The sequence below is a fragment of the Dyadobacter fermentans DSM 18053 genome (genome assembly GCF_000023125.1).
GTDB classification, from domain to species: Bacteria; Bacteroidota; Bacteroidia; order Cytophagales; family Spirosomataceae; genus Dyadobacter; species Dyadobacter fermentans.
Window position 1 is genome coordinate 922,745 of the sequence record NC_013037.1, and the last position, 115,343, is coordinate 1,038,087.

General features: G+C 49.2%; 94 protein-coding genes and 1 pseudogene (2 of these 95 running past the window's edge). 48 read left to right on the forward strand and 47 right to left on the reverse strand.

Features of this window, described 5'->3' with window-relative positions; all coding sequences use genetic code 11:
- The 3 genes from DFER_RS03875 to DFER_RS03885 all read right to left on the reverse strand — a co-directional run.
- A protein-coding gene (locus tag DFER_RS03875) for a hypothetical protein (RefSeq protein ID WP_015810301.1) crosses the window boundary here: on the reverse strand, positions 1-425 show its 5' portion. It extends 181 nt beyond the left edge of the window; only the first 425 of its 606 coding nucleotides appear in the window; the start codon lies at positions 423-425; its stop codon lies off the left edge, out of view.
- The gene (locus tag DFER_RS03880; RefSeq protein WP_015810302.1) at positions 425-922 is read right to left on the reverse strand and encodes a Panacea domain-containing protein; all 498 of its coding nucleotides are present in this window, start codon (positions 920-922) and stop codon (positions 425-427) included. The genes DFER_RS03875 and DFER_RS03880 overlap by 1 nt, the downstream gene beginning before the upstream one ends.
- A gap of 222 nt (positions 923-1,144) precedes the next feature.
- The gene (locus DFER_RS03885; RefSeq protein WP_015810303.1) at positions 1,145-1,654 is read right to left on the reverse strand and encodes a GNAT family N-acetyltransferase; all 510 of its coding nucleotides are present in this window, start codon (positions 1,652-1,654) and stop codon (positions 1,145-1,147) included.
- A gap of 292 nt (positions 1,655-1,946) precedes the next feature.
- Between DFER_RS03885 and DFER_RS03890 the strand changes: the two genes are divergently transcribed.
- Together DFER_RS03890 and DFER_RS03895 are read left to right on the forward strand one after the other, a co-directional pair.
- Positions 1,947-3,740, forward strand: a complete 1,794-nt coding sequence (locus DFER_RS03890) for a phage tail-like protein (RefSeq protein WP_229206170.1) — start codon at positions 1,947-1,949, stop codon at positions 3,738-3,740.
- A 16-nt stretch (positions 3,741-3,756) separates the two neighbouring features.
- Complete coding sequence (locus tag DFER_RS03895) at positions 3,757-4,053, forward strand: hypothetical protein (RefSeq protein ID WP_187293426.1); 297 nt, start codon at positions 3,757-3,759, stop codon at positions 4,051-4,053.
- Between the two features lie 63 nt (positions 4,054-4,116).
- Here DFER_RS03895 and DFER_RS03900 read toward each other — a convergent pair whose 3' ends face one another.
- Positions 4,117-4,563: a hypothetical protein gene (locus DFER_RS03900; protein WP_143828650.1), complete on the reverse strand. Its 447-nt coding sequence runs from the start codon at positions 4,561-4,563 to the stop codon at positions 4,117-4,119.
- A gap of 219 nt (positions 4,564-4,782) precedes the next feature.
- Between DFER_RS03900 and DFER_RS03905 the strand changes: the two genes are divergently transcribed.
- Together DFER_RS03905 and DFER_RS03910 are read left to right on the forward strand one after the other, a co-directional pair.
- Positions 4,783-5,043 carry a YgaP family membrane protein gene (locus DFER_RS03905; protein WP_015810307.1) on the forward strand — a complete coding sequence of 87 codons (261 nt, stop codon included), beginning with the start codon at positions 4,783-4,785 and terminating at the stop codon, positions 5,041-5,043.
- Positions 5,044-5,213: 170 nt separating this feature from the next.
- Positions 5,214-6,461 (forward strand): sensor histidine kinase, encoded by a 1,248-nt coding sequence (locus tag DFER_RS03910; protein WP_015810308.1) that lies wholly within the window; start codon positions 5,214-5,216, stop codon positions 6,459-6,461.
- A gap of 17 nt (positions 6,462-6,478) precedes the next feature.
- On the opposite strand, the gene DFER_RS03915 is transcribed toward DFER_RS03910, so the two are convergent.
- Complete coding sequence (locus DFER_RS03915; protein WP_041734723.1) at positions 6,479-10,528, reverse strand: hybrid sensor histidine kinase/response regulator transcription factor; 4,050 nt, start codon at positions 10,526-10,528, stop codon at positions 6,479-6,481.
- A 394-nt stretch (positions 10,529-10,922) separates the two neighbouring features.
- Between DFER_RS03915 and DFER_RS03920 the strand changes: the two genes are divergently transcribed.
- The 5 genes from DFER_RS03920 (at position 10,923) to DFER_RS03940 (ending at position 20,474) form a co-directional block, all read left to right on the forward strand.
- The gene (locus DFER_RS03920) at positions 10,923-14,075 is read left to right on the forward strand and encodes a SusC/RagA family TonB-linked outer membrane protein (RefSeq protein WP_015810310.1); all 3,153 of its coding nucleotides are present in this window, start codon (positions 10,923-10,925) and stop codon (positions 14,073-14,075) included.
- A gap of 8 nt (positions 14,076-14,083) precedes the next feature.
- Positions 14,084-16,042, forward strand: coding sequence for a RagB/SusD family nutrient uptake outer membrane protein (locus DFER_RS03925; protein ID WP_015810311.1), 1,959 nt, complete (start codon positions 14,084-14,086; stop codon positions 16,040-16,042).
- 145 nt (positions 16,043-16,187) lie between these two features.
- Entirely contained in the window at positions 16,188-17,228 is a 1,041-nt protein-coding gene (locus DFER_RS03930; protein ID WP_015810312.1) for a glycoside hydrolase family 43 protein, read from the forward strand.
- A 67-nt stretch (positions 17,229-17,295) separates the two neighbouring features.
- Entirely contained in the window at positions 17,296-18,321 is a 1,026-nt protein-coding gene (locus tag DFER_RS03935; protein ID WP_229206257.1) for an endo-1,4-beta-xylanase, read from the forward strand.
- 20 nt (positions 18,322-18,341) lie between these two features.
- Positions 18,342-20,474: an alpha-glucuronidase family glycosyl hydrolase gene (locus DFER_RS03940; protein ID WP_015810314.1), complete on the forward strand. Its 2,133-nt coding sequence runs from the start codon at positions 18,342-18,344 to the stop codon at positions 20,472-20,474.
- A gap of 46 nt (positions 20,475-20,520) precedes the next feature.
- On the opposite strand, the gene DFER_RS03945 is transcribed toward DFER_RS03940, so the two are convergent.
- The gene (locus DFER_RS03945) at positions 20,521-22,077 is read right to left on the reverse strand and encodes a sulfatase family protein (protein ID WP_015810315.1); all 1,557 of its coding nucleotides are present in this window, start codon (positions 22,075-22,077) and stop codon (positions 20,521-20,523) included.
- 153 nt (positions 22,078-22,230) lie between these two features.
- Here DFER_RS03945 and DFER_RS03950 point away from each other — a divergent pair, with 153 nt between their 5' ends.
- The 3 genes from DFER_RS03950 to DFER_RS03960 all read left to right on the forward strand — a co-directional run bounded on the left by DFER_RS03950 (position 22,231) and on the right by DFER_RS03960 (position 25,088).
- Positions 22,231-23,259, forward strand: coding sequence for a sensor histidine kinase (locus DFER_RS03950; RefSeq protein WP_015810316.1), 1,029 nt, complete (start codon positions 22,231-22,233; stop codon positions 23,257-23,259).
- Positions 23,256-24,011, forward strand: coding sequence for a LytR/AlgR family response regulator transcription factor (locus DFER_RS03955; RefSeq protein ID WP_015810317.1), 756 nt, complete (start codon positions 23,256-23,258; stop codon positions 24,009-24,011). Before DFER_RS03950 ends, DFER_RS03955 begins: the two co-directional genes overlap by 4 nt.
- A 150-nt stretch (positions 24,012-24,161) precedes the next feature.
- Positions 24,162-25,088, forward strand: coding sequence for a DUF6268 family outer membrane beta-barrel protein (locus DFER_RS03960; RefSeq protein ID WP_015810318.1), 927 nt, complete (start codon positions 24,162-24,164; stop codon positions 25,086-25,088).
- A gap of 77 nt (positions 25,089-25,165) precedes the next feature.
- On the opposite strand, the gene DFER_RS03965 is transcribed toward DFER_RS03960, so the two are convergent.
- The 4 genes from DFER_RS03965 to DFER_RS03980 all read right to left on the reverse strand — a co-directional run bounded on the left by DFER_RS03965 (position 25,166) and on the right by DFER_RS03980 (position 28,113).
- A complete protein-coding gene (locus tag DFER_RS03965; RefSeq protein ID WP_015810319.1) occupies positions 25,166-25,576 on the reverse strand; it encodes a nuclear transport factor 2 family protein in 411 nt (136 codons plus the stop codon).
- Between the two features lie 25 nt (positions 25,577-25,601).
- Positions 25,602-26,126, reverse strand: a complete 525-nt coding sequence (locus DFER_RS03970; RefSeq protein WP_015810320.1) for a TetR/AcrR family transcriptional regulator — start codon at positions 26,124-26,126, stop codon at positions 25,602-25,604.
- Between the two features lie 137 nt (positions 26,127-26,263).
- Positions 26,264-27,019: a LytR/AlgR family response regulator transcription factor gene (locus DFER_RS03975; protein ID WP_015810321.1), complete on the reverse strand. Its 756-nt coding sequence runs from the start codon at positions 27,017-27,019 to the stop codon at positions 26,264-26,266.
- Positions 27,016-28,113 carry a sensor histidine kinase gene (locus DFER_RS03980; RefSeq protein WP_015810322.1) on the reverse strand — a complete coding sequence of 366 codons (1,098 nt, stop codon included), beginning with the start codon at positions 28,111-28,113 and terminating at the stop codon, positions 27,016-27,018. Before DFER_RS03980 ends, DFER_RS03975 begins: the two co-directional genes overlap by 4 nt.
- A gap of 427 nt (positions 28,114-28,540) precedes the next feature.
- On the opposite strand from DFER_RS03980, the gene DFER_RS03985 reads away from it, so the two are divergent.
- Genes DFER_RS03985 through DFER_RS03995 form a run of 3 tightly spaced genes read left to right on the forward strand, consistent with a single transcriptional unit; the run spans position 28,541 to position 34,277 of the window.
- Positions 28,541-29,683: an efflux RND transporter periplasmic adaptor subunit gene (locus tag DFER_RS03985; protein ID WP_015810323.1), complete on the forward strand. Its 1,143-nt coding sequence runs from the start codon at positions 28,541-28,543 to the stop codon at positions 29,681-29,683.
- A 21-nt stretch (positions 29,684-29,704) separates the two neighbouring features.
- Positions 29,705-32,860 carry an efflux RND transporter permease subunit gene (locus DFER_RS03990; RefSeq protein ID WP_015810324.1) on the forward strand — a complete coding sequence of 1,052 codons (3,156 nt, stop codon included), beginning with the start codon at positions 29,705-29,707 and terminating at the stop codon, positions 32,858-32,860.
- A gap of 13 nt (positions 32,861-32,873) precedes the next feature.
- Positions 32,874-34,277: an efflux transporter outer membrane subunit gene (locus DFER_RS03995; protein WP_015810325.1), complete on the forward strand. Its 1,404-nt coding sequence runs from the start codon at positions 32,874-32,876 to the stop codon at positions 34,275-34,277.
- A gap of 99 nt (positions 34,278-34,376) precedes the next feature.
- On the opposite strand, the gene DFER_RS04000 is transcribed toward DFER_RS03995, so the two are convergent.
- The 3 genes from DFER_RS04000 to DFER_RS04010 all read right to left on the reverse strand — a co-directional run bounded on the left by DFER_RS04000 (position 34,377) and on the right by DFER_RS04010 (position 41,669).
- The gene (locus tag DFER_RS04000; RefSeq protein ID WP_041735862.1) at positions 34,377-36,914 is read right to left on the reverse strand and encodes a glycoside hydrolase 5 family protein; all 2,538 of its coding nucleotides are present in this window, start codon (positions 36,912-36,914) and stop codon (positions 34,377-34,379) included.
- A gap of 150 nt (positions 36,915-37,064) precedes the next feature.
- Positions 37,065-38,564, reverse strand: a complete 1,500-nt coding sequence (locus tag DFER_RS04005) for a RagB/SusD family nutrient uptake outer membrane protein (RefSeq protein ID WP_015810327.1) — start codon at positions 38,562-38,564, stop codon at positions 37,065-37,067.
- Between the two features lie 18 nt (positions 38,565-38,582).
- Positions 38,583-41,669 (reverse strand): SusC/RagA family TonB-linked outer membrane protein, encoded by a 3,087-nt coding sequence (locus DFER_RS04010; RefSeq protein WP_143828651.1) that lies wholly within the window; start codon positions 41,667-41,669, stop codon positions 38,583-38,585.
- 170 nt (positions 41,670-41,839) lie between these two features.
- On the opposite strand from DFER_RS04010, the gene DFER_RS04015 reads away from it, so the two are divergent.
- Positions 41,840-45,874 carry a hybrid sensor histidine kinase/response regulator transcription factor gene (locus DFER_RS04015; RefSeq protein ID WP_050774608.1) on the forward strand — a complete coding sequence of 1,345 codons (4,035 nt, stop codon included), beginning with the start codon at positions 41,840-41,842 and terminating at the stop codon, positions 45,872-45,874.
- 67 nt (positions 45,875-45,941) lie between these two features.
- The gene (locus DFER_RS04020; RefSeq protein ID WP_041734726.1) at positions 45,942-46,361 is read left to right on the forward strand and encodes a helix-turn-helix domain-containing protein; all 420 of its coding nucleotides are present in this window, start codon (positions 45,942-45,944) and stop codon (positions 46,359-46,361) included.
- Between the two features lie 41 nt (positions 46,362-46,402).
- Here DFER_RS04020 and DFER_RS04025 read toward each other — a convergent pair whose 3' ends face one another.
- From DFER_RS04025 to DFER_RS04035, 3 genes are all read right to left on the reverse strand, one after another.
- A complete protein-coding gene (locus tag DFER_RS04025; protein WP_015810331.1) occupies positions 46,403-46,996 on the reverse strand; it encodes a carbonic anhydrase in 594 nt (197 codons plus the stop codon).
- A 150-nt stretch (positions 46,997-47,146) separates the two neighbouring features.
- The gene (locus DFER_RS04030) at positions 47,147-47,536 is read right to left on the reverse strand and encodes a DoxX family protein (protein WP_015810332.1); all 390 of its coding nucleotides are present in this window, start codon (positions 47,534-47,536) and stop codon (positions 47,147-47,149) included.
- 232 nt (positions 47,537-47,768) lie between these two features.
- A complete protein-coding gene (locus DFER_RS04035; protein WP_015810333.1) occupies positions 47,769-48,113 on the reverse strand; it encodes a nuclear transport factor 2 family protein in 345 nt (114 codons plus the stop codon).
- 185 nt (positions 48,114-48,298) lie between these two features.
- Here DFER_RS04035 and DFER_RS04040 point away from each other — a divergent pair, with 185 nt between their 5' ends.
- The 4 genes from DFER_RS04040 to DFER_RS04055 all read left to right on the forward strand — a co-directional run bounded on the left by DFER_RS04040 (position 48,299) and on the right by DFER_RS04055 (position 53,060).
- On the forward strand, positions 48,299-48,715 hold the full coding sequence (locus DFER_RS04040) for a helix-turn-helix domain-containing protein (protein WP_015810334.1): 417 nt from the start codon (positions 48,299-48,301) through the stop codon (positions 48,713-48,715).
- Positions 48,716-49,516: 801 nt separating this feature from the next.
- Positions 49,517-49,870, forward strand: coding sequence for a hypothetical protein (locus DFER_RS04045; RefSeq protein WP_143828652.1), 354 nt, complete (start codon positions 49,517-49,519; stop codon positions 49,868-49,870).
- 11 nt (positions 49,871-49,881) lie between these two features.
- A complete protein-coding gene (locus DFER_RS04050) occupies positions 49,882-50,829 on the forward strand; it encodes a phosphatidylinositol-specific phospholipase C domain-containing protein (RefSeq protein WP_015810336.1) in 948 nt (315 codons plus the stop codon).
- Between the two features lie 23 nt (positions 50,830-50,852).
- Positions 50,853-53,060, forward strand: a complete 2,208-nt coding sequence (locus DFER_RS04055; protein WP_015810337.1) for a hypothetical protein — start codon at positions 50,853-50,855, stop codon at positions 53,058-53,060.
- Between the two features lie 193 nt (positions 53,061-53,253).
- On the opposite strand, the gene DFER_RS04060 is transcribed toward DFER_RS04055, so the two are convergent.
- On the reverse strand, positions 53,254-56,421 hold the full coding sequence (locus tag DFER_RS04060; protein WP_015810338.1) for a right-handed parallel beta-helix repeat-containing protein: 3,168 nt from the start codon (positions 56,419-56,421) through the stop codon (positions 53,254-53,256).
- Positions 56,422-57,044: 623 nt separating this feature from the next.
- Positions 57,045-58,742, reverse strand: coding sequence for an alpha/beta hydrolase family protein (locus tag DFER_RS04070; protein ID WP_015810339.1), 1,698 nt, complete (start codon positions 58,740-58,742; stop codon positions 57,045-57,047).
- A gap of 752 nt (positions 58,743-59,494) precedes the next feature.
- On the opposite strand from DFER_RS04070, the gene DFER_RS04075 reads away from it, so the two are divergent.
- Positions 59,495-60,403 (forward strand): glycoside hydrolase family 43 protein, encoded by a 909-nt coding sequence (locus DFER_RS04075; RefSeq protein ID WP_015810340.1) that lies wholly within the window; start codon positions 59,495-59,497, stop codon positions 60,401-60,403.
- A gap of 235 nt (positions 60,404-60,638) precedes the next feature.
- Here DFER_RS04075 and DFER_RS04080 read toward each other — a convergent pair whose 3' ends face one another.
- The 4 genes from DFER_RS04080 to DFER_RS04095 form a co-directional block, all read right to left on the reverse strand.
- A complete protein-coding gene (locus tag DFER_RS04080; protein WP_015810341.1) occupies positions 60,639-61,223 on the reverse strand; it encodes a dihydrofolate reductase family protein in 585 nt (194 codons plus the stop codon).
- 114 nt (positions 61,224-61,337) lie between these two features.
- A complete protein-coding gene (locus DFER_RS04085) occupies positions 61,338-62,774 on the reverse strand; it encodes a ThuA domain-containing protein (protein WP_015810342.1) in 1,437 nt (478 codons plus the stop codon).
- Between the two features lie 142 nt (positions 62,775-62,916).
- Positions 62,917-63,474, reverse strand: coding sequence for a nucleotidyltransferase domain-containing protein (locus tag DFER_RS04090; RefSeq protein ID WP_015810343.1), 558 nt, complete (start codon positions 63,472-63,474; stop codon positions 62,917-62,919).
- 45 nt (positions 63,475-63,519) lie between these two features.
- Positions 63,520-64,002 (reverse strand): DUF1772 domain-containing protein, encoded by a 483-nt coding sequence (locus DFER_RS04095; protein WP_143828653.1) that lies wholly within the window; start codon positions 64,000-64,002, stop codon positions 63,520-63,522.
- 967 nt (positions 64,003-64,969) lie between these two features.
- Here DFER_RS04095 and DFER_RS04105 point away from each other — a divergent pair.
- On the forward strand, positions 64,970-65,440 hold the full coding sequence (locus DFER_RS04105) for a GNAT family N-acetyltransferase (RefSeq protein WP_041734731.1): 471 nt from the start codon (positions 64,970-64,972) through the stop codon (positions 65,438-65,440).
- A gap of 259 nt (positions 65,441-65,699) precedes the next feature.
- On the opposite strand, the gene DFER_RS29815 is transcribed toward DFER_RS04105, so the two are convergent.
- Positions 65,700-66,167, reverse strand: coding sequence for a hypothetical protein (locus DFER_RS29815; protein ID WP_143828654.1), 468 nt, complete (start codon positions 66,165-66,167; stop codon positions 65,700-65,702).
- A gap of 300 nt (positions 66,168-66,467) precedes the next feature.
- On the opposite strand from DFER_RS29815, the gene DFER_RS04115 reads away from it, so the two are divergent.
- The 4 genes from DFER_RS04115 to DFER_RS04120 all read left to right on the forward strand — a co-directional run bounded on the left by DFER_RS04115 (position 66,468) and on the right by DFER_RS04120 (position 69,372).
- On the forward strand, positions 66,468-66,686 hold the full coding sequence (locus tag DFER_RS04115) for an SDR family oxidoreductase (RefSeq protein WP_041734732.1): 219 nt from the start codon (positions 66,468-66,470) through the stop codon (positions 66,684-66,686).
- A 362-nt stretch (positions 66,687-67,048) separates the two neighbouring features.
- Positions 67,049-67,375 carry a hypothetical protein gene (locus tag DFER_RS30445; protein ID WP_229206171.1) on the forward strand — a complete coding sequence of 109 codons (327 nt, stop codon included), beginning with the start codon at positions 67,049-67,051 and terminating at the stop codon, positions 67,373-67,375.
- Positions 67,372-67,638, forward strand: coding sequence for a hypothetical protein (locus tag DFER_RS30450; protein ID WP_229206172.1), 267 nt, complete (start codon positions 67,372-67,374; stop codon positions 67,636-67,638). Before DFER_RS30445 ends, DFER_RS30450 begins: the two co-directional genes overlap by 4 nt.
- Before the next feature lie 27 nt (positions 67,639-67,665).
- On the forward strand, positions 67,666-69,372 hold the full coding sequence (locus DFER_RS04120; RefSeq protein WP_229206173.1) for an alpha-L-rhamnosidase-related protein: 1,707 nt from the start codon (positions 67,666-67,668) through the stop codon (positions 69,370-69,372).
- Positions 69,373-70,036: 664 nt separating this feature from the next.
- Here DFER_RS04120 and DFER_RS30455 read toward each other — a convergent pair.
- Positions 70,037-70,420: a tyrosine-type recombinase/integrase gene (locus DFER_RS30455; RefSeq protein WP_229206174.1), complete on the reverse strand. Its 384-nt coding sequence runs from the start codon at positions 70,418-70,420 to the stop codon at positions 70,037-70,039.
- Positions 70,396-70,749, reverse strand: a complete 354-nt coding sequence (locus tag DFER_RS30460; protein ID WP_229206175.1) for an Arm DNA-binding domain-containing protein — start codon at positions 70,747-70,749, stop codon at positions 70,396-70,398. The genes DFER_RS30455 and DFER_RS30460 overlap by 25 nt, the downstream gene beginning before the upstream one ends.
- Before the next feature lie 229 nt (positions 70,750-70,978).
- On the opposite strand from DFER_RS30460, the gene DFER_RS04135 reads away from it, so the two are divergent.
- From DFER_RS04135 to DFER_RS04150, 4 genes are all read left to right on the forward strand, one after another.
- Positions 70,979-71,401 (forward strand): VOC family protein, encoded by a 423-nt coding sequence (locus DFER_RS04135; RefSeq protein WP_015810347.1) that lies wholly within the window; start codon positions 70,979-70,981, stop codon positions 71,399-71,401.
- Between the two features lie 544 nt (positions 71,402-71,945).
- Entirely contained in the window at positions 71,946-72,755 is an 810-nt protein-coding gene (locus tag DFER_RS04140) for a YgaP-like transmembrane domain (protein WP_015810348.1), read from the forward strand.
- Positions 72,736-73,926, forward strand: coding sequence for a zinc-dependent alcohol dehydrogenase (locus DFER_RS04145; protein WP_015810349.1), 1,191 nt, complete (start codon positions 72,736-72,738; stop codon positions 73,924-73,926). Before DFER_RS04140 ends, DFER_RS04145 begins: the two co-directional genes overlap by 20 nt.
- Before the next feature lie 253 nt (positions 73,927-74,179).
- A complete protein-coding gene (locus tag DFER_RS04150) occupies positions 74,180-74,629 on the forward strand; it encodes an Hsp20/alpha crystallin family protein (RefSeq protein ID WP_015810350.1) in 450 nt (149 codons plus the stop codon).
- A 119-nt stretch (positions 74,630-74,748) separates the two neighbouring features.
- On the opposite strand, the gene DFER_RS04155 is transcribed toward DFER_RS04150, so the two are convergent.
- Positions 74,749-75,609: a HEPN domain-containing protein gene (locus tag DFER_RS04155; RefSeq protein WP_015810351.1), complete on the reverse strand. Its 861-nt coding sequence runs from the start codon at positions 75,607-75,609 to the stop codon at positions 74,749-74,751.
- Between the two features lie 93 nt (positions 75,610-75,702).
- Here DFER_RS04155 and uvrA point away from each other — a divergent pair, with 93 nt between their 5' ends.
- From uvrA to DFER_RS04185, 6 genes are all read left to right on the forward strand, one after another.
- Entirely contained in the window at positions 75,703-78,213 is a 2,511-nt protein-coding gene (gene uvrA, locus DFER_RS04160) for an excinuclease ABC subunit UvrA (RefSeq protein ID WP_041735872.1), read from the forward strand.
- Positions 78,214-78,508: 295 nt separating this feature from the next.
- Positions 78,509-79,423: an SDR family oxidoreductase gene (locus DFER_RS04165; RefSeq protein ID WP_015810353.1), complete on the forward strand. Its 915-nt coding sequence runs from the start codon at positions 78,509-78,511 to the stop codon at positions 79,421-79,423.
- Positions 79,424-79,436: 13 nt separating this feature from the next.
- The gene (locus tag DFER_RS04170) at positions 79,437-79,799 is read left to right on the forward strand and encodes a hypothetical protein (RefSeq protein ID WP_041734736.1); all 363 of its coding nucleotides are present in this window, start codon (positions 79,437-79,439) and stop codon (positions 79,797-79,799) included.
- Between the two features lie 25 nt (positions 79,800-79,824).
- A complete protein-coding gene (locus tag DFER_RS04175; RefSeq protein ID WP_015810355.1) occupies positions 79,825-80,733 on the forward strand; it encodes a helix-turn-helix domain-containing protein in 909 nt (302 codons plus the stop codon).
- Between the two features lie 164 nt (positions 80,734-80,897).
- Entirely contained in the window at positions 80,898-82,193 is a 1,296-nt protein-coding gene (locus DFER_RS04180; RefSeq protein ID WP_229206176.1) for a chromate transporter, read from the forward strand.
- A 13-nt stretch (positions 82,194-82,206) separates the two neighbouring features.
- Positions 82,207-82,944 (forward strand): DUF2490 domain-containing protein, encoded by a 738-nt coding sequence (locus DFER_RS04185; RefSeq protein ID WP_015810357.1) that lies wholly within the window; start codon positions 82,207-82,209, stop codon positions 82,942-82,944.
- 244 nt (positions 82,945-83,188) lie between these two features.
- Here DFER_RS04185 and DFER_RS31000 read toward each other — a convergent pair.
- From DFER_RS31000 to DFER_RS04230, 11 genes and pseudogenes are all read right to left on the reverse strand, one after another.
- Positions 83,189-83,233: pseudogene (locus DFER_RS31000) on the reverse strand (hypothetical protein); the annotation flags it as partial.
- A gap of 382 nt (positions 83,234-83,615) precedes the next feature.
- Positions 83,616-84,743, reverse strand: coding sequence for a site-specific integrase (locus DFER_RS04190; RefSeq protein ID WP_229206177.1), 1,128 nt, complete (start codon positions 84,741-84,743; stop codon positions 83,616-83,618).
- On the reverse strand, positions 84,728-84,928 hold the full coding sequence (locus tag DFER_RS30470; RefSeq protein ID WP_229206178.1) for an Arm DNA-binding domain-containing protein: 201 nt from the start codon (positions 84,926-84,928) through the stop codon (positions 84,728-84,730). Before DFER_RS30470 ends, DFER_RS04190 begins: the two co-directional genes overlap by 16 nt.
- A gap of 709 nt (positions 84,929-85,637) precedes the next feature.
- Complete coding sequence (gene arsB / locus DFER_RS04195) at positions 85,638-86,672, reverse strand: ACR3 family arsenite efflux transporter (protein ID WP_143828655.1); 1,035 nt, start codon at positions 86,670-86,672, stop codon at positions 85,638-85,640.
- 13 nt (positions 86,673-86,685) lie between these two features.
- Positions 86,686-87,183: a GNAT family N-acetyltransferase gene (locus DFER_RS04200; RefSeq protein ID WP_015810359.1), complete on the reverse strand. Its 498-nt coding sequence runs from the start codon at positions 87,181-87,183 to the stop codon at positions 86,686-86,688.
- Complete coding sequence (locus DFER_RS04205) at positions 87,183-87,596, reverse strand: arsenate reductase ArsC (protein WP_015810360.1); 414 nt, start codon at positions 87,594-87,596, stop codon at positions 87,183-87,185. Before DFER_RS04205 ends, DFER_RS04200 begins: the two co-directional genes overlap by 1 nt.
- Before the next feature lie 19 nt (positions 87,597-87,615).
- Positions 87,616-88,176: a DUF6428 family protein gene (locus tag DFER_RS04210; protein WP_041735874.1), complete on the reverse strand. Its 561-nt coding sequence runs from the start codon at positions 88,174-88,176 to the stop codon at positions 87,616-87,618.
- Positions 88,177-88,231: 55 nt separating this feature from the next.
- Entirely contained in the window at positions 88,232-88,561 is a 330-nt protein-coding gene (locus tag DFER_RS04215; RefSeq protein ID WP_015810362.1) for an ArsR/SmtB family transcription factor, read from the reverse strand.
- A gap of 368 nt (positions 88,562-88,929) precedes the next feature.
- Entirely contained in the window at positions 88,930-89,715 is a 786-nt protein-coding gene (locus DFER_RS04220) for a hypothetical protein (protein ID WP_015810363.1), read from the reverse strand.
- Positions 89,716-89,752: 37 nt separating this feature from the next.
- A complete protein-coding gene (locus DFER_RS04225; RefSeq protein WP_015810364.1) occupies positions 89,753-90,973 on the reverse strand; it encodes a serine hydrolase domain-containing protein in 1,221 nt (406 codons plus the stop codon).
- Between the two features lie 60 nt (positions 90,974-91,033).
- Positions 91,034-92,287 carry a styrene monooxygenase/indole monooxygenase family protein gene (locus tag DFER_RS04230; RefSeq protein ID WP_015810365.1) on the reverse strand — a complete coding sequence of 418 codons (1,254 nt, stop codon included), beginning with the start codon at positions 92,285-92,287 and terminating at the stop codon, positions 91,034-91,036.
- 178 nt (positions 92,288-92,465) lie between these two features.
- Here DFER_RS04230 and DFER_RS04235 point away from each other — a divergent pair, with 178 nt between their 5' ends.
- Entirely contained in the window at positions 92,466-98,081 is a 5,616-nt protein-coding gene (locus tag DFER_RS04235) for an AAA family ATPase (RefSeq protein ID WP_015810366.1), read from the forward strand.
- Here the strand turns inward: DFER_RS04235 and DFER_RS04240 are convergent.
- Positions 98,059-98,388 carry an Hpt domain-containing protein gene (locus tag DFER_RS04240; protein ID WP_015810367.1) on the reverse strand — a complete coding sequence of 110 codons (330 nt, stop codon included), beginning with the start codon at positions 98,386-98,388 and terminating at the stop codon, positions 98,059-98,061. The genes DFER_RS04235 and DFER_RS04240 overlap by 23 nt on opposite strands.
- Entirely contained in the window at positions 98,385-99,086 is a 702-nt protein-coding gene (locus tag DFER_RS04245; RefSeq protein WP_015810368.1) for a response regulator transcription factor, read from the reverse strand. The genes DFER_RS04240 and DFER_RS04245 overlap by 4 nt, the downstream gene beginning before the upstream one ends.
- Positions 99,087-99,530: 444 nt before the next feature.
- Here DFER_RS04245 and DFER_RS04250 point away from each other — a divergent pair, with 444 nt between their 5' ends.
- The 7 genes from DFER_RS04250 (at position 99,531) to DFER_RS29830 (ending at position 104,413) form a co-directional block, all read left to right on the forward strand.
- Positions 99,531-100,559 carry a sensor histidine kinase gene (locus DFER_RS04250; protein WP_015810369.1) on the forward strand — a complete coding sequence of 343 codons (1,029 nt, stop codon included), beginning with the start codon at positions 99,531-99,533 and terminating at the stop codon, positions 100,557-100,559.
- Positions 100,556-100,981 (forward strand): LytR/AlgR family response regulator transcription factor, encoded by a 426-nt coding sequence (locus DFER_RS30325; RefSeq protein ID WP_015810370.1) that lies wholly within the window; start codon positions 100,556-100,558, stop codon positions 100,979-100,981. The genes DFER_RS04250 and DFER_RS30325 overlap by 4 nt, the downstream gene beginning before the upstream one ends.
- A gap of 68 nt (positions 100,982-101,049) precedes the next feature.
- Positions 101,050-101,310 (forward strand): LytTR family DNA-binding domain-containing protein, encoded by a 261-nt coding sequence (locus DFER_RS30475; RefSeq protein ID WP_229206179.1) that lies wholly within the window; start codon positions 101,050-101,052, stop codon positions 101,308-101,310.
- A 149-nt stretch (positions 101,311-101,459) separates the two neighbouring features.
- Positions 101,460-102,386 (forward strand): DUF6268 family outer membrane beta-barrel protein, encoded by a 927-nt coding sequence (locus DFER_RS04260; protein WP_041734738.1) that lies wholly within the window; start codon positions 101,460-101,462, stop codon positions 102,384-102,386.
- Positions 102,383-103,258 carry a lysophospholipid acyltransferase family protein gene (locus DFER_RS04265; protein WP_015810373.1) on the forward strand — a complete coding sequence of 292 codons (876 nt, stop codon included), beginning with the start codon at positions 102,383-102,385 and terminating at the stop codon, positions 103,256-103,258. Before DFER_RS04260 ends, DFER_RS04265 begins: the two co-directional genes overlap by 4 nt.
- A 27-nt stretch (positions 103,259-103,285) precedes the next feature.
- Entirely contained in the window at positions 103,286-103,924 is a 639-nt protein-coding gene (locus tag DFER_RS30835) for a pentapeptide repeat-containing protein (RefSeq protein WP_374754560.1), read from the forward strand.
- Positions 103,925-104,152: 228 nt separating this feature from the next.
- The gene (locus tag DFER_RS29830; protein ID WP_143828656.1) at positions 104,153-104,413 is read left to right on the forward strand and encodes a hypothetical protein; all 261 of its coding nucleotides are present in this window, start codon (positions 104,153-104,155) and stop codon (positions 104,411-104,413) included.
- 615 nt (positions 104,414-105,028) lie between these two features.
- Here the strand turns inward: DFER_RS29830 and DFER_RS04275 are convergent.
- Both DFER_RS04275 and DFER_RS04280 read right to left on the reverse strand, forming a co-directional pair.
- Positions 105,029-106,324 (reverse strand): C10 family peptidase, encoded by a 1,296-nt coding sequence (locus DFER_RS04275; protein ID WP_015810376.1) that lies wholly within the window; start codon positions 106,322-106,324, stop codon positions 105,029-105,031.
- A 3-nt stretch (positions 106,325-106,327) separates the two neighbouring features.
- Positions 106,328-106,807: a hypothetical protein gene (locus DFER_RS04280; protein ID WP_015810377.1), complete on the reverse strand. Its 480-nt coding sequence runs from the start codon at positions 106,805-106,807 to the stop codon at positions 106,328-106,330.
- 231 nt (positions 106,808-107,038) lie between these two features.
- Between DFER_RS04280 and DFER_RS04285 the strand changes: the two genes are divergently transcribed.
- The 3 genes from DFER_RS04285 to DFER_RS29510 all read left to right on the forward strand — a co-directional run bounded on the left by DFER_RS04285 (position 107,039) and on the right by DFER_RS29510 (position 108,997).
- Positions 107,039-107,350, forward strand: coding sequence for a transposase (locus DFER_RS04285; RefSeq protein ID WP_015810378.1), 312 nt, complete (start codon positions 107,039-107,041; stop codon positions 107,348-107,350).
- A 14-nt stretch (positions 107,351-107,364) separates the two neighbouring features.
- Positions 107,365-108,231: an IS3 family transposase gene (locus DFER_RS04290; protein WP_015810379.1), complete on the forward strand. Its 867-nt coding sequence runs from the start codon at positions 107,365-107,367 to the stop codon at positions 108,229-108,231.
- A 640-nt stretch (positions 108,232-108,871) separates the two neighbouring features.
- Complete coding sequence (locus DFER_RS29510) at positions 108,872-108,997, forward strand: hypothetical protein (RefSeq protein ID WP_229206180.1); 126 nt, start codon at positions 108,872-108,874, stop codon at positions 108,995-108,997.
- Between the two features lie 226 nt (positions 108,998-109,223).
- Here DFER_RS29510 and DFER_RS04295 read toward each other — a convergent pair whose 3' ends face one another.
- The 6 genes from DFER_RS04295 to DFER_RS04325 all read right to left on the reverse strand — a co-directional run.
- The gene (locus DFER_RS04295) at positions 109,224-110,657 is read right to left on the reverse strand and encodes a hypothetical protein (RefSeq protein ID WP_015810381.1); all 1,434 of its coding nucleotides are present in this window, start codon (positions 110,655-110,657) and stop codon (positions 109,224-109,226) included.
- Positions 110,658-111,375: 718 nt separating this feature from the next.
- Complete coding sequence (locus DFER_RS04305) at positions 111,376-112,242, reverse strand: IS3 family transposase (RefSeq protein WP_015810383.1); 867 nt, start codon at positions 112,240-112,242, stop codon at positions 111,376-111,378.
- 14 nt (positions 112,243-112,256) lie between these two features.
- Positions 112,257-112,568 carry a transposase gene (locus DFER_RS04310; protein WP_015810378.1) on the reverse strand — a complete coding sequence of 104 codons (312 nt, stop codon included), beginning with the start codon at positions 112,566-112,568 and terminating at the stop codon, positions 112,257-112,259.
- A gap of 187 nt (positions 112,569-112,755) precedes the next feature.
- Positions 112,756-113,616, reverse strand: coding sequence for a helix-turn-helix domain-containing protein (locus DFER_RS04315; protein ID WP_015810384.1), 861 nt, complete (start codon positions 113,614-113,616; stop codon positions 112,756-112,758).
- A gap of 90 nt (positions 113,617-113,706) precedes the next feature.
- Entirely contained in the window at positions 113,707-114,612 is a 906-nt protein-coding gene (locus tag DFER_RS04320; RefSeq protein WP_015810385.1) for an alpha/beta fold hydrolase, read from the reverse strand.
- 147 nt (positions 114,613-114,759) lie between these two features.
- Positions 114,760-115,343, reverse strand: partial view of a hypothetical protein gene (locus DFER_RS04325; RefSeq protein WP_143828660.1) — the 3' portion only. 346 nt of this gene lie beyond the right edge of the window; the window shows 584 of its 930 coding nt (coding positions 347-930); its start codon lies off the right edge, out of view — the gene reads right to left on this strand; it ends in the stop codon at positions 114,760-114,762.

Sequence of the window (115,343 nt, forward strand, 5' to 3'; positions counted from 1 at the left end):
AACCGATGGTTCCCATCCAAAAACACAACATAAAACGTGTTCGGCGGAACGACATGGCCAATAATGCATTGTTTTCCATTCACATGGATCCTGGCCCATTCGGCATCCTCAGGAACATGCAAAGGATGGAAATACTCGGTCTTATCTTTTGGAGGAAATCCACCGTATATGGTGAATTTTTCATTTACAGCCTGAGATCTGATCGGCCCGTGGCTATAACCGTAAAGAGATTCAATTGCGTCAGATAGCATCTCATTTAAATCCCAATCTGCAAAACTGTCTCCCTGATTTCGATCCAGGTGTTTGAAACTAAGTAGCATACAATCATCGCCTGCCAAATCCTTCGCCGATGCTTCCTTCGCTTTCGCCAGAACCTGCTTTATGGGACTTTGGATTTTTTGCCTTTTAATTTTAGGTTGTCCCATTAGTAAAGCTGCTGCCGATAAAATTCGGCCATTGCTGGCTTAGGAATAATATTGTTGCAGCGATCGGCAGGTTCGAAACCCTTCCTGGCGTCGATCCATGGTGCCTCTGAATGCGTCAGCGCTTCCAGTTCCGGGCCCGATAAGCCGCTAAATTCTCCAAGAACATAATTTACCCAGTCAATCTGCTCTTTTGTCAAGCTCGGCTGCAAATATCCCGCAGGAGATTGAGTACCCTCCTCGGGAACATATTTCAAGTCAACATACAATAGTGATTTATCTTTCAGCAGATCAAAGACTTTCCTGGACACTGGTCCATGCACCCACGCCTCAAAATCATCCTCGGTTAATGGATTTTCGAAATAAGCGAGGTGATAAGCCTGAGCATAGTAAAGAAGCTTTTGCAACTTCAAATGAGACATATCTCCGAAGTTTTGCAAAATATATTCGGACAAAAGAGCCGAATCAACCGTACCAAGCGTTTTATCAACTTCGATCATAGCTGCACTATTTCAGGTACCCAAACGATGACTTCGAACGTCCATGGTCGGGGTCGTAGGTGGGTAGCAAACGTAACAAAAATATATGCAAGATGTTTTCCGCCCCTTGAAGAAATGAACACCGTTGTCCCATAAGCGCTTTTCATTGAGCATACGGACAAACAATTCTATCTAAAAAATTACCTTTTAAGCAGTTGTCGGGCGAGCGGCTTTTCAGGAAGGTCAAATCTGGTTTCTCTCCCAGGCACCCCGGTCGAGCGAATAAACCGCACAGAAATCTTCGCCGAACGTGCGGTTCTCGACAAAAGAAAATCCTAGCCTTTCATAAAACTTCCTCGCTCTCACATTGGAGTCGAGCGGATCGATCACGATGGCGGAGACGTCGGGCGACGAAAAACAGCGAACGATGGCCAACCGCATCATTTCAGCGCCATAACCTTTTCCGAGGTCATCAGCTTCTCCAATCCAGATGTCGATTGCGCGGAGATTCGCCGGAACTTCGCCCCAGTAGTGGCTATCTTCCAGCAGAGGATCAATGATTTGTACAAAGCCAACCGGTCTGCCATCCAGTTCGGCAATAAGCTGCTCGCGCCATTCGGGCGACCGCAAAAGTTCCGTTTCCCATCCCCAGTCATCGTTCGGATCTGAGGCGACGGTATGGGGTTGTTCATCCCAGTGCCGTAAAAGATCCAGATCCTCGATCGTAGCTGCTCTGAATTTGATCATCGTCATGATAAGCTCCTTTTAATGCGATTTACGAAAATAGCGTTTTGAAGAGTCTTTTGTACCGGGTTAGGTGAATCACTATTTGGAATAATGCTGTTGACACGTGCTGTCAGTCACCCATTTTTTACAAAAATTATTATGTAACTGAAATTCGACAAAAGGGTAGTCATTGTAAGTACAGTCGGTTACAAATGACGCCAGTAACTTTCCGAATTACTACGCAGGTCTATGCTATCATGCGTAGGGACGTCACAGGTTTCCCTAATCCTTGTTCAAAAAAGCATTAATCAAGATGACCATGAAGAGATTCTATCTTCCCAATGCCGCATTACTGACCACCCTGCTCGGCTCAGTCGCATTCACCGCCAGCGCCCAGGTAGGCATCGGCACCACTACGCCCGACGCCAGCGCGCAGCTCGAAGTGCAGTCGGGCGCCAAAGGCGTGCTCATTCCCCGCCTCAGCTCTTCCCAGCGCACCGGCATCGCCAGCCCGGCGGATGGCCTGCTGGTGTACGACACCGATACCAAGAGTTTCTGGTATTTCAAAAGCGGCACCGGCTGGACGGACAATGCGCCGTTGGCATTGCCCTATGCCGGCACAACCAACAATGCGGCCGCAGCGTTTTCAGCTACCAACCAGGGTGCAGGTCCCGCGCTGGAAGGAATATCGGCCGGCACAGGCCCCGCTGGCCGGTTTCAGAATACCAATTCCAACAATATCGACGCTAACACGCTGCATGTAGAAACCACAGGGAACGGCAACATCCCGGATAATACCCTGGGAAATGCTGCGTCGTTCAGCATAAACAATAGCAACAGCGTGGGCGCTGCCGTAAGGGGCGAGGTGAATACGATCTTCGGCAACTTTGGTGCGGCGGGCATTTTTGGTAAATCCTCCGGTACGGGAGGGTTCGCCGGCCTTTTTCATGCAGCCAATACGTCGGGCAACGGCGCTGCGCTCGTGGCTATTAACGATGGTAACGGCAACGCCATCACCGCCAATGCAAGCAAAGACGGTGATGGCGTCGAAACGAACGTCGATGGAGGCGGCAATGCATTGTACGCTTGGGTCCCTTCTTTCGCAACCGGGCGTCCGGGACGGTTTGAGAACCTTAACGAGGATAATCAAACCGAGGCGCTCCTGGTCAGAACGGTTGGGGACGGCATTGCCGGTAACTTTAAGGTGGAAAGGACTACGGGTACTTCGGCAGCCGTAAAAGGAGAAGTCAATTCGAGGTTCGCCAACTTCGGAACGGCCGGGGTATACGGGATATCGTCAGGCACGGGCGGCTATGCCGGTTTGTTTCATTCGAGTAATCCCGCAGGCAACGGCCATGCCGTAGTGGCATTGGCGGACGGTACCGGAAATGGCGTTATCGCGAACGCGGGTGGTACGGGCGATGGCGTGGAAGCGACCTGCGACGGCTCCGGCAACGCGATGTATGGCTGGATACCCAATTTCGGGACAGGCAAAGCCGGGCGGTTTTCAAATTTCAATTCATCCAATGGCCAACCCACGGTGCTGATCAGCACGAACGGGACCGGGAGCAACCTTCAGATAAACCATACCGGGGCGAGCGGCAACCTGGCCATATTCCAAAGTGCCGGATCGACGGTGGCGCGCATCAACAAATCGGGAAGAGGCTTTTTCAACGATGGCGCGGTGACCGGCGGTGCCGACATCGCGGAAGCATTCGAGGTCGTGGACGCGGTGTCCCAATATGAGCCGGGCGATGTGCTGAGCATTGCTACCTCCAAAGACCGCACAATCGAAAAAAGCGCTGGCGCTTATTCATCGCTCGTGCTCGGCGTGTACGCGACCAAGCCGGGCGTGCTCCTCACCGAGCAGCACGTCGAAAGCGAGCTCGCCGGAACGGTACCCATGGGTGTCGTGGGTGTAATTCCTACCAAAGTGTGCGGCGAAGGAGGGGCGATTCAGCGCGGCGACCTGCTGGTAACTTCCTCGATCCCCGGCGTAGCCATGAAGGCCGATCCGGCCAAAATCCAGCCCGGACAATCACTCGGCAAAGCATTGCAGAACTTCGACGGCGAAGGGACCGGCAAGATCAACGTGTTTGTCAATGTCAAATAACCAGCTATCCAACATTATGAAATACATCCTCATCATTGCCCTGACCGCCCTCACCGGCGTCATGGCTACCGCCCAGTCCCGTTTCAAAACAGACGAGTCGATTGGCAAACAATTGAAAAACGGCACAGCGCCCGGGTTGCTATTCAGCAAAGATGTAGTCGTCAAAAAAGACACACTGCCCAAGCCGGCAGCCACCGGCGGTTATGGCAAACAGCTCCGGACCAATTCCCTGCCCGGCGGGTTGTACAAACCAGCCTCGGAGGCAAAGCCCGAAGCGAGTCCCGCCATACCGGTGAAGCGGGAAGGAGAATAGTCTTAAAAAGCAAGAGGCCGTCTCAAATCAATTTTTGAGACGGCCTCTTGCTTTGTCAACCCGTCAGGGGCAAACAGCCTCACTTACACCGTCGTAAACGACCATTTTCGCTGGCGCAATATTAGCGTTGCAAGGGCCAACCGCCTTGTTGTCCAGCTCTGCCTGAGGGTCATAATGAAACTGCAATTGAAAGATCGTATCCCGTTTTATCAGTGATTGCGGAAGATTAATCACTGCTGCCACATAAACTTCGTTCCCGGGGCTGCTGCTTTCCATTTTTGTTGCGTACGGCGTCGGTTTCAGCAGTCGGACCAGATGCGTTTCCTTTTTTGTCGGGCAATAATCGGTCAGGTACACGGCCGGAATGCATTGAATTTCCGACACCGGGCCGGCATTGTCTTTGTTGCAACCGAGCAAAGCGAGAACCGCCCCGACTGATGCTATTTTTTTACTGAACCACATATCTAAAGGCTTTGGAATAACTGAATGAATTTCAGATAGCAATGTCATTAATATACTTTGTATGAGATGTATTCCGGCAACTGATGGTTGTAATGCAAGTTCGACGCTGTGCTGATGAGCGTTTCCCAGATTTAACGACGCCGAAGCTTACCGCGCTTCACTTACAGCCATCTTTCTGGAATGTATACAATATTGAGATATCTTCCCGGAAAAGGCATGGTATGATTATTGTTGCGCCTGGCGAAGAACTTTTTACAACCAAATATTATGCAAAACGCGACAGACAAAATCAAAGAGGGGGCCGAACAGGCCGTGGAAGTTGTGGCAAACAATCAAAACGTAGGGACAACCGAGCGGATTATTTCCGGAATTGCGGCTGTGGCGCTTGGGGCTTATGCGGTACAGAAAAAGAATACGCTGCTGGGGAAAGGGTTGACGGCAGTAAGCGGATTCCTGCTCACCCGTGCGACAACCGGTTTTTGCCCTCTGAATAAGGCCATAGGACGTAATAGCCTGCTCGCTACCTGATCGGCGGGATAATTCCATGAAATGTACGAAGATGTTTTCCCACCGGCAAACCTGACGGCGTAGGTAAACTAATTGCTGCAATTGATCCAAAATCATCCAATCGTAACAGTAACAGTTCCGATAATTGGCGGATTTGTTAGTACCTTGTCGGCAAGACATTAACACAAAGTATGTATTCGGAGGAAGAAATTCAGCGGGATATTGAAAGGGTAAGAAGTATTGCGGTGATCCCCAATCTACTTGATGTGATTTGCGAAACGACCGGAATGGGATTTGCTGCTGTTGCCAGGGTTACCGAAACAAGATGGATTACATGCAGCGTCCGTGACGATATCCGGTTTGGCCTGGTGCCGGGAAGTGAGCTGGAAATCAGAACCACCATTTGTGATGAAATCCGGGATTCCCATCAGCCTGTCATCATCGATCATGTGCGGGAAAGTCCGCAGTTTTGCAACCATCATACACCGCTCATGTATGGTTTTCAGAGCTACATTTCTTTTCCTATCATACTCAAATCGGGTATGTTTTTTGGCACGCTGTGCGCGATCGATCCGGAGCCGCGACAGCTCCAAAAATCGGGTATCGTCAAAATGTTTGCCGCTTTTACCGATCTAATCGCATTTCATCTTGAGCAAAGTGATTTGCTAAGTAACAGCAGCGAGATCAACCGCGAGCTAAACCGCCAACTGATCAACTCACGTGATGAAAACCGGCAGTACCAGCATATAACAAGTCATACCCTTCAGGAGCCGCTGCGCAAGCTGAGCGTATTTACTGGTATGCTGATAAATGCAATATCTGAGAATCAACTCGATAAAGCCGAGCTATTGGCATTGCGCATTAAGCGTGGTGCAGACCGGTTTTCGCTTTTGATCAAAGACCTTACAGATTTTTCTAATTTGAATGCAGGCGGTCAGGCTTTGCAGCAAACGGATCTGAGCGAAATTATCGACGTGGTTCAAATTAAAATGCAGGACCAACTGGATGCAAAGACAGCCGATGTGCTGGTCGGCAATATGCCAGTGATACAGGTTTACCCGGATCAAATTGCACAACTGTTTTATCATCTTTTTGATAATGCAATAAAATTCTCGCGTCCAGGCACGCCGCTTAAGATTTCGGTCACCTCGGGAAAACATATTGCTGACGGCGCCGGCCCGCAGTTGTCTGCCAATAAGGAATATGTTGAGATCAGAATTTCAGATAACGGGATCGGGATTGAAGAATCGCAGCTCGAACAGATTTTTGATATTTTTTCTCAGTTGCCGACCGAGATCTTTGTGGAAGGCGTCGGTTCCGGGCTGAGTCTGTGCCGGAAGATTGTCAGAAATCATTTTGGGCAGATCACCATCGATTCCTCAGTGGGAAGTGGAACGGTCGTTTCAGTAATCTTGCCATTGGAAAAAGCACTCGCGTAAGTGCTACCAACGCCCGATCAATCGGCCTCGAAAGCATTGTTGTGGACTGGCCGTTTGTTTCTGCGGGCCCGGTACTCGGTCGGGAGCATGCTGAATTTTGCCTTAAATGACTTGGCGAAATAATTAGGGGCGGTAAAACCGGTCATGTAGGAGATTTGTGAAACGCTCAGGTCGCTGTTTTCGAGCAGCACGGCTGCTTTTTCCAGTTTAATGGAACGAATGAATTCGATAGGGGTCTGGCCGCTCATTTCCAGCACTTTGCTATATAAACTTCCCCTGCTCATGCCGACGTGTTTGCTCAGGTTTTCCACGCTAAGCTGGGAGGTAAGCAGATTATCCTCAATGTAGTCCAGCATATCTTTCAACAGTTTTTCCTGACCGGATTGAATTTGAGGGTCCTGACCTGAAATTTTAATATGGCGCGAATACACCCCTTTCAAGAGCCTATTGAGCAGAATGAGATTGTTGATCTTTGCATTAAGAATGTCAAAGTTGAAAGGTTTGGTGAGATAATCATTGGCGCCCGAGTTGAGCCCTTCGAGTTGCTGTTGCTCGCCGGTTGAGGCAGTCAGCAGAATGATCGGAATGTGTTTCGTGCGCTTATCTGCCTTGATTTTCTCGCTCAATGCAATGCCGTCCATCTCGGGCATTGCCACATCGCTGACAATCAGCTCGGGATGGTGGCTAAGCGTCTTCTGCCAGCCCTCCTTGCCGTTGCAGGCTTCGGTTACACGGTAATACTGCATCAGATTCTCTTTCAGATATTGTCTGAATTCGTCATTGTCTTCGATGATCAGCACGTTGGAAGGCTCGTCCGCAGGCACCTTTTCCAGCCTCCCGACCGGCGCGGATATCGGGCCTTGCTGCTGTTCCGGTCCCTCGGGCAGCTCATGCGCGGGAACGACTTCGCATCCGGCATGGATCGGCAGCTGGACACGAAAAGTACTGCCCAGCCCCGGCCGGCTCTCGACGGAGATATACCCCTTGTGCAGCTGAACAAATTCCCGGACGATGGAAAGGCCGATGCCGCTTCCCTGATTGAGTACAGAGTGCGTTGAATCGTCTTGAAAAAAGCGCTCGAAGATTTTTTCGTGTTTGTCTTCTGAAATCCCGATCCCGGTATCGGTGATGGCAATTTCCAGCCAGGAATCGCCCGCCGGGCTATGATGCTGATCAATGGTGAGACTTACCTGTCCACCGCCCTGTGTGAATTTGGAAGCATTTGACAGCAGGTTGAACAATATTCTTTCGAGCTTATTGGCGTCGAAATCCATGAAGAGATGCGCTATCGAGCTTTGGACGCTGAAATTAATGCCTTTACGCACGAACAGATCGCTGAATTGACCGCAAGTATCTTCAATGAAGGAAACGATGTCCTTTCTGGCGAGCTCCAGACTCAGTTCCTGTTGTTGCATGTTTTTGAAGTCCAGCAGATGATCTACCAGGTTCAGCAGCCTTTTGGCATTTCGTTTAATGGCCACAACCGGCGCATGCAGCTCAGTTTCCCGTGTTTTGGTAAGCACACTGTCAATCGGGGCCAGAATGAGCGCTATCGGTGTTCTGAACTCGTGGCTCAGATTGGTAAGGAATTTGATTTTCAGCTTATCAAGCTCGCGTGCCTGCTGTTCTTCGGCCTCGCGCTGCTGCCGCTGGAATTCCCGTTTGAGCTTCTTGATTCCCCTGCGCCGCATGATGAGTACGATCACAAAAGGGGTTAGGATATACAGCAGATAGGCGTAGATGGTCAGGTAAAAAGGCGGTTCCACTACAACAGCCACGGAGGTGGTATGCCCGTTCCAGTTGACACCGTCGGTGCTGGCCTGTACCTGAAAAACATAGTCGCCAGGGCTGAGATTGGTGTAGCTGGCCACGTTATTGGTGCCGGTGTGGTTCCATTCGGACTGCATGCCCTTCATCCGGTGGCGGTACTGGATTTGTCGGGGGTTGGTATAATCCAGGGCGGCAAAGCCGATAGAGAAATTCTGCTTGTAATTGAGCCGTATCGCTGTGGCCACCGAAATGTCCGCATCAATGAAATTGGAGTCCGCCGACGTAACGTTGTGGTTCCCAATTCGGAGATCTTTGAGTATAATGGGAGCCCCTTTCTTGGTGGAGGGCAGGCTTCGTGTGTCGATGTAGTTGAATCCATCGATTCCGCCGAAGAAAAGCGTGTTGTCTTTGGTCCTCAATCCCGAACCCAACACGAATGTCTTGTTTTGTATTCCATTATAGGTCGTATAATTCGTGAATTTCCTGCTGTTTGGATCAAAATAGCTGATTCCCTGATTGGTACTTACCCAAATGCGTCCCTGAGCATCCTCCAAAACCTTGTTGACGATGTTACTGGCCAGCCCTTCCTTTGCTGAAAAGGTGGTAAACCTTTTGGACCGGGGATTATAGAGCGCCAGTCCCTCACCGGATGTGCCCACCCAGATGTTGCCCTGCCGGTCTTCCAAAATGGAATACACAATGTTGCTCGGCAAATTACTGTTCTGTTTGTTGAGCAGCCGGGAGGTCTGGCTTACCGGATCAAACACGGCAATGCCTGTCCCGTGCGAACCGATCCAGAGCAACCCTTCCCGGTCCTGGATAATGTCCCGGATGTATGCATTCAGCGGGATAACCCTGTCGGCCATGGGCACGCCGGGACGATAAAACCTTTTGAATTTTTGGGTAGCAGGATCGAATTGGTGCAGTCCGCCGCCATTCGAACCAATCCATATCTTCCCTGTCCGGTCTTTTCTTACGACAAAAATGTCGTTGTTGCTGAGCGAGGCAGAGTCTTTGCCACTGGTGAACTGCGTGTATGCGCCCGTCTTGGGATTTAGCCGGAATAGGCCGTCCTGAAAAGTCCCTATCCAGAGCGCTGTTTCTGAGGCCAGCTCCATCGACAGAATAGCAAGCCCTGAGGCCGCTTTGCGGGTTTTTGGACTAATCGCGAAGCGCTTGAACAGATTGGTTTCTCTGTTGTAAAGGCTCACGCCTCCGCCATCGGTTCCTACAAAAAGCTTTCCGGAGCTGCTTTCGGCAAATGATGTTACAAAGGGGGCGCTCAGTCCGTATGGATCGTTTACATCCGCCCTTTTTAACCCGAAGATGGGCAGGTTCTTGTCGTATTTGTTGACGCCCCCCTTGTAGGTCCCCAGCCAGCAGATTCCTTCGTCGTCAATCAGAATGCTGCGCACGGATTTGTTACTGAGGCTGAACTGCGTTCGCGTGTCGGGTTCGTAGCGGGTAAATTTGCCTGTGGGCACGTCCAGGATATTCAGGCCGGAATCCGTGCAGATCCAGAGGCGGCGGCCGTTTTCAGCAGCAATGGCGAAGACCATATTGCTGCTCAGTGAGCTGTGATTGCCCGCCTCATAATGGTGGCTTTGCAAGATCCGACCATTGGAGTCGAGCTTGTAAAGACCGCTGAATGTGCCGATCCAGATATTTCCGTCATGATCCTCGATGACTGACTTCACGGACCGTGCGCCCGCCTCGTCGGGAAGCGATTGAAGGTAATTGATGTGTTCCGAAGTAGGATCGTTTGGATTAATGCTGAACAGGCCTTTATCGGTGCCAATCCATACGATCTTCCTGTGATCGACTGTGACACTCAGAATAAGCCCTTTGGAAATCTGGTCAGGTATTTCGGGAGCGGATGAAAAAGTACTCATCTGAAGCGTCTCCGGATTTACGGTAACCAGCCCGCCCGTGGTGCCTACCCAGAGCTTGCCGGAAGCGTCGCTTGCGATACTGGTGACGCTATGTGGTGACGACACGCTCACAAAGCGGTCCTTGCGCCTGTTGTACAGATGCAGGCCTCCTTCCACCGTTCCCACCCACATGCGGCCCTGCCGATCCTGATGAAGCGAAGAGATGTCGCTTGACCTCAGCGAGGACATTTCGTTTTTCATGTGACGGTAGGTTAGCACGTCTGTACCGTCAAACCTGTTCAAGCCATCATCCGTGGCGAACCACATCAACCCGTATCGGTCTTTCAGAATTGCCGTCACCGTGTTGGAAGACAGCCCGTCCATCGATGTAAGCGAGGTGAATTTGGGCTCGGGCGCCTGCGCCATAACCACGCAAGTCAGTCGCCCCAAGAAAGCAAAGAACAGGACAAAAATGATGGTGGCAATCAGCTTTAATCGCATGGTGGGAGACATGGTACTGCCGTAGCGGCTTTGGATGGGTCAAAAAACGAAAATTAAATCCTAAAAATGCAAGTTTCTCTCCAAATCGGTCAGTTTTCGGGCTCATTTGAACAATAGTCGCTTTAATATGCACAAATGTGCTCACAGCCGAGGTGACGCTTGTGCTAATTTTGTCAGAAATAAATCAAACAATATCTGGAAAAAGTGATGAAAGGGTTTGGCGCTTCAAGGTCAGACTGTGCTTAAAATTATTATTGTCAATTTGACACCTCAGGATAAACGATCCAATCTATTCAGAACTTTTAATCAAACATCAATTATGCATGACTGTTTATTAAACCGTAATGCGCTGGCCAGGATCGCGGGCATTTGTGGCCTGCCGGTATTGTTGCTGGCAGCAGCACCGCATGATGCCATTGCCGGACGCGCGCCGATCGCCGACTACAACAGCAGGCACCGGGCTGCGCCGGTGGCCGAAGTGGAGATTACCGGTAAAGTTACCGGCGAGGACGGCGAAGGATTACCCGGCGCCAGTGTGCTGGTTAAATCTACCACCACTGGTACAATCACCGACGCGGACGGTAATTTCAAACTGCGTGTGGCCGACGGAGCAAATGCCGTTTTAGTCATCTCCCTGGTGGGGTATGTTTCCCAGGAAATCCCGGTTGGCACCCAGAAGGTGATAGACGTCCTGCTTAAAACCGATAACAAGGTTTTGGAGGAAGTAGTAGTGGTGGGCTACGGGACCCAGCGCCAGGAAGCAGTGACGGGGTCTGTGGTTTCGGTCTCGGGTGACATTATGCGGCAAGTTCCCTCTTCGAACCTCTCGCAGGCGTTGCAAGGCCGGGTAGTGGGTGTTGAAATTTCCCAAACATCGTCGAAACCAGGCTCGGCCATGCAGATCCTGATCAGGGGCCAACGTTCACTGAGGGCGGATAATAACCCGCTGATCGTGCTCGACGGGATACCATTCGCCGGCTCGCTGACCGACATCAACCCGAACAGCATCAAAAGCCTGGACATTCTCAAAGACGCTTCGGCAACGGCTATTTATGGTTCAAGGGGTGCCAATGGGGTGATTCTGATCACGACCAACACCGGAAAGCGCGGGCAGAAGGCACAGTTCAGCTATAATGGCTTTCATGGGGTGACTACCGTTTTTGCCAAATATCCCATGATGAACGGGCCCGAGTTTGCGGCACTTCGCGCGGCCAGCATTCAGAAATTCCAGAATACGATCGACGAGTCCAACGATGTCAATACGGATTGGCAGGATATGATTTACCGGAACGGGATGATGACAAGCCATGATCTGAGTGTTTCAGCGGGTACGGAGAAGGGCAGCTATTCGTTCGGGCTGGGATATTACAAGGAGAATGCGGTGGTGCCTTTGCAGAACTTTACCCGTTATTCGCTGCAAGGGTCTGTGGACCAGGATATCAACAAATACTTTAAAGTCGGATTGTCGACCAACTCGAACTTTACGATCAACAACGGAAACGGCGTGCCGGCAGTAGGAATGGCTTTGGCCCGAACGCCGATCACCAATCCTTACAATGCCGACGGAAGCATGAAAACCATCGTTCAGGAGCAGACTTCCGGGCCGCAATGGGTTCCTTCCCGGCAGCGGTTCAACAGCCTGGGCGATGCCTATGTGGATCAGACGAAGGCATACGGATCTTATAACACCGTGTTTGCGGAAATCAGGGTTCCCGGGGTAACCGGGCTTAAATACCGGGCTAACCTGGGTCTTAATTTCCGGCAAAGCAGCGGCGGGAATTACACCGGGCAGGGGGTATTCAGCGGCAATGTCCAAAACGTTTCAACGGCGGGTATCAACAATTCACTTACCACCAACTGGGCCATTGAAAACCTTTTGAGCTACGACAAGACCTTCAAGAAGCATATTATCAATGCGGTTGCGCTCTATTCCGCCCAGCAGAATACGTCCAGCAACTCCTCGGTCGGTGCCCGTGATATTCCCTCGGATGCATTTCAGTTCTATAACCTCGGACGTGCCGACGGCATTATTACGGTGAATCCCGCCAACCAGGGTTACAATCAATGGGGGCTGCTTTCCTATATGGGCCGGGTGATGTACTCCTATGACGACCGATACATGCTCAGCGTCACTTACCGGGCAGACGGCTCCTCACGACTTGCATCGGGTTACCAGTGGAATGCCTATCCTGCCGTGTCCGCGGGCTGGAACATCTCGAAAGAAAACTTTATGAGCGGTGTTACCCGGGTAAATCTTCTGAAACTGAGGGCCGGGTATGGGCAAACTTCCAACCAGGCGGTGAATCCGTATGAGACGCTGGGGCTGCTGGCGACAAGGCCCTATAATTTCGGCGATGATACTTATTCGACGGGATTCTATGTGTCCAACGCACCGAACCCGCGTCTGGGATGGGAGTTTTCCAATACAGTCAATTTCGGGGTTGATTTCAAGCTCTTCAACAACCGGTTGTCGGGTACGGTGGAATACTACGAGCAGCAAACCAAAAATGTGCTGCTGGGCGTAGGACTCCCGCCGACCTCGGGGGTAGGAGGTTATACCGCCAACATCGGGCAGACCGAGAACAAGGGCATTGAGCTAAACCTGAATGGAACAATCCTGGAAAACGTCAATGGCTGGTCCTGGGACATCGGGTTTAACATCTACGGCAACCGCAACAAGCTGGTTTCACTGGCATCCGGTCAGCAGCGTGACGAAGGCAACTGGTGGTTTGTCGGCCATCCCATCAATTCGATCTTTGACTATGAAAAAGTAGGGCTCTGGCAGGCCGATGACCAGTACCGGGATATTTACGAACCGGGCGGCAATGCGGGCATGATCCGGGTCAAATACACCGGGGACTACAATGCGGACGGAGCGCCAACACGGGCGATCAATGCCAGCGACAGACAGATTATCAGCATGCAGCCTGATTTTCAGGGCGGATTCAATACGCATGTCGCTTATAAAGGGTTCGATCTGGGTATTGTGGGTGCATTCAAAAGCGGGGGCTTGCTCAATAGCACGCTGTACGGTTCGGGAGGGTATCTGAACAACCTGAATGCACGCTCAGGCAACAATGTCAAAGTCGATTACTGGACGCCGGAAAATACATCTGCGAAATATCCTGCACCGGGCGGTATCGGTGGCGATAACCCCAAATACGGCAGCACGCTGGGCTATTTCGATGCCTCATACCTGAAAATCAGGACAATGACGCTGGGCTATAATCTGGATTCGAGGCAGCTTGAAAAGCTGGGGATTACCAGACTACGGGTTTATTTCACGGCTCAAAATCCCTTTGTAATGTTCTCTCCTTACCACCGGGAATCGGGAATGGACCCGGAAACAAACTCCTACGGAAATGAGAATGCGGCAGTTCCACTGTCGGGTGCGCTACGACGTATACTCACGATCGGCACGAATACCCCTTCAACCCGGAACTATCTGCTGGGCGTTAATCTGACCTTTTAAACAGCGTAATGATGAAACACATTCAATATTTAAGCCTTCGCAGCCTGGTGCTGCTGATGCTTCTTTCGGTAGGGTGTACAGATATTTTAGAGGAAAAACCGCGGGCTATTTATACACCGGATTATTTTAAAACTGAAAAGGGAGTTTATGGCGGCCTCACAGGTATGTATGCGCACCTGAGATGGATCTTCGGCAATGCCTATTATTACAACTCCTGCATGACCGGAACGGATGAAGCGACCTGGGGAGCAAGCGGCGGCGGCAGCGGATTTCAGATCCATGACCTGTCGGGCGGGGGCCTGATCATGCCTACCAACAGTGACGCGAGCAACGTCTGGTACAATGCTTTTCCCAACATCAACACAGCCAATGGCGTAATCGAGAATGCCACCGCCGTGGGGATTTCTCCGGCGCTGATTGCGGAGGCACGTTTCTTCCGGGCATTCGACTACTTTTTGCTGGTGCAGGCATTTGGCGGCGTGCCGCTCGATCTGGGCTCGGGAGAGCTGGCGTTCAATATTTCTACCCTGAGGACATCCGTGCGGAACACAGTGCCGGAAGTGTACACCAGAGCCATTTTCCCCGATCTCGCCAAGGCGGTCAGTGACCTTCCTGCCACAGGGCGGGTAAAGGGAGGCGTGACCAAGACGCTGGCCCGGCTATACCTGGCGAAAGCTTACCTGACCTACGGATGGTGGCTTGAAAACCCCGGGAACATTCCCACTTATCCGGAAACCGCCCGCACCGACCCTGACGGCCACAATGCCCAGTGGTACTTTCAAAAGGCTTACGATCTTGCCGTAGAAGCAATCGATGATCCGGGTCCGTTTAAATTGCAGGATACCTATTACGATGTGAACCTGGGCTCCAATGACCGGAACAGCGAAATGCTGCTCTATGCGGATCACACCGAAACCAGCGAGCTTTACAACGGTTCGAGCCTGACTTATGCCAATGGCGGTGATGCGGACAACTTTGCAGTGTGGATGCTGACATGGAACTACACCAGTATTACCAGTTCAAAGACCAACTGGAGCGCCCCGACCACGGTTAACTCGGTTCAGCGCGAGGCTGCCCAGGCCCTGGGACGTCCCTGGGTGAGGATGGCGCCGCCGCACGAAGTTTTCAAGCATACATTCGCCGACAAAACCAACGATTCCCGTTACGACGGCACATTTACGACTGCCTACCGCGGCAACTGGCCGAAGGCAGGCGTGACCAATGAGTTTTTGTACAATGCAAACAACCTGCAGGTACGGCCGGGCGAAGCCATTCTCACGTTCCTGAATGAGGACCCCGCTCAGGCGATTGATTATTCCAACACCGTTTACAAGAGCGGAATGGGCCTTGGCGTAATGCCGGGCAGGGCTGACTACGTGGTTGCGCCGAGTGCGATCAGCAGGCTTGTTTATCCGGGTTTATGGAAATTAGGCACTTATCGAACCGATAATGGAACGGGCCTGGGCCAGCCCAATGCGGCCAATACGCGTCCGTTCAACATCGCCAAATTCTCTGAGCTGTATTTCATCGCTGCCGAGGCGGCCGTTAAAGGCGCTTCTACGCAGGGCGGGAAGACGGCCCGTGACCTGATCAACGTGATTCGCGCACGTGCTGGCAAATGGCGCTGGAACAACCAGGGTAATGTCGAGAAAATTGCCGATAACAGCGCGGCCATGATCGCCGCGACGCCTGCCGCCATCACCATTAATTATATTCTGGCGGAACGCTCCCGCGAATACTATGGCGAAGGATACCGCTGGTATGACCTGGTTCGTACGCAAACCTGGAAAGAGCTGGGAGCGAGCTACACGATCTGCGGCCCGAGAGTAGGAGACCATACGCCGGTCACTTTTAAGAGAACGATCGAGAACTATCATTTTCTCCGGCCGATCCCGCAGGGACAGCTTGATAACCTGGACATTACTGCCGAGCAGAAAGCGGCTTATCAGAATCCGGGCTATTTGTAAGCAGTAAACATCTGGTCAAACTGAAATTTTGGTCAGTTAACAATCAGCAGATTCGGATGTAAGCAAGTGGCCTGCCATGCGCTTACATCCGGGTTTGTATCTCGTCAGGCAGGTTTATGTTTTTAAGTAATTGCAAAAATTGTATATGATTTCTTTCAACAAACTTTTGATTGCCTTCGCTGCCGGAACCGGCAGCCTTTATGCGCAGAATGATGCGGTGAAAATCCAGCCTCTCGTGACTGATTTGTACACCGCCGATCCGTCTGCACACGTTTTTAATGGTAAAATATACATTTATCCCTCCCATGACGTCGAGGCGCACGTCGCGCAGGATGATGAGGGCGGGCATTTCCAGATGCGCGACTACCACGTGTATTCGATGGACAAAATCGGGGGAAAGGTGACGGACCACGGCCGTGTACTGGATGTGAAGGATGTGCCCTGGGCCGATAAGCAGATGTGGGCGCCGGACGCCGCATTCAAAAACGGGACCTATTACCTGTATTTCCCTGCGAAAGACAAACAGGGTATATTCCGGATCGGCGTAGCCACCAGTAAATCCCCTTCCGGGCCCTTCAAGGCGCAGCCCGAGCCTATTGCAGGGAGTTACAGCATTGATCCGGCGGTATTCACCGACGCTGACGGCAAAAGCTACATGTACCTGGGCGGAATCTGGGGTGGGCAGTTGCAGCGGTGGCATAGCGGCACATATGACAAAACATTGATGACCGATCTTGGCAAAGGCCATGAGAACGAGTCGGCACTCAGCGCGAAAGTGGCGTTGATGAGCGGTGATATGTTATCCTTCGCCGAGCCGCTCCGCGACGTGCAGATCCTAGATACCAACGGCAAGCCGCTGCTGGCCGCCGATAACGATCGCAGGTTCTTCGAGGGTGCCTGGATGCACAAATACAATGGGAAATATTATTTCTCGTATTCGACAGGTGATACACATTTGCTATGCTACGCGGAAGGCAGCTCGCCGTATGGTCCATTTACCTACAAGGGCGTCATTATGAACCCCGTCGAGGGCTGGACCACACACCATTCCATCGTGGAATTCGATGGAAAGTGGTATTTGTTTTATCACGATTCAGCGCTTTCTGGCAAAACGCACCTGCGGAATGTGAAAGTAAGGGAGCTGCTCCGGGACGAGGCCGGAAACATTAAGACCATTAACCCGTGATCGCAGGCATATCATGAAGTTATTCAAATTGCATTCATTCATTCGTTATATCGCTGTCGGCGCTGCAATGCTCCCGTCCGATGTTTTTGCGCAAAAAACACTCAAAGAGGCCTACAAAACGTACTTCCCAATTGGTGTAGCGGTGGCCCCCAGAAGCTTGTTAGGCCCGGAGTCCGAGCTTATAAAAGCGCAGTTCAGTAGCATCACCCCGGAGAATGCGATGAAGATGGGGCCTATTCATCCCGAGCCAAACCGTTATGACTGGCGCGATGCGGATGCCATCGTCGCGTTCGGTCAGGCAAACAATATGCTGGTCAGGGGGCACACCTTGTGCTGGCACAGCCAGGCGCCCCGATGGTTTTTTACAGATGCCCAGGGACAGCAGGTTTCCAGAGAAGAGCTGCTGGCGCGTTTAAAACAGCACATTACAGACGTCGTGAGCCGGTACAAGGGTAAAATTTATGCCTGGGATGTCGTCAACGAAGCGGTGCCGGATACGGGAAACAGTATCTATCGTTCGTCAAAGTTTTATCAGATCATTGGTGAAGAGTACATCGAAAAAGCATTCGAATATGCCCACGCGGCCGATCCGGATGCCAAACTGTTTTACAATGACTACAACACAGAAAGCGCAGCAAAAAGGGAGAAAATTTACCAACTGCTCAAAAAGCTGAAAGCGAAAAAGATTCCGGTGCACGGTGTCGGGTTGCAGGGGCATTGGTCGATCTACGAGCCGACCCGGCAGGAGCTCGAAAAGTCGATCGAGGACTTTGCCAGTCTGGGCCTGGCCGTTCAGATTACGGAGCTGGATGTTTCGGTGTATCCCAAAGAGCATGAGCGCCGTAAGAAAAACGAACTTGACAAAGCCATTTATACCGATGAAATGATGCAGAAGCAGTCCGCCCATTATCAAATGCTTTTTGATACATTCCGCAAATACAAAAGCACGGTAACTGGCGTCACTTTCTGGAACGTATCGGACCGGTCGAGTTGGCTGGATAACTTCCCGGTTCAGGGGCGTAAAGACTTCCCCTTGCTGTTTGACCAGCATTACAAACCTAAGCAGGCCTTTGAGGGGGTAGTGAATTTTTGAGATCGACAAAGCACATTCGTATGTTCCGATTACTAATCCTGTTTACCCTATGCGTGCTGACGCGCTCCGTATCCTTGGCTGACCATTTACCAGTCGACGGCGGAGACGATGGTTACAGGCTATGGTTAAAATACGAGCCGGTTAAAGATCTGAGCCGCAAGGCGCATTACCTGAAATACAGCTCATTTATTTCAGACGCCGTTCATAGTGAGATCACGGGCAGCGCTGCTAAGGAGTTGCAAATGGCACTCAACGGCCTTGTGGGCAAATCCGTCCCGGTCGTGGCTAAGGTAGCTGGCCGGAGGGGAGGGATCGTGTTCAGCCTTGGACCCGATTCAACCCTAATGCCCTTGCAGCAAGAAGGTTATCAGATCCGGGAAGTGTCGGGCAACATCGTTATCCGTTCCGCAACGGAAGGGGGCATCCTGTATGGCGCATTCGCACTGCTCCGACATATGCAGACCGGGCAGTCGCTAAGCGGCGTGAATGTGAAAAGCACACCCAAAGTCCGCTACCGCATGCTGAATCATTGGGATAATCCCGACGGAACAATCGAGCGTGGTTATGCGGGCTCTTCGCTGTGGAAATGGTACGAGCTCCCGGAACGCATTGATCCCAGGTATGAAGATTACGCCCGGGCCAACGCTTCGCTCGGTATCAACGGTACGGTGCTTAACAATGTGAATGCCAGTGCGCGGTTCATGTCGCGCGAGTACATCGTAAAAGTGGCCGCCATAGCCGCTGTGATGCGCAGGTATGGTATCAGAACATATTTGTCGGTGTATTTCGCCGCACCCAAAACATTGGGCGGCCTGACCACTTCCGATCCGCTGGACCCGAAAGTCCGGGCATGGTGGTCGGAGAAAGTGGCGGAGATCTATCGCGAAATTCCTGATTTCGGCGGTTTTTTGGTCAAGGCCAATTCGGAAGGGGAACCGGGCCCGCAGGATTATGGGCGCACGCATGCCGATGGCGCCAATATGCTCGCCGAGGCGTTCAAGCCGTACGACGGTATTGTTATCTGGCGCGCCTTTGTGTACAAGGCTGATCCCAATGCGGACCGGTTCAAGGCGGCCTACGAGGAATTTGTGCCGCTCGACGGCAAGTTTGACCCCAGGGTAATTGTGCAGGTCAAAAACGGGCCGATCGATTTTCAGCCGAGGGAACCATTCTCTCCTTTGTTTGGAAATATGCCAGGCACCCCTCTGGGAATGGAGTTTCAGATTACGCAGGAATATCTGGGGTTTGCCGCGCATGCCGTGTATGAGGCGCCCATTTTCAAGGAATGCCTCGATGCTGATACCTATGTGAAGGGGCAGGGTTCTACCGTTGCGAAAGTGATCGATGGAAGTCTGCACGGCTACACCCGTACGTTGATGGCGGGCGTTGCCAACACGGGCAGCGACCGAAACTGGACAGGCCATCCGCTGGCGCAAGCCAACTGGTATGCATTCGGAAGACTCAGCTGGGACCATCAGCTGACGTCGGAGCAGATCGCCAACGAGTGGATACAGCTCACTTTAACGCGTCAGCCGAAGCCCGGGGCACACATTCAGGCGCTTATGCTGAGGTCGCGCGAGATTTACGTCGATTACAATACGCCGCTTGGGCTATCGCGCCCGTGGATGGGTGTTCATTTCGCGCCCGAACCCTGGCAGAGCCGAGGCGCCCGTCCGGATTGGACAGCAACCTATTACCACCGCGCCGACTCGGCCGGGCTGGGATTTGACCGCACCGCGAATGGCAGTGGCGCCCTGGCGCAGTACCGGCCGCAGGTGCAACAGCAGTGGAACGACCCCGAAAATACCGCATTGCCCTACCTGTTATGGTTTCATCATGTCGGCTGGGACAAAAAGCTGGGTACCGGTCGGACGCTGTGGGATGAGCTCTGCCACCGCTTGTACACGGGTGCGGATTCCGTCGTGTGGATGCAGCAGCAATGGGATCTTGCCAGGACGGGTCTGGACAACAGGATTTATGCTGATGTGGCAGGACGTCTGAAGGTTCAGCGCCGGGAGGCAATCTGGTGGCGTGATGCCTGGGTATTGTACCTGCAAACATTCTCCAAACAGCCCGTCCCCAAAGGCCTGGAGCCGCCCCGCCAGACCCTCGAAGAGCTGAAAAAATCGGTAGGCGTTTATCTGATCCGGTAAGCTGCGAAAAACGGGCAATCAGCCAAACTAAATCTGAGAATTGAAATTATCGGCGCGATGGAAATGCTCTGAGCGGACTATACCTTTCATATGTTTCGAAAATTTCTCCGTTCTTTCCCATCCGGGGATCGCCGGTAGCGGTCAGGTAGGATTTTAGTTTTTTATCCAGATCCGCCACTACGGTTTTCATATTCGCCTGTGCCGCCAGATTATGCAGGCACGCGGGGTCTTTGACGATGTCGTACAACTCCTGTCCGGGCCTTTTATCGACCGCCATATGAAAAAATGGCGCAACACCGGGTTTCTTGCGGTTGGAGAAAACATACGATTCGGTAAAATCATCGATATCAAAATAGGCGCTGTCCATGCCTGCAAGCTGGCCGTTTTTGCTGATTTCCTGCGGATCGCCCGCGGGCCAGCGGGCGGGGTACACGTTCCAGATATACAGGTATTGCCGCGTGCGGATGCAGCGCTGCGGGTATCCGAGGTTGTTCCAGCGGGACGAAGAATGCCGCTCCCGTGATGCAAACACCGCTTCTCGGCTTTTGTCCACTTCTCCCTGGCCACTACCGGTGAGGATATTCATCAGGCTTTTTCCGGCAATTGCTTTCGCATCGAACGGCACTCCGGCGGCTTCCAGGAAAGTAGGGGCAAGGTCGGTGAGGCTCACGGGATCGGTGACTTTCCGGTTGCCTTTTACCTTGCTTCCCCAGCGGATGGCCAGCGGCAAATGGATGCCGTACTCATACACATTGGCTTTGGCCCGCGGAAAGGGCATGCCATTGTCCGAAGTGACGACAATGATCGTATTATCCAGTTCGCCAGTCTCTTCGAGCGTGCGGATGATGCGCGCGAGATGGTTGTCAAACCATTGGATCTCATACAGATAATCCATCATATCCGACTTGACCTCATCGCTTTCCGGCAGAAATCCAGGCACTTTCACCTTCGACATATCCATCCCACTTCGCTTGCCGATGCCGGTGGGGTACCGCCGGTGCGGCTCCTGTGCTCCAAACCAAAAGCAGAATGGCTTATCCTGGGGTTTGGAGGAGAGAAAGCTCTTGAAATTAGCGGCATAGTCGTTGTTGCTGATGCCTTTGGGTGCTTCCATAGTGACTTTGTTGAATGCGGGGCCGGCAGGGTTTCGGCTGCGGCCGGAAATTTTGAAATTTCCCGGTCCCCAGCCTTTACCGGTGTGGCCGATCAAGTAGCCCGACGCTTCGAGCAGGTCGGGATAGGTTTGGAATTGCGCCGAGAACGAGCTGGCATGCGTGCCGGCATGTTCGAGCTGCCAGCAGTTTTTTCCCGTCAGAATAGCCGCCCGCGAAGGGCTGCACCCGGGCGAGGCGGAGAACGCATTGGTAAAAAGAACGCCTTCTCGGGCAACACGATCGAATGCAGGCGTGCTAACGCCCTCGTAACCATACGCCGACGTATGCGGGTAGGATTGATCGTCGGAAATAACGAAGAGAATGTTGGGGCGTTTTGCGGAAGACGTTCTGTATGGCTCATGTTTGTCGGCTGGCCGGCCGTTTTTCGCGGCAAAAAATAGTGCTGACAGAACAAACAGGACCGATAATCTAACGAGGTTCTTGTGCATAAAACGATATTGTAATGATGTACTTCAAAGGTAATTAAGGAGAGCGAGTTAAATTCATCCCTCAAATAATGAACTTCATCGGAAAACCGGCAGGATTTACGGATGGTCTGCCGGTTATCTTTTACATTTCCGCCTTCAACGATCACGACACTGATGGCGCGTCAAATAAGCGGTTTTAACGTAAAGCATGTTTTCATTTTTATCTTCTCATCGCTGCTGTATGCATTATGCCAAATGCTGCTCAGCAATATCGTGATGCAGGATGATTTATGGGGAAAATTTGCCGTCCAGCTAACGGCCCATTACGTGGTGGTGCTCACGATGTGTGTGGCGGATTATAACTTGTTACTGTTTCTGAATAAACATATTCCCTATTCCAAAAATGTATCGTACCGCATCATGGCCGACATGGTAGGGCTGACTTTGATAAGTCTTGCGCTGTTATGGGTTTTTGATTGGATGATTTACAAAATATTGCATGTTCCTCCGACGGGGCTACCTCCGTTTGCAACCAAATTTGCATTGGGAATGCTCACCAATGCGCCTATACTGCTCGTCTTTGAACTGATCCATTATTTTCGGTCCGAACAAAAGGCGATTGCCGATTCTGAAAAGGCGAAGCGTGAAGTGCTGTTATTTCAGCACGAGACATTGAAGGCACAGATCAACCCGCATTTTTTATTTAATTCATTGAATGTGCTCTCATCGCTGATATACCTGAACCCGCAGAATGCCAAGAAGTTTACGAAAGCGCTTTCCAGAAGTTACCGTTACGTGCTTTCGTTGAACCAGCAGCCTTCCGTGACGGTCGCGGAAGAAATGGAAGTGCTTGAGTCGTATATATTTTTGATGCAGATGCGGTTTGAAAATGCTTTCACATTTACAGTGCATGAAGATAGCGGATCGGAAAGCAATAAGATTGTCCCGCTTACGATGCAGCTTCTGTTGGAGAATGTGTTCAAGCACAATGTGGCCACCGAGGAAGCACCGTTGGCTATTCAGATTACGATTGGAAAAGAATATGTTTCCGTGGAAAATCAGGTGAAGCCATCCAGCAATGCGGACAAAAGCGGCATTGGATTGAAGTACTTGAAAAAGCAGTATCAGCTATTTGGAAAGGACATTGTCGTGGAGCATACCGGTGATCAATTTATTGTGAAAATCCCTTATATCGAGCCATGAAATACCTGATCGTAGAAGACGAACGATTTGCTGCCGAAGAGTTGAAACGCATGATGACCGCATTGCGTCCAGGTTACGTATTGGAGAAGCGGACCAAGACGGTCATTGATACCATCACGTTCCTGAAAACAACAAAGGTTGATTTGATCCTATTGGACATCAGGCTCGCCGATGGCAGTTGTTTTGAGATATTCAACCATATTGAGGTGAAAACTCCGGTTATATTCACGACTGCTTATGACGAACATGCGATCAGGGCTTTCAAGTTAAACAGCATCGACTATTTGCTTAAACCTTTTGAAGAAGCAGAGCTGGAATCGGCACTCGTTAAATTTGAGCATATCTTTCACAACCAGTTATTTCAACCGGATTCCAACAGTTTCAAATCCCTGTTGCCGGCAGGTACGAAGAACCGGTTCCTGATCTCGAAAGGTGAAAATTATCATTACATTGAAACAACCGATATCGCTCATTTTTACAGCGAAGACGGCGTGGTTTTCCTGCATACCTTCACCGACAAACGTTACATTGTCAACTATACTTTGGATCAGATCGAACAGCAGCTCGACCATCACTTGTTTTTTCGTGTCTCACGAAATTGCATCGGCAATCTCAAAGCCATAGAAAGTGTAATCAAATACTTCAACAGCCGCTTGCAGCTTTCCTTTTCACCGGCATGCCCGCACGAAGTGCTGGTAAGCCGCGTGCGCGTGCCGGACTTTCTGAAATGGATGGACGGTATTCTTGAATAGCCGACAGCCGGCATTCTTAATTCCATTTCCTACATTCTGCACTTCAACCTGCCTATTCTGAACCCCGTGGTTTTTGACTTTTGGTGTTGCTTCATTCCGCTCACATTTGCTGAAAAATGAAACAATTTAAACGCCAGTTAAGTCTCAGCCATGAAATCAATATCATTATTTGCAGTGATCTTCGGGTCCTTGCTTTGCCTGAAAGCAAACGCGCAACAAGTTTCCTTTAAGACCGAATTCATCGGTAATTCCGGTTACTGGTTTTTGCCAAACGGAGATAAGCCGAAAGAAAAGATCGGTGATAGCAAAGGGTCTTCCATTGTGTACCAGGGCGCGGTGAATATCCCGCTGTCAACCAAAATCAACGAACATAACCGCCCGACGGCCTGGGGCGTCGCCCTTAGTGGCGCTTACGCATCGCTGAACAATGAGCAATTCACAAGTGAGATGGTTTCCAGGATCATGAACCTGCAAGCGGGCATTTATCACCTGCGGCCGCTCAACGGGAAATGGTCCGTCAGGGCGGGTGTGGGTATGGGCGTGTTCACTCCTTCGACCGATTTTTCAAAAATCACGTTCAAAAACGTGCTCGGAAGTGCCGGCGTTATTTTTATCCGCCATTTGAAACCCAACCTGTCGATCGGGGGCGGTGTGGCGCTAAACAGTTCGCTGGGCTATCCGATGGTATTTCCGGCCGTTTACGTGAACTGGAAGCATCAAGGAAAGTTCAACGTGAGCGCTGAATTGGTTGATGGCCTTGACATAGCAGCGAGTTACAAGTTGAATGACCGCATAAAACTCTCGTGGGCATTGGAAATGAACGGCCAGGTGGCCCTGCTCGAAAAAGAGGGGAAAGATGTGATATTCTCCCACCAGTACATCGTCACCGGGCTGCGTCCGGAAGTAAAGCTCGGGAAAACGGGACTCACCGCGACCGCCATGATCGGCCTGAACCTGTACCGCCCGGCCGCATACAGCAATCGCACTTTGAAGGGAATGTTTGCCTCCAATAATGACTATTACTTTTCAGCATCCCCCTACGCGTCCGTTGGCTTAAAGTGGGATTTGAAGCGATGAGCGTTTTACGGCCCAGCACCGGCCGAGCCCCGGAGGGCAACAGCATTCCCACTAGCAATGCAACGGAAACCTTCAAGCTACACATGCCTGTCCGCCTCGTCGATTTCGAGATCATTGATGCTTGCATATCGTTTGGCCATCAGCCCATTTTCATCGAACTCCCAGTTTTCATTACCGTACGCTCTGAACCATTTGCCTTCGTGATTCCTGTACTCATATTCGAACCGCACGGCAATTCGATTGTCCGTATGCGCCCAGTATTCTTTTTTAAGTTTGTAGTCTAATTCTTTCTCCCATTTTTTTGTCAAAAACTGAACAATTTCTTCCCGGCCATTCACAAATACATTTCTATTCCGCCATTCGCTGTCGACGGTGTAGGCCATTGAGACTTTTTCCGGGTTTTGGCTGTTCCAGGCATCTTCTGCCAATTGAATTTTTTGTAGCGCCGTTTCTAATGTGAACGGGGGTAAAGGGAATCTCTTTTCCATGTTGTTTTATAAGATTAAATGAAAATTATATTAAACTTCCTACAATTTCTTTTGATCGATTGACCAGCTCATTTGATCTGAATAGTTGGCTCTCAATAATCGAACTCTCAAATAATAAGTATATGTGATCGGATACCGGATCGCTTACATCCTCGTTTTTGAAAAATTTTCTCAGGTCATTCTTGTGCGCCTGTATTACAGAAAGTATTGCAGCCTGATCTTTGGATATTTCCGATAAAATATTCAGGAAACTGCACCCCCTGAAATCTTCTTTTTCATTCATATAAATAATGAAGTCAAACGCAGCCAGCAGGCGTTGCTTTGTGCCAGTTACTTTTGAACCAAATGTGTTCAATTCAGAAAACCAATAGTCATGTCTCGCGCTCAGGAACGCAATACACAGCTCATCCTTTGATTTAAAATGACTATAAAAACTTGCTTTGGCCACTGCGGCTTCACTAATGATCTGATTAATACCCGTGCTATTGTACCCCTGCTGATGAAACAAACCCGAAGCTGTTTCAAGTATTCTTTCTCTCGGTGAGTTCATGATCGTCGTTGTTGTGATACAAATGTATGCATCATTTCACAGACAGACAAGTCTGTCTGTGAAATATTTTAAAAAATTATTGATCGATGAATTAAGTGAATGGAGGACACATTACGACTCGTTCCTGCCGCTGACTCTCAAAAATCCATCCAGCTTTTTATCGAAGCTGCTTTTTCCCGGCTGACGATAATTTCGACATCGGCGCTTTTGCGCAGTTCTATTTTAAGCTTACCGTTGAAATGATTGTGAATGTGGGTAATGCTGTCGATGTGGATGATAAACTGGCGGTTTACACGCAGGAAGGTTTTCGGGTCCAGCTGCTCTTCGAGCTCTTCGAGGGACTGCTGCAAAACTTCTTCGCTCCCGTTTTGCAATTTGGCCTTCGTGATCTTATGTTCCGAGAAGAAGTACTCAATGTCGCTTACCAGTACGGTCTTGTAGCCGTCGCGGAATGGCAGCAGAAACCGGCTGCGGTATTCTTTCTTGTTGATATGGTTCAGCAGGCTTTCTATGGAGAGGGTCTGTTCGCTCTGCTGCCTCTGTTCGGCAACCCGCAGTGCCTGTTCCAGCTCTTCCTGTTCAATGGGTTTCAAAAGGTAATCCACGCTGTTGACTTTAAAAGCCCGGACAGCATATTCGTCGTACGCCGTTGTGAAAATTACCGCGCAAGGGATCTGGACTTTGTCGAAGATCTCAAAGCTGAGCCCATCCGGCAGCCGGACATCCATCATGATCAGGTCGGGACAGGGGTTTTTCGAGAGCCAGTCCACGCTTTCCGAAACGCTTTCAAGCACACCAACGATACTGGACGCGGGATTTACAAAAGAGATCAGTCTTTTAAGCCTGTCCGCATTGGGTTTTTCATCTTCAATGATTAAAATGTTCTTTATCATGATTTTATCAGGGGTATCGATACGGAAAACCGGGTGTCGCTGGCGCTGATATGCGGCTCGCGATCCGATAATAGCAAATACCGCTCGCGAATGTTTTTAAGGCCTAAACCGGACGATTCTTCCTTTTTCTGCAATGGTATCACGGTGTTGGAAATGATCAGGTCCATTTCTACGCCGCTTTTTATTTCAATTCTCAGCGGGTTGGTTTTTACAAACTGGTTGTGCTTCATCGCGTTTTCGATCAGAAGCTGCACGGTCATCGGAGGAAGTTGTAATGCAAGATGGGAGGGGTTGATGTCGATCTCGAAGGCGATGCCATTTCCTGCACGCTGCCGGAGCAGGAAAATATACGCATTCAGAAATTTCATTTCATCGTCCAATTTGATCAGGTCTTTTTTTGAATTCGTTAAAAGATACCGGTAAACCTTGGCGAAATTTTCCGAGTAATTATAGCCCAGTTGCTGGTCTTCCAGGATCAGTTCGGAAAGGACACTCAGGTTATTAAATACAAAATGGGGATCAATCTGCAATTTGAGCGCTTCGAGCTCTGCTTCGGCCGCTGCCTGCTTGTGCTGGGCGGATTTGAGTTTGTGCTGCGTCGCTTCGAGCGCGGCATTCTTCCAGTTGGTGATCAGGTAATCGCCGGTATGCACGGCGCTGATAATGAGCGCCATGAAAATGCTCACCGTCACTGCCTGCCAAAAACTTGCTATATCCTCCTCGCTGGTAGATGCATTGGCATTCTGTGGTAATGCCCTGATGAGCACGACGAGCAAAATGATAAGCAGGACCACAAAGGAAATATTCAGCACAGTTTCCAGCAGCAATCGTCTCCGGGGCTTTTCAAGCCATGGGATAAACCGGTTTAGTCTTGCATGGATGGAAACGCTCCCCAGGGATATTAATACACAAAACAATAAAGTCAGGATCCACTCTGCCAGCATCTCATTGATCGGCCGGTTGAAGTAATTCGTCCACCATACATCCCGCGGATCAAGCATGTAGGTGAAAACGTAAAACATCACAAACGAGAATGAAGCAAGGACGATAGACTTGCTTCGGGTGGTGATAAACTTATTTTCTGTACTCTCCATAGAATGCTGCGTGAGGCCGGCTGTTTTGCAAAGGTACCTTGTTAAGGGACTGGGAGTGCTAAATCACCCCTTTTCGTACCATTTGTTTTTAGTTGTACTTGCCTGGTTTAACAGCAGCAAAACTATATGGGCAGGAGAGGCCCGTGAGCGAAAATTTTACCGAGCCGTAGAAATCCGTGACTGAAATGAAGACGTACCGGTACCGAACCGGCCAGCAATAAAAAGCGCCTCGTTCCTGGAAGATTTATGGTCTTTTACCATCCATTACAATTTCAGTCAGCACAGGTTTTGGAAGGATAAACCACCGCATTACGCTTGGGTAAGATACGTTTACGATTCGGTAGCGATTTTCACCGGTTCGGTCAGAAATTTGCCCCCAGGGGTGCGTTACGTGGGTTTCTTTGTAAAAAAATCAAACTCTTGTACAATGTTTAAGCGCAGTTTTAAATCAATACACTTCCTCACAGGCCTTTGGCTACTTTCAGCTTCTACCGCATTACTATCCTGTACTTCGCAGGCCGAACAAGGCCAGGCGGGCCAGATGCCGCCGCAGGAAACGGACTTCATCGAAATGACATCAGGCAGCGCACCCGTGCAGACGAGCTATCCGGGATCCATCGAAGGGAGTGTGAATGTAGATGTGAAGGCGCAGGTAAATGGGTACCTGGAAGCCATCTATGTGAAAGAAGGCGATTACGTGCAAAAAGGCCAGTCGCTTTTCAAAATTAAAGGAGAAGTCTTCAACGAGCAGGTCAATAACAGCTCCGCAGGACTGGAGTCGGCCCTGGCCGCCGAGGCGAATGCGGCCCTGGAAGTTGAAAAGCTCCGCCCATTGGTGGAAGGTAAGGTCGTGTCCGACATGCAGTTGAAAACAGCGCAGGCCAGCTACGAAGCCGCCAAAGCGCAGGTGGCCCAGGCGAAGGCAATGCTGGGATCTTCCAAAATCAATGCGGACTTTGCGTTGATCAAAGCCCCGGTAAGCGGGTATATCGGTAGAATCCCGAACCGCGTGGGTAACCTGGTCACGCCCGCCGACGCGATGCCGCTGACAACCTTGTCTGAAATTAATAACGTATTCGTTTACTTTTCCATGAGCGAGGCCGATTTCATCGGTTTCAAAAAGGCCGGTCCGGCCAAAGACCAGGTAGTGGAACTGATTATGGCCGACGGCAGCACGTATACCCACAAGGGTAAGCTCGAAAGCGCCAGCGGCAATCTGGACCGCACCACGGGCAGCATGAGCATGAAAGCCGTGTTCCCCAACCCCGACAAGATCCTGCGTTCGGGCGGCTCGGGAAGGATTGTGATCCACCAAACGCTTGATAAGGTGATGACACTCCCGATGGCGAGCGTGAAAGACATTCAGGACAGGCTGTTCGTGTACAAACTCGGCGACAGCAGCAAGGTAGCCATGGTGCCCATTGAAGTAGCAGGCACATCGGGCAACAACTACCTGGTAAAGGCCGGCTTGCAGCAAGGGGACAAGGTCGCGCTCAACCGCATTGATGTACTTTATGAAGGCACGCCCGTTGCAGCCAAAATGGTGCCGGCCGACTCGCTTTCGAAATAATCCAAATACAATACAAACGTCATGTTAAAAAAGATTATAGACCGGCCGGTAATGGCCACGGTGATATCCGTTGTGCTGCTGATGCTGGGTATTCTCGGCCTGATGCGCCTGCCGGTAACCCGCTTTCCCGACATTTCCCCGCCCACGGTGATGGTATCGGGTACCTATCCGGGTGGTAACAGTGAAGCGGTGATCCGCTCGGTAGTAACCCCGCTGGAAGAACAGATCAACGGCGTGGAGAATATGCAATACATCAAATCAACCGCCAGTAATGATGGTTCGTTTTCGATTTCAGTGATTTTCAAGCAAGGTGTGGACCCGGACCAGGCGGCTGTGAATGTGCAGAACCGCGTGCAGCAGGCCACGCCGATATTGCCGCAGGAAGTGATCCAGATGGGGCTTACCACTTCCAAGCAGCAGAATAGCATGATCATGATTTTCAATGTATACACCACCGACAATGCAAAATACGATGAGCTGTTCCTGCAAAACTATGTCAATATCAACCTGGTGCCGCAAATCAAGCGCGTGCCGGGCGTGGGACAGGCACAGGCATTCGGTTCCAAGGATTATTCGATGCGCGTTTGGCTCAATCCGCAGAAAATGGCCAGTTTCGGACTGGTGCCTTCGGATGTGAACCAGGCCATCGCCGACCAGAGCTTCGAAGCTGCCCCCGGCAAACTGGGGCAGGAGTCTACCGCTGCGTTGGAATATGTCATGCGGTACAAAGGCAAGAAAAATCAGCCGGCAGAGTACGAGAATATCATCGTCAAAAGTAACGGCACGGAACTGGTCCGCCTGAAAGACGTGGCCCGTATCGAATTCGGGTCTTTGAATTACAGTGGTAATTCTTTGTCCAATGGCAAAAACGCCGTCACGGTTGCGATCCTGCAAACGACCGGCTCCAATGCGAACGAGATCGAGATCGGCGTAAGCGATGTGTTGCAGAAGGCTTCCAAAACTTTCCCTCCCGGCATTAAGTACACCAGCCTGATGAGTACCAAAGAACGGCTCGACGAAGCGACCAGCCAGGTGAAATCGACGCTGGTGGAAGCATTTATACTGGTATTCATTGTGGTGTTCTTGTTTTTGCAAGACTTCCGGTCGACCATCATCCCGGCCATTGCCGTGCCTGTCGCCATCATCGGTACTTTCTTTTTCCTGATGGCATTCGGTTTCACGATCAACGTGCTCACGCTGTTTGCATTGGTACTGGCCATCGGTATTGTGGTCGATGATGCGATTGTCGTCGTCGAAGCCGTGCATGCCAAGATGGACGGCTCCAATATGAGTGGAAAAGAGGCTACGCACAGCGCAATGGGCGAAATTACCGGTGCGGTGATTTCCATTACCCTGGTGATGTCGGCCGTATTTATTCCCATTGGCTTCATGACGGGTTCGTCGGGGATTTTTTATAAACAATTTGCCTACACGCTCGCGATCGCCATTATCATCTCGGCCGTCAATGCATTGACGCTCACGCCCGCACTTTGTGCATTGCTTTTGAAGAACAACCATGCAGAAGGCCACGGAGATAAGCAGCACAATGCAGGTTTTGGAAAAAGGTTTTTTACTGCCTTCAACGCAGGTTTCGACAACCTGACCGGGCGCTATATCCGCGGGCTTAACTTTCTGATCAACAGAAAATGGCTCGGAGCCGGGCTTGTAGTAACCATCACAGCGATTGCGGGATGGCTGATGCTCAGCACGCCGAAAAGCTTCGTTCCAATGGAGGATGACGGTTTCATCATTTACAGTTTGAGCATGCCTCCGGGAACGGCCCTCGACCGGACCACGGAAGCGGCATTGAAAATTGAAAAGATATTGTCGCAAACGGAGGCCGTCGAGACCAGCTCGAACATTACCGGTTTCAATATTCTGTCCAACAGCGCCAGCCCTGCTTACGGATTGGGTTTTATCAAACTCAAAAAGAAGGAAGACCGCGGCGCGGTGAAAGACATCGACCAGATCATGGCCAACCTGACGGCAGCGTTTTCCGGCATTAAGGAAGGGACCGTCATGGCATTCAGAAGCCCTCCCGTGGAAGGTTACGGGGTAACCGGCGGCGCTGAGATTGTATTGCAGGACAAAACCGGCAAGGACGCCAATGCATTGAAAGAGATGTCTGACAAAGTGATCGGGCAGATTATGCAGCAGCCCGGCGTGCAGTATGCCTACACCACCTTCCGGACCGACTATCCGCAGCTGGAAATGGAAGTGGACCAGGATAAAGCCAAGCAAATGGGCGTAAGCGTGAGCGGGATGATGAACACGATCCAGACCTATTTTGCCGGTGACCAAACCCAGAACTTCACCCGGTTCGGCAAGTTTTACCGCGTGAGCGTGAAAGCGGATGGCGTGTACCGGATGGATGAAAAAGCATTGAACGAAATCTTTGTCCGCAACGATCAAAACCAGATGGTGCCGGTTAATGCATTGGTGAAGCTCCACAAAGTGTACGGACCGGAATCGGTAAACCGGCACAACCTGTTCAATGCGCTGACGATCAGCGTGGTGCCGTTGCCGGGATCGAGTAGCGGGGATATTATGGACAACCTTGAAAAGAATGTCCTGGACAAACTGCCTTCCGACTACGGTTACGAATGGACCGGGCTTAGCCTGGAAGAAAAGTCGGCGGGTAACCAAACGGTGTTCATCCTGGCCCTTTGTATGCTGTTTGTGTACTTCCTGCTGGCCGCGCAGTACGAAAGCTACCTGCTGCCTCTGGCGGTCCTGCTTTCGATCCCGACGGGTATCGTAGGGTCTTTTGCGGCGACTAAGTTCATCGGGCTGGATAACAATATTTATGTGCAGGTGGGTTTGATCATGCTGGTGGGCCTTCTCGCAAAAAATGCCATCCTGATCGTCGAATTTGCCGTTCAGCGGCGGGCCGGCGGGCTCTCGATCGTCGAGTCGGCCATCGAGGGGGCAAGGTCCCGCTTACGCCCGATCATTATGACCTCCCTGGCATTTATCGTCGGAATGATCCCTTTGATGATCGCCACGGGCGGGTCGGCCATGGGTAACCGCTCCATCAGCACGGGTGCTGCCATGGGAATGCTCAGCGGGGTAGTGCTGGGTGTGTTTGTGATCCCGCTGCTATACATCCTGTTCCAATTCCTGCAAGAAAAGATTTCAGGGAAAAAGCCGGCGGCTGCGCTGCCTGTAAACGACTAAAAGAACCAGAATCATGAATAAAAATATCATTGCAGCCATGGTGCTGGCGACCACGCTGGCATCCTGCACGGTCGGCAAGCGTTATGAGCGCCCCAACCTGGAACCGCCTGCCGCGTTCCGCGCCGCCATGCCGGTAACGTCAGATACCGTACAGCTTCCCTGGCGCACCTTTTTCCGCGAACCACAACTGGTGGGCCTCATTGAAAAAGCGCTTGAAAGGAATAATGACATTGCCATCGCCCTCAAAAACATCGAACAGATGGACCTGGCGGTGAAGCAAGCCAGACTGGCGCTTTTGCCGACGCTGAATTTTTCAGCGGGCGCAAGCAGGTCATGGTTGTCGAAAAACTCCTTAAATGGCTCGTTGAGTGAGCAGTTTGTGGGGACAACTTACATGGACGACTACAATGCATCATTGCAGCTTTCGTGGGAAGTAGACGTTTGGGGCAAAGCAAAAATGCAGAAGGAAGCCGCTATTGCTAATTATTTTGCGCAAAAGGAAAATGTATCTGCGCTTAAAACCCGCATTATCAGCCAGGTAGCCCAGTCTTATTACAACCTGATCAGCCTGGACCAGCAGCTCAAAATCGCCAACCAGAACATTGTCCTCAGTGACAGTACGCTGGATATGATGCGGCTGCAATTCAATGCCGGGCAAATCACCTCGCTGGCCGTAGACCAGGCCGAAGCCCAGAAGAAAACCGCCGAGCTGCTTATCCCGCTTGCCTTGCAGAACATCGCCGTGCAGGAAAACGCATTGAGCATCCTTTGCGGCAGCTATCCGGACGCCATTCAGCGTGCCGGTGACCTGTCGAATGCCATGCCCGAGGAGACTTTTGCGGCATCAGTCCCTGCCCAGCTGCTCAGCCGCAGGCCCGACGTGAAAGCGGCCGAGCTGGCGGTAGTCAGCCTGAATGCCCAAACGGGGCTTGCGAAAGCGGCCATGTACCCGGCCCTGAGCATTTCACCGCAGGTTGCGGCCAACTCTTTCAATTTCAATAAATGGTTTGACCTGCCCGGCTCACTGACCAAAACGCTGGCCGCCAACCTGACGCAGCCCATCTTCCAGAAGCGCGCCTTGAAAACGGCCTATGAAACGGCTGTTGTGGAGCAGGAAAAAGCGGTGATCCAATATAAACAAACGTTAATGAGCGCGGTAGGCGAGGTGTCGGACGCCATGGCCAAGTCAAGCGGCGCTTCACAGAGACTCGAACTGGTGCAGCAAAAAACAGCGATGCTCAATAAGGCCACAGAAGATGCCCAAAAACTGTATAAGAGTGGAATGGCCAACTATCTGGAAGTAATCACGGCCCAAAACAGCAGGCTGCAAAATGACCTGGAAGCGATCAATATCCAACTTGAAAAACTCAACGCGGTTACGGATCTGTACAGGGCGCTGGGGGGAGGCGTAGAGTAGTAGGTTAAAAAAGCAACCTGCCAAAAGTTAAAAGCTTGCGGCAGGTTGCTAACCTAAGTTAGAATGCGGACAGTCCGTCCGCACGGAGTATGAGCCGGGCTATTCCAACACCACCCTTTCAACAGCTATTCCTGAAATCGATTTCTGATTCTGATGCACGGTTTCAACCGGTAGAAACGAGAGTTGCAGCGTTTCGATCTGATCGATGTTGAAGCTTGCGTTATCAGGTGTCGTTTGCAGGGAATAAGGTAAAAAACCGGGGTAGGGGCGCGGCAGGCTGATAAATTCTGCGTTTTTCAGAGCGTTCAGGGAAATCTGGTAAGCGCCGTCTTTGGGTTCGATATCTACTTTCTTGCCGAACACGGACCCATCTGTACTGATCAACGCTATTTGAACTTCACAGGCTTTCTGACTGAGCGCGCGACCGTACAAAACCAGGTTTTTCTTGCCCGAAAGATCCGCGCTGCGGCCCGCGATTTTCTCTTTGAAATTGAAACGCATGGCATAGGCTTCCGCCTTTTCCGGTGTAATGCTGAGCTCGGAAATTCCATTTTCTTTTACTGAAATGCGGGAAGTTTTTGAGTAAGGTCTTAGTAACTTCTGATGGTCCTTAGCAGCATTGAAAATAGCTATATTGCTGGATTTTGGTACGATATTCGTTCGAAAAGATAGTTCGTTTTCGCCTTCATTTGCAGTGTTTTTTTGAGCAGCAGGATAATGCTTTTCTACGCCTTTTTCCTTAACTACAATTGTGTATTGAATGGTGCCTTCTCCTAAATCCGCGGCCGGAATTTGGGAGGAATAATGATAGCCCTTCTTACGCACCAGCTCGAATGCCATCGATTTTCCATTTTTACCGAGTATTTTAATCTGGGCTTGCTCGGGCTGTTGGAGACTAACGATCTGAACGTTTACATCCAGTTCCCGGCCTGCGGAAGCTTCGGGAATCGGTGTATGCAATACATAGGTCTGTGTCAATGTCGCAGCCGGCGCTACGAACTCGCCCAGGGTCATGTTTTTCCATTGGGTACTTGCGTGAAACTTAGTTTTTGCGCCTTTTTTGACCAACAAATAAGCACCCGGCGCAATGTTGAATGCATTATTTCGCGATTTCAATGCAGCATTATGGTTTCCTGCATTTAGGGGTGTAATCTCAAAATTGTTTCGCAAATCCGGCAGCTGAACGGACATAGGCCATGTTCGCCAGTTGATCACGGCCAGCTTTTTGTCAAGACTATTATACCCAAAAGGGTCCTCTATCCAAATCGCATCCGGCAAAACTTCCAGCCGCCAAACGCCGTTTTCCAGCTTATCCAGAAAATACGCGCCTGTTCCCTCGTATTTTACGACAGCCGAGTTGCCTGAGCCGCTCACATGCTCCAATGCACCTGCATTGGCAGGCTTTGTGGTTGTGTTGTTGGTGTAAATGAATTTGTCTTTGGTCACCATTTCGGCCAGGTCCTGGGCATAACTTACCTTAAAGTCGCCAAAAGCAATGTTGGCGGGAAACTTTCCGTAATCCTTGTAGAGCGGTACCCGGTGAAACACCTCCGAAGCGATTTTCAGGCTCAATGCTTTCTGCGGGGTGTAAATCAGGTTCATGTAGTGCGTGTCGTATTCCGTATTGGCATATGCAAAGTAGGTTGGATCGTAAGCGAAATGCGTGGCCAGCTGCATTCCGGCGGTACGGAAGCTGCGCGCCATGGCCGGGTAAATGTAAGAGCGCCCCACATCCGCCGCATCGAATTCGTACACGATTTTTGCCATCTTTTTAAACCGGGGATTGGCGGCGAACGGGATCTTGTAATCGTCTACGTTTGGCAGCAGGTTACCCATAATCTCATGTTTGGCTTGCAGCCCCGTAGGGTACCATTGAAATGTGCCGCCGTCGATATTGGCATCGAAATATCCCTGTGCCAGGTGAATACTGTGACTGATGTTGTAAAAAACCGGCTTTTTGCAGCCCGTCTTCCGCATGGAAGCTACCATGCCGTTGATAAATGCAGTCACGTCGCTTGTCGATCCGCCATGCTGCGGCTCGTTGCTGATTTCGAATGCGATCAGGTCCGGCTCATTCTTGTAAGCCACGCCGGTGTAAGGATTGACATGATTGAGAAACTGATACAGGTAATTCTGTTGCGCCTTGATCGCCTCCGGATTGGTAAGACAGGCAGCTTTACCATATTTCCGCGAAAAACCGGGAGTCTTCTCATCTTTCTCCGGCCAGCCGTTTCCCCAGTAGGCGATGGGCGTCAGCACAAACTTCATCCCGCGCGTTTTCATTTTCGTCAATGCGTAATCGAGCAGTTTTAAATGCTCGTTTTCCAGCAAATTGCCAAGTGTATCACTGATTTCCGTATCCCAGACGTGTACCCGGTACAGGTCAAAACCAAGCCTGGAAAAATGATAAACATCGTTGTCAATCGCTTGTTCAGGATTTACATTCAGCTGCTTCGCCACGCGGTAGGCATACGCAAAAGGAACCGTATAATTCACTCCAAAGCCACGCACCTCCTCCTTCGTCTCCCCCCAGCGCATGATGCCGCTTGGGTCGACGTATACGTCGTTGGGTTGTTGTGCGAAGGTTGAATGGTAAGTAAAAAGGAAAAGGAGGAAAGAATTGATAATAAGCCTCATGTTGTTATTGGTCATTAGTTGTCATTGATAGTCATTAATGATTATTTGATTGTCATTTATTCTTATCGTTCTCTTTGTCGTTCTCTTCTTTTGTCACCCTGAGCGGCCCGGTTCGCTCAGGGTGACAAAAAATGACAACCAACGCCAGTTTCAATACCCCGTCGTCTGCTCAATCGTCCCTTCGCCCACATTAATCACATATTGCGGAACAGGAAATAGTTCGGATGGGCCTCGGGTGACTTTTCCGGCGGCTTCGAGGGAGGATGCCCATTTGCCGTGACGTACTAAGTCGATTTTACGGATGCCTTCAAAGTAAAATTCCCAGCCGCGCTCGCGTAAGATCGCATCGTTGAAAGCAGTTTTGTTAGCGGTGGCTGTGGCGGGTAATGCGGCGATGCCACCGTGTTTGGTTCTTACTTCATTCACCAATGCGATTGCTTCGGTAGTAGGGCCGGCTTGCTGGTTGATGGCTTCGGCAAGCATCAGCAGGACATCGGCGTAGCGCAGTACCGGAATGTCATTGCCCTGAATATCAGCGCCAGGGGTGGATTCGTCGGGGTATTTTTTCAAAATCGGGCCGCGCATGTTGGCGCGGTTCCTGGCTTTTCCGGATTTGTCGGTGTAAGCCGGCAGCATCAGCTCACGCCGTTTATCCGCCGGGTCAAAGGAGTCATAAAATGCCCAGGTTGGACAGAATACACCGCTTGGACTGGCCCAGCCGCCATTGACCTTGTTGCTTTTGTAATCGCCCGGCAGGCAATACATTGCCAGCGCATTGAAGTTTCCGCCTGCTTCGCCCGTCGACACAGGATCGCAGCTTACCGCCCAGATCGTTTCATTGTTCACTTCTGTCGCTTCGCGAAAAAGCCCGGCATAGTCTGGCACCAGACTATATTTACCCAATGCGATCGTCGCCCGTGCCGCCTTTTCGGCCTCTGCCCAATTCTTTTCATTGAGGAAAAGCCGGGTTAATGTCCCTAATGCCAAACCTTTATTAAAACGCCCGTATTCCGATGGGCTGAGTTCCAGGTGTTCGGCTGCAAAACGCAAATCAGCGGCTATTGTAGCCACAAAAGAATCCCGGGAAGGGCGGGTCAGGTCACTTTCGGCATCCGTATTGATTTTCGATGCGTCCAGGATCACCGGAACAGGGCCGTACATGTGCAGCAGGTAATACATGGTCCAGGCGCGCCCCATCCGGGCTTCGGCGATGAATTTGTTTTTGGCATCGTCGGCAATCTCCGATTTTTCGATGTCCGAAATCACCTGCGTCATGCGGGTAAGGTAGCGCACTTTTTCGAAGTGGCTTTGTTTGCCCTGCGTTCGCAGGAATGTAAAGTCGCCTTTGCTGAAAAACTCCCAGAAGCCGCCCCATTCAGTAAAAATGTTCATCTGGTCGGAAGGCAAATCAAACATGGCCAGATGTCCGTATTCCGGGCTGAAAAACATATTTTGATATGCAACATCATTGTATCCCCATTTGGAACCGAAGGGTTTGTATGCCTGCAAAATGTAAAGTTTAAAGTCGGCCTCCGTTTTCGGAAAGTTAGCCGGGGAAAGCGTGCCGGTTAGTACCGGGTCAAAGTTTTTCTCGCAGCCGCTGATCGACAGGCTCGCCGCCAGCAAGCCGGCAATGATTATTTTTTTCATAATTAAAATGTCGTAATGTTAAAAATTAGCCCGCAAACCCAGCGATAATGTTCTCACCATCGGGTAGGGCGCTGGTCCGCCTTTGATGGAATTGGCCTGAATTTCAGGATCCACGCCTTTGAAACCCGTCAGGATGAACGCGTTTTGCAAATCGGCGAAAACGCGGATACTTCTCACGTACTTGCTCAGTCCGCCCGAGTTGATCGTATAGCCCAATGTAATATTGCGGCAGCGCAGGAAATCGCGTTTTACCAATCGCGTATCCAGGCCGGCATCTAGCGCGATCGCGGCTTCGTTGTAAGCGGCGCCGGGCAGGGTACCGGTCGGGTTGGAAGTACTCCAAGCGTCCTTGATCCGCTCCGTACCGCTTTGGTTGTTAGACAATAACCCGACAGGATCGCCCCATAAAGTGGTAAAATCGTTGCCCCACGCGCCATACTGACCGTACATAAACACGCTCAGGTCAAATTTTCCATAAGTGAAATTGTTTCCAAAACCGATGATCGCCTTCGGAATGCCGGAGAAGCTTTTCACATCGTTGAAATCCAGTTTTCCGTCCCCATTGTTGTCGACAAAAACCGGGTTCCCGGGCTTGGAGGCCGAGGCTGGCTGCCAGGCAGGCACTTCCTGTCCGGCTTGCAGGATACCATTGGTTTGGTACACATAAATAATATCGTTGCCCACCGGATCATTTACCCGGCCGTATTGTGCAGGCGGATCATTGGGAAAGCGCTTCACCCAGCGGTTTTTGAAGTGCGTCACATTAATCGTGGAATTCCAGCTGAAATCGTTGGTTTTGATATTTTCAGTATTCACACTTACCTCGAAACCCTTGCGACGCTGGTGGCCGCCGTTGATAGGCGACGTGGAGATGATCGACAATTGCTGCGTGGTAGCGCTGCTGAGCAGGCGGGTCCTGTTTTCTGTAAAAACATCCACCGAACCGGTGATCCGCTCTTTAAATAACCCAAAGTCCAGACCGGCATTGAATGTCTTCGTAATGGGCCAGCGCAGGTTGGGGTTGTCAAATGCAGTAAGCCGGTAAGGGAAATACACCACTGAGCCATTGTTGAAGGTAACTGCATTGGGATCAGCAGCAAAAGCACCATAAGCCACACTTCCCGGGCGTTCGCCGGTAGTACCATAGCTGGCACGGAGCTTCAATGTGCTGATTACCTTGATATCCTGCATAAATGCCTCGTTATTGATCTTCCATCCCGCTGACACCGATGGGAAATACTGGTATTTGTTGTTAGGGAAAAACTTGTCGGCACCGTCCCGGCGGACTGTAAGCGAGAGCAGGAAACGATCGAGGATGTCGAAATTGCTGCGAATAAAGAAGGAACGGAGCTTGTTGACGCCGCGGTAGGAACCGATGATTTTGGGGCCGGTTGCCGCGCCCAGGTTATCCGTATTGATCGCATCTTGTGTCATCGACGTTTCGACACTGAAACCTGAGAAGTCTTCCAGGTATTGGCCTACGCCGGTTACCACGTCCAGGTTCAGCCAATCGCCGAATGATTTTTTGTACGACATGGTCGCTTCCATCGTCTGGTTTTGCCGGCGCGTTTCAGCCAGGGAAGCACGCGATCTGTATAATTGTCCCCAGAAAACGTCGCTGGGAATGTAGAAATCACGGGTCGAATTCTCAGTGTTATTTCCGTATAGCAATTTGGCCGTCAATGTGTTAGGGATAATGTCAATATCCAGCGAAGTGTTTGCCAGCAGGCCCTGAGCCTTTGTCTTGTCCTTGATATCCAGCAACGAAACAGGGTTGCCCGTAACGGCGAACTGACTGTAACTGCCGTCGGCATTGTACACCGGCACCGAAGAAGGATAGGCCAGCGCCGCCTGCAAAGCATTGAAACCCTGCGTGCCCGAGCCGCCCGTTTGCCACCCGGCCTGCGGATTGGCATAAGCATTGCGGTTGGCATTCACATTTACATTCAGCCTGAAAATTTTGCTCAAAACAAAACTCACATTCAACCTGCCCGAAAACCGTCTCAGGTCCGAGTTTTTCATCGATCCCACCTGGTTGAAATAGTTGCCGGAGAAAAAGTATGTTGCTTTTTCCGTTCCTCCGTTGACGCTGATATTATGGTTATCGATGCTGCCCGGCCGCAGCACCTGGCCCAGCCAGTCGGTGCCTTCCCCGGCATTCTGAATGTCCTGCTCCGAATAGCGCTGGGTGTAGCCGCTCAGGTCTACCGGCACATTCCCAAATGGCCCCATATTGCGGTCGGACTGGTATTTGTCCCTGCTCAGTTCATTGTAGTACCGCATATAGTCCGTCGCATTGAGCGGTTTCAGGTAGGGCATATTTCTCGTGAACGAATGGCTCCCGTCGTAGCTCACATTCATCCGCCCGGCTTTTCCTTTTTTGGTCGTAATGATCATTACCCCGTTGGCTGCCGATACACCGTAAATCGCCGCGCTTGCATCTTTCAGGAATTCGATCGATTCGATATCATTCGGGTTCAGTCCGCCGAGCCCACCGCGGTTGACGCCCTGTATTTCCACCGAACCATTGCCCGGCTCCATTGCGTCGCCCGGGATTACCACGCCGTCGATTACCAGCAATGGATTGCCTTTCCCGCGGATCGAAACGGAAATGTTACCGCCCGGCTGCGAGCTTTGCTGTGTTACCTGCAAGCCGGCCGCACGGCCGAAGAGCAGTTCGGAAACGTTGTTATTGGCCGAAGTAGGAATTTTCGTAGGGTCCACTTTGGCGATCGCCGTCGTCAGGTTTTTCTTGGCTGTGGTTCCGTAACCGACCACGACCACCTCGTCCAGATTTTGAGAATCCACAGCCAGGGTTACATCAATGCTCGTCCGGTTTGCTACGGCAATTTCCTGCCGCACGTAACCTATAAAAGAATATACAAGTACCTGGTTTTCGCCGGCACCGCCAGGAAGCGCGAGGTTGTAATCGCCATTCTGGTCCGTGGAAGTCCCGCTCGTATTGCCCTTCAAAACCACGTTCACACCGGGGAGCCCGACGCCGGAGTTGTCTGTCACTTTTCCCTTCACAATCACCTGCTGCGCCATGAGCAGGGAGCAGGAAAGCATCAGGAAAAGATGTAGTAGCAGTAATTGTCTCTTCATTTCAATGATGGGTTTAATTTAAATTTTTCACTGTATTTTCATGGTTGCAAGGTAGATGTGCCGCCGAACTTGGATTATAAATAATCTGACGCAAAGCGATAATTTTTTGATATTTGTCTGGCATTAATCATATTTTTTGTTCTAAAAGTCAGTTTTTACCCTAAAAGGAAATGCATCGGGAAGGTTGGATCAGAAGAATGGGCGTGGTGATTTTCCTTTTCATCATAACCTGTTTGCGCGCCCTCGGCCAGGAGAAGTTTTTCAGTACGATTTCCGTCCGCGACGGGCTGCCTACCAATCTCATGAATGCCATCGCGCAGGACCGCAACGATTTCATCTGGATTGCCACTGCCGACGGATTGGCGCGTTACGATGGCTATCATTTCAGGGTTTTCAAAAAAGGGGACGACGCTCATTCCATTCCCAGCAACGGCGTCCAGGCGATCTGTCCCGACGGCGAGGAGCTGTGGGTAGGGACGGTGAAGGGGCTGTGCAAGATCAACACGATCACATTCAAAGTGACGCGCATTGAGCTGGGTACGGATATTAGTATACGCAGCATTGCCAAAGGTCGCGGCAACTACCTGTGGATCGGCACGGTGAATGGGTTGATCAAATATGATCTTGCAAAAGGCAGATACCGGACGCTGACAAAAGAGAACAGCGGATTGAGCCATAATATAGTTCGAACTATTTTTCAGGATCGAAACGGAATTCTGTGGCTCGGGACTTACGACGGGCTTAACCGCCTCGATCCCCAATCGCAAACCATCACCAGCTTCAATCTGAAACAGGGCAATGCCGCATTGAGAAATAACCTGATCTGCGATATCAAGCCGGTCGATGATAGCGATTCGTTGATTTGGGTCGGGACGGAAACGGGCCTTTGCCGGTTCAATACCGTCACCGGTTCGCTGGAAAACCGGGGAGAGCGGATCAATTTGAGTAATCAGGTTGTGAAAGCCATTTACACGGACAAAAGCCGCAAAGTGTGGCTTGGGACGGATTTTGGTTTGAATGTGTATGATCCGGCGACCGGTAAAAACGAACGCTATTTTCACAATCCGCAGTCGCCCTACTCGATATCGAACAATGTGATCTGGCAGATTTTTGAAGACCGGGCGGGAGTACTCTGGTTTGCCACTTCCAATGGGATCAGCAAGGTGAACCAGATGGATAATTTGTACCAATATCACGGCGTAACCCAGCAATCGGGCGCGCAAATAATTGGTAACCAGGTGAAATCACTCCTCGTGAGCAGGAGCGGCATTTACTGGATCGGCACCTTGCACGGCGTAATCCGCTACGATCCGCAAACCGGCCAAAGCCGCAAATTTGACATTGATTCACCGGAAAAAAGCCGGCTGCTGATCAATAATGTGGCCAATTTTCATGAAGACCGCCACGGGCGGATCTGGATCGGCACGGCGGCGGGCATTAATGTGTGGGATGAAAGCAAGCAGCAAATGCACGCGGTGGCTGCCAGCAAGACCAACGGGCTTGCATCTAATTACATCAACAATTTTGTAGAAACACCCGACGGAACGCTGCTGGTAGGCGCCTGGGAAGCCGGGATTTTCCAGGTTACGAATAGCACAGAGTCCATTGAAAATCTGCATTTTAAACTGATCTCAAAGGCAGAAACCAACCAATTCCTCTACGGAAGCGGCTTTTTGTGGCTGATCGAGTCCGACGAACTTTTTCAGCTCGATCTTCTAAGCTACCAGAAGAAAAAGATTGCCGCATTCGACCGCGAGGCGGCCCGAAAAACGGTCAGCAGCTTTTTTATGGCCAAAAACGGTACGATCTGGGCGGCGACGCAGCATGGACTAATTGCCTACGATCCGAAAACCGGTAATGCTGATTTCCATGTGATTGCCAATTACAGCATTGCCCGCACGGCGATTGCGGAGGATCGGCAAGGTAATATCTGGACTGCCACCAATGCAGCACTGGAAAAGTTTAACCCGACCAGCAAACAGGTTGAATTTTTTCCGCTGAATAAAAACCTGCCGCTGAAAAGCTTTTCTCCCGGCTGCGTGGCGCGCTCGGCCTCGGGTGAGCTGTTTTTTGGCGGAGACAACGGATACCTTTCATTTGCACCGGAAAAGGCCGTCGCGAACCGTTACCAGCCGAAGATTTTCCTGACTAATCTGCTGTTGAATAACCAGTCCGTCGGCATCGGCGAAAAGATCAACGACCGCGTGATCCTCGACCGGGACATTTCGTTCACGCCGGCGATCGAGCTCGATTACGGGCAACGTTCCATCGAACTGCAATTTGCGTCGCTGCATTACTGGCTGCCCGAGGTAAATCATTATTCCTACAAACTGGAAGGCGAAGACGAGGATTGGAACACGACTTCGGGCGGGAAGAACTTTGCGGTGTATTCGAATTTGTCGCCCGGAACGTACACTTTCAAAGTACGGGGTACCAACAACAACGGGATCTGGAGTGACGAAATAAGCTCAACAAAAATCACCGTCAATCCGCCTTTCTTTCTCAGTACAAGGTTTCTGATACTTTATTTCTGCCTGATCGTGGCCGGGATTTATATCGCATTAAAAATCTATTCGAGCCGCATCAAGCTTGAAAATGAATTGAAAATCAGTAAGTTGGAAATTGCCCATGCCGAGGAAATCGAGCAGACGAAAGAGCAGTTTTTTACCAACATTTCCCATGAACTGCGCACGCCGATCAGCCTCATTCTGCCGCCCATTCATCAGATTATGAAGAACGGAAAATTGAATGCTGAGAATTTCAAGCTCATTTCTCTTGCCGAAAAGAACTCGCACAGACTGCTGCGCGTGGTAAACCAGGTGCTGGATTTCAAGAAAATGCAGAGCGATACGCTGCATCTTAACATGACCAAAGTGGAGATCGTGCGCTTGCTGCAAGAGCTTTATTCCCATTTTTCCGACAAAGCTGCCCGGCACGAAATCGACTACACATTTTCCAGTAGCGTCACCGAATTTGAAATGATTGCAGATGTTGAAAAGGTGGAAACGATGGTTTTTAACCTCCTGTCGAATGCATTTAAATTCACTCCAAACGGCGGTTCGATCAGGCTGGGTATTGAGGTCCTGAACGCGTCAAATGCTTCTGAAATTGACGTTTTAATACACATTTCTGACACGGGAACAGGCATTTCGGCCGAAGATCAGGCGCGCATTTTCGAGCGGTTTTATCAGACAGCCGAATCGCGGAAAATGGAAATGGGGTCGGGGATAGGGCTGGCGCTCACGCTTGAATATGTGAAAATGCACCGTGGGGAAATCAATCTGGAAAGTACACCCGGGGCAGGAAGTACGTTCACGATTTCGCTGCCCAAAGGAAATGCGGATCAGCTCATGTCGCAGATCGAACCGGATATTTATTCCAGGTTCCAGCCTGCACCGCCGACTCCGGATGATGCTGAAACGATATTGTCGGATCAGGAGAAGCCGCTGCTTTTGATTGTGGAGGACAATCCGGATATGGTCGACTTTATCAGGCTGAGCCTAAGTGAAAAATACAGGTTTGCCATTGCGGGTGATGGGGCAGAAGGTTTCAGAAAAGCAGCGGAACTGGCACCGGAGGTAATCATTTCGGACGTGATGATGCCCGTGATGGACGGTCTTACTTTGTGCAGTAAAATCAAAAGCAATCCTAAAACCAGCCAGTTTTCCGTCATTCTGCTCACTGCCCGCAGCCTGGCTTCCCAGAAAATTGAAGGAATCCGGATTGGAGCAGACGCTTACATCACCAAGCCTTTTGATATTGAATTACTGGACGCGCAGATCGAAAATCTCTTGCAGCGAAAAAGAGAACTGACCGCCTATTTCCGCCACGAGCTGATCGTAACGCCGACCGCCGATGAAGGCAAGGAAAACAAGGACGACAAGTTTGTCCGTAAAGTGATGAATATTATCGAGGCGCATATATCCGATCCTGATTTCACCGTAGAGATGTTGGGTTCGGAAATTGGAATGAGCTCCGCGCATTTGTCCAGAAAGCTCAAATCGCTGACCCAGTTTTCTGCAAATGAAATCATCAAAAAATACCGGATCAAAAAAGCTTCCCTGATGCTTGAAAACAAGGGTGGAAATATCTCCGAGGTCATGTATGATGTTGGCTTTTCGAGTCTTTCCTATTTTTCAAAATGTTTCCGGGAAGAGTTCGGGGTGACGCCGAAGGAATATGCCCGCACGATAACCAAGGAATAGAAAAAGTTATCTCACCACATCCCGGCAGATTTTAATAAATTGCCTTTTTAACCAAAAAACTCGCCGCATGACACATACTGTCTCCCATCGAAACATTCACCAAGGACGCAATTTAAAACGATTTCGGGAGCTGCTTGGCCTGAAACAAGACGCGATGGCGATTCAGCTCGGCAAGGATTGGAATCAGCAAAAAGTGTCTCTGCTGGAACAAAAAGAAAGGATTGATTCGGATATTCTGGAGCAGGTTGCTGCAATCCTCAAAATTCCAGCCGAAGCGATCCGGAATTTTGATGAGGACCAGGCGGTAAATATTATCTCAAATACCTTTGACAAGGTAGAAAACTCTTTCAACTTCGGGACTTTTAACTTACATCCCATAGACAAATTGATGCAGCTTCATGAGGAGAAAATCGCTTTGTATGAACGGATGTTGAAGGAGAAGGATGAGATGATGGGGCGGTTGGAGCGGCTGATTGGTGATAAATAAAAATGCGGTTCAAGCATATTGCTGTCACCTGCAAGGCCATTCTAAGCAATATGTGCTGATTGCTTGGAAAATATGTGAAAGACCTTGCCGGTGACGTTCATGAAAAATGCATGAACATTCAGTTTTAATTGATCGATTTTCACCTCGTTGAGGGTGCTGGGCTTTTCAGTCACTTTTTTGCTTGATGCATAGAAGTAATCGGTTTTCATTATCTCACTTGCTAGATTTTCAGCGAATGATCGGTGACATTGCATCTCTCCGGGCTTTCCCGTATTACCTCCTGTATCAAGATAAGTTTTGTAGGCCCCGCAGTCCTCATGCTCGATAATGTAGACGTCTTCAATAAGATGAAGCTGGGCTGCAATTTTCACATGTTCGAGCAGGGTCTTCCGCCAATGCTGAGCTTGCTCTTCAAAATTATTGATGTATTTGTGCTCTTGCGTTGCGCTGATGCATAATGACGTCCCGGCAATGCTGAAAAGGTCATACCGATTGTGAAGGTTTTCGGCTTCCAGGAATTCGAGCAGGTTGTCGGTGAGCCTAAGGTCGATGCAGCTGATAACCAGTACATTTTTATGTGGTCGCCTGTATTCGGCGACCTGAAATGGTTTGCTGTCGGACGTTTTTTCATTCATGGAAAGTAGAGCTAGAGGTTAGGGAGATGTTACGGTTACAAAATACAATAAATCTGGCAAAAACCTAACCCTCACTTCGTTAGCGGCATTGCGGACGCAACCGTTATTCCATCAAGAAATTGATTGGCTTTAATCCTGATTCTTTACTTTCTACGCTAATGAAACCATGCTGTAAGTTGCAGGATAAAGCTTTCTGAACATGGCATAAGTGACTGAAACCATTCCAAATGCGACGACGGCGTCAACGGTAGCGGGCAGGCCGAGGACAGCTAATTTGGAAAAGAAGGCGAAGAGAATGTCGAAGAATATTCCTGCGAAAACCCATTCTTTCAATCTTAACAGTCGGTTGGGCGTCAGCAACACGGCCACGCCGGAAAGCTTAGCCACGCCCAGGATGTAAATGAAGTGCGAAGGATATCCCAATTGCTGCGTAATTTCCCAGACCAGCGGATTTCTGGTCAGTTCGAAAAAGCCGCTTGCGCCAAACCATAATGAAGTTAATGCTGCGCCGGTCCAATAGGTAATTCTTGAAGTTCTCATGATCGTTTTTGTTAGATTCTGAGGCGAAATTGCTGCGTAGCGGGCTGCGGCGGTAGGAGAATGTGGCCGAAGTGGACGATTTGGGGGGCGAGGTAGACAGGTGTTCCCGCCGCAGCTTCTGGCAAAGTATTTTAAATACATTTTGCATGCCGAGGCTGCGGCTGTGATTTATGGAAAATGGAAACAAGCAGAAGAAAATCCGCGGTGTGCAAGTATGAAGAAGGATATGCCGTTACGCGATTTTAATCACAAATGCGGTCAATTCCGCCATCTTGCCATTCTCGAATCGCCAGACGTCACAATATGAGTAATGTGTTACAGTTCCGTCCTGATCCTTCAAATCGATCTTGCCGATTGCGGTAACGTAATCGCCTTCTGCAATCAGATTTTCAACCTGGAACTTTGGCGGCTCCAAATAGGTCTCGGCCATATATTGCCGGACAGCCTCCTTTCCTGTGAGCGTTTGCTCGCCGACGAAAGTCCATATGACGGTGTCGGTGCAGAATGCTAAAAATCCTTCGTTGTCGCCGTTCATGACGGCGGCGTTGGCGGTTTGTAGTATTTCTTTGTTTCCCATTTTTGTAAAATGCTTATTTGACATTCTCTGTTAAAAATACCGTGCGACTCCAAGACCGACAGGCGGCTTGTCACGTTTAAATGTAATCCTTCACCGGGAATTAACCTGACAATGCTAGTAAGTTATCCGAGCACTTCCCGCCAGATTTATATAAATTGCCTTTTTTAACCCAACACCCTTTCCACATGGCACATACTACCTCCAATCCGAAGATCCACGAAGGCCGTAACTTGAAGAGATTCAGAGAGATGATGTCTGTGAAACAGGACGCGCTCGCGGTTGAGCTCGGCGAAGACTGGAACCAGCAAAAAATCTCCCAGCTCGAACAGAAGGAAAAGATCGATAACGATATATTGGAGCAAGTGGCGGCAATTTTGAAAATCCCGGCTGAGGCGATTCGGAATTTTGATGAAGAGCAGGCTATCACTGTAATTTGCAGCACTTTCAACGACAACTCTCAGATAGGTACCCTGATCAATAACTACAACAACCCTATTGATGCGGTCTTAAAACTTCATGAAGAAAAAATGGCACTCTACGAGCGGATGTTGAAGGAGAAGGATGAGATGATGGAGCGGTTGGAGCGCTTCGTTGTCAAATAAATAAGTTTATCATACTTGATTGGCTCCTCGAATATTTGAACGTCTTGGCAAAGTCACGACAAAAAAAATCCTGCAATCAATTGATTTGCAGGATTTTTTTTCATTTTGTGATCTTGCTGGGAACAATTTAAACCTTGAAAACGCGTGTATATCAACTAGTTAAAATTCCTCTCAAAATAGGTAACCGAAACAGTAACCGATTCTTTTAAGTTGCTTTGATGCATTTTGAACATCGAATTGTTACTTTGAAGATACAAAAAACACTTTGAAAAGTGTTTAGTTAATTCAGTCGTTTCATGAGATTTATAGTCGGAGGCCGACTTTTATTTCTTAGTCACTGTGAATTGTATTCTCTTTTCGCAAATGGCCTGATGAGCCGTCTCTCGACGGTATACGTCAATTAAAACTCACGATCTGCGGGAAGCAGTGCCGTTGAATACCGAAATGCCATTGATGACAACTCCAAGGGGCTTCTTAAGATCAATCATTTCAGGCGATAATAAATACTGACAGATTTCATTCAAGAGGTTTTTAGCTCAAAACGATTATTTGAGTACCGGAAATTAGCAGGTATTTTTTTATCAGGCATACGCGGCGCATACGCAAAATGTGCTGCCTGAGGCTGCATATATGAAACCGTTTAATAATAGTTCTTACAATAAATGGTACTTAGTTTTGATTCATATGTAAAAATATTTCTATTGCAAATCGCGGTTACAAACTAGCTGGGCCTTTTGGGTGTCGGGCGGAGCTTGTATTTCGCGTGTTAATTATCTCAAACATAAATCATTACCTTACCCTATGGCCAGACCAGTAAAAATGACCGTTAACAACAACACAGGCAAAGTGTTGACCTTGAAGTCTAAAAATGCGGAACACGGAAAATTTACGACCGATCCCCCTTCCAAAATAGAATCCTCGGGCAGCTGGGCGTGTTCTACCCGGAGCGGCGGGACTGTTGGGCCGGAGGGCACCGTAGTGTACGAAACCGACGGTGGCAGCACAACCATCGAGTTTTACTTCAACCACCCCTTCGGCAGCGCTACCAGCTCCTATCGGGTTACGCCAACACCCCGCGATGCTGTCGGATACGACATTAAAGGCAGTTTCAAAGGCCACGATCAGGACATTACTTTTGAATTGTACCCCATTTAAAACCCATCGATATGGTAACGCAGCAATACTCGGAAGCAATTGAGCGGGGTTTTGGGGAGGAAAAGATTGACACGGCGGCCTGGATGGGACGCCTGGCTGATAGCACGAAGCTGAACGGAATCGTGATGCCAGGCAGCCACGACGCAGGCATGTCCCAGACGGATCACTGCGGGGCGGGAGGGGATTTAAACCCCGGGCTGTCCCAAACCCAGGGGTTGAATATACTAGACCAGTTGAAGGCCGGATCCCGGTATTTCGACATCCGGGTGGATTACGATCACCGCGAATTGGTCACGTATCACAGAACGGGCGATTCGGGTTGCAACGGCCAGCCATTGGCCGCTGTTCTGAACCAATCGATTGACTTTATCAAAGCATACCCTTCGGAAACTTTCATCCTAAAATTCTCCCATATCCGCACCAACCGGGGCGCCGAACGGGAGATCAAAGACCGGATCGATCAGTTTCTGTCGGATATGCGGTTCAAGCCCTATTTCTACACGCAAAAGCAGTATGACCTGAACCTGGCGGAAACTACCCTGGGTGAATGCAGGGGGAAATTTATCCTCGTCTTCGATTATCCCGAGTATATCAGCGCCCGGTCGGGCCGGTTCCGGTACCACGATGGGTCCAGTTATGCCGGCCCTAATATCACGGTGTATGATTCGTATTCCAAAACCACCTCGCTGGACAAGATGAAAAGCGATCAGCTGGCAAAGCTGGATACCTACGGCGGCCTGGGCAAGGACTATTTGTTCCTGTTGTCCTGGACACTCACGCCCGACGCAGGGACCTTTTTCGGCGGTTCCGTCAAAAAGCTGGCGGAGGAAGCGAACCCGGAGCTGGAAAAAGTACTGGCGGAATGTATGAGCCTGCCCGACAAGCCCCGGCCTAATATCGTGTATATCGATTACCTCGAAGCCGGAATCGCCCGGCACATCATTCAGTGTAATTTTTAAGACATTTATTTCAGAGACATACCATGAGTAGTAATTCGGAAGTAATCAACCCGCTGTTTGGTGTAAGCATCGGGTCAACCATCTATGCCCTCACGGGAAAGTTCAGCAGCAGCGTCGTCAGGGACCCGATCAGCCTCATGATCACCCAGGAGGAATCCCAGAAGTCCATGTCGGGGGAGAGCAGCTACGTGTATTCCGATAAAATGAACCAGGGATCGTTCGGCATGTCCGGTGCTTACGGCGTTTCGGGGGCAAGTCTGCTCAAATCCTCATTATCGGCCTATGTCGGGAACTCTTCTGCGGTGAGCAGTAAATCGGTATCGGTGAATTACAACGCGATGTCGGTGGGAGGGGTGGAATATATCAATTTCGAGGAGCTCACAGCCAGTGACTTCATCGCGGGTCTAAACCTGGCCTGCCAGCAAAGCATTCTGGCCGTGTTGGACGCGTACAATGCCGTTATGGCCGAGTCGTCCCGATCGGGACTGAACCCGTTGAACGCATTGGGGAACGATGACCCTCAAAGCAAGTTATTAAAAGATCTGGTAACCGAATGGATCAATAAGTCGGAACGATTTACGCGTGAATTTGCCGACGGGCTGGTCGTAGGCGTAATCTGGGGCGCATTTGGAGGGGTTAAAATGGTAATGACCGCCGACAGTTCATCCCAATCCTGGAAGTACGGCGGTCAGGCTGACTTTTCCTATGCCAATGTTTTCGCGTCCGTGGCAGTGAAAGCAACCTACGACGGCAGCCAGTCGGGCGGCGATGCGAAGGTGGCGGTGAATTGTACGAGCTATGTCAGCGGTTCCGTTCTGGCCCCGCAGATCGACAAATGGCTGGATCAGGTGGTGAACAAATCGTTCAGCGAATTGGCCGACGTGAAGGTGATGGATAAAGCGCCGGACATGAAAATCACCCAGGGTGCACCTACGATCCCCGATTTTGTGAAACCCAAGCCCGGGAGCGACATTGCCGGGAAAGTAGGCGAGATTAAAGACCTGGAAGGCTTGGAGGCCCTGGCGAAGGCCTCGGCGTACGATAAAGCAAAAAAGGAAAACCCGAACCTTACCCTGGACGAGTTTCTGCGGAATGCCGACAAGCCAGCCGACAGGTCCCAACTGATCGATTTCGAGGAAGACGTGAGCGAAAGTGATATCGATACGCTGGCGTTGGAAACTGCTCCGAGAAGGAAGCGGGCAGAATCCGTCAGTGCTGTTTCTTACGAAGGCAAGCCGCTGCAAGCCGAAAAGGCAGCGCAGGAAGTGAGTACCAAGGGATATGTCCCGCTGGGCGTCTGGATAGCCAACTGGCCCGACCTCTTCCCATGGATGGCCCAGGGCTATTACAACAGCATCGACCATATCGATGGAGAGGGTGCAGTGCGGGCGCGGGTGATGTTGCAGGACTACCAGGCGCTCAGCAGGCTGTATTACATCGCGGATTCTTCGGGTATTACCGAATTCAAGAGAAAGGACCCGTCGCAGCCGCGGGTGACCGCGTTGAGTATTGCGGACGCGTTTGCCAATGCCGCAGGGAAAATTCAGGATATCGGAGTTAATTTTGGCAAGATGCAGGAGATTTACCAAAATCTTGGAGAAGCTCCGCGGGCTATTTACGCATTGTGGAACAAAGTGAGTTTCCTCCGAAACTGCGAACTGGGCCTGGGGTTAATCAAGGATGGCAAGACAGTGGGCGCACCTTTGCAGAATAAGGATAACGATGGTACCCGCCAGACATATTCGCTCAGTAATTGCAGCTTCGACGGCCGAAACTACACAGTATTCAGTCCATTCTACAAGGTACTGCCATTGCTTACACCCGACGGCGACATCTGGGCTTTCGGCCCCGCGCAGGGCGGTTTGAGTTCCATTTATGAGTGGGAGGTGGTTTTCACGAAACCCGGCCGGGCGAAATATCTGGAATTTCAATACGACCAGGACAAGAAACTGCTGAGAAATGCCGATAATGGCGTCAAGCTATATCCGATCCCATTCTCGGCAGCTGGAAGCGTGTCGTGGAAAGGCATGTCATTCAGCACCAACGTCGGGGCAATCACCGCCCTGAACAAAAGTCTGCAATCACTCAATGAGCAGCTTTCGAGGCTCAATGCGTGGTCGTTCAGCAGCGCCAACTGGGATAGGAACTGGAACGGGAAGGATGCTTACCGCCAGCGGAATATCAAGAAGCAATACATCGGCCTGATAGATGAGATCAGAAATGTATTCTGATAAAACGTCTTCCGAAGTTGCGATGATGAGAACCGTGCGGTAACAGAGAGGCATGTTTCTAATTGACCTGGATGATTGTTACCCGCTGTGCGGTTGAAATTAGGAAAGAGGCCGCCCCAAAATTAATTTGAGACGGCCTCTTGAAATAGAGCTGCTTACGTTGGGCTCTAAAAATCCAATATTCTGTTAGGTATCACTCCTTCACAAACCGCTGCACAGTACCGTCGGCGAATTTCAAAATATACAGCCCGCTAATCAATTGCTCTGTATCGAGCTGCTGTCGGTTGCTCGTAACAGTAATCGATTGCACGCGATGGCCCATGATGTCGTACAAATGTGCGGTTGTTTGCAGCAATGCGTCGCTTGCCTGGAAGGTTATCGATGCTCTCGCAAGATTGGGGTAAATGCCTGCCCCGTCTCCGTGGGCCGCGAGTGAAATGATCTTGCTGTACGAAAATGTCCCGTCGAGGTCCGACATTTTCAGCCGGTAGTAACTCGTGCGGTCATGGCCGGTGCGATCGTGATAACTATATTGAGAACTGCCACTGCCGGCTGCTTCGACCGTCGCTACGCCCACAAAGGTCCGCGCATTGCTGCTGCGCTGGATCTCGAATTGATCCGTATTGATTTCGCTGGCCGTGCTCCATTGCAGCACATTGCTTCCTGCTTCTTTGGTAGCGGTAAAGGAAACCAGGTTGAGCGGCAATGTCGACTGGCGCGTTTTTACAAAAAATCCGCTGAAACCGGTTACGTCAAAGCTCACTTCCCAGTGCCGCGCATCGGCGTTCCATTCTATCTTTCCATTTGCTTCTGAAGGCTTGAAAGAAACTACGTCGCCAATGTAAGAGTTGGGCAGACCAGATCCGTCAATGCTGAATCCGGGACGTTTTTCAATCCACAGATTTGCCTTGTGATTCTCTACATCTGCCGCATCGAGCGGCAGCTTGATCTCGTTCACCTCATTGAAATCGGTGAATTCCTGTTGGGTAAAATAAAGTGTAACCCGTGCCGTAGCCTGCTGGGTGTCGATTCCTGGTGAGATCTGATAGTGCCTTTTCACAAAATTCGCCGGCTGGGAACTGGCTACCCACACTTTGGCACTGACATAGCCCTTAACCGGTGCCGGACCATTGGGCAAGAGATAGGCTACTAACCTGCAGTTGGAGTCAAAGGAAGTCAGCACCTTGTCCCTATCGATGGTCGCGGAGGCTTCGTCGAGGTCACTGGCCAGTTCACGGGTTTCGCCTCCAAATTCATAGGCGCCCATATCTGTCATGTGCTCCCGTATCCTTGGTTTACTCTCCAGATCGGTGTTAAGACCTGACAGGTCAGGCGTAAGCCCGGCCTGGAAGTAATTGAATCCCGTGTTGACGCCCGGGCTGCACGGCTGCAAGCGGTAGTTGCCCGCGGCGGCATTTACAAAAAGCGGATCAATCCCGGGCGGCTGAGGAGCGTTGGGATCAGTAGGCGGATTTGGGTCTACAAGGCTGTACTCAATGGTCGGGCTCGAAGATGGCTCGCTGAAAACACCCAGCTGGTTGCCGTAAATGATGCAGTTACGAATTTTGGGACCGGAATTGCCTAAATTCGCTATTCCCACGCTCCCAGGACCCGTCGTTGTATTCCCGGTAATCGTACAATTGGTGATGACGGGAGACGATGACATATTGACGATACCCACCACTGTACCAGAACCTTGGTTGCCGACAATAGCGCAGTTGGTGGTGATTGCATTAGATTCGTAGTTCATTATCCCACCTGCCATAAATGCACCATTTAGCGGGTTACCGGTGATCAACAGATTGGAAAGCGTCGGGGAGGACTGGGAATTGGAAATCCCGTTCATACCTCCTGTAATTGTAAAACCATCCAGGACAGCAGACGGGGTAATTCCAGCATCGCTGTTGGCAACAACTAACTGGCCACTCCCACGGAGTATGCTATTATTGACTTTAACAGAGAGATCGCGCTCACCAAGGCTTGTTTCAGTTCCGGCAAAGCCCCCATAGATTTTCACGCCTTCCTTCATCACAAGCGGATGGTCCTTGTCAAGCAAGTACTGGCCGCCGGCAACCCACACCTGTTGTCCGGCTAAGGACCTATCGATAGCGTCTTGCGGATTTCCTGCTGCACATTCCCAGGTTATTCCCGAGCCCGTTCCGCCCGGCTTGATGAACAGGACTCCCGTTACAGCCGGCTCGCGCAGTGCCTGGTATTCGTACGCCCCCAGATCCGCATTTCCGCCGTCAAAAAACCGGGTGTTTCCATCCAGGTCCGTCGAGATACCAGATATGTCGGGGTTCTGGCCGCTGGCATAGTAAATGTTGCTGCCCATGTTCACAGCCGGACTGCATTTCTGTAATCTGTAATTTCCCGACGCAGGGTTTTCAAAAAACGGGTCGTTTTTAGTGGGGATTAATCCTGAGGGACCTTCGGTAAAGTCTGTGAATAACTGGCTGTCCCTGATGTCCGCAGAACTCGACTCGTGGCTTCGTATGTCGGCAATTACCGCTGAAATGATACTGTTTCGGATTTTGGGTACGGAATTCAACATATTGCCGATGCCAACCGCCTTGGCCTGGGTTTTTTTAGTGGCAATTGTGCAATTGAGCAGCACAGGAGCAGAATTTGAATTAATTAAAACTGCGGCTTCGACTGTATTATCGACAATAGCGCAGTTGACCAGGACCGGCGCAGATCCGCTGTTGGACAGCGCAGCGGCCCCCTGATTGCCTGTTATGATCACATTTACGAACAAGGGTGAGCTATCCACAATGATTACCGCACCAAGAGAATTGGAGGCACCATTTTCTTTAAAGAACAGATTCGACAAGGTGGGCGAAGAGTGATAGTTGCGCATACCGCCCAATATGCCTCCTATAACCGTAAAGCCATCCAGTAACGTAGCTCTTGTCAGGCCGTCCGCCTCCGTGTGGTCATTGTTAATGGTGTAAGAATGTAGGCGACCGCCAGTAATCACACTTTTGTTCTGGGTCAGTTTTAAGTTTCGATCAGTCAGATTCGCTTCGGTTCCCGAAAAACCACCATAGACCTTTACACCTTCTTTTAAGCTCAGTCCCGCCGATGAAAATTCCGGATAGTAGGTGCCTCCGGCGACCCAAATCTGATCGCCAGCTTCGCTTTGGTCGATAGTGGACTGCAGCGTGTTATAGGCGGTGCCCCAGCTGCGCCCATCCTTCGTAGTAGCTCCCCCCGAATAGGTCACATACCAGATCTTCGCCTGGGCGGATGCAATGATTGAAAATGTGCTTAGAAACAAAAAAATCGCCCGGCAGAGGGCGGTTCGAGGGAAGACAAAGAACAGTTTTTCATTCTTTGAGGAACGGATAGTTGAATGCATACCAAGCAGAAATAGAGGAGTTTAGAAATTTCGTTAAAGCAATGGATTTAATCCGAGAAAACCCAAAGGGTATTGCGGACAAAGTTTGGTATAAAATCACCAAAATAACCCACGATAGGTATTTTTGTCGTTTCTTGAACTCATCAAGAGGGACTCCCTTACCATCATGGTTGCTTTCGGGCTTCTGCATGTCAGAAATTGCCTATGAGCTCGGATTTGTAAAGAATTGATTTTGATAACTTTGCCACATGCAAAGTGAAGAAAAGACTGGAATACTCGGACTAAATAAGTTGGACCTTCGACTCAAAGGTTTTAAAGTTCACGCCCTTCCGGAATCAACACATGTTCCGGTCAAAGCCGCGCGGCGGGACTTTTACAAAATGGGTCTGGTCAATGGCGAGATGCCCATTAATTAATTAATTAATTAATTAATTAAGCTATGCTGCCTGAGCCGAGCGTAACAAATATAAAAGACTATGACCCTGGAAAGCATGACCAGCCGCGCGATTAAGTTAAATGCAGGGTCGTCACCCACCATATGGTGCGCAGCGAAGGCCAGAAGGAAATGCTGATCTATACAGTACTTCAGTCGTTTCATGAGATTTATAGTCGGAGGCCGACTTTTATTTCTTAGGCACCCTGAATTGCAATCTCTTTACCCAAATAGCCTGATGATCCATTTCCCGACGGTATGCGTCAATTATAAACTCGCGATTTGCTGAAACATTACCGTTAAATACCGAAATGCCATTTATTACAACTGCAATGGGCTTCTTAAAATCAATCATTTCAGGCGATAAATAAATACTGACAGATTTTACGCGGGAGGTTTTTAGCTCAAAACGATTGTTTGAGTAGTAGGCCTCAACAGCTCCCGATCGACGCGGAAAACCAAATGCCTGAGAAGTGCTGTCAAGGATAATTTCGGGGTTCATCACTTCTCGCCACCCGGTAACCGCGAAGTTTTGATGAGTATGCCATGATGCCTTTTTGATCAGGGTATCAAGTTCGTTTATTGCAAGCCAGTCAACACGTCCATGCCTCACATTGTCACACTCCCAATATAATCTAGGTTGAAATGGATTCCGTCTTTTGACCAATAGATTGTTAAAAAGGGCTTCATATATTTTCACAACAGTACTATCCTGGGAATTAACGAGAAACGAATGATTGCGGTGCCCCACAACTTCTTGATTAACCCAATCTATGTTAAGCTGCTTGGCCAAATTCGCTAAGGTTCTATGACCCTCTAAGGGAAAATAGTAGTCGTAGTCAGTCGACACATTGTAAAAAGAACGATTGGTCCCGTTAAGCAAAAAAGTCCCGCCAGTCCGCACTTGTGGTCGATTATTTAAACCTGCAAAGCCAGCAAACAGGCCTGGTTGTTTCAAGAGGTAGGAGAAGGCACCAGTCGCGCCGTTCGAATGGCCGGCCAGATACACGCGTTGGTCATCAATAGAATACATTTTTTTAACCTGTCGAACCAGGTTGGGAACCAGATCAAAACCGTCGTCAGGCATCATCCAGTTATAACGGTTGGTGCTATACGGGAAAACTGCAATCACGCCAGATTGATAGGCGCGATCAAAAAAAGGTCTGCCGAAGAAGGCAATATGCCGCGTACTGTCGGCAACGTCGGGTAATGTAATTTGTCGGCTGACAGCCCCGTGCAATACGACTACCATAGGATAGCGTCGATGTACATCAAAGTTAATCGGTAGCTGTGCTAAGTAAGGAAATTCCAGCGAGTCTGACAGGGTGAGCCAGTAGTAGCCGAAACGCCCGGAATGGGAATAGCTATGAACCGGACTTGTGACCTGAATTGCTTTAGAAAGCTCCTCGGCAGATGAAATATTAGCCAGAGAACCCAGATGATTTTCGGTTTGACCAAGCAGTTCGCGCTGGTAGTTTCGAAAAGGCAAACTTTCCTGAATACGCTTTTGGCGCTCCTTTTCCTTGAGCTGAGCCACCCTATCCATCAGTTGTATCCATCGGCTATCTTTTCGTAGCCAATCAAAACTGCTCCCGAAGCCAGCATTGGTCGCTATTTCCGAGTCGACTACCAATGTTGCATACTTAATGGCCAAATCCGCATTGTGATTGCGGCTGGCGAAGGTCGCTGCATTCAAATAGCGCCAATTTTTCTCAGAAGGATCCGCTTCTGCCGCCTTTAACGCCCAATGAATTGCTCTTTCCCAATTCTGTCTGCCCATATTTGCTCCCATGCTATCCAGTGCAGGACTTTTTGATTGGGCTAAGCAAAGCAGTGGTATCAGAATTTTGATTACAGTAACCGCGGTAAGGTAAATAGTATTTTTCATTCGAATATGTATTTACGGTAAGAATAGTCAACGCCCATTTATGTTTTAATCTGAGTTGGATAGTCGAAAGAGACAATTAGGATAACAACGTTGCATTGCTTCTTAGAGCAAAGAATAATGGAGCAAAGCAGGTTACGGAAAAGGTTACCGGAATGTTATGACCTGAGTTGAACCGGAATGATATGCTTATCTTTAAAAAGCTCACAATGTCTTTTAATCACCGCATCACTCACCGGGAAACATTACTCTTGGTCAATTTATGAGGGAAGTTACACTGCATTACGCACAACGGGTTGCGTATTGCCGGAAGGCGGGGAACTTTAGCACTAAAGTTCAATCAAGTAACAAATGTTGAACCTTGCCCGGATTTCCATTCGAAGTTGTTCAGCCCTACTTTTGGCAATACCTTATTAGCCGTTCGCCCATTAGGTTTTTGCAAATATATTTCTTATCATTTGTGTAATCGTTTCGTTCTAAAGTTTTAGTCCAAGCGGTTTGAAATGTCATGTCCTTCAGATAAATGCAAGGATCCAGACGTGTCCGACTATCACAATGACTATTGCTGGCAGAGGGGTGAAGATATCCGGCTTGACCTCTTATGCAAACCTGGCAAAGATGGTAAAACGACTTATCTCTGAATCTGGATGACTCCCAATTCGAACTGCTTACAGAGAATAGCCCTGTGAACTCATTATCTTTCACAGTAAGTCCTGACGGCCAGTCAGCAACATTATTCATGAAGATAACCACCTATGAGCGATCATATTGAAATACCGGATGGTAATCCCATCATCAAACACATTTATACCGCCGATCCGACGGTGCTTGTTCACGAGAACAAAATTTACCTGTACACAGGGCATGATGATCCACCAGCTGGCGTGAACGATTATGTTATGAATGACTGGCTATGCTTCTCATCGGAAGACCTGCTGAATTGGAAATCCCATGGGGCGTTGATGAAAGCGGTTGACTTTGCCTGGTCAAGCGGAGACGCCTATGCATCGAAAGTTATTCAAAAAGACAAGCAGTTTTTTTGGTATGCAGCTGTAAGTCATGGCAGCATTGCCGGAAAGGCGATCGGCGTTGCAGTAGCCGACAATCCGCTGGGCCCTTTCGTCGACGCCAGAGGGACAGCGCTGATTGACCACGAAATGATCCCTGAAACTGAAAACCTGAAAGCCAATCTTGATCCGACTGTCATCATTGACGATGACGGGCAGGCCTATATTTTCTGGGGGAGTAAAGTGTGCTATTGGGCCAGGTTGAAGGGCTCTATGGTGGAGCTGGACGGCCCGATCGGCACCATCGATCTTCCGCAATTTGCGGAAGGCGCTCATCTGCACAAGCGTGGCGCACGCTACTATCTAAGCTATGGATATGGCATGCCGGAAAGAGTGGCGTATGCAGTGAGTGACAGCAATCAAGGTCCGTGGAAATTTATGGGCATCATCAATGAAGTAGCCGGTAACTGTGAAACCAACCGTCCGGCGATTATTCATTTTCAGGGTAATGATTATTTCTTTTACCACAACGGCACCCTGCCCGGAGGCGGAAGTCATCGGCGGTCGGTGTGTGTTGACAGGCTATTTTATGAAAATGACGGGTTGATCAGGCCCGTACAGATGACGTCCGGCGGGCTATTGCAGGCGAGCTTTTGAAGCGTTGGCCTTTTACAGATTAGTGAAAGCAAGTCCCGCTGTACATGTATCAGGTTGGTTGAACAAACGTCCGTGAGTGTTGCTGTCACCTCCTGTCACTTTCCAGCTTATCGTAAAGGAAGGTAATTTTCTTTGCCAATGTTTGCTTTTCGGGTTCAGATTTCAACAGTCGGATCGCTTTTAGGTACCATGAAACAGGATGACCGGCATTACAGCGATCATCCTGGCAATGTCATCAACGTTGATCCTGCAACGATTGTGATTTGTAAACGGTCAATATTATTCCACATTCGAAATGCTTACAACAGATTGGATGCAGTTTATGCACAGTATCAATCGTATTAAAAATGGGCATGCCTTTTCCCAGAATGGAAGGATTGATAAATAAATGTAGTTCGTCAACTAGTCCTTCCTTAATTAGGGCCGAAACAAACGTAGCACCACCATACACTATGATATCGCCACCAGTGCTTTGTTTAATTTCGGTTATTGTCTCAACCAGATTGCCGTTTTCAACGGTTGTATTGTTCCACTCTGATTTGAGGAGCGTTTTACTAAACACTATTTTGTGAGTCTCCGAATAAACAATGCCCGCGTCTTGTTCCGGGTTTTTGTCATCCTCCGCCACAGCAGCCCAATGTGGAATAAATCCGGTCGCGAGATTTCTTCCCAGTAAAATAGTGTCTACGGGTTTAGTAATCTCTTCGACATATTTTTTTACGTCCTCTGACCAGTCAAAAACTAACCAGTCCATTTCGCCATTTGGTCCCGATATAAAACCATCGATAGACATCTGCACCTGCAATTTTAACTTTCTCATTTTGCTAATAAATTAATATGAAACCATTTGGTTGCAAATATATGCGCAACCAAATGGTTTCGCAATTTTTGTGGTAAATTTTTATTGAAATATTAAAAGCGTGAAGAAAACTCTTTACCGCTTATAGACTTCAACCTCATAAATTGAGTAACCCCACTTCTGGGCAGCACGTTGTTGGGCAAGGATCTTTACGAACCTCGCTTGCACCGGCGGAAATGTGAGCTCGTCCTGCTGTCCGTCGCCATTCCTCACATCAGCTACGACCTGCCAGTTTTCCCCGAACTCGGAAACCAGGACCTGATATCCGGAGGCATAGGACGCTTCCCAGTTCAATACGACGCGCCCGACAGGATACACTTTTTGCAGATCGATTGTTATCCACGCAGATTCGGCTGCCGTACTAGACCATCGCGTCGTGGAATCGGCGTCTATCAGGTTGGCGGCGTCAAACAGGGTGCTTTGATTTTCATTGGACGATACTGCGGCCCGATTACCCAGATACGAGGCGATGTTGCCCTCTCCATCGTTCACGACCTTTACAGCCAGTGCAGCACTCGATATCCCTGCATCGCTTTTGGCATGCAAGACCACCTCTCCTTCACCGGTTTTACCCGTCAGACTGACATGGAGTTTTTGATCAGGAGAAACTGTGAAGTTGAAAAGATCCGGGCGCGTCTGCTCTCCGACTGAAAAAACCACCGGAGCTTTCGGATCTTTCACATAGCCATGAATGGCAGTGATATTTTCGTAGGTAGATTGCCGGTTTGAAATAGGTTTTGGAGCAATGGCATGGACGAGTGGAACTCCGACCAGCCACCTGACTCCATTTATCAGCAACTTTTGATAGCCATTGCTTGCTTTCGCTAATTCATCGTGCCCAAGTGTCAGGCTCATCACTTTACCTTTTCCCACCGGATGCCACCACATCACGGGGTGGTTTTCTGCCCTGGCGATCACATGGAATTCAGGTGTCGAAGGTTGGAAATAATATAGTTCGTCGGTCGTGATAAAATCGTCGACTACACTGGAAACGGGATGCCTGGCGAACTTTCGAAACAAATACTCATATCCCCAAAACTCCATGTTTTCGGTATTCACCTTGAATATTTCCGGCTCTGTGGATGGTCCTCCGATGAAAATCCCACCCATAACTTGCTCGTATTTGTCCCAATTAAGAAAGCTAAGCAACCCGCAGTGAAGGGTCAGCAGGCATTTGCCGTTCACAATGAAGCGCTCCAATGCGGCCAGCTGCGCTGTGTCCGGAGTGAGGAAAATGGAATTGCTGATAAGCACGTCATAATTTGCAAGTGTGCCGTCGTTGAGCATGCGGAGATCAGTCGTTGAATCCACATCGGTAACTTCCCGCAAAATCTCCGCCACCTTGTTGTTTTGAAATGCGTGCCTCCATGGCGGATATTCCGGTTTTTGAACTGGAACGTTTCCATTGCCGGTGATGATGAGCACTTTGGGCTTTGCCTGGCCGTAACATTTAGTGAGGGAAAGAACGGTGGCGGCGATGAATATGGTTGCTAATCTGTATGTAACTTTCATTTATAAATTGTTTAAAATGAGTTTGTGGTTGCCGTAATTGACCTTTTTCAGTGTGCCCGTCACCGGCCACTGAATGCCTGACGTGGTAAGTTGAAGCCCGTCGGCCTTGCTTGTCCTGAGCGGATACGTCCGACATTAGTTACTACCATTTTAAATGGTTATCGTTTTTCGCAGCGCTCAGGTGGAGTTCGATTATCCTGAGGCTCTCGTGATCCTTTGCCCGCCAGTCCGACCGTGAGATTTCCTGCTCATAACCCATAAATTCGAAGTGCATCGCTTGCCAGCTAATGCAATGAACAGGTTTGCCATTCAGCCATCCCTCTGGCATGGCCGGACAAGACCCGGCAGGAAAGCCCGGCAGTTCATAGTCCGGCCCTATCTTTACGCAGGGCTCGGAGTCGATCAGGACGCCGTCTCGTTGCATGAGGAAGCCGTAGTCAAGCTGCTTGTATTCGCAGAAGCCCAGATTATGGAGCAGCTTCACATATGCATCGTGGTGCTCTTGCGGGTAGGCGATGTCGATGTCGTCGTGCGGACGGGTAATCCGGCCAAGGCGGGCATCGATCGCCCAGCCGCTTTCCAGCCATAATTTTATACCTTCGGAAGAAGCTGCGTCGAATATAAATTCGATTAAGTGCAAATGACGTGCAATACTATCGTCTGGACGGTCGTATTCGTTATTGTGCTTCGGATTTTCCATGGATTAATAGGTTTGTCAGTAATTGGGGTGAAAACCGGTAACCCGTTAGCGGCCCCTGCCCGAATGCCGCACTGCGGCAACCAGACCAAGCATAGCGCAGCAGCTGGCGATCAGGCTTGCGGCCACACGGACCCAGTGCGCGGATTGAAACTGCCTGGATGCTTCAATCAGTTTTTCAGCGGAATGCACTTTCTGACCCTCCGTGAACATGATGACGTTGCGGGGCCAAAAATACAGCGCAGACGCTGCCAGATCGAAAGCAGCTGCCAGCAGGATGCCCGCGAGAAAATACTTCAACACGCTCCGTTCCTGTCGCCAGACCCACAATGTAATCAGACCCGTCGCCAGGGTAAATGCGCCCAATCCTGGAAGAAAGCTGCCGGGACTGGACTGGCTTAGAAACTGCATCGATGTAGAGAGCGATTGCGGCACGTCGGCGAAGATGTTGGGATACAGAACAAAGGTGTCGAAAAGCAATGCGCCGGTAACGACCGTCTGGGCCCAGGCGTAAAGCATACTAGCTGCCACGGGCAGGTGGAGCCGTGCTGGCTGATGTTTAGTGCAGATCATCTTTTCGGTTCTGGTTAAAAATGCAGGAAAAATGTTGCAGCCAAAATTACAGGGGATGATCGCAGCAGGCGCTTGTTTCATCTTGCAAAACGTCCGTCTCAATGGCTATTGCGCCCAATTCTACGCCTCCACATTTACTGGACAAAACGGTCGCTAATGCGACCAATCCCAGCCCCGAAGTTGGTCCGTACAGGCCCATGTGCCGGTTAATTTTGTGTCTTAACATAACGAATCAGCCAAATGGTTTTCAAAATTGGAACAATGCTCGCGGCGCACAGCGTCCAGTCTGCTGAGAATCAATCAAATGTGGTAATCTCTCGGCTTGTCCCGGAGGTTGTCGACGAAGTCGCGGATTTGTTGGCTGCCGCGATGGCCGGCAACCCTGTCAATATGGTTGTTTTTAGAAGTGCCGGCCGGCACGCTTTGGCAAAGCAGCGAGAGATGTTCCGGTTCCTGCTAGCCAGACCTGAATATGCAGTTTACACTGCACAGTCTTCTGGATCTGTTTTGCCGCCATGCTGACGAAACCGATCAACTCTGCTATCTGGAGACGGACAAGCCAGAGAATTTGCCGCTATATGAGCGATTTGGTTTTCATGTCGCGGCGACCGGTATGGTTCTCGGTGTAAGGTGCTGGTACATGATTCGCAAGCCGAATCACTGACGCGGCGGCCTAATCCCGCCGCCAGGTAAATCGATGTTACGCTGGGCTACCTGAACGACGACAATGCTGCGCCGATGATCATCAAGCTCTCCGAATTGCTCCGGTGTACGTTGTATGATTGGGCGGTAAAATTTATATAGGGCAGAGAGAAGTTCTGCTGAGCAAGGGATATCGCGATGCCTTTATGCACTCGATCCAGGAAAGTCGGTCGTTTTAAGTTGTGCCGGGATGTTTTTTTGATTATCCTTGATAAAAACAAATATGTTAGAAATACTTGTTAGAACGGCGATGCTATCCGATTTGCCCGTGTTGAGAATCTTCGAGCAGGGCGTTATAGCGGCCGAACGACCGTTCAACCCTCAGATTCAAAAGGACCCTGTGCATTATTACGACATCGAAGAGCTGGTCAGCGCGCCCCACATTGAGATAGTTGTAGCCGAAACGGACGGCAGGTTAGTGGGCTCGGGTTATGCGCGTATCGAACAAGCGAGACATTATCTGAAACATCAGCAGCATGCCTACCTGGGCTTTATGTACGTCGAGCCGGAGTACCGCGGACGTGGCGTTAACCGTAAAATCATCGAGGCACTTCGACAATGGGCCATTGCCCGAAACATCAATGAGTTGCGCCTGGATGTATATGAGGAAAATATTGCGGCCATTAAGGCCTACGAGAAAGCAGGCTTTGTCAAGCACCTGGTAGCCATGCGCAGAAGTACTGGCAAAGATTGAGAGAGGTGTTTTTGTGAGATACTGACGAGCATTGGCTCGGTGAAAGATTACTCCTCGACTGGTGCCCAAATCCTGATGGATCCGGTCGCCAACTGCGAGCCTACCTGAGCCGAGCTGACGGCGAAATCATTTGTCGGCGCAAATAGTAGCCCGCTGTCGTCTTTACGTTAGCAAGTATGGTCGTTGGTCGAAATTCGGTGAACAGATTTTTACAATCCGCTATCTTGCTGGTTTCAAAGGCATCATGGCATTATTCCGTTCATCCATGCATTTCTTCCAGCTCAGAAGATTGGTTCGCCACGTGCTGTTCTGGATTGCATATTAATTGTACGACGGCCCGATCTCGTCCATTATTGAGGCCGATCCATTGTCCCGGATCGTAATCGCGGCCATTGCGATACCGGTCAAGATCGCGGCCACTTACTTTACACTCTATCTGATGACGACCGTGTGTCATGACAAAACCAGGCCGGTCAGATTTTATGCTTACCTGTTTGCATCCATCGTTTTCTTCGGGTTTATGCAGCGGGCCGTCAGTTATAATATCATTTATCCAAAATATTATACTCAGGCGCTCGACGTGCGGGTTGGGTATTTGCCGAAGGTTGAGCCCTTCTAACAGTGGCCCCGGAAATAGCCAAAAGGAAACGGAATAAGTGCCGGGACGCGTAGTCCGCAGGCTGGCGGCCAGCATTGGAATGTCTAATAGCAATAGAAATGCCGCCATTATGCCGTAAGCTTTTGGCGACCTTTTGTGAATCTCGGAAAATGGGGCCACTTATTTAGCTGCGCTTTTGCCGAGTTTTGTTTGTCCAAACATTGCTTTGATAGCGTCTTTCCCGTTGAGAATTCTTTCGAATTCTTATGACTTATATGAAAAAGAGCCGTCAAAACTTGTCTGACGGTTCTCAACGTTTGTATTCTTTCTATTAATGACCTGCGGCAGTTTTGACAGCCAATCGCCCTTTTAAGGCTTGCATGTCTACGTGTACTTACCGTTGCACCAGGCGCAACCAAAACCGCACCCATGATAAAATTTTTAGAAGACTATTGCGCATCAGCGGGTATTTCAGCAGAAGAGGGCATGAAACAATTGATGGCGCAGACCGGTGGAATTCCGATGGGCCGTATGGCAGAGCCCGAAGAGGTTGCCCAACTGGTTCACTTTTTGGTTTCACCTTCAGCAGCGTATCTAACCGGAGCAATTTACGCCATTGATGGAGGCTCTTTGCCGGTTGCCAGTTAAAGTTTAGGAAGATTATGCAAAAGCTTTCGCCCGGACAGGAAAACCCGCAGCCAAAGACGTTCCCGCATGGCCAGCTTACGATCTCAAAGAGCGGCCTACCATGCGGATAGATACCAAATGCGAAGTGATCAATAACCGGTTCAGCGAAGAGCTGGCCATGTGGAGGTCGATCGGTAAGGTCTAGTCGCCCACTTACTTTTTAACCTAAACCATTAGGAATTTGTGATGAACTCAAAGATATACGTGGCCCTTTTCGCATTCATTTTCGGCGCAATGCATTTGGCTGCCCAACCCGCTACCAACCCAATAGATGTCTCCCGGGAGCTGAGCAACGATCTTCAACAAAAGCCCTGGAAAGCGCAATGGATCACCGGGCCGGGAAGCCGGTCAACCGCTTTAATGCATCGTCGGACCTGACGCTGAAAGAGTATGGTGTCTATAAGTTTAGGAAAACGATCGAGCTCAATGCAAAGCCGGCTTCATTCTTTGTGCATGTTTCGGCAGATAACCGTTACAAGCCTTTTGTCAATGGGAAACATGTCTCGCAAGGCCCGGCGCGGGGAGATCTGTATTTCTGGAATTTTGAAACGGTCGACATTGCACCGTATCTGAATGCGGGGAGCAATACGGTCGCTGCGGTGGTTTGGAATGAAGGCCGGTCAAACCGGAATCCCAAATCACTTACTTGACCGGTTTCATTCTGCAAGGCAACACCGCGGCGGAGGAAATCCTGAACACGAACGATAGTTGGAAAACCATTAAGGATGAAAGCTATCATCCTCTGTCCGTACGAGCGCTAGGTTACTATGTGGCAGGTCCGGCCGAGCTGGTAGACATGAACAGCCATGTAAGTGGTTGGGAAAAACCTGTATTTGACGATGGCAAATGGGTAAAGGCCCGTCAGATCGGGCCGGGACTTACCAAAGATGCGGCTGTGAATTCGATGGGCTGAATGCTGGTACAATCGCAAATTCCTCAAATGGAGATGACTGTGGAGCGCCTCGCCGCCACACGCCAATCGGACGGCGTTCAAGTACCGACCGCATTTCCCGGAACGAAAACGAGCGTGCGGATTCCGGCAAACACAAAAGCCACCATTTTACTCGATCAGGGACATCTGACTAACGCTTACCCGACACTAGAATTCAGCGGAGGTAAAGAGGCCGGCATATCGATCGGCTATGCCGAAGGGCTCTATATCGGCAGCAAGGAAGTGCTCAAAAATCCCCGGCTGCCAATGCTCCCCAAAGGAAACCGCAACGAAGTGGATGGCAAGCTTTTCATCGGCCGCGCCGACAGCATCCGGTCCAATGGCACACCGGGGCAGCAATACATTCCGCTGAGCTGGCGTACTTACCGCTACATTAGGTTGAACATTGAAACAAAAGCCGACCCGCTGGTGATCGACGATATTTATGGCACCTTCACAGGTTACCCGTTTGAACAAAAAGCTAAGCTCGAAACGCCAAATAACGAAATGGGTAAGATGCTGGATATCGAATGGCGTACTGCGCGGCTTTGCGCTTTCGAAACTTACATGGATTGTCCATACTATGAGCAGTTGCAGTACATAGGCGACGCGCGTATCCAGGCATTAGTGTCCATGTACAACGCGGGCGACGACCGGCTTGTCCGCAATGCGCTGACGCTGATGGACCATTCACGCATTGCCGAAGGCATTACGCTGAGCCGCTACCCGACGGACCTGCACCAGCAGATACCGACGTTCTCATTATGGTGGGTCGCGATGCTGCATGACTATTACAAGTACCGCCCCGACAGTCTTTTTATCAAAAACAAACTTCCCGGGGCAAGGCAGGCGCTGTCCTTTTTTGAGCGGTACCAGCAGGCCGACGGCTCTTTGAAAAACGTGCCTTACTGGATTTTTACCGACTGGTCGCAAGGAAAAGGCTGGGATTTTGGTATGGCTCCGGTGGGGAAGAACGGAGAATCGGCGGTGCTGGACATGCAGTTGCTGTGGACATATCAGTTGGCAGCGGAATTGGAGGGCAATCTTGGCTTGAAAGACCTGGCCGCACATTACAGAGCCCGAGCGGCGCAACTTAAAAGGACGATTCAGGCGAAATACTGGGATGCAGGGAAAGGACTTTTCGCCAACACGCCGGAGAAGGATAACTATTCGCAGCATGCCAACACGCTGGCCATCCTTTCGGGCGTTGCGGCACCCGATCAGGCGAAACCTTTGGCTAACAAAATGCTGGCCGACACCACGCTGGCACCTGCATCCATTTACTTCAAATTCTATCTGCATCAGGCGCTGGTGAAGGCAGGGCTCGGCAACGATTACATGAGCTGGCTGGGTAAATGGCGCGAAAATATCGACTCAGGACTGACGACCTGGGCCGAAACTTCCGACGTAAGTACATCCCGGTCCGACTGCCATGCATGGGGATCAAGCCCGAACATCGAATTTTTCAGAACCGTTCTGGGCATCGACAGCGATGCGGCCGGTTTTTCAAAAGTTCTGATCACGCCCCATCTGGGTTCGACCCCTGAAATCAGCGGCGAAATGCCGCATCCCAATGGCACGATATCGGTCCGTTATCAAGTGAAGCAAGGAGCAATGCAGGCTGAAATTAACCTTCCTTCAAGGACTTCGGGCAAATTTATCTGGAAAGGAAAAACGCTTCTTTTGAAGGTGGGAAGAAATTCATTTAAACTTTGATATCCCGCTTAGCGTCAGGTAGTTTCACTATTTTCTCAGGCTTCTGTACTCCTGATCGGTCACGGGAGTAGCCAGGTGACCCTTCCCCTGGCGGTATTGGGAGTGGCAGCGATTTGTACAAACCCGACTTCGGGAGAAGCGCCATGCCAGTGCTCGGTGTTAGGCGGACATTTTATGTTCAGCAATCGAAAGAACAAATTATTGAGATTACAAGAATAGGCAGCAGGCCGTCCGGTAAAGGCCTGGAAGGCTGGTTCACGGGAGCGGTGAGGATCGATCCGCTTTTTAAGCCTAACGATGCACGGCCTGGCGCATCGGCACTGGTTACTTTTGGCCCGGCGTCCTCGCTTTGTACGCCACGCATGACAAGGCGCCCCCGACCCATGTTACGGTTTTTTTGCAGTGTATGCCAGCAAACAGGCTTATGAAGCCCACATAAAAACCACCCATTTTCAAAAATACAAGGCAGGGACGCTCAAAATGGTGAAATCATTACAACTTGTTGACGTCGACCCGATAGCGTTTGGGGCAAAACTAGACATGTTGGATAAGAAATAGGAACGAGCCTGAAAATCGTAGAGCCCCTAGACTTGTTGTCAGGGGCTTTATGGCTGCAATCGAGGATGAACGAGGAATGCAAAAAGGAGAACTTACTACACTAAATTTAAGTTAATTGACGCAATGAGCCAGAAGGAGTGAATAGCCTATTTCTGATTTTAGCTACATTCTCAATGATCCTTGACTTTCTCACTCGACAGTAGTGCATCGTTGTTCTAATACTTCGGTGGCCTAACATTTTGCTGACGTCTTCCAGAGGAACACCATTATTGAGCATCATATTTGCGAAGAAATGCCGAGCATCATGCGTATCTAGCCGCCTGATGTTTCCATTAATATCACGGATTTCACATAGCTGCGCAATGTCTTTCAAATACCCGTTGTAGCGGTAGTTGCTGTTGACAGGGATTAGCCTGCGATTGGAAATGCAGTAAGGATGGCCTTGGTATTTTAATATTAGTTGATCTACGATCGGCAGGATCGGTACCATTTCGCCAACCTCTGTCTTTCCTCGGTGCTTGACAAGCCAGCGTTCTTTTTTAGGCCCGACCAGGACGAGGTTTCAGTGACCTCTGGAAACTGCGTTTGAAGGCCGTTAAAGATACGCTCAACGTCAGTTTGGAGTTGGACTAATTTCTGATTGGCCAGTTTAACTTCGAGTCCTGAGCCAGTGACCTGCTTGACATCCAAGTCCCAAGATGCCGGATTTACTTTCTTGCCTGTTGAAATTTCGGTGTACTTACCGTCGATTGTGATTCTGGCGTAAATAGGAGCTTTGCCGCATACAGCTGCTAACCTGATATTGCTGGTTGAGGTCAACTAACCCAACAGGCATCCGGGCACCCTAAGGATGGTTAAGGTCAATAAAAATCCCCCCAAATCCGAGTATAGTTCACGCCTTATCAGATTATAGGTGTCAAACATCTATCCAATTACAATTTCAAATCAAATGAAAGTTAGTTTAATCAAAGTCCTGACAATCGGGTGCGGAGTGTTGTTAAGCAGTTTGGCTTTTTCTCAATCAAATTTCAGAAGTCCACAGATCGGCATGGGAGTGGTCGTGTCGGATATGGAACGCTCGGTGGATTTCTATGTCAACGGGATCGGAATGGTTAAAACCGGGAAGTTTACGATCGGTGGAGAGTTTGGAAAGAGGGGCGGTTTGACGGGCGGGGATTCCGTTCAGGTCCAGATCCTGAAATTGGAAAACAGCCCGCAGGCCAGTGACTGGAAGCTGATGACTTTCGGCAGGAAAGCCGCACATCCCAAATCTAAGTTCATACAGGATGATACAGGCGTACAATACATCACGATCCAGGTCAAGTCTATGAAAGGGATCATTGATAGACTGAAAGAGCGGAAGGTTACATTTCTGGGCGAATCTCCCACGCCATTGAATAAGGATGCACATTTTCTTCTGGTACAGGATCCTGACGGCACTTTCGTTGAGCTGATCGGACCGATGGATTAATGAGCTGGAATACAACCTTTTTCCTTTCACGTCCTTAGTCTAGGTTGACGCGGATCAGTTCGCCGGCCGACTCCCACATAGCCGCAGAGCGGCTCCCTATTTGTAGAACACGTGTTCGGGTGAAAAGGGCAAAGGCCCAGCGGGGCCTCCTGTGAATCTCCAATCAATCAGGAGGCGCCGCTGGGGCCAAACATTCATAAGTCCATCGGTTTTTTCTATAAACAGGTTGCTCCTCCGGAGCAATGCATTTTGCTGGGTACCTTTCTATTTTACCGCTCCAGTCGCATTCACCGTTCCTACTATCTGTTACCTCGACCTTCTCATCAGCACAACGCTGGCCAGCCTGCTTCAAGCACCTTTTTAGCCCCGGAATGGGGAATTTAGTTCACTTGTAGCAGCGTTTACAATTATCTAATTAACTCGTATTAAGATACTTATATGAAACCTAAATTTCATTCCAACCCCATATCAGTTTAGGAACATTGTTTTCCCGGCCGCCGTCCTTAATTCAATAAGTGCCTTTCCACTTAATTAATAAAAAGCGATGGCAACAATCAAAATCAGAACATCTGAATTCATCGACCGTGGGGTGATCAAGCCGCTTCCGACGGGTTCGTCTTACATGAATGTGGGTTCCACCGAACGGATTGTATCCGCTGCGGTTGGGCTGGCGCTGATGTATTTCGGCTTACGGAAATTTTCGATACCCGGCCTGCTGGCAGGTGCCGCGGGTGCGGCTCTACTTGAAAGAGGCGCTTCCGGCTATTGTCCGGTGAACAATCTCGCACAAAGGGGGCCGGCCAAAAAGCCCGTCGAATCGGCGGAGATTACCAAAAGCCTCACCATCAACAAGCCGAGGACGGAGGTGTATCAGTACTGGCGCAAGCTTGAAAATCTGCCCACATTCATGCAGCATCTTGAATCGGTAAGTCAGACGGACGAAAGAAGGTCGCACTGGGTCGCGCTCATTCCGGGCGGCGTCGGGAAAATTTCCTGGGATGCGGAGATCGTGGAAGAAGTTGAAAATGAAAAGCTGAGCTGGCGATCGGTGCTCTATGCGGCTGTGGATAATTCCGGAGAAGTTTTGTTCAAAGACGCGCCCGGCGACCAGGGGACAGAGATTTACGTGATTATCAAATATTTGCCGCCCGCAGGCGCCATTGGTACTGCCGTTGCCAAGCTCTTCAATCCTGCTTTCAAACAAATGGTGAAAGAGGACCTGCGCCGATTTAAACGGCTCATCGAAACCGGTGAAATTCCTGTTAGCGAAGCGCAGCCATCGGGCAAGAAGGTGAAATTTGGAGATACTACGCACGACAAAATCGAAAAAACCTATGAAAGCCCTTTGTTATAACAGCGTCAAGGACCTGCGCGTGGAAAACGTGCCCGATCCTGAAATCATTAGCCCCAAAGACATGATCGTGCGCGTCACGCTGTCATCGGTATGCGGCTCCGACCTGCACATTATCAATGGATTTATACCCGCCGTGAAAGCCGGCGACGTGCTGGGCCACGAGTTTATGGGCGAGGTCGTCGAAACTGGCCGGGATGTGAAGAAGTTTGTCAAAGGCGACCGCGTGGTGGTGGCATCGGTGATTGCTTGCGGTGAATGCCATTATTGCAACCAGCAAACTTATTCGCTTTGTGATAACTCCAATCCGAATGCCTATTTGCCCGAGAAGATGTTTGGAGATACGCTGGCCGGCATTTACGGCTACACCCACGCTTTCGGCGGGTACGCGGGCAGTCACGCGCAATACATCCGGATTCCTTTTGCCGATAATGGTGCCTTCAAAGTGCCCGAAGGCTTGCAAGATGATTCCGTTATCTTCTGTTCCGATGCATTCCCGACTGGCTATATGGCCGCCGACATGGCGAACATTAAACCAGGAAGCGTGGTGGCAGTATGGGGAGCTGGAGGGGTTGGACAAATGGCGATGCAAAGTGCCTACTTATTGGGTGCCGAAAGGGTAATTGCGATTGATCGGGAGGCATACCGGCTTCGGGTAGCAATAGAAAAGAGTAAAGCCGAAACGCTCAATTTCACCGAAGTGGATGTTTTGGAAGCGCTGAAAGACCTCACCGGAGGCCGCGGCCCCGACTGCTGCATCGATGCGGTGGGCATGGAATCGTCAGGGACAGGCATTGGCTATGCCTACGACAAGGCCAAACAATGGGCAAGAATGGAAAACGACCGGCCGCTAGTCTTACGGGATGCTATCATGGCCTGCCGCAAAGGCGGAACCGTTTCCATTGTTGGTGTTTACAGCGGCTTCGCAGATAAGATACCCATGGGCGCAGCGATGAATAAGGCCCTGACTTTCAGAATGGGGCAAATGCACGGGCCAAAGTATATTCCAAGACTACTCGAACACGTGCAGAACGGCGATGTTGATCCGTCGTTTTTGGTCACCCACAAAATGGGCCTGCACCAGGGGCAGCAAGGTTACGATATGTTCACGCAAAAAGAAGACAATTGCATGCGCGTGGTTTTCGATCCGCAAAAGAGCTTGCAGCCGGCGTGAGAGGGAAGTAAATATTAATGAAAGGGTGTCCTGGTTTTCATCAGGACACGCTCTTTGGGAATAGCCGTGAACTGCAAACATTTTGTCAGTTTGCTGCAGTGTAAAACTGTCAGAAAAAATGTAACAATCCTGAAAAAATTTCAGGCAAATCGAGGTTGGTATGCCCTTTGAAACAAGCGCAATCAGCCAGACGATAGTGGCTGGCCGTAAGTTCTTTAATTCATTTGTTTAACTTTTAAAAAGGAGGTTGATTATGTCACTCATCAAAAGGAACGGGCTATTGCCCCAAACATTCCCAGCGCTGTTCGACGATTTCTTTGGCCGCGAACTTTTTAACTGGGGCAACAATAATTACTCAGCTACCAGCACAACAGTGCCTTCGGTAAACATCCGTGAGACCGGCGACAACTTCGAGGTCGAAATGGCAGCGCCAGGCATGACCAAAAACGACTTCAAGGTCGAGCTGGACGGAAACACGCTCACGATCAGCTCTCAGAAAGAGCAGCGGCAAGAGTCCGATCAGGACGGATACAGCCGCAGGGAGTTTAGCTACCAGTCTTTCCAAAGAAGTTTCGTTCTACCCAAAGACGTGGTCGATGTTGAGCACATTGCGGCAAAATATGAAAACGGCTTACTCCACCTGACGATTCCCAAACAGGAGCAAGCCAAACAAAAAGCCCCGAGGCTGATTGAGATAGCTTAAAAAACGAGAGGGTCTGCTCATTGCAGGCCCTCTTTTTTAATGCGTGGTGACCAAACATTTTTAAGCTGATTTTTATCCCAGATCCCATGCCATACATCTCAAATAGGAAGCGCATTATTTTAAAACCCCGCAATCCGCTCTCTACAAATCCGTTCTGTCAAATCTTTCAGTAATGTAACCCGACCACCAAGGTATTCCAACTCCTCTTTTTCAATCTTGTAGTTCTTGTTGTAACGCGCATCTATGTACGCTTTTTTGAGAAGGGTAAATAGTCGCTCTTCTTCGGCTGTCGCTTTTGGAAAAACTGTCGCAAAGTTGGTGTTCAGTTTCTCGACCTGATTTCCCAGAACCTCAATGTCGTGGATTCTTGGCTTGTAGTCTGTAAAAACGAGAAGTATGGCGGCATAATATCTTTCGGTAGCTTGATGAAGTTCAAATACAGCATTATTGTAATAGACTGGCCGACCTTCTGCATTTTGACATAAAAATTCGAAGGTTACTAGAAACAGATTTGCAGATTCGAACCAATGTTCAAATTCCTCCGTCGATTTTTCTACCCGCTGCGCCGCATTAAGACTTTTAGGCTCAGATAAGGTGAATTTCCCGGAATCATAAAGCAAAATTCCTTCCTTCAAAATATCGACGAAAAAATAGTAATTCCGCTCAATCTTATCGTTCACAAAACCAATGCTGTGGTAAATGATACTGGTTCTCGTGATTTCTTCATTGGCCATCAATTCCTTGTCCAGCTCCCGCGATTTCTTCACTTGCTTGGCGGAATTTTTATCTTTGGTGACGATCAGAATGTCAAAATCGCTCACGTATTCATATTTCTCCTGATAATCCTCCACCCAATCACCCCGCGCGTAGCTGCCGAAAAGAATGATCATTTCCGCCGGGACTTTTTCGAGAATGATTTCAGTGATCGTTTTTAGCTCTTCCTGTTTGTTTTCGGGTAGATGGGAAAGCGAAGTCTTCATTCGAGTGTGGGTGGTAAAATTTTTGTAAGATACAAAAATTCGAAAAAGACCACCTTGGGGCATATTTTAATGCTCAATTTTCACACTGCTATCATGTCAAAAAAATTAGAATCTCTTCCTGTCTCCGATTTTGTCAAAGTACGGGGGGCCAAGGAGCATAACCTGAAAAATGTGGATCTGGAAATTCCCAGAGGTGCGCTGGTCGTTTTTACGGGCATCTCGGGTTCTGGCAAATCGTCACTGGCCTTCGGGACATTGTATGCCGAAGCCCAGCGTCGTTACCTGGAATCGGTTTCTCCGTATGCGAGGCGGCTTTTTAATCAAATGTCCATTCCGCAGGTCGATAGTATCGACGGTCTTCCGCCAGCTGTCGCTTTGCAGCAGCAGCGGGGAGCGACCAGCACACGCTCCTCGGTAGGCAGCGTCACCACGATTTCCAACCTGATCAGGATGCTCTATTCGAGGGCGGGAGATTATCCTGCGGGTCAGTCCATTGTATATGCGGAATCGTTTTCACCCAACACGCCGGAAGGCGCTTGTCCGGAATGCCATGGCCTGGGGGTTGTGTACGAGGTAACCGAGCGTTCAATGGTGCCCGATGACTCGCTCTCCATTCGGGAAAAAGCCATTGCAGCATGGCCAACCGCCTGGCAGGGGCAGAATTTGCGGGAAATATTGATGACGCTTGGGTACGACGTGGACATACCCTGGCGTGATCTGCCCAAGAAAGACAGGGACTGGATCCTGTTTACGGAAGAGCAGCCGGTTGTCCCCGTTTATTCCGGACTGAATGCGGAACAGGTTCAGCGCGCCTTGGCGCGAAAAATGGAGCCCAGCTATATGGGCACCTTTACCGGCGCCAAACGGTATGTGATGCAAACATTTGCCAATTCACCCAGCCAGGCGATGAAAAAGCGTGTGTCCAGATTCATGCTGAGCGCGCCATGTCCCGTATGTCATGGAAAACGCCTACGTCCTGAGCCATTATCGGTGAAATTTGCCGGGATGGATATTGCCGAATTTTATCAGCTGAATATCCAGCGTTTACATGAAATCATATCTTCATCCCTGAACCTAAAAAATGACCGCTTAAATAGGGAACATCCTGAAAAGGCATTGGTACTTCTACGCATTGGTCATGACCTATTATCCCGCCTGGATGTACTGATCGATCTGGGTCTTGGGTACCTGACCCTCGAAAGAAGCACCCCCACGCTCTCGCCGGGCGAATTGCAGCGCCTGCGGCTGGGGACGCAGATACATTCCAATCTTTTTGGTGTGGTATATGTACTCGATGAGCCGTCGGCAGGTCTTCATCCTGCCGATACGCAATCCTTACTCCGGGCGCTGGACCGGTTGAAAGCAGCCGGCAATTCGCTTTTTGTCGTCGAGCATGAAATCGAAATCATCCGCCACGCCGACTGGGTGGTCGATGTGGGGCCGGGCGCGGGTGAAAAGGGCGGAGAGATACTGTATAGCGGTCCATTGCAGGGACTGGAAAAAGTGCACAGATCCGTGACAAGGCGCTATTTGTTTGATGCAGATCGAAATCAAAAGCCTGCAAGAGAGGCGAAAGGATGGCTGCGGCTAAGGGACGTAAGCCGGAATAATTTGAAGCATGTGGATGCCGACTTCCCATTAGGCGTGTTGACGAGCGTCACCGGCATTTCAGGCTCGGGAAAGAGCAGCCTGGTAAGTCAGGCGCTTGCAGAGTTGGTTTTGGAAAAATTAGGCCAGCAAATTCCGGTGATTGAAGATCGGGAGGACATTTTACTTCAAGAAGAGGATATAAAAACAACTAGTGGATACATTTCCGAAGACGCAAATCAAATCCGCAGGCTGATACAGGTAGACCAGAAACCTATCGGCCGTACGCCCCGGTCAAACTTGGCTACCTACACAGGTCTTTTTGATAATGTTCGAAAATTATTTGCCAGTACTAAAATGGCAAAGAGCCGCAAATACGACGCTGGCCGGTTTTCTTTTAATGTGGCAAAAGGACGCTGCCAGAACTGTGAAGGCGAAGGCTTTGTGATGGTCGAACTTTTATTTCTTCCCAGTGTGTACACGCCCTGCCCGGTATGCCACGGAAGTCGCCACAATGAGAAGACGCTGGAAGTTACCTACCATGACAAAAACATTGCCGAGGTACTTGCGATGACTGTGGATGAGGCATTTGAGTTTTTTGCGTCCGAACCCCCAATCAGCCGGGCGCTGGATGTGGTCCGTCAGGTTGGTTTGGGATATTTGCGTCTGGGGCAACCGGCTACCGAGCTTTCGGGCGGCGAGGCACAGCGCATCAAGCTGGCCACCGAGCTGCAACGGGCCCAGCATGGCAATACATTATACATTCTGGACGAGCCGACAACAGGATTGCATCCATCCGATGTGGACAATTTACTGGTCCAGCTCAATAAGCTGGTCGATCAGGGCAATACCGTCATCGTCATTGAACACGACATGCACGTTGTCGCAAACAGCGATTGGGTGATCGACGTCGGGCCGGGTGCCGGGGATGAGGGCGGAAAAATCGTCGTTTGTGGTACCGCGGCAGCTGTTGCCGCTGAACCAGCAAGTAAAACGGGCAGATATCTGGCAGTTTGAGCCAGAATATTGATCAAGAACCAATTTTTGGGTCTGCTGCAACAAAAACACCTACTACAACAATCGATCCTGTGAACTTAACGGATTGCACGAGTTCGTGCAATGTTATATTATGATGTTCGTGCCCGTCAAAACACTGGTAGCCTACGAGTTCGCCATATGTCAATTACTATCCCGAGAATGTGGCGTTTTCTCATACATGACTTTCCACTACAACAATACGACTTTTGGCTACATCTGTTTTTTTAATGTTACCCACTTTTGTATTAACAAAAAACATTAGAAACAGACGCAAATGAAAAATTGGACGACAGCTGACATTCCACGCACAAATAGTGGTTTAGCTATCATTACAGGCAGCACGGAAGGCATCGGATTTGAAGACGCACTGGCACTTGCGTCAGCAGGGTGGAATGTCACATTAATGGGACGCAATCCTAGGAAAGGCACGGAATCTACCGCCAGGATTAAACAGGTTAACCCCCTAGCAAAAGTGAGTTTCGAGCAAATAGACCTGGCGGATCTTTCATCAATCAAATCATTTGCTTCGAGAATGATTTCAAAAGGGCAAGCGATTGATCTTCTTATTAACAATGCTGGCGTTATGACGCCGCCAAAGCGGCTTGAAACTGCCGATGGCTTTGAGTTACAATTCGGCACAAACCACATTGGTCACTTTGCATTGACCGCACAACTTCTCCCATTACTACGCAAATCGCGGGAAGGGCGCGTAGTGACCGTTTCGAGTATAGCAAATCGGGAGGGAACAATCAATTTTGACGACCTTCAATCGAAATCTGCGTATGCGCCCGGGAAAGCATACAGTCAGTCCAAATTGGCGAACCTAATGTTTGCCTTAGAGCTTCAACGGCAAAGCGAAAAGCATGGTTGGGGCGTTACAAGCATCGCCGCTCATCCGGGTGTTTCCCGAACCAATCTGCTGATTACAGGCGCTGGGCGCTGGAGTGCCGCAGGAATGGCGCGGACTTTTCTTCCATTTTTGTTCCAGCCATCCGCACAGGGAGCCTTGCCAACATTGTATGCGGCTACATCTCCGCAGGCCAGGGGAGGCGCATATTACGGACCAGACAGATTGATGGAGACCCGGGGATTTCCAGCTATCTCGAAAATACCAGCACAAGCAGAGAATGCAGATGACTCTTTAGAATTATGGGAGATATCCAAAGCGTTAGCCAAAGTTGAATTTTAATAAAAAGAACACCATGAAACTTATAAGTTCTATCTTAATTGTCTCGATAATGATCTTATCCTGCAATCCTCCCAAAACGGTCTACATCAGCAACAAAACAGACAGCCCGCTCAGTTTGTTGGTCGACAGCTCCTACCAAAGTGCACACCCTGTTGATTTCAAAGACTCAATAAACGGGTTGCGGGTAGAGAAGAAAAAAGTGTTAGATTTTGGCGAGGGTAAATGGACAAAAGAAGACAAGAAAAGTCTTGAGGAATTGATCAAACACACCCGGATTATCAGAGACGGAAGCACAACAGCCGTTGAAATGCCTGCTCAAACGGAAGTGTCGCTGATCAGTTTTAACGTGGAAGAACTTTGGCTCAACATTAAATAAGCTTTAAAAATCTAATAATGCCCTGATGAAAAATTCCGAACCATACAGATTACGGTCCATTTCGGAGCTGCACCGTATTGCTGGAATCGCAAAACCGCATCACCCGCTGATCAGTATTTTAAATCTGGAAGGTCTGGCCAATCATACGGACATTACTTCGGTCATATTTGATTTTTATGTAGTCTCGATGAAACGCGGCTGCGATAAACTTTTCTACGGGCAGCAGAAATATGATTTTGACGAAGGTGTGATGGCTTTTCTGGCTCCGGGTCAAATACTCCGGGGCGAAGAGAATGGTATGCCGCATAAACTGCGTGGCTGGATGCTGTTTATCCATCCCGACTTTCTATGGAATACATCGCTTGCAAAAAAGATCAAGCAGTATGAATACTTTGGATATTCAACAAATGAAGCATTGTTCCTTTCCGACAAGGAAGAGCCCGTCATCAATGCCATTGTTGACAATATCCGAAATGAGTACAGTTCCAATATTGACAAGTTTAGTCAGGACGTAATCGTGGCACAGCTGGAAGTATTATTCACCTACGCCCAGCGGTTTTACGAACGCCAGTTCATCACCCGGAAGATTACGAATAGCAAAATTTTAAACCGTGTGGAAGAGGTGCTGGCTGATTACTTTAACAATGAAGATTTATTGTCAGAAGGGCTGCCAACCGTCCAGTATGTGGCCAGTGAGCTAAATATATCTGTTAAATATCTGGGCAGCCTCTTAAAACAACTAACAGGCCAATCCACCCAGCAGCACATTCATGAGAAACTGATTGATAAGGCGAAGGAGAAGCTGTCTACAACCAGTCTTTCCATCAGCGAGATTGCTTACGAACTTGGCTTTGAACATTCGCAGTCATTTAGTAAGCTTTTCAAAACAAAAACCTCACAATCTCCTTTGGAATTCAGGGCTTCGTTCAATTGATGAATTGATTGTAGGCACATCGTGCGGGATGCACCGGGCAAAATCCGGCCGCTTTTCGGAAATTTTTGGCTGAAAAGTAAACTCCGTACAAACAGGTTATTTCTGTTCTATTTTTTAGGTAATGGGTTTGATAGTATTGCATTGTCAACCACATTATTTCAAGAATGGAAAACGAAACACTGATTTCGAGAAGAACATGGGTCGGTGCCTCATGGCTCGCATTCCAACCACTGACAATGAAATGGATAGTGTGCGCAAAACGAAAAGCATATATGGAAACCTTGACACCCCCTAAAACAGCACGGTACAGCTTGATGGAGCTGACAAAGTATTTTCTCAGACTTGGTACACTTGGCTTTGGTGGGCCGGTCGCATTGATTGGCTATATGCACCGCGACCTGGTGGAAGACCGCAAATGGATTTCCGAGGACGAATATCGCGAGGGGTTGGCGCTGGCGCAACTTGCCCCAGGCCCGCTTGCCGCACAGCTGGGTATTTATCTGGGTTATGTGCATTATGGGGTTTGGGGAGCTGCGCTTACCGGTCTGGCATTTGTACTTCCTTCCTTTATAATGGTTGTTCTGTTGGGAATGGCGTATAAGCTGTATGGTGGACTGGTATGGATGCAGTCTGTCTTTTACGGCGTCGGCTCGGCTGTAATCGGTATTATCACGCTGAGCTGTTACAAGCTCACCATTAAGTCAGTCAGCAAACTGGAAACACAAGCCATTAAAAGTCGGTGGCTCTTATGGCTATTCTTCATTGTCATGGCCGTTGTGACTGCTATAACCCAGCGGGAAGAAGTATGGTTATTCATTATCCTCGGGCTTGTTTACATGATCATCAAAGCGCCGCCCCGATGGATTAAAAAGCCCACGGCTTCACTGTCTGTGGTTTTAGTGGCTGCAACAGGTTTCTGGGATTTTGACGCGGGTAAGCTCTGGCAGCTCGGGGTATTTTTCACAGAGGCCGGTGCGTTTGTTTTCGGCAGTGGGCTGGCCATTATTCCGTTCTTACAGGCCGGTGTTGTCGGAGAAATGGGTTGGCTCAACGAGCAGCAGTTTCTGGATTCAGTTGCTGTGGCCATGATCACACCCGGGCCTGTGGTCATCACAGTCGGTTTTATTGGCTTCCTAGTGTCCGGCTTCGCAGGTGCGAGCGTAGCAGCGCTCGGTGTATTCTTACCATGCTTCGTTTTCACAGTACTTCCTGCACCTTATTTCAAGAAAATATCAAAGAATGAAAGTATCAAAGCATTCGTGGATGGCATTACCGCGGCCGTTGTAGGTGCGTTGGTTGGCTCGGTATTTGTCATCGCTACCCGCTCGATAGTAGACATTACATCTGCCCTGATTGCATTAGCATCGATCCTAGGGTTAATTTATATCAAGAAATTACAAGAGCCTTACATTATCCTGGCAGCAGCCATCATCGGCTATTGCCTTAAAGCTTATTCATAACAGCTCATTTCTTATGACCAGAAGATATTTACTAATACTCATTATATTTTTTTCTATCCCTGCAACGGCACAGAAGCAGGTTAACAAACACAGCGGCGTTTGGCTAGGGTATTTCAACCAAACAAGGCTTACCGACAAATGGGGAATATGGCTCGACCTTCACGCCAGGCGCACGGATTTTCTGGACCGGTGGGCGACCCAGATTATCCGCCCAGGGATAACCTATTACGCCAATGACCATCTTCGCTTTACCCTAGGCTATGCTTACGCCAGAAGCCACCCAGCAGCAGGGTTAAACACGGTCCGGCCTGAAAACAGGCTTTGGCAACAAGTACTGTGGACGAGCAGGCAAAAACGCTTGCAAACCCAACAGTGGATAAGAGTGGAAGAACGCTTTAACAGAAAAATCGCTAACGACCAGCTCCAATATGGGTACAACTTTAACTTCCGCTTCCGTTACCTTTTGAATTTGATGGTGCCATTGAACCGTGATTTTATTGAACCCAATACGCTGTTCTTTGCCTTTAACGACGAGATTCACATCAATGCTGGAAAGGAAATTACTTACAATGTTTTCGACCAAAACCGGTTGTTCTTTGGACTGGGTTACCAGTTTACTAAAGGGCTAAATGTTCAGGTTGGCTACATGAACCAGTTCCAGCAGCTGCCGGCTGGCAACCGTTTCAATAGCAACAATGTGCTACGGATCTTTGCATTCCATAACCTAGATTTTCGCTCTAAAAACCACTAAGCTTTATCCCAAAGCGGGCACCGCCCTGCTTTCTTTGTCACCCAATAATGAAAACTCCGCGGATAATCCGCAATCGGCGAATTACCCGAAGGTCCGTGAATTCTGGCTGATGGTCAATCTGCCGCGGAATGGGGTGGTCAGCGAACCGTATTTTCCAGCCAGTTTCTGATTGGCCAATTTTGCTTTCATTTCTTAGCTGATCAATGTCCAAGTCCCAGGATGCAGGGTTTACTTTCTTGCCTGTTGAAATTTCGGTGTACTTACCGTCGACTTTGATTCTAGCATAAATAGGAGCTTTGCCGTCTGCTTTCGCTTTTGTCTGTACAGGAACAAGAGTACAGTCAGGTTCTGTTAGAAATTCATCATCCTAACAGTTTAAGATTAGAAAAACATTGATGTTTGAGAAACCTTGGTCAAATTGCCTCTGCCAAACATGTCCATTCGGTAACCTAATTTAGTAACCAAAGCAGGCTACCGAATAGGTTTCCGAATGCTTTGATCTGGATTGAATCAGATTGATATGCCCATCTTCGAAAACAATGAAAAAGTGACTTTTTAAACAAAAAAGCGCCCTTTTAGGCGCTTTAAATAATCCTGCTGGGGCTCCACTTTACAGGGGCTAGATGCTAACAGGCTTTTGCCGGTGCGAAGTCCGCTAATCTTAGAGGTGTTTAGGAGGCTTGTCGGAGTTTTCCGGTTTTAGTAAACAACCGATCTCTTACCAGTCCTACATTTTCGCTGATTCGCGATTTCCTTACGCGACAATAGCGCATCGTAGTTCTGATGTTCCTATGACCAAGCATTTTGCTGACATCCTCCAGGGGAACGCCATTATTTAGCATCATATCCGCAAAGAAATGTCTGGCATCGTGTGTATCTAGCCTTTTAATGTTTCCGGTGATGTCACGGATATCGCAGAGATCTGCCAGCTCTTTCAAGTAGGTGTTGTACCTGAAATTGCTGTTCACTGGGATCAATTTATCGTGGGCTAGGCAATATGGATGATCCTTGTATTTTTCAATCAATTCTTCCACAATCGGTAATATGGGTACCATTTCACCTACCTGTGTTTTTCCTCGTTTCCGAACCAGCCACCTTTCCCTCTTCGTACCGACAAGCGTAATGCTATCCCTTGTAAGTCCATAAATGTCCTGGTAGGCAAAGCCAGTGAAGCATTGGAAAATGAAGGCATCTCGCACCTCGGCCAATCTTTCAACATGCAACTTCTTTCGATGAATTCGCTCCACCTGTTCAAATTCCAACGGAATCACTTCAACATCGCCGCCGGAGCATTTAAAACCCTCCATCGGGTTGCGTGTTATGAAGTCCTTCCTGACGCCGATTTTTACTATCTGCCGCGTCCATTTCACATCCTTGCGGGCAGATACCTCCGCTAGCGGCTTGGACTTGTGAAGCGTCAGGTATTCGTAAAGCTCTTCGGCAAATAGCCCAGACAACTCTGAAAAATTCAGATCCGATGTTTTGTACTGAAACTTTATGAAAGCACTGATATGCCTTTTAAGCTTTCGCCAATGCCGCAATGTGTTGTCTGAACGCATCCCACGCTGGACCATCAGTTCAAATTTCTCGATGTGCTCGTCGAATGCTTGAAGCAGGGTCTGCTGCTTCTTCAATACTTGCTTGGTACCATCGTCTTTGTCTTCGACCGGTTTGCCTTTGTAGACGTTTTTGAGCATCGTAGGCGTGATGCATTCAAACTGCGATTGCAGCACCATGAATTGGGAAGTTAGTGAGGTTCGCGCCAGATCGATGGCAATGTTGATCAGTTTGGCCTCCATGCCTGAGGCAGTTTACCTTTTTTGGTTTGGTTACACCAGTCATGGGGGTGTACCTTCTTGCCAAGAGAGATTTCGTCGTCCAGCCCATCGATGGTAATCCGGATATAAATCGGCGCTTTGCCGTCTTTGATTGCTTTGGCTTTGAATAGCCAGAAGAGGATCGAAAGTTTCTGATTGCTTTTCATCCTTCCACACTTTTAAGTGATCTAATGTTCCCTGTGGGGACTTCCCGCAGGCGACGCATCGATTTCCTCAAAACCACATCACACAAGCTATTTTCGGAAATTCGGTTACCTAATTTAGAAAATCAGATAGGTAACCGAAACGGTAACCGAATCGGATAGGTTACTTTGATCAGGAATGACTCCAAAATTTTGAAACAAGCTGATTTTCAGAATAATTTAAAACAAAAAAGCGCCTTTTGAGGCGCTTCAAGTGATCCCGCTGGGATCATACCTGCTTCTGTAACAAATTGCTTATCAAGAATTTATCGCCTACAAGTTTTGCTACTCACCTAATCACTCACCAATTCGCATTCACTGGCTGCAATTAGCACAAAGGTAATAAATTTGATAATCAGACCATTGGTCTTGGCTATATACAGTATCTTTCTTAACTCCTAAATCAGTATCACCGGTTGTTCGCCTATCGCGTAGTGGCAACTTTTCATTAAGTAAGTAGATTGTCCAGCCTCTGCGAGGCTATGGCGGCAGTTGGTTGAAATTAGAGCTATGGAAGTTGAGTTTTGGCGACATGATTTCAGCAAGAAAGTAGATTCCGGCTTTTGACGGTTCGATTATACGGTGGTTTTTCTGTACCGCAATTGTCGTTGGAATACCATTTACAGCTTTGGGCGGTTTGTTATGATAAGATATTGCTGGAATACTCTTATACTCACTGAAGAAATGATTGTCTTTTCCGTTTAGCGAAATTGACCATCAGGATTAACACCGGCACTTCGATCAGCGGCCCGATCACCGCCGCAAATGCAGCTCCGGAATCAATACCGAACACAGCAATGGCAACCGCAATGCCCAATTCGAAATTATTGCCTGCGGCCGTGAATGCCAGTGAGGTGGATTTTGAGTAATCCGCGCCTGCTCGTTTTGAGAGATAAAAGGCAGAAAAGAACATGATGACAAAGTAGATCGATAGGGGAGTGGCTATGCGCAGAACGTCCAGCGGGATACTTACGATCAGATTTCCTTTCAGGCTGAACATCACCACTATTGTAAACAGCAATGCGATCAGGGTAATGGGGCTGACAGCCGGTAGGAATTTCTTTTTATACCAATGCTGACTAAACAACCTGGTCAATATTTCCCGCGAAATGATCCCGACCAGGAACGGAATGCCGAGATAGATAAAGACGCTTTGCGCTACTTCTCCAATAGTAATATTGACCTCGAACCCTTTCAGCCCAAACAATGGCGGCAGCAGCGTCACGAACACATAGGCATATACTGAATAAAACAGCACCTGAAAAATGCTGTTGAATGCTACCAGCCCGGCTGCATATACCCGGTCGCCGCCTGCAAGGTCATTCCAGACGATCACCATTGCAATGCAACGTGCGATACCGACCATGATCAATCCCGTCATGTATTCCGGTTTATCTGGTAGGAATGCTACTGCCAGGCCGAACATCAGCAGCGGCCCCACGATCCAGTTTTGCAGCAGTGACAGGCCAAGAATACGGGTATTCCGGAATATTTGTGAAAGCTCCGAATAACGTACTTTGGCAAGTGGCGGGTACATCATCAGGATCAGTCCGATGGCCAGCGGCACATTGGTCGAGCCTGAATTAAACTGATTGATAAAATCGGGTGTGCCTGGAAAAAAATACCCGATGGACACACCCAAAAGCATGGCAAGGAAGATCCAGACCGTCAAATAACGGTCAAGAAATGAAAGCCGCTTTTCCTTCATAGGCTGTTTGTGATTAATCATTGCCAACTACTGAGCTGCGACGTTCCAGCAGTATTACATCACGCCAGATCCCATTCCGTTTTCCAAGCTTTTCACGGTAGCCGACTTTCCGGAAACCATACCGCTCGTGAAGTGCAATGCTCGCTTTGTTTTCCGGGAATATCTGCGCTTGCAACGTCCAGAATCCGAGTTTTTCGCTTAACGGCACCAGGTCTGATAAAAGCGCCCGGCCGACACCGCGCCCGTGAAATTCTGGATGGATATATATGCTTGTTTCAGCCACGCCGCCATACACGCATCGGCTGGAAACAGCAGATAGGAATGCCCATCCAATAACCTGGCCGTTTTCTTCGACCACAAGTTGCGGTTCAGCCAAAAACTTTGCTTTCAGCACATCGACTTCCGGTGCCTCGGTTTCGTATGTCGCATCACCGGTATCAATGCCCAGCTGGTAAATCTGTTTTACCTGTGACCAGTCAGCTTCTGTAAGGGGGCGAATGGTGAAAGCCATTATGCAGGCAGTTTTTGATGGATAAATTCGCGGCTGTACTCTTTGATTTCATCCCGAACCCTGCGGAATGAGGTTACCAGGTCTTCACCTGGCGTATGGCCTGGATCGGAAAAGCTATGGTGGATCAGTTCACCGGCAGACGGAAAATAAGGGCACTGCTCCCGTGCATTATCGCAAACCGTGATCACATAATCGAAAGCGATGCCGGTATATTCGTCGGCATGGTTCGACGTGTGATGCGAGATATCAAGACCATCTTCCGCCATGACCTGGATGGCCACCGGGTTTACGCCCTTGGGATCTACACCGGCGCTATACACTTCTGCGCGGTCGCCTGCAAAATGCTGTAAATACCCTTGCGCCAATTGGCTGCGGGCTGAATTGCCCGTACATAATACTAAAATTCGTTTCATACTGGTAATTGATTGATAATTAGCAACAGCCGGAACCTGGTTTGCATGCAGCGCCATCAGCACCGGCAACTTCCAATTCTTCTTTTTCAGGAGCCGGGGCACAGCAGGACGCGGCAGCAGGACCCGTCCCGCATGATTGATCACGTGTTAGTGCTTTGCACTGCGTGAAATCCGGAACTAGATTAACAATGAAGCTATCACCTTCGGGAAAAAGCTCACCTGGGTACATTTGGCGTGTATCGAATTTTGAATTGCCAAACTCGATCTTCACAACCGCATTCGGGTTAAGCGGTAACGATTTTTCGACCAGGTTCACAATTTTAAGTGCTTTGCTGACCTGCATCGAGCGCTCGGTTTCACTTACCGGAGGCTCCCACAGCTGCACGATCACTTCCGTCCAGCTATTCATTACACCGCCACAATCTACCGAAACAATCGGTGCCTGTTTGATTTCGGTGATGTGAAATGATCGGTCAACAAACTTGCCCGCCTCGTACTGGAATTGCAGGTGCAGGTCAGGATTTTCTTCAAGCTTGCTTTTGAAAGCCTGCCAGGTCATTAGATTCAACTGATTGATCATAGCTACCATTGTTATAATGTAATATTACGATTGATTTGCTCAAAAAAATACCCTCTTAGTTACAGCAGGTCACTCCCTCAAAGGATTCCAGGATTGAGCCGAATGCTTGCCGGGCTTCTTCCCACACCGGGGGTTTAATGCAGTAGCAGACACGGGGCGGGTTAATTTCTCCCTGGATAATGCCGATACGTTTTAGCTCCTTCAAATGCTGAGAAACCGTCGCCTGAGCAAGTTCCAGTTCATCCACCAAGTCACCGCAAACGCATGCTTTACGCGCAATCAGTAGTTGCAAAATCGCTACCCGTGCCGGGTGCGCAAATGCTTTTGCTAGATCCGCAATGCGGTTCTGCTGCTCAGTAAATATTTCTGTCTTTGTAACACCCATGCGGCAAACTTAATAAGAAAAAGTTAAATCGCAATATTGCGATAGAAAAATTGCTAAACTTGATCAAGTATAACCTTAGGTTATAGCCGTCACGCCCAAATTAATCCGGTGGTATTTCTGTACCGTACAGCGTCGGGATTAAAGCATTAGGACCTTCCAGAGAAACTTGAAGGCAAGTTAAGATTTCAGCGAGCGGCTTCTCTGACTTGGAAGTCACGCTTATGGCTGGGTCGTCAAGTAAAAGCCTGCGAAACCACTCCGACGGCATGCTTTGCTCTTGACCTGATGATGTCAGCAGAACAAAAGCCCGTCCAGGTCTCTGAACGGGCTTTTTGACGCCATAACTACATTCGAGTTTGCGCTTGCTGCTACTGCGCGGCGGCAGGTTCACTGTAAAAGAAGTCATCCATGATCACCAGATCGTTGTTGCCGTTGTAGCTGTACTGACCTGAAATTCCAGCAGAACCGGTAGTGATTGTTACCCTGGTAACACGGTTGTCGGGAAAAAACACACCGAGAAACGAGAAGCTGTTGCCGTCCGTGCGGGGCGGGACGTTGAATTTGCCCAGGCTCTTGTCGCCTTCGAAGTACTCGATGCTGGATACATTCGCGCGGTCGACGTCCGAGAATACCGCGCCAAACCCCCTTACGAATGCGGCATTGGAAGTGCCGGGAATACGGAAACTGATGTCCATTTTGTTGCTCCCGATCGCAGCAAACGTGCGCGCGACGCTGAACGATCTGAACTGCTCGCCACTGGCCGATACCACATCGCCAAAATCCTTGTCGCTCACCCGGAAACCCTTGCCGGGGGTGGTGAACACGACACCGCGCTTGCGGCCTACCGCCACTGCGGGATCGGTGCTATTGAAAAAGTCGCCCGGAAATGCATCCGTGTTCGTCTGGTTGTCGGGCACGGCGTCCCAGTTGATTTCCCTGCGCCCGGTTGCATTAACGGTCGTGTTGAGCGGATCGCCGAGCAGCGTGCGAAAGGCGGCAACCTGGGGGTTGATATCACCGCTGCCTTTGATTTCGGTAACGTTGGGCGCCGGCGTGGGGTTTGCGTCGTCTTTATTCGATTCGCAGGCACCCAGGGAAGCAATGCAAGCGATGAATGCAATATTATTCAGAATGGATTTGATGGAAATTTTCATGACAAAATTCAGTTTTGTGTTATTTAAAATGAATTGCTTAAAGCGGGATCCACGATTGTTCGTAGAAATTGGCCAGTACCTGCGGTGCACTAATTTCGCTTTGCGTTGAATTGGTAAACACAGCGAGCTGTACTTTTCCGAAATTGTAAATCATCGTTTCGCAATGGTTACCCTCGCCTTTTTTCCAGTAATAATTGCCTTTGGTGCCGGTGAGTTTGCCGTCGTAGCCAAGCAGGTTTTGCTTCATCGCGGTGGTGCCATCCAGGCTGATAATCTTAAATTGGGCCACAGCCGACTGAATTTTTGCAAACTGCGCCGCGCTGATGTACAGGCCCGTCGCACCCGGGTTCATGTTGTTGTCGGCTTTGGCAATCCCCGGCTCGTCGCCGATCCGCGACGGGTAACCCTTCGTGCCTTTGTCGGCATCGATGTCGCCGTTGGACTCCCAAGCTTTCCAGGCTATCAGGTAAGGGTGCGCCAGTCCTGCGGGGATGAAGACATTGAAGCGGACGAATTCACGGAAATGCATCGCGGTGATTTTGAAAAGCTCCCAATCCGATGGCTGGCTGTTCATGTGGTTGAGCATCGTGGCATTACCCTGTTGGGCAAGCTTTTTGGCCACCACGTAGGGAAGTGCCAATGCCAGCAGGTCGTAGTTGACATGGTTGTCGTCGCGGGTGAGCTGCGAAAACTCCGGTTCCTGCAAAGGCCCCTCCACCGTTTGGCGAAGTGAAAGAAGTCCTTTATTGTGGCTGATCAATCCTGTTTTATGGGCAAGGAGCCGTTCGAAAGAGAGCTGCTTGAACTGCGTGCTCGGCTTCCAGTGCGGCGGCAGGAACTGGTACACCTTTGCCGACAGCGGTACATCGTATTTTTCCAGGGCCTTAATCACCGCCACTGCCGTCACATACTGGGTCACCTGCATCGTTTCCTGCCGTACAATGGCGCTGTGGCTTTGAAGCGGCACGTCGAAAGGCTTCCTGGCCCAGCCGTCGCCCCCATTGGTTCGGAAGTACTCCACGCCGTCGTTGTACAATGCGTAACCGAACCCGGCAACCTTCGGTTCGAGGTAGCCTTCGATGAGCTGTGCAAATTTTACCTGGTCGAATTTGGTAGGGACCCCCAGCTTGGCCGACCGCACCGCCTCCGGCACAGGGGAGTCGTTGAGCAGTGCGTCCTCATTGCGGCAGGCCGAGGAAAAGAGCATCAGGCCAGACACCATACCGGTGCCGACAATTTTTAACAAATTGGTTTTCATGGATACTATGGATATGGATATAGAAAAATGGAAATACAGGGTGTTGAGAGCTTCAAAAGATCACAGCAGCGCCGAGGCCGGGACCATTGTTTTACTGTTCAGATAGGCGCGGGCAGCCTCGGCATTGTCGATCCATGGGAACAGGCTTGGCGGATGGTTGAAGCCGTTGACGAAGTCGGAGGCTACTTCCGGGTGGCGGGAAGCGGCTTGCAGGATGTTGACCATGTGCGGCGCAGGCGGCGCGAGAAAGATGTCGCAAAACCGGTTGACATACTGTGAATATTGCCAGAATGCGTCGAATGTGCGGTTCATCCACGCCACATCGAAAGGTGCATCGCCACGGTCGATGATCGCCTGTGCATATACGTTTGCCATTTTGGATGCATTGTTCCCGCCCTGGCCCACGATCGGGTCGTTCAGGATCACTGTATCGCCAAGGCCAAGCACGGCCGCTGTCGAATTGAGCTGTACCACCGGCTTGCGCACCACCGGGGTGAATGACCCTTTCAAAAATGCATTATTGCCCACCACCGCGGCATTTTCGAATGCAGGGTAGCGCCACGGGAGCAACATTTGCATCATTTCCTGCGCTTTGCTGAGAATCTGCACGGCCGAATCTGCCTCGTCGAACACGTCCATCGGACCGCCCGGAACGCTTTCTACCAGCAGAAATGCGCATTGAATGTCGTCTTTCTGGTAAAATGGCGCGGTGATGATTTCGCCGGCGCTCATGACGGCATCGAGCGTGATGGAATGGAAGCGTGTTTTTTCGGTGTGTTCAAAATCATTGATATGGATCTGTACCAGCTTCCGCGCCGGGGCAAGGTGCGTCGACCGTTCGTCGTCCCGGGTGAAAAGCCTCGCCAGCGGCCCCTTGCCTGAGGATACGATTACCAGGTCGAACTGCCCTGTGCATGCGAGCAGGTCGGATGGCGTGGTGTCGCTGACGATGAACCTGCCGCCCAGCCTTTCGAACAATTTGATCCATTGATAAAATTTCAGCCGCTGGTCGATACTTGCGCCGGGTTTGCTCGTCCGCGATTTGATGCCGAATGCATAGTCGCCGGCAGGTGTCCCGAAATTGATGTGAAAGCCCGTGGAATGGAATGCCGTATCGCGCCACAAGTCCAGTCCCAGCTCCTTTTCGAGTTGCAGCGAATCGTTGAACAGGTAGGTGGCACCGGTAGGCGGGCCATTGAAAATCTCCTCTGCCGAACGCTCCGAAATGATGGTAATCTGGTAACCGCTTCTGACCAGTCTGATGCCCAGGTGCAACCCCGATTGGCCGGCACCCATGATTGCTATCTTTCTCATTGATCCCCTTTGTTTTGGTTTGTGATTGACGTCAGCAAAGGTATATCCCGCAAGAGGTGCCAAATGGTAAGCGATCCTAAAAAAGTATAAAAAATTATAAAAATCGGGCACATGTAATTTGACGGGAAAACCGTAAAGCTACCTTTGTAGGGCTTTAAAAAAGAACATTTTAGATGTTATGGGTCTCGAAACGATTCAAATTCCCGATTACCAGCTCACCCAGCAGATTTACAAAGAGGGTGATACCTTGCTTTGCCGCGCCGTGAAGGAAAGCACCGGCCGCGAGGTGATCCTGAAAGTGTCGCCGCAGGCGGCCGGCAGCGACGCCGATACCGGCATGGTTTTGCCGTGGAACGATGTATTCGGGCGCGTGCTCAACCATGTCCGCTTCATCCGCACCGAAAGCCACCAGATTACCGAGCTGGAAAATTTTACCGGCATTCATTTGCCGCAATACCTCGACAACCATGCCATTGACCTGCCTGCCGCAGCGGCCATCGCCTCCGGGCTCGTCCGCACGGTGGAGGAGCTGCATTACCTGGGCATCACGCACCCCGACCTGCGTCCGGCCCATTTCCTGATCAACCCCGGCACGCTGGAAGTGAGGCTCGCTGACCTTGCCTGTGCATATCGAGGGACTTCCGGCGAAAGTGCTCACGGCCGGGGAGCCATCGGCCTGCATTATATCTCGCCCGAGCAAAGCGGCCTTACCGACGTACCAGTGGATTATCGCTCGGAGTACTACCACCTGGGTGTGATGCTCTACCGGTTATTTACCGGCAAATTGCCGTTCAACAGCACCGATCCCAACGAACTTGTACATGCGCATATCGCACGAGCGCCTCTGTGGCCGGCGGATGCCCCCGAGCTTCCGGGTATTATTACGCTGAAACTCCTCGCCAAGAAGCCCGGCGACCGCTACCAGACCACCCGCGGACTGCTGGAAGATCTTGCTTACTGCGCGAATGTCGCCGGAAGCGGAGCAGAGGGCTTCGTTTCCGGCAGGTACGACCAGCCCGGCGTGCTGCGGCTACCCGGCCAGCTGTATGGCCGGGAAAATGAGCTGGCTGCGCTGCTGGCGGCTTACGGGCGCATTGGCGAGCGCAACGAACTGGCTTTGATTTCGGGCCAGTCGGGGATAGGCAAGTCGTCGCTTGTAGCGGCATTGGAAAACCAGCTGGAACGTGCGGGGGCGCTGTTTGTTTCCGGCAAGTTTGACCAGTATGTCCAGAATATTCCTTTTGAAGGCGTCATCAAATCACTGAAACAATTGGTGGGCAAGATCTCCGGAATGGATGCTGGTCACTGGAAAACGGCCATCCTGGATGCCGTAGGCACTTTGGGGCAGATCGTAATCGATGTCATTCCTGAAATGCAGCAGATCATCGGACGTCAGCCAGCCGTAGAACGGTTGCCGCCGCTGGAAGCGCAAAACCGGTTCGTGAATGTTTTTACCCGGTTTATCAATGTATTTACCAAAAAGGAACACCCGCTGGTGATCTTCCTCGACGACCTGCACTGGGCGGACCTGTCCAGTCTGCGCTTTTTGAGCCGCATCACCCATTCGGTAGAAGGGAGCAACCTGCTGATCATCGGTACCTACCGCGACAATGAAGTATCCGCTTCGCATCCCCTGCGCGCGGCCATTCACGACCTGGACGGCAGGCAATCGGCATTAACGCAGATTACGATTGCACCGCTCCAACGGGAAGACATTGCCGCACTGGTAGCCGACACTTTTTCATGCCCCGGGCAGGCCGCATTGCCGGTCGCCGAGATCATCCTGGCCGGCACGCTGGGCAATCCATATTTTGTTCGCGAAACCATCGCCGATTTCTGCCAGCAGGGGCTGATCCATTACGATCCCGGCAGGCGGCGCTGGGAGTGGGATATCGCGGCTTTGAACGGCAACGCCAGGTCAGGGTCGTCGCAGCAGCTGCTGGCTGCCAAAATCAACCACCTTACAGCTCACGCCCGCCATGCAGTGATGACGGCCTCGTGCATCGGAACGGAGTTTGACCTAACGGTGCTTTCGGCGCTGCTCGACAAGACGCCGCAGGAAACAGGCGAAGACCTGCAAGAAGCGCTGGCCGAAAACCTGCTCCGCATTACCGCAAGCCGTCAGCCGCAGGAGCACTATCTGATTCAAAGCAAATACATTTTCGTACACGATCAGGTGCAGCAGGCGGCCTATGATCTGCTGTCGGAGGCACAACAGGTTGAAATACATCTTCATATCGGCTATTTTTTACTGGAAAGACTTTCATCAGCCGAGCGCGACGCGCAGCTTTTTGAAATTGTCAATCATTTCAATTACTGCCGTGCTTTTACCGGCGAAGCGGAGAGGTGCAGCGTTGCCAGGCTCAATCTGGAAGCCGGTCAGAAGGCCAAGGCATCATCGGCCTATTCAGTCGCATTTGCTTATTTCACCAAAGGCAGGGAAATGCTTGTTCCGGAAGATTGGCACCGGGATCACCCGCTGGCGTTTTCATTGCATGTTCAATGCGCGGAAGCAGCATATTTGGCCGGTCATCCGGAGGCAAGCCTCGGAATAGCCGGCCTGGCGCTGGCCCGGGTTGAGAAATGGGAAGATAAGGTCGAGATACGGGACGTGCAGATCCGTGGACTCATTCTCAGCCGACAGCATGAGCGCGCCGTAGCGCTATCGCTCGATGTGCTCCGGGAACTGAAAATCACATTCCCACGCGAGCCCGGCAACCGGCACATTATCGCCGCCTACCTGAAATCGAAATGGTTGCTGCGTGGGAGAAATATTGCCTCGCTCGCAGAGCTGCCGGCCATGACCGACGCCCGGACGCTTGCTGCCATGCGCGTTTTGCAAAATATCACGGCCATTGTGTTTGCCCGCCAGCCGGCGCTGTACCCACTGATGGTGATCAAAATGATGGAATTGTCGCTTCGATACGGGGTGGCTGCCGAGTCGGCGATTACGTTCACCACCTACGGCGCGATCGTGAATGCGATCGAGGGCAATCCGGGGGCTTGCTATGGGTTCGGGAACCTGGCCCTGTCGCTGGCCGAACACACGGGCGGGGTGGCCCGTGAGCGCACTTTGCTCGTGTACAACATTGTGAACAGGCCCTGGGGCGAGCACATTAATAATTCCCTGGAACCGCTTCGCAGGTCTTACGAAAAAGGCATTGAAATGGGCGACCTCGAATACTGCACTTATGCATCGAGCTCGTATGCGTTCCATTTGCTGCTGTCGGGCAAAAACCTGCGGTGGTGCAAGCACGAAATGCTGCGGTTTAACGAACCACCGCGGGCACTTTCACGGGAGCCCATGACGCACTTCAATGAGCCGCTGATCCAGACCGTGGCCAACCTCCTGGGTGAAAACGACGATCCTGTGCGGCTTACCGGAGCGTATTTTGATGAAAAGCCTGATTTCTCGGCTATCCTGGGCCAGAACGACCGTTCGAGAATGTTTGCCAGTTTCGTTTACAAAATGATCCTGGCGTATTTGTCGGGCGATATGCTGCGTGCGACGGAACATGCCGTGCATGCGGTGCCCTTTATCGATGCCGCACGCGCATCGCTTTTCGAGCCGCTTCACAGCTTCTTTTTGGGTTTGGCCAATGTGGCATTATACCGCGGGACCAGTCGCCGGACCGGGCAAATGCGTGTGGCCGACGTACACCGCCGCAAACTTCGGCGCCTTGCCAGGCTGGTACCGGTTAATTTTGAGCACCGCTACCTGTTGCTGGATGCCGAAATACTGGCCGTGCGGGGAAAGAGCATGGAGGCGATCGCACGTTACGACCAGTCGATCCTGGCTGCGCTTGAAAACGGTCATCCGCATGAAGCTGCCTTGGCCAACGAACTGTGCGGGCGGTACTGGACGGACAAAGGACAGGCAAAAACAGGACTGATTTACCTGCAATCCGCATTGGAAGGTTACCGCGAATGGGGCTGTGTGCTGAAAGAACGACAACTTACCGCCGCATTTCCCGTACTCTCGCAAGCCCCGCCCGCGCAGCCCGGTACGCCAGTCCATGCGGGTGAAAGCATTGCCTCCACGCTCGATCTGTCCACATTGATGAAGGCTTCTGCCACCATTTCCAGCGAGGTGGTATTCAGCCAGCTGATGGAAAAACTCATGCAATTCGCCATCGAAAACGCGGGCGCACAGGCGGGCTACTTTGTGCTGGATTGGGGCGGCGAGCTGGTGATCGAGGCGACGCGCTCCGTGGTGAATGAATCGAGCGACCTCCGTAAAATACCGCTGGCCGAATCAGCCGAGGTGCCAGTTTCCATGATCGGGCATGTTTTTCGGGAAAAGACGGACATCATCCTTCACGACGCCCGTATGAGCGCATTCAAAAATGATCCGGTCGTGAAAGCGCGTCAGGTGCTCTCCGCATTGTGCATCCCGGCACTCAACCAGGGTAAGGTCGTAGGCGCACTTTACCTGGAAAATAACCTTGCTACCGCCGTTTTTACCCTGGAACGCACGCAGTTGATCAAACTACTTTCGGGCCAGATCGCCGTCGCGATCGAGAATGCGATTTTGTATGAAAAGCTGGAACAGAAAGTAGCGGTCAGGACCGCCGAAATTCAGGTACAGAAAGAGGAGATCGAACGGCAGAAGCAGCTGGTAGAGCAAAAATCCAGGTTTAAGGAGCAATTCTTTGCCAATATGAGCCATGAAATCCGCACGCCGATGACGGCCATTCTGGGTATGTCCGAGCTGATTTTTGATACACCTCTCAATGAAAAACAGCTCGAATACGCCCGTGGGATCCGGTATTCGTCGGAAAACCTGCTGGCGATCATCAACGACGTGCTCGATTATTCCAAAATCGAAGCAGGCAAATTCTCATTTATCAACAAGCCTTTCCAGGTCGGTGACCGGATGGAGCGGTTGGGTTATATCCTGCGGGTAATTGCCGAAGAAAAAGGGTTGGAACTCCGCATCACCGTCGATTCCGACGTGAGCCCACAGGTGATCGGCGACCCGATCCGCCTGCATCAAATCCTGCTGAACCTGGCCGGTAATGCCGTGAAGTTTACCGAAAACGGCTCCGTTTCGATTCATGTGGCGGTACTTTCACGCGATGCCGGCCAGGAGCAGTTGCAATTCAGCGTCGCAGATACCGGCATAGGCATCGCGGAAGACAAGCTGGAATACATTTTCGAAACCTTTACCCGGATCGACGACGACTCCAACAGTCGGCAGTCTGGTACCGGGCTGGGGCTCTTCATTGCGCGGAAGCTGGTGGAGGAACAGGGCGGCCGTATGCAGGTTACCAGTAGGGTAGGGCACGGGACCGAGTTCCGGTTCGATCTCACATTCGAAATATGCAGCACATTGGAAGACCATGACGACCCCCGCGCGGACGTGTTGCTTACGGGGCTCTCGGTGCTGCTTGTGGAGGACAACCTTTTCAACCAGGTGGTGGCCGAAGAAACGCTGAAAAAGATGATCCGCGATGTGCGCGTCACCGTCGCCGACAATGGCGCGATCGCATTACAAAAGCTGGATGAAACGCACTTCGATATAATCCTTATGGACGTAAAGATGCCCGTCATGGACGGTTACACGGCGACGCGCGCCATACGCGCACGGGAGAACGGTGCCCGCGTGCCCATCCTCGCATTTACGTCCAATGCCAACCCGACGGAAGCTGAAAAGTGCCGCGATGCCGGAATGGACGATTACATTACCAAGCCCATTGAAGCAAAGAAACTGAAATACAAGATCCGGAAGCTGGTGCAATCCCGGGAAACGGCGGCATCGACGCCGACGATCATCCGGCCGGAAATGCAGTAGCCCAAAAATGATCGAAAGTGCCCTGGAATGCCGCGAGCTGTGGGCCTGTCGACGATGTGTCTCCCTGGTCGACAAGTGCTTCCAAGTGCCGCATTTGTTCTGCAAGATCAGCCAACCCTACATAATTGAACTGGGTTTTGAGGCCGTGGAGCGTGGTGGAAAGTGCCTCCCATTCGCCGTTTTCGTACAGTTGCGGCAGGGATGCGACCTGTTGCGGCACCTGCGTTTTAAATATTGTGATGAAGCGTGTGACCAGCCTGTCGTCGCCGCCCATCAGGTTTTGGAGCAACGATAAATTCATTGTCATGCCACTGCGGGTTTGAAGATCAGTTTGTAGCCCTCGCCATGCAGGTTGAGGATCTCCACAGCCGGGTCGGCTTTGAGGAACTTGCGGAGTTTGCTTACATACACATTCAGGCTGTATCCGCGGTAATGTTCCTCGTCTCCCCAGATGCCCATCATGGCGGCGTCGCGCGTGAGGACTTTGTTCTGATGTTCACAAAAAAGTTTGAGAAGCTTGGACTCGATGGACGTCAGCTTGATTGTTTGCCCGGAGACCGTCAGCTCACGTAATTCCGGATCGAAACGGGAATGGCCCCACTCGAAGTGGCTTGTGCGCCTCGCCTTTTCATGCAGCTTCACCCGTTTCAGAATGGCCCTGATCCGCAGGTAGAGCTCTTCCATGCTGAAAGGTTTTGTGAGGTAATCGTCGGCGCCAAGCGTCAGGCCGCGAATTTTATCTTCCTTGAGGGATTGCCCGGTCAGAAATATGATAGGGATGGTTTCGTCTATCTCCTTGATCTCCTCTGCCAGCGTGAAACCGTCTTTTTTAGGCATTTTGATATCGAGTACGCACAAATCGAAAGGTCGCGATTTGAAAGCGTCGAGCCCGGCCTGGCCATCGTGTTTGAGCATTACCGTGCAGCCCTTCATTTCGAGATATTCCTTGGTGAGTTCGCTGTACTGGATCTCGTCGTCGATGAACAACAGATGTGGCTGTTCCATAAATGGTTAAATGAGTTCGGTTGAGCAAAATTTCGCAGGGAGGGAATGCGATATTAGCCAAACTGCTGGTGCGCGGCAAGACAAATCTATTTAGCGGCAGGTGGGAAAGCTTACATTTCGGGTCATAACTGCTTCGCTAGCCACCTAATGCATTAGAGAATTCTATAAAGACAAGGGCTTGTCTGATTGGCCCCTTGAAGGGACAGTTTTTTTCGTTTTTTCGTGCTGGTATACCCTAAAAGTAAATTTTTCTATGTTTCCTGAATGGTATCTGGACAGCTATTTAATCACAACCGTAACAAAATCATTCATGGTGAGCACGGGTGACTATGGGATCAAGTCAATTCATACTTCAAATAATGGACTCCATCCAAAAACCGGCCGCGATGGCCAATGATCTGCCAATAATGATTTACATTTCCGTTTTCATCGATCAAGACACTGATGGCGCGTCAGATTAGCGGCTTTAACTTCAAGCATATCTTCATTTTTATATTTTCATCGCTGGTGTACGCATTATGCCAGATGCTGCTGAGCAATATCGTCATGCAGGATGATTTATGGAGAAAGTTTGCCGTCCAGTTGACGGCCCATTATGTGGTGGTGGTCGTGATGTGCGCCGCGGATTATAACTTGCTGCTGTTTTTGAATAAACATTTTCCCTATTCAAAGAACGTCTTGTACCGCATCATCGCCGACCTGGTGGGATTGACTTTGATATGTTTTGCGCTGCTATGGATTTTTGATTTGATGCTCTACAAAATATTGCTCATTTCCGCTGCGGGATTGCCTCCGTTTACAACCAAATTTGCATTGGGCATCCTCACCAATGCGCCTATAATGCTCGTCTTTGAGTTGATCCATTATTTTCGGTCCGAACAGAAGGCGATTGCCGATTCCGAAAAGGCGAAACGTGAAGTGCTGTTGTTTCAGCATGAGACATTAAAAGCACAGATAAACCCGCATTTTTTGTTCAATTCCCTCAATGTGCTATCATCGCTCATATACCTGAACCCCAAGAATGCCAATAAGTTTACCAAGGCGCTTTCCAGAAGTTACCGGTACGTGCTTTCCCTGAACCAGCAGCCTGCCGTCACGGTCGCAGAGGAAATGGAGGCGCTTGATTCGTACATTTTCCTGATGCAGATGCGGTTTGAAAACGCTTTCACTTTTAAGGTTCATCAATCGGGTGGGATTGAAAACAATAAAATTGTTCCGCTCACCATGCAGCTTCTTATGGAGAATGTGTTCAAGCACAATATTGCCACCGAGGAAGCACCTTTGGATATTCAGATTACGATTGGAAACGAACATATTATCGTGGAAAATCAGGTACGACCGTCCAGCAACGCAGACAAAAGTGGTATCGGACTAAAATACCTGAAAAAGCAGTATCAACTGTATGGTAAGGAAATTGCAGTCGAGCATACCGGCAATCAATTCATTGTGAAAGTCCCTTATATTGAGCCATGAAATACCTGATCGTAGAAGACGAACGGTTTGCCGCCGAAGAGCTGAAACGCATGATGACGGCGTTGCGTCCAGGTTACGTGTTGGAGAAACGGACCAAGACTGTGATTGAAACCATAACCTTCCTAAAAACGGTAAAGGTTGATTTGATCCTCTTGGACATCAGGCTCGCTGATGGCAGTTGTTTTGAGATATTCAACCACGTCGAGGTAAAAACCCCGGTTATATTCACAACTGCTTATGATGAACATGCGATCAGGGCGTTCAAGTTAAATAGCATCGACTACCTGCTCAAACCCTTTGAAGAAGTGAGCTGGAATCGGCCCTGGTCAAGTTGGAACATATCTTTCATAGCTCCTTTGTTCGACCGGATCCCGGCAGCTTCCCTCACCTGCTTCCGGCGAGCACAAAAAACCGTTTCCTGATCTCAAAAGGAGAAAACTATCATTATATTGAAGCGACCGACATCGCTCATTTTTACAGTGAGGACCGTGTGGTTTTTCTGCATACGTTCAACGACAAACGTTACATCGTCAACTATACTTTGGATCAGATTGAACAGCAGCTTGATCATCAGCTGTTTTTCCGAGTTTCGCGCAACTGCATTGGCAATCTGAAAGCCATAGAAAATGTAGCCAAATACTTCAACAGCCGGTTGCAGGTTACCTTTTCGCCGGCATGCCCGCATGAAGTGCTCGTTAGCCGCGTGCGCGTGCCCGACTTTCTGAAATGGATGGACGGCGTTTTGGAATAGCCGATAACCGGCATTCGAAATTCCATTTCCTGTATTCTGCACTTCAGCCTGCCCATTCTAAACCCTGTGGTTTTTGACTTTTGGTGTTGTATCATTCGGCTCACATTTGCTGAGAAATGAACAATTTAAACGCCAGTTAAGTCTAAGTCATGAAATCAGCATCATTATTTGCAACAATGCTCGGGACCTTGCTTTGTCTGAAAGCAAACGCGCAACAAGCCTCTTTTAAGACCGAGTTCATTGGTAATTCAGGTTACTGGTTTTTGCCAAGTGGGGATAAGCCGAAAGAAAAGATCGGTGACAGCAAAGGATCTTCCATTGTGTACCAGGGCGCAGTGAATATCCCATTGTCAACCAGACTCAATGAACATAACCGCCCCACTGCCTGGGGTGTGGGTTTCAGCGGTGCTTACGCATACCTGAATAATGAGCATTTCGCCGGCGAAATGGTGTCCGAGATCATGAACCTGCAAGCGGGCATTTACCACCTGCGGCCGCTCAATGAGAAATGGTCCCTCAGGGCGAGTGTGGGTATAGGTGTATTCACTCCATCGACGGATTTTTCTAATATCGGGTTCAAAAACGTACTCGGAAGTGCCGGCGTAGTTTTTATCCGCCATTTGAAACCAAACTTGTCGATTGGTGGCGGTTTGGCGCTGAACAGTTCGCTGGGCTATCCGATGGTGTTTCCGGCCGTGTATGTGAACTGGAAGCGCCACGGCAAGTTCAATGTGAGCGCTGAATTGATTGACGGCCTGGACGTGGCGGCCAGCTACAAGCTAAATGACCACTTGAAGCTTTCGTGGGTATTGGAAATGAATGGCCAAGTGGCCCTGCTTGAAAAGGAGGGTAAAGATGTGATATTCTCTCACCAATACATAGTCACCGGGCTGCGTCCGGAAGTGAAGTTGGGGAAAACCGGGCTTACGGCGACGGCCATGGTTGGGCTGAACCTGTACCGCCCGGCTGCATACAGCGACAGGACGTTGAAGGGGATGTTTGCCTCCAATAATGACTACTACTTTTCTGCATCTCCCTATGCGTCCATTGGCCTGAAATGGGATTTGAAACGATGAAAGTCAAGCGCGCATTGGAATACATCGGGTACAAGAGCGCCTATGGTTTCGTGTATGTAATGAGCCTGGCCCCGATGACGCTGCTGTACGGCATGGCTACGGTCGCCTTCATTTTAGCCTATTACGTGCCCGGATACAGAAAGGCGGTGGCGGTTCAGAACGTGGCCCGCTCTTTCCCGGACATGCGGTATGGTGAGGTGGTCGGCATTGTCAGAAAATTTTACAGCTGTTTCACCGCCTATCTCGCTGAAATCGTAAAAAGTATTTCGGCACCGGCAGCGGTGCTCGGCAAACGGATGGTTTTCGAGAACGTTGAGCTTATCAGAACGCACCTGAATGCCGGAACGAATGTCATTGTCTGCCTGGGGCACTGCGGTAACTGGGAGATGCTTAGTTTGATGCCCTACAAACTTGGCCTGGACATGTATGCCGTGTATAAGCCTCTGCGTTCGCAAACTATGGACAAACTCATGATTAAACTGCGGTCGCGGTTCGGCATGAAGCTTATACCCGACAAGCAGGTGACGCGGCATATCCTCACCAGGAGATCAGCACCAGCCGCGTATCTGTTCCTGGCAGATCAGTGCCCATCCGTCGGGGATGATAGCATCAGGCTCGACTTACTTGGCCAGCCCACATATGTCGTCTCAGGCATGGAGAGACTGGCACGGCAGAGCGGATCGGCGGTGGTGTTCCTGCATGTGACACAGCTTTCGAAGGGATATTACGAAGTGCGCTGCCTGCCGGTATGTGCCCAGGCGCAGTGCACGGTCAACGGAGAAATCACGAGAAAGTACGTCTCACTGCTTGAAAACAATATCCTCGCAGAGCCGTATGGTTGGTTATGGACCCACAAGCGCTGGAAAAGATAGGAATTTACCCTTGATCCCAATATGAATATGTATCAATATCCCGATGACGAGTCCTATCACAATGAGTGTTTTTCTGATATTAGAGATGTGAAATCGGATTTTAGTAAGCGCCAGTTTTTTAATTGCGTGTTCCGGCATTGCCGGTTCGAAAGGTCGAATTTCAGCAGCTGTAACTTCATCAATTGCCAATTTACCCGTTGCGAGCTGTATCGTGTCGATGTTCAGCATACCGGCTTTCGCAATGCGATTTTCGATGAATGTGCAATTGTGGGGGTAGAATTTTCAAAGTGTAATGCATCTTTGCTGTCCTTCGCGTTTTCCAGGTGCGTTTTGGATTATTCGAGTTTCGCCGGGACTCGCATTGCGACGACAAGATTCGATAAATGCACTCTGCGCAATGTAGACTTCGCCGGAGTAGATCTGACGGGGTCTTCTTTTGAGAACTGCGATCTTTCGGCTGCAAGGTTTGAAAATACCATATTGGACGAGGCTGATTTTGAATCGGCTTTTAATTTTACTATCGATCCAAGGCTCAACCGAATTAAAAACACATCATTTTCCAGGCAAAATATCACCGGGCTTCTGGACAGATTTGAGATAAAGATACGTGAGCCCCAATCATATTGTGAGCAGATACTGGACACGCTTATGCTCCCATGCTTTTAACATCATCAATGTAATAGCGAGCCGTTAGCTGAAAATAGAAGCGTCCGCATAAGGATCGCAAGCGCAAGTGCCAGATATCCTTATATGAAATTTCAATCAACATTCCCAATTGAATAGTCGGATAGGTCTCTGTTCGTGGGAATAACTAATCGATTTTCTGGCATACCAGCCGCGCCAGCAATTTTGAGTTCGAAGCCAGTCTTACCAGATATCTCCAACTATACGATCTTGTCCCTTCAAAAAATTCGGTCGTTAAAACGTACCTTTCGCCGGAGTTTTGTAGCTGCAAACGGCTCAGGAGACATTCTTATAATCTCGTCAGATGATGGTGTAACATGGACTGCTAATACTCAGGTCGGCGAACGGACTGATTTTACACCAGCAATGGCCGCATTCAAGGACAAGCTAGTTATCTTTTTTGTTGCAAAAAATGGCACTGGCGCACTGCTCATGAGTTCATCTAATGATGGTGTCAAAATGGAGCCTTAATTTTCAAATCGGCCAAACAACTTCCACTGCCCCCGGTTTGACCGTTGTAGGTGATAAACTTGTTGTCGGATTTGTGGCTCGAAACGCAACCAATGGCGTTCTATTGTCTAGTTCATCAGATGGATTTAGTTGGGGGGACAACACTGCTACTGGTCAAAAATCCAAATCCGGGATTAATCTCATATCCTTGAACGGGAGAACCAATATCTTGGCGATAATGGTAGTGCTGATGCGGCAGGAGCAGCCTTCTTAATGGAGAGATTTATACCAGCCACGCTAAATGAACAAGATCAAGTCCAGTGTGGGATTTTTAGTGGCAGGTTGGATAGCAATTGGGATAGCGATAGGTGGGCAAAGTTTTATTCTAGCGACTTTTTAGAGCTAGTTAGCTCATTTGTATCATAAAACCTTGCTTATCGGTTAGTAATTAAGGTTTTTTCCATGGGAGTAAATTCCTGACGATCTTCTGGATAAGGAAAGGACAACATTCCCAGGAGGGAGGGAAACTGAGGAAATGCCACCACCACCAAGGCAAATCCCACCACCATCAAGGGAGAGATAAAAAGGGCGCCGAACTTCGGCGCCCTTTTCCTATATATACTCTTTTGATTGTAATTAAGGATATATATTATAGACCATACCAACTTGATAATTGAATGTATGGCTTCCGGGTTTGAAATTATATGAAGTGAAATATCCATCGAGCAGGGCGTCAGGCCAGCCCCAATTCATATGGAAAAGCATACTGCTACCATTAAATAGCCATTGGTATTCTGTTGTGTTAGGGTCACCATCATCTTCCCATTTGTTGCATATATAATCCGTTGCTAAATTGGCCCCATCACATACCCAGGCATGTCCATCATCATATACATTAAAAATCCACCATTTACCTACTCGACCCCCCTTTAAGATAACGGGTCTTCCTGCGGATATGTTTGCAAATACAATGGAAGGGTCGTAATTACTGCTCCATGTGGCAGAAGTATATCCATAATCGTTTCTTAAAACATTATCGGCATCATCAGTCTGTGAACCAGAACCATCACACCCATAATCCATATCAAGATTTTCGCCTATATCCTTCATTAGGTTAGCCGTGGCTGTGCTTCCCCCAGAATTAGGCATTGCGGACCAATTAAAGGTAGACGGATAGTGGTGGAAAGCCATAATTTGCGCAACTGCCGTAGCAACGCAGCCGGTAGGTGGTCTTCCATTGTCATAAAGTGAGCAGGACATGTTGTCTAAGGCATCGTTAAAGCCCACTCCTTGACCCCAATGAGTCACTGTAAGGGGAGAATAGGTTTCATACGTGCTATATGTTTGGCCATTGTAGGCACATTCGGGTTCAGAGAATGAAAGCGTCTCATTTAGAGCAATACTAGCCTCAATTGAAAAATTATACCATGCAGATTGAACAGATTTAGATTGTTTTATACCATCTTGTCTTATCTGTTTTACTAATTCATCAGTATTTGATAGCCATCCTACTACACCACTAGGGTAAACGAAATAACTGTCAATTGGAAAGTAACCATCTTCTGAATAGGCTAATATAGGATGAAGCCTATTATCCCCAGATATAATGGTAAATCCACCACCATCAAAGTTATAAATATAAAAACTAGCATTATCTTGTTCGTGTTTAACTGAAAGCGAGTTCTTTATTTTTTTTGGTTTATTTTTTTCGGAATGTAACTTCATGTTCCTAGCAGACATATTACTAGGATCTTTTTTAAATGAGATAGGGAATATCGTTGTTAAAATGGCAACTTTACTTGCGTCTTCACTTGACACTATATGATTATCTATTTCACTTATATTGTCTTGATAATCAGTAATACTTGATTCTTTGCAGTTATTTAAAAATACTAATAAAAGAAGGCATATTTTCTGTAAATACTTTTTCATGAATTATAGGTTTTTTGTGATAGTGAAAGTTCTTGATTTTTCGTACTGATCCCCCGTCTTATTCCACTTTATTACGTCGTTATATGAAACCTGAGTACAGATGGTGGAAGAACCTGATTTGTTAAAATCGCACTGAATGGTATCTATATCGCTATTTGGGAACTCGATTAATGTAATTGGAGTTTCTTGATTGTCATTTGGGTATAACCTGAATATATTTCTATTTTCAGAATCTTTAACAATGGCATAGCCTCTAGGGTAGTCAAGATTACCCTTGAAATAAAGCTCTTTTTTTCCATTAATTAAGTAATATACCTTAATATTACTATCACTAATCTCGTTCTGTTCGATTAGATTAGCGCCAGATGAATTAACCAGTACAATATCGATGTTAGTATCGATATTGACAGAATTTATTTTTTTGTCTTTGCATCCAAAAATTAGGAAGCAAAAAATGATAAGAAATAGTTTTGAAATGTTCATGAGGTTAATGGAGGTTTATTGCCTCCGTATTAAGTGCCGAAATAGTACTACACTTCAAATATATGTATAATGCTCATGTGTCCATACGTTAACTTGTGAATTAACATATAGATAATATGAAGATGTATTGCGGGGATTTTGGAAACTGTTTAGCTTCTTTATGCTGGCAGAACACCGGCACTATAAGGTGGCTCCAAAAAGCGGCACACATTCTTGCACAACCTAAGTGCAATGGAAAAGCGATTTGGGGTAAAATCCCGAAGAAGTTATGATGCTGATTTCAAGCAAGAACTGACTACAATGCTAATGTCCGGCAGGAGTGCGCGAGAACTTTCCCAGAGTTTTGGAATTGCAGAAAATCTTCTTTATCGTTGGAAAAGCATGGCGACGATGAAGACAAAAACGAAAACGGGCGATAGTGAAAGCAGTAAGTCTGCGAAGCTTGCGGCTGAGAATGCAAGATTGCGGGCTGAGAACGAACGCTTAAAAACCGACCGTGAGATACTAAAAAAGGCGTTAGGTCTTTTCAGCAAGTCCGACTGAGAGACGTCTATGACTTGATTTTCAACCTGTCGAGGACGAATAAAGTAAGCTACCTATGTCGATTATTCGACGTTAGCAGAACGGCCTACTACCGATACAGGCGCGGAGAAAGTCATAATGCGGACAAGAAATATAACCGTCCAAAGCATGAAGTTCGGATCGAATTTATCCGGAACATGAAACGCTACGGCAGTCGACGAATCAAGGAATCCTTGAAGCAAAAAGGCATCAGAATCGGCCGTCGAAAGGTGGTTGAAATCATGCGAAGAGAGGGTTTGAAAGCGATCCAGCCTCCCAGATTCATTCCAAGGACTACTGACAGTAAACACGGCAAACGGATTTGCGATAATCTGCTTCTCGATCAGCCAAAGCCGGATCACCCCGATGCGATATGGGTGTCGGATATTACCTACATGCCACTAAAAGGTGGTAAATGGGCATATTTGTGTATCTGGATGGATCTGTTCTCTCGCCAGATTGTCAGTTGGAAGCTTGATGAGAATATGCAGGAAAATCTGGTGAGGGAGCCATTGGAAAAAGCGCTGTTGAAGCGAGGAATTAAGCCTGGTCTAATAATTCATTCTGACCGGGGAGGTCAATATCTGTCACGTAGAATGAAGCAAGTAGTCAAAACTTTCAGATTGAAACAAAGCATGTCGCGAGCTGACGATCCCTACGACAATGCCTGTGCGGAGTCATTGTGGAGTCGATTAAAGGCCGAACTGAGTATTCCCAAAGGAGGATATATCAACCTCGAGGTATTGAGATCCGTACTTTTTGAATACATCGACGGGTATTATAACACCCGGAGGTTACATTCCTCTTTAAATTACCGAAACCCCGTAGCATTCGAAACTGAATACTACCGAAAAACTGGTTAAACAGAAATAAAATCAATTACTAACCAGCAAGAAGTGTAAACCAAAAAGGAACCACGTCACCGGGCGTTTAGGGCTAGTGATGAGAGACGCATACAAATTGTCATGGAATATTCTCCAGTTAGTCAGCTAATGCTCTCTTTCTGATAGAATATTTTCTATTAGATGCCTAATCGGACGGGAATTTCCCTAATATGGTTCTATTGTGGTATTATCACGAGTTTGGCCACTTCGGGTTCATCGAAGGCAGTGCACTGATTCAAATACCGCTCCATTTGCTGCTGACTCTCTCCGTAGACGTTTGAGCTGAATTCAAAGGTTCTCAGCAGCTCCCCTCTGAACGATTTGAGCAGAATTTTATCCTATCGTGTAATTGGAAAAATTGCATTAGGTCATACTCCGATATTTCCCCAGGGACCTTCTCGTAACGGTCACGCTGGGACTGGTCCAAAAAACGTGATGCCATGCGAATATGGGTTATCAAAAAGGGTGTCAAAATTCACTCCGTCTGAAATTGGTTTAAAGCCTGTTTTTAACCGTCAAAAAGTATATTTGTAAAGGAACTCCTTTTTGTTTGATAAATTAAGTGAAAGACCAGATAAGTCTAACCAAACGGGTAGCACTATATGCAAGGGTATCCACCATGGATAGAGGACAGAATCCGGAAATTCAGCTAACCCAATTAAGAGAATATGCCCAGAGACCTAATTTTGAAGTCACCCTTGTCTGTAGCATTCTATACACTTTAAGGACTGTTCTAATGCGTTAAGTAGATATTGAAGCCTGTTTTTGTTTGCTTCTTTATGAACCAATTCATCCTTCTTTCTCGCGGCTCTGTTGCTTTGATAATATACGAACAAGGCTGCACTAGCGTCAATAATTGCTGCTATAATTTGCGCAGTGATGTTAACCCAATCGATTTCTGTACTTTGTCGTGTAGTCTTGGATTGTTATTTCCATACCGATTTCTACGTGTTTGTAACTATTGGTCATGCTTATTTCACATAGAAGATACTCCTGTTGCTACCGGAATACAAAAAGCCATATAGTCCGCCTGATGACGTCATTATTGTTGGAGACCACGGTCGTAATAGACCTTCACTAAGTTCAATCGATATTCTATCTTGAACTTCGCCATCATTGTTGAATTTGATAAAGTTATATGCTCCAAGATTGCCAAACATTATGAACCCGCCTTTTACAGATGGCAGTAGTGTTGCATCCGATCCTTGTATTTCTTTTTCCCAAATTTTGCGTCCTGAACTATTTAGCTTTCGGTATCCTACTCCTGTTGGATAGCTTTGTTTTTCAATAATGATTGATCCGTCTGCTAATGTGATCATTTGGCCGTATGTATCGGCGGGTTGTATTCTATCCCATTCGATATCACCCGATTTGTTGATTTTCACAAGCCACCTGTCATAATCACCTTCGATATCTTCGGTTTTGTCCAGGGAGATTTTAGAGTTCGAAACGCAATTGAGCAAATATCCACCATCAGGTGTAACTTTGATGTTGCTTATGTATTCGGCATCACTGCCGCCGATTGTCTTGTCCCATTGCTTGTTACCCTGGGCGTCGACTTTGACTATCCAGATGTCATAGGCGGTGTTCGTGTCGTTTGAAGCAGAGTTTTTCTGTGGGCTTGACTTATTGTTGCCTACTCTGGTGTTTGACATTCCTGCAAGAACGTACCCGCCATCTGAGGCACTTATTACTTTTCTTAGGTTGTCCCCCGGAAACATCATACTAGGATTTGGTATTCCATAGAACTCTTTTTCCCATATTTTCTCGCCGGTGTTCGAAATTTTCAATAGTCCATACCTTTTCGAGTTTGTTGTTGTGCCTAGAATATATCCTTCGTCACCGGCAGTCAGTATCGATACCGTATATTTTGAATCTTCCCAATCAAGTGATTTTTTCCAAAGAAGCTGCCCGGTTGCATTAAGACTAATAATTTGCTTTGAGTACCAGCCATTTATCGCTGCGATGCAGCCTCCATTTACAGACTCGGCTAAATGGTAGTCGATACTATCTTGGAACTGCCCTATATCGGTTATCCATTGTCGTTGATACTGTTCAATTTTGAAGTTTTCAGTCCTTGTTAAAGTGATGTTTTTGTTACATACGGTTTGTACTATGGCTGTTACCCTAAAATTTCCACTTTTCGAAAAGTTTTGTGTGACTAGGGTTTTTCCATTTGTTTCGATTTGGACCGTCTTTTCGTCGCTAATAATTGTCCATGCTACCTTACCTATCGATGTGCTATCTGTGCCGACTAAGACAAAATTTACATCCTGCCCAGAAATATGTTGTATTTTAACTTCGGTCGGTGTAAGGCATTGATGTTGAGGGTCTACTTGGCTGTTTTTTTTCTTGCATGCTGCAATGAAGACAAAAATAGCTAGTAGTAGGGGAAAGGTTCTCATGTAGGTATTATGGAAAGAGTTGGGTGTCGAGTCTCAAAAGTAATGCTTTCTTAATTAACACGGGGAACGTCCTCTTCGATACTTTACTAACGATTTTTTTGAACCTTCGCTTCGGAAGACGTTGCTTAATGCTGATGTAATTTTGACACCTGAAAATAAGCCTGAACCAGTTCTGTTCAAGATCCATAAAACCGGTATAGATTTTTCTGGAAATATCTAACCGTCAAGTTGAAAGTAAAAATCCGATAAGGCAGATGTATTATTGAATTTTGAGTTAGTCAAAAGCGCCAAATATTACATTCCCAAACTCATTCGCGTGTCCCTCCTGTATCCAATCCTTGCCTACTCTGTTGCTGCCGGTACCCGGCTAGCTCCATGGCATTTTTGGCTATGTTCCTTCCTACCCGCTTCCTCGCGTATTTTACGCCAGCGGGGTCACTGTCTTGGGCAACGCTCCAGCACATCAACCTGATATCGTCTTCTCCCAGGTTTTTACTGGCCTGTCACGCATCGACTAAACGACTACATGAATTGTGCCGCAATTGTAGAATCTTATCCTTTCGATTTATTCGGTGGTTTTTCTGTACTCTGCCGAACTGGTGACACTTGACATGTATCGTTCGAAGGAATGTTTGAGTTCATTATAGGTGGAGCGGTACTGACGTGGTTCCTTTTTGGTTTACACTTCTTGCTGGTTAGTAATTGATTTTATTTCTGTTTAACCAGTTTTTCGGTAGTATTCAGTTTCGAATGCTACGGGGTTTCGGTAATTTAAAGAGGAATGTAACCTCCGGGTGTTATAATACCCGTCGATGTATTCAAAAAGTACGGATCTCAATACCTCGAGGTTGATATATCCTCCTTTGGGAATACTCAGTTCGGCCTTTAATCGACTCCACAATGACTCCGCACAGGCATTGTCGTAGGGATCGTCAGCTCGCGACATGCTTTGTTTCAATCTGAAAGTTTTGACTACTTGCTTCATTCTACGTGACAGATATTGACCTCCCCGGTCAGAATGAATTATTAGACCAGGCTTAATTCCTCGCTTCAACAGCGCTTTTTCCAATGGCTCCCTCACCAGATTTTCCTGCATATTCTCATCAAGCTTCCAACTGACAATCTGGCGAGAGAACAGATCCATCCAGATACACAAATATGCCCATTTACCACCTTTTAGTGGCATGTAGGTAATATCCGACACCCATATCGCATCGGGGTGATCCGGCTTTGGCTGATCGAGAAGCAGATTATCGCAAATCCGTTTGCCGTGTTTACTGTCAGTAGTCCTTGGAATGAATCTGGGAGGCTGGATCGCTTTCAAACCCTCTCTTCGCATGATTTCAACCACCTTTCGACGGCCGATTCTGATGCCTTTTTGCTTCAAGGATTCCTTGATTCGTCGACTGCCGTAGCGTTTCATGTTCCGGATAAATTCGATCCGAACTTCATGCTTTGGACGGTTATATTTCTTGTCCGCATTATGACTTTCTCCGCGCCTGTATCGGTAGTAGGCCGTTCTGCTAACGTCGAATAATCGACATAGGTAGCTTACTTTATTCGTCTTCGACAGGTTGAAAATCAAGTCATAGACGTCTCTCAGTCGGACTTGCTGAAAAGACCTAACGCCTTTTTTAGTATCTCACGGTCGGTTTTTAAGCGTTCGTTCTCAGCCCGCAATCTTGCATTCTCAGCCGCAAGCTTCGCAGACTTACTGCTTTCACTATCGCCCGTTTTCGTTTTTGTCTTCATCGTCGCCATGCTTTTCCAACGATAAAGAAGATTTTCTGCAATTCCAAAACTCTGGGAAAGTTCTCGCGCACTCCTGCCGGACATTAGCATTGTAGTCAGTTCTTGCTTGAAATCAGCATCATAACTTCTTCGGGATTTTACCCCAAATCGCTTTTCCATTGCACTTAGGTTGTGCAAGAATGTGTGCCGCTTTTTGGAGCCACCTTAGTACACCTTAATCTGTACTTCTCGTCGGCATATTTTTCTGGATGTCTTGGGATCGGCTTATGCTTCACTGCATATGCAAATGATCGTTAGTCATACACTTCAAGAGAGTGATGAGATATATAGAGTTCTGTAGATTCCTTTAAAGAACTTGTGCCCCCAAAAAGTTTGCGCGGAAACTGGAAGGTGATTCGCCGGTCTTAGTCATGAACAGCCTGCTGAAATAGGCCGGATCGTCGTAGCCGAGGTTGTAGGCGATTTCCTTGGCGGTAAGGGAAGTGTGCGCCAGTAGCCGCTTTGCTTCGAGTATGATCCGGTTCTTGATCACCTCATTTGGCTGCGGCAGCCGCAGGCGGTTGAATTTGTGGGTGATCGTTTTTGGAGCCATACAGAGGAAATCGGCGTAATCGGCAACGGTGTGTTTGGATTTATAATGCTCTTCGACGAGCCGGGTAAACTTGCGGAAAAATTCCAGGTCGCTTTGCTGATCGGTCACATCATGGGTCAGATGCTGCCGTTTCCACGAGCGCGTGGCGCGGATGAGCAGCTGTTTAAGATAAGTGCGGACCATCTCTTCTAATGAGCTGTCGTTCAGGCTGAATTCCTGGATCATTTCTTTGAAAACCCCACTCAGGAAATCATTTTCAGCATCCGAAGGCTCCACTTTGGGCATGTTGCGGATGTTGTTGAACAGCAAACCGTCACAGGCCACTTCCTGGTCGTGGATCTGAATGCAGTAAAAATCGCGGTTGTAAAAAATAAAGTATCCGCTCTCCCGACCCGCTGCTTGCAGTTCCAGATATTGGTTCGGACTGATGAAAAACAAGGTTGGTTGCTGCGTGTCGTAGCAGGTGAAATCGACTTTTAATTTGTAGCCGGCAGGCAGGTAAAGGATCTTAATGTATTCCTTATACGCTGGCCCGTTGATTGCGTGTGTTTGCTCCTGACTTACCTCCAACAATCCCAGCGTCTTTAAATTGTTGTTGAAAACGGTTGTACTCATGGCTATATACGCTTATTGTGACGGAGTTTTAGGTTTTAATCGATAAAAACCTGTGAAGCGGTGATTGGCTCCACAGGGATATTCGCTTGATTAATTTCTGGCAAACTTCTCAAGTTCAGCATTGAATTTATCCATTTCTTCCAGAAACAGTGCATGCCCGCCTTTCTCGAACTTGACAATGTAGGAGCCTTTGATGGCTTTGTTGAGCTGTTCAGCTTGGGAGAAGTCACATAGTTTGTCGTTGATACCATGGAATATTGCGACAGGTATTTTGATTTTTGAAAGCACAGGGCGAAGGTCCAGGTCACGCAGAGCGCTGATCGACTGGGTGGTGGCATAAGGAGAGGCATTGAGGTTAATGCTTTCCAGCCATTTGATGGATTCCGGCGAAAGACTGCCTTCCTGGCCCTGAAATGCTTTTCCGAAGCCTGCTACCAATTGCTCACGGTTTGTTTTTGTCTGCTTGATCAAATCGGCTGCGCCTTGGTCGGTGATGCCGTAAGGGTAGCCTTCGCGTTGTTTCCACGACGGGCCGGTTGCTCCGAACAAGGCTAAGTTTTTGATATGCGCACCATTGTATTTAGTCACGTAGTGCAGGGTTACCGCGCTGCCCATTGAAAATCCGCCCAGTGTGACATTTTCGATTTTCAGTTTTTCAAGTACAACCTTGATGTCGTCGGAGAATGTATCGAAATCGTATTTACCGTAGGGCCTGTCTGATTTACCAAAACCACGGAGCGAAATGCCGATCACCCTGAACCCCTTTTCAATCAGATACTGGTACTGATATTCGTACATCTCGTTGTTGAGCGGCCATCCGTGAATGAGCACGACGGGCTGGCCTTCGCCTAGGTCGATCACGTGCAGTTTTACATTTTTTTCTACTTCAATATATTCTTCTCTTCCCAGCGATGCGGGTTTGCGTGTTTGTGCAAAAGCGAATTGTCCTTGGATAAAAGTGAAGAGGAATGCGATGGTGAAGGCAATGGTTTTCATCTGAGTAGTAAGTTTTTATTTTAAGTTAACCTGCTAACCGTTAGCAAATTGTCGTTGCGTTTTGACATTACAAAGGTGGCAGGTCCGGCGCCCGGGAAGAATGGATAAAAGACCATGCAGCTTGTACATTTTTCCCGGAGCGTAAAATCAGGACTTGTAGAAGGTCGTCAGCAGGACCAATCGCGCCTTGACCAGCGCATTATTCATCGGTTCAAACCGGGCCAGTTCCACATTGTTTTTGGTAACGACAATGTAAAACGGCTGCTTCATTTTCGAGGTGAGATGGTAAATGGTAGCCAGCTCGGCAATGTCTTCATACCACGCAGCCATCGCATAGAGCGAAGGGAATGGTGTTTTTGCCAGCCTTGCATAAATTTCCGGAGCGCGACTGATGGGTAATTGCTTTCCGCTTCGGAAGCGCGTTTGTTCGAGCAGCGAGTCAATGTATGGTTCAACTGGCACATTCATCATGCGCCAAACATCTTTGGTGAACGCTGTCGGCGGAACAACTGCGCTTGCTTCGGCAGGATGCGGGGTAATGTCCAGCACCGCGTCCACAATATGGGTCGCCTCATGCATCAGCACATAAATGATCGCATCCAGATCGCCACCTTCAACGCTTACATGGTAGTCAGCGCCCGGTTCCTGGTTGAAACAAGTGTTTTCTTTCCATGTTGCCCATTGGGAAATGTTTTCATCCAGCAGACTGGCACGAAAGGTAATGTTGAACA

What these genes read in the sequence shown, in the direction of transcription:
- arsB (WP_143828655.1), bottom strand. Translation starts at nt 86,672, where the DNA reads ATGAAGGAAAAGCGGCTTTCATTTCTTGACCGTTATTTGACGGTCTGG.
- DFER_RS29815 (WP_143828654.1), bottom strand. Translation starts at nt 66,167, where the DNA reads ATGGCGGCATTTCTATTGCTATTAGACATTCCAATGCTGGCCGCCAGC.
- DFER_RS04140 (WP_015810348.1), top strand. Translation starts at nt 71,946, where the DNA reads ATGGCAACAATCAAAATCAGAACATCTGAATTCATCGACCGTGGGGTG.
- DFER_RS03970 (WP_015810320.1), bottom strand. Translation starts at nt 26,126, where the DNA reads ATGAACTCACCGAGAGAAAGAATACTTGAAACAGCTTCGGGTTTGTTT.
- DFER_RS03995 (WP_015810325.1), top strand. Translation starts at nt 32,874, where the DNA reads ATGAATAAAAATATCATTGCAGCCATGGTGCTGGCGACCACGCTGGCA.
- DFER_RS03890 (WP_229206170.1), top strand. Translation starts at nt 1,947, where the DNA reads ATGAAGAGATTCTATCTTCCCAATGCCGCATTACTGACCACCCTGCTC.
- DFER_RS03990 (WP_015810324.1), top strand. Translation starts at nt 29,705, where the DNA reads ATGTTAAAAAAGATTATAGACCGGCCGGTAATGGCCACGGTGATATCC.
- DFER_RS30835 (WP_374754560.1), top strand. Translation starts at nt 103,286, where the DNA reads ATGTATCAATATCCCGATGACGAGTCCTATCACAATGAGTGTTTTTCT.
- DFER_RS04315 (WP_015810384.1), bottom strand. Translation starts at nt 113,616, where the DNA reads ATGAGTACAACCGTTTTCAACAACAATTTAAAGACGCTGGGATTGTTG.
- DFER_RS04180 (WP_229206176.1), top strand. Translation starts at nt 80,898, where the DNA reads ATGGAAAACGAAACACTGATTTCGAGAAGAACATGGGTCGGTGCCTCA.
- DFER_RS04085 (WP_015810342.1), bottom strand. Translation starts at nt 62,774, where the DNA reads ATGAAAGTTACATACAGATTAGCAACCATATTCATCGCCGCCACCGTT.
- DFER_RS03885 (WP_015810303.1), bottom strand. Translation starts at nt 1,654, where the DNA reads ATGACGATGATCAAATTCAGAGCAGCTACGATCGAGGATCTGGATCTT.
- DFER_RS04015 (WP_050774608.1), top strand. Translation starts at nt 41,840, where the DNA reads ATGCATCGGGAAGGTTGGATCAGAAGAATGGGCGTGGTGATTTTCCTT.
- DFER_RS03930 (WP_015810312.1), top strand. Translation starts at nt 16,188, where the DNA reads ATGATTTCTTTCAACAAACTTTTGATTGCCTTCGCTGCCGGAACCGGC.
- DFER_RS04115 (WP_041734732.1), top strand. Translation starts at nt 66,468, where the DNA reads ATGATAAAATTTTTAGAAGACTATTGCGCATCAGCGGGTATTTCAGCA.
- DFER_RS04105 (WP_041734731.1), top strand. Translation starts at nt 64,970, where the DNA reads ATGTTAGAAATACTTGTTAGAACGGCGATGCTATCCGATTTGCCCGTG.
- DFER_RS04240 (WP_015810367.1), bottom strand. Translation starts at nt 98,388, where the DNA reads ATGACAATGAATTTATCGTTGCTCCAAAACCTGATGGGCGGCGACGAC.
- DFER_RS03980 (WP_015810322.1), bottom strand. Translation starts at nt 28,113, where the DNA reads ATGGAGAGTACAGAAAATAAGTTTATCACCACCCGAAGCAAGTCTATC.
- DFER_RS03880 (WP_015810302.1), bottom strand. Translation starts at nt 922, where the DNA reads ATGATCGAAGTTGATAAAACGCTTGGTACGGTTGATTCGGCTCTTTTG.
- DFER_RS04260 (WP_041734738.1), top strand. Translation starts at nt 101,460, where the DNA reads ATGAAATCAGCATCATTATTTGCAACAATGCTCGGGACCTTGCTTTGT.
- DFER_RS04030 (WP_015810332.1), bottom strand. Translation starts at nt 47,536, where the DNA reads ATGAGAACTTCAAGAATTACCTATTGGACCGGCGCAGCATTAACTTCA.
- DFER_RS04155 (WP_015810351.1), bottom strand. Translation starts at nt 75,609, where the DNA reads ATGAAGACTTCGCTTTCCCATCTACCCGAAAACAAACAGGAAGAGCTA.
- DFER_RS04220 (WP_015810363.1), bottom strand. Translation starts at nt 89,715, where the DNA reads ATGAAAATTTCCATCAAATCCATTCTGAATAATATTGCATTCATCGCT.
- DFER_RS04040 (WP_015810334.1), top strand. Translation starts at nt 48,299, where the DNA reads ATGGCACATACTACCTCCAATCCGAAGATCCACGAAGGCCGTAACTTG.
- DFER_RS04010 (WP_143828651.1), bottom strand. Translation starts at nt 41,669, where the DNA reads ATGAAGAGACAATTACTGCTACTACATCTTTTCCTGATGCTTTCCTGC.
- DFER_RS03900 (WP_143828650.1), bottom strand. Translation starts at nt 4,563, where the DNA reads ATGACATTGCTATCTGAAATTCATTCAGTTATTCCAAAGCCTTTAGAT.
- DFER_RS30455 (WP_229206174.1), bottom strand. Translation starts at nt 70,420, where the DNA reads ATGGTACCGATCCTGCCGATCGTAGATCAACTAATATTAAAATACCAA.
- DFER_RS30470 (WP_229206178.1), bottom strand. Translation starts at nt 84,928, where the DNA reads ATGAAAAGCAATCAGAAACTTTCGATCCTCTTCTGGCTATTCAAAGCC.
- DFER_RS04200 (WP_015810359.1), bottom strand. Translation starts at nt 87,183, where the DNA reads ATGGCTTTCACCATTCGCCCCCTTACAGAAGCTGACTGGTCACAGGTA.
- DFER_RS04135 (WP_015810347.1), top strand. Translation starts at nt 70,979, where the DNA reads ATGGGAGTGGTCGTGTCGGATATGGAACGCTCGGTGGATTTCTATGTC.
- DFER_RS04025 (WP_015810331.1), bottom strand. Translation starts at nt 46,996, where the DNA reads ATGAATGAAAAAACGTCCGACAGCAAACCATTTCAGGTCGCCGAATAC.
- DFER_RS04245 (WP_015810368.1), bottom strand. Translation starts at nt 99,086, where the DNA reads ATGGAACAGCCACATCTGTTGTTCATCGACGACGAGATCCAGTACAGC.
- DFER_RS04210 (WP_041735874.1), bottom strand. Translation starts at nt 88,176, where the DNA reads ATGATCAATCAGTTGAATCTAATGACCTGGCAGGCTTTCAAAAGCAAG.
- DFER_RS04185 (WP_015810357.1), top strand. Translation starts at nt 82,207, where the DNA reads ATGACCAGAAGATATTTACTAATACTCATTATATTTTTTTCTATCCCT.
- DFER_RS03910 (WP_015810308.1), top strand. Translation starts at nt 5,214, where the DNA reads ATGTATTCGGAGGAAGAAATTCAGCGGGATATTGAAAGGGTAAGAAGT.
- DFER_RS03985 (WP_015810323.1), top strand. Translation starts at nt 28,541, where the DNA reads ATGTTTAAGCGCAGTTTTAAATCAATACACTTCCTCACAGGCCTTTGG.
- DFER_RS03925 (WP_015810311.1), top strand. Translation starts at nt 14,084, where the DNA reads ATGATGAAACACATTCAATATTTAAGCCTTCGCAGCCTGGTGCTGCTG.
- DFER_RS04055 (WP_015810337.1), top strand. Translation starts at nt 50,853, where the DNA reads ATGAGTAGTAATTCGGAAGTAATCAACCCGCTGTTTGGTGTAAGCATC.
- DFER_RS04060 (WP_015810338.1), bottom strand. Translation starts at nt 56,421, where the DNA reads ATGCATTCAACTATCCGTTCCTCAAAGAATGAAAAACTGTTCTTTGTC.
- DFER_RS04205 (WP_015810360.1), bottom strand. Translation starts at nt 87,596, where the DNA reads ATGAAACGAATTTTAGTATTATGTACGGGCAATTCAGCCCGCAGCCAA.
- DFER_RS04280 (WP_015810377.1), bottom strand. Translation starts at nt 106,807, where the DNA reads ATGAACATTTCAAAACTATTTCTTATCATTTTTTGCTTCCTAATTTTT.
- DFER_RS04175 (WP_015810355.1), top strand. Translation starts at nt 79,825, where the DNA reads ATGAAAAATTCCGAACCATACAGATTACGGTCCATTTCGGAGCTGCAC.
- DFER_RS03960 (WP_015810318.1), top strand. Translation starts at nt 24,162, where the DNA reads ATGAAATCAATATCATTATTTGCAGTGATCTTCGGGTCCTTGCTTTGC.
- DFER_RS04230 (WP_015810365.1), bottom strand. Translation starts at nt 92,287, where the DNA reads ATGAGAAAGATAGCAATCATGGGTGCCGGCCAATCGGGGTTGCACCTG.
- DFER_RS04005 (WP_015810327.1), bottom strand. Translation starts at nt 38,564, where the DNA reads ATGAAAAAAATAATCATTGCCGGCTTGCTGGCGGCGAGCCTGTCGATC.
- DFER_RS04070 (WP_015810339.1), bottom strand. Translation starts at nt 58,742, where the DNA reads ATGAAAAATACTATTTACCTTACCGCGGTTACTGTAATCAAAATTCTG.
- DFER_RS04145 (WP_015810349.1), top strand. Translation starts at nt 72,736, where the DNA reads ATGAAAGCCCTTTGTTATAACAGCGTCAAGGACCTGCGCGTGGAAAAC.
- DFER_RS04250 (WP_015810369.1), top strand. Translation starts at nt 99,531, where the DNA reads ATGGCGCGTCAGATTAGCGGCTTTAACTTCAAGCATATCTTCATTTTT.
- DFER_RS04165 (WP_015810353.1), top strand. Translation starts at nt 78,509, where the DNA reads ATGAAAAATTGGACGACAGCTGACATTCCACGCACAAATAGTGGTTTA.
- DFER_RS03975 (WP_015810321.1), bottom strand. Translation starts at nt 27,019, where the DNA reads ATGATAAAGAACATTTTAATCATTGAAGATGAAAAACCCAATGCGGAC.
- DFER_RS04215 (WP_015810362.1), bottom strand. Translation starts at nt 88,561, where the DNA reads ATGGGTGTTACAAAGACAGAAATATTTACTGAGCAGCAGAACCGCATT.
- DFER_RS04020 (WP_041734726.1), top strand. Translation starts at nt 45,942, where the DNA reads ATGACACATACTGTCTCCCATCGAAACATTCACCAAGGACGCAATTTA.
- DFER_RS04225 (WP_015810364.1), bottom strand. Translation starts at nt 90,973, where the DNA reads ATGAAAACCAATTTGTTAAAAATTGTCGGCACCGGTATGGTGTCTGGC.
- DFER_RS03935 (WP_229206257.1), top strand. Translation starts at nt 17,296, where the DNA reads ATGCTCCCGTCCGATGTTTTTGCGCAAAAAACACTCAAAGAGGCCTAC.
- DFER_RS04285 (WP_015810378.1), top strand. Translation starts at nt 107,039, where the DNA reads ATGGAAAAGCGATTTGGGGTAAAATCCCGAAGAAGTTATGATGCTGAT.
- DFER_RS03920 (WP_015810310.1), top strand. Translation starts at nt 10,923, where the DNA reads ATGCATGACTGTTTATTAAACCGTAATGCGCTGGCCAGGATCGCGGGC.
- DFER_RS04235 (WP_015810366.1), top strand. Translation starts at nt 92,466, where the DNA reads ATGGGTCTCGAAACGATTCAAATTCCCGATTACCAGCTCACCCAGCAG.
- DFER_RS04045 (WP_143828652.1), top strand. Translation starts at nt 49,517, where the DNA reads ATGGCCAGACCAGTAAAAATGACCGTTAACAACAACACAGGCAAAGTG.
- DFER_RS03955 (WP_015810317.1), top strand. Translation starts at nt 23,256, where the DNA reads ATGAAATACCTGATCGTAGAAGACGAACGATTTGCTGCCGAAGAGTTG.
- DFER_RS30325 (WP_015810370.1), top strand. Translation starts at nt 100,556, where the DNA reads ATGAAATACCTGATCGTAGAAGACGAACGGTTTGCCGCCGAAGAGCTG.
- DFER_RS04090 (WP_015810343.1), bottom strand. Translation starts at nt 63,474, where the DNA reads ATGGAAAATCCGAAGCACAATAACGAATACGACCGTCCAGACGATAGT.
- DFER_RS04170 (WP_041734736.1), top strand. Translation starts at nt 79,437, where the DNA reads ATGAAACTTATAAGTTCTATCTTAATTGTCTCGATAATGATCTTATCC.
- DFER_RS03895 (WP_187293426.1), top strand. Translation starts at nt 3,757, where the DNA reads ATGAAATACATCCTCATCATTGCCCTGACCGCCCTCACCGGCGTCATG.
- DFER_RS04275 (WP_015810376.1), bottom strand. Translation starts at nt 106,324, where the DNA reads ATGAAAAAGTATTTACAGAAAATATGCCTTCTTTTATTAGTATTTTTA.
- DFER_RS04000 (WP_041735862.1), bottom strand. Translation starts at nt 36,914, where the DNA reads ATGAGGCTTATTATCAATTCTTTCCTCCTTTTCCTTTTTACTTACCAT.
- DFER_RS04310 (WP_015810378.1), bottom strand. Translation starts at nt 112,568, where the DNA reads ATGGAAAAGCGATTTGGGGTAAAATCCCGAAGAAGTTATGATGCTGAT.
- DFER_RS04075 (WP_015810340.1), top strand. Translation starts at nt 59,495, where the DNA reads ATGAGCGATCATATTGAAATACCGGATGGTAATCCCATCATCAAACAC.
- DFER_RS03945 (WP_015810315.1), bottom strand. Translation starts at nt 22,077, where the DNA reads ATGCACAAGAACCTCGTTAGATTATCGGTCCTGTTTGTTCTGTCAGCA.
- DFER_RS03905 (WP_015810307.1), top strand. Translation starts at nt 4,783, where the DNA reads ATGCAAAACGCGACAGACAAAATCAAAGAGGGGGCCGAACAGGCCGTG.
- DFER_RS03940 (WP_015810314.1), top strand. Translation starts at nt 18,342, where the DNA reads ATGTTCCGATTACTAATCCTGTTTACCCTATGCGTGCTGACGCGCTCC.
- DFER_RS04080 (WP_015810341.1), bottom strand. Translation starts at nt 61,223, where the DNA reads ATGAGAAAGTTAAAATTGCAGGTGCAGATGTCTATCGATGGTTTTATA.
- DFER_RS04150 (WP_015810350.1), top strand. Translation starts at nt 74,180, where the DNA reads ATGTCACTCATCAAAAGGAACGGGCTATTGCCCCAAACATTCCCAGCG.
- DFER_RS04295 (WP_015810381.1), bottom strand. Translation starts at nt 110,657, where the DNA reads ATGAGAACCTTTCCCCTACTACTAGCTATTTTTGTCTTCATTGCAGCA.
- DFER_RS30445 (WP_229206171.1), top strand. Translation starts at nt 67,049, where the DNA reads ATGGATCACCGGGCCGGGAAGCCGGTCAACCGCTTTAATGCATCGTCG.
- DFER_RS03950 (WP_015810316.1), top strand. Translation starts at nt 22,231, where the DNA reads ATGGCGCGTCAAATAAGCGGTTTTAACGTAAAGCATGTTTTCATTTTT.
- DFER_RS04050 (WP_015810336.1), top strand. Translation starts at nt 49,882, where the DNA reads ATGGTAACGCAGCAATACTCGGAAGCAATTGAGCGGGGTTTTGGGGAG.
- DFER_RS04190 (WP_229206177.1), bottom strand. Translation starts at nt 84,743, where the DNA reads ATGGAGGCCAAACTGATCAACATTGCCATCGATCTGGCGCGAACCTCA.
- DFER_RS04120 (WP_229206173.1), top strand. Translation starts at nt 67,666, where the DNA reads ATGGAGATGACTGTGGAGCGCCTCGCCGCCACACGCCAATCGGACGGC.
- DFER_RS04035 (WP_015810333.1), bottom strand. Translation starts at nt 48,113, where the DNA reads ATGGGAAACAAAGAAATACTACAAACCGCCAACGCCGCCGTCATGAAC.
- uvrA (WP_041735872.1), top strand. Translation starts at nt 75,703, where the DNA reads ATGTCAAAAAAATTAGAATCTCTTCCTGTCTCCGATTTTGTCAAAGTA.
- DFER_RS29510 (WP_229206180.1), top strand. Translation starts at nt 108,872, where the DNA reads ATGGATAGAGGACAGAATCCGGAAATTCAGCTAACCCAATTAAGAGAA.
- DFER_RS03915 (WP_041734723.1), bottom strand. Translation starts at nt 10,528, where the DNA reads ATGGCGCAGGCGCCCGAGCCCAAATTCACCTCGCTTACATCGATGGAC.
- DFER_RS04265 (WP_015810373.1), top strand. Translation starts at nt 102,383, where the DNA reads ATGAAAGTCAAGCGCGCATTGGAATACATCGGGTACAAGAGCGCCTAT.
- DFER_RS03965 (WP_015810319.1), bottom strand. Translation starts at nt 25,576, where the DNA reads ATGGAAAAGAGATTCCCTTTACCCCCGTTCACATTAGAAACGGCGCTA.
- DFER_RS04320 (WP_015810385.1), bottom strand. Translation starts at nt 114,612, where the DNA reads ATGAAAACCATTGCCTTCACCATCGCATTCCTCTTCACTTTTATCCAA.